This is a genomic window from Rhodococcus erythropolis R138, assembly GCF_000696675.2.
GTDB classification, from domain to species: Bacteria; Actinomycetota; Actinomycetes; order Mycobacteriales; family Mycobacteriaceae; genus Rhodococcus_F; species Rhodococcus_F erythropolis.
The window spans coordinates 2,583,518-2,698,860 of the sequence record NZ_CP007255.1; the positions used below are offsets into that span (position 1 = coordinate 2,583,518).

Consider the following 115,343-nt stretch of genomic DNA (forward strand, 5'->3'; position numbering starts at 1 on the left):
AACCCGGTTCTCGATCTCGCCTACAGTGATCCGCTCGGTATCAAGCGTCGGACCTTCGAGCCGACCGATCCCGAGCGAAATGCCGCAGCGATGGTGTTGGACGCGGCGGCCTGGGTCCTCGACGTCGTCAAGTTCCCCGGGACGGCGGCGTGGTCGGTGATGACCGACGAGCAGCGCTCGAAGTGGTGGACGACCCGGTTGGGTGCACTCAACACCGTTGCCGTCGCGTTCCCCGGCATCTTCGGCGTCCTCCTCAATCGGCTGCCGATCCAGGACCTCTTGGCATTCGCGAATCAAGCCGTTGTGCTCGTTGCGGTTGCCCGTGAACACGGAGTGACGGAGCGGGATCAGCAGGTGGACCTCCTGGCGTCGGTGCTGTGCCGGCGTGAGACCAAGTCCCGAGATCTGCTCGCCGGTGAGGATTTCGCCGAAAAGTCGGTCAGCGGCACCGACGAGACCTGGCGCCCGTTCGCGCTCATCGGCACCTTGTGGCGCACGTCGAAGACTTTTCGTGCCATCACGGACGAGCTGCACAAGCGGCCGTCGCGGACGAAACCGTACGAGATTTTCGGCAAGATTCCGGTGGTCGGAGTCGTGGCGGATTATCTCGGTGAGCGCGGCGCTTTGGTCCGCGCTGCTGCTGCGGGGGAGAAGTGGATCGCGATTCGGTCGAGGAACATCACCGCAGTAGGCTGAAATGTGTTACCCCCGCCTGCTCAGAGTCGGTTGGCAGGGGGATAATAGGCTGTTCCCGCGGTACGTGAGAGTCGTATCGGATTTTCGGCCCCTTGCAACTGCGTGTTGCGGCGGCGATGCACGACAGGAAGGCAGGGAGATCGGCAGTGACCTACACGATTGCTGAACCGTGTGTAGATGTGATGGACAAGGCGTGCATCGAAGAATGCCCTGTCGACTGCATCTACGAGGGTGGACGCATGCTTTACATCCACCCCGACGAGTGTGTCGACTGCGGCGCGTGTGAGCCTGTCTGTCCCGTCGAAGCCATCTTCTACGAAGACGACGTCCCGGACCAGTGGAACGCGTACATCAGCACCAACGTCGATTTCTTCGACGATCTCGGTTCGCCGGGTGGAGCGGCCAAGCTCGGCAAGGTCGACTACGACACGCCGTTCATCAAGGCGCTGCCTCCCATGGGTGAGGAATAGAGATCTTGTCTCGTACTCCGGTGGCCGCTGGGCTTCCTGATTTTCCGTGGGATTCGCTCGCCGACGTCACGGCGAAGGCGCACTCTCATCCCGACGGCATCGTGAACCTGTCCGTGGGAACGCCGGTTGATCCCGTTGATCCGGTGATACAGGAGGCTTTGTCCTCTGTTGCCGAGATACCCGGATATCCGACGACGCACGGCACGCTCGCACTTCGCGAGGCCGTAGCGGAGTCACTCGATCGCCGTTACAACATTCCCGACGTCGATCCGACAGCGGTCCTGCCGGCGATCGGCACGAAGGAAATGATCGCGTGGCTGCCGACATTGCTCGGTCTCGGAGCCGACGATCTCGTGGTCATTCCGGAGTTGGCATACCCGACGTACGAGGTCGCGGCGAAGCTGGCAGGCGCTCGCGTCCTGCGCGCCGACGGCTTGAACAAGCTCGGTCCCGAGTCGGCGGCGATGATCTTCGTGAACTCGCCGTCGAACCCCACCGGCAAAGTGCTCGGCCTCGAGCACTTGCAGAAGGTCGTGGCCTGGGCGCGCGAGCGCGGCGCGATCGTCGTCTCCGACGAGTGCTACCTCGGATTGACGTGGGAAGCGGATGCGCTCTCCATTCTCGATCCCCGGGTCAACGACGGCGATCTGACCGGTTTGCTTGCGGTCCACTCGCTTTCGAAGACGTCCAATCTCGCGAGCTATCGCGCGGGGTTCGTCACCGGTGATCCGGCTTTGGTGTCGGAACTGCTCGAGGTGCGTAAGCACGCGGGCATGATCCTGCCGCTGCCGATCCAGGCGGCGATGACCGCAGCTTTGGGCGACGACCAACACGAGAACATCCAGCGCGAGCGGTACCGCGAGCGTCGCAGCGTGTTGATCGAAGCTGTTCGAGGCGCCGGATTCACCGTCGACAATTCCGAGGCGGGTCTATACCTCTGGGCGACGCGCGGCGAGGAATGTCGAGCGACGGTCAGTTGGTTCGCCGATCGTGGGATCCTCGTTGCCCCCGGTGAGTTCTACGGACCGAGCGGGAGCAAGCACGTGCGGATCGCGCTCACTGCAACAGACGAACGAATCGCCGCGGCAGCAAAGCGCCTCTCCGCCTGAACCGTGTGCTTTCCCAGGTGTCAGGTTCCCTGATGTCGGTATCGGTCCGATGTAAGGTCGCGCTGTGACCACCTCAGGGACCGGCGGCTTGGACGCGGTACTGATTTTTGCTGTCGTTGTCGCCTCGGTTGCACTGATGCTCGTGTGGTTGAAAAGTCGTCGAGTTTTCGGAGAATTCCCACGCTCGGCAGCTCTCCTCTGGCTGATGGTTGCAGTGCCGTCCATCCTGCAGGCGCTGATACCAGGACTACTCGAGATGTTTCGTCGTGATCCCGCACTGATTCGCGACGGTCAATGGTGGCGCATTCTGACCTCCGTGCTCGTCCAGGACGGAGGGGTCGCAGGAACCGTCACCAATCTCGTGACGCTGGCCGTGGTTGCACCGCCTGCGTTTCGGCTCTGGGGCGCCGCACGCGGCTGGGCTCTCTTCCTGCTCGGTCAACTGTTGTTCGGTTTGCTCACCACCGCAGTCTTTCCGTCGACCGGCGCAGGTAACTCCGGTGCCACACTTGCTCTGGCAGCGGCGGCCGCGGGGATCGGTGTTCTGGTGCGCCCGCGAATGCCTGAGATTGTTCTGACGGCCGTGATTGTCGTCGGCGGCGCAACCCTGGTGACGGTCGACGATGCGCACGGATTCGCCGTTCTTTCCGGGGCGCTCTTGGGGGCGGCGCTGGTGACGCTGTTCCCTCCGCACTCGATAGACGCGCGTCGGGCAGGAGAAAGTTTGCGACCATCGGCCCTGTGAGATGCTGTCGTGGTGCTGCTGAGATCACTGAACCCCCTTGCTGTCGCCCGCGGTGACGACCTCGACGACGCCGTGACGATCGGTGACACGGTTCTCTCGCGGAGTGCCATTCTTGGTGCCGCGACCTCGGTCGCGGAACGAGTGGCGCAGGCCGATCGGGTTGCTGTATTGGCAACTCCCACAGCAAAAACGATTCTCGCCGTCGTCGGGGCATTGATTGCCGGTGTCACCGTTGTGCCGGTACCGCCGGACTCGGGGAAGGCTGAGCGGGAGCACATTCTGCGTGACTCGGGTGCTCAGGCGTGGCTCGGTGAAACGGACGACCACTGCGACACTCTGCCGGTAGTTCCCGTCCGGTTGCACGCTCGCTCGTGGCACAGCTATCCCGAACCGGCACCGCAGTCCACAGCATTCGTCCTGTACACGTCCGGTACCACTGGCCCACCGAAGGGCGTTCTGCTCAGTCGCTCGGCCATCGCAGCCGGGATCGACGCGCTCGCCGAGGCCTGGGACTGGACGTGGCGAGACACGCTCGTGCACGGGCTTCCGCTCTTCCACGTGCACGGACTGATCCTCGGAATCCTCGGCCCCCTCCGGATCGGCAGCCGGGTGATCCACACCGTCAAGCCGACGCCGGAAAATTACGCCCGGGCGAAAGGCTCCCTCTACTTCGGTGTTCCCACCGTCTGGTCGCGTATCGCCGAGGACGAAGAAGCTGCCCGCGCGTTGTCCGGTGCCCGACTTCTGGTTTCCGGTAGTGCGCCGCTTCCTGTGCCTGTCTTCGAAAAGCTACGGGACCGAACAGGATTGACGCCCATCGAGCGATACGGCATGAGTGAGACGATGCTGACTCTGAGCACACGTTTCGACGGCGAGCGACGCCCAGGGTGGGTCGGCGTGCCGCTGCGCGGAGTCGAGACTCGTCTTCGTGACGAGAAGGGCAACGACGTGCCACACGACGGCGAGAGTATCGGCGGTCTACAGGTACGTGGGCCGATGCTTTTCGACGGCTACTTGAACCGTCCAGACGCAACCGCCGAGTCCTGGACGGAGGACGGCTACTTCAAGACCGGTGATGTCGCCGTCATCGACGAGGGTGGGTTCCACCGAATCGTCGGCCGCGAATCCATCGACTTGATCAAAACCGGTGGATTCAGAGTCGGCGCCGGCGAGATCGAGACCGCCATCCTCGGGCACCCTTCGGTGTCCGAAGTTGCGGTGATCGGTGTCCCCGACGCCGATCTGGGTCAGCGGATCATCGCCGTCGTAGTCCGTAAGCCCGGGAGCCCCGAGGTCACCGAAGCTGAATTGGTCGAGTTGGTCGGGGCTGAGTTGTCGGCGCACAAGCGTCCCCGTGAGGTTCGCTTCGCCGAGACTCTGCCGCGTAACGCGATGGGCAAGGTCCAGAAGCGCGAGCTCTTCTGAGAAGAGCGGTTTGCTGAAAAGTCGCTGCGACGCTTGAAGGTTCGCGACTTCGGTCGGGCTGTCCCGGAATATGGGCTCGTCGGTTCTCCGGCGATTCAGCGCTAGTTGGAATTTCTGTGTTCTTGGCTACACTACCGCCCGGTAGGGATAGCTCCAGTCGCACACATGCCGTCGGTATGTCCTAGTGCGAGTGGCCTCGGAAGGGCAGATTTCATGGCGGGCGGACGGCATTCGAGTCCTGACAGCGGGCGATCGATCGGGTTCTACGCAGTGGGTGGGTTGGTTGCCGTCGCGGTAGTCGCTACCGGGGTGGTGGTCTTCAAGGCAACACAGTCCGATTCCTGCGAGAGCGTCGACGAGTACTCGCTGGCAGCAGATCCTGCGATCGCGCCTGCAGTCACGGAGATCCTCGCAGAATCGTCGCCGGAGCAGACAGGCTGTTCGCGGATCACGGTCACCTCTGCGTTGCCAGGCGACGTAGCGGGAACCCTGGGCAAGGGCGTGGACGCACCGGACATGTGGATACCGGATTCGACAGCGTGGGTCGGCAAAGCTGCACTGACGGCCAAGGGGCCGGTCGCTGCCGCCGGTGGTTCGATCGCCACCTCGCCTGTCGTCCTCGCGTCCGGCGGTGGCGAGCAGTTTGCCAGTTGGCTCACGGCGCTTCAGGTTCCCGATCTCGCGCTGGGCAATCCGTTGTTCACCGGGGTTGCGTCGGCGCCCATTCTTGGAGCCCTCGCGGAGACCGGGGCCACCTCCGAATCGGTTCGAGCGGCACTCGTACCCCATGCCCAAGCAGAGAGCGTTCGTACCGAAGATCAGCCGGTAGGGCAGAAGATGCTCACCGAATTGGTCAGCTCCGGCAAGGTCGGTGTTTCGACCGAGCAGCAGGTAGTCGAGTTCACGAAATCCGAGTCGAAGATTTCCGCGACAGTACCGGCGACTGGAACCATGATCATGGATTACCCCCTGGTGGTCAGTGCCTCGGCGCCGGATCGGCACTACGCGGCAGCGAAGAAGAGTGACGCCATCGCCGACCTGTTGCACAGTGAATCTGCTCAGGAAGTGCTGACACGCAGCGGTTTCCGTACTTCCGGCGGTGGAGCTGTCGAAGGTGGAGTTGGTGACGTGACGGCCTTGACGGTCTCCGAACAGTCGGTGGCCGATCAAACGCTGGGCGCTTGGGCTCTGATGGCCAAGCCGATCCGGACACTCGTTGCGATCGACGTGTCTGCGTCGATGGACTACCCGGCAGCAGGCGGCAAGACGCGCATGCAGTTGACCACTGCTGCCGCTCTCGCCGGCAATCAGGTCTTCCCGGACAGTGTCGCTGCCGGTCTCTGGGCGTTCTCCCAAGGTATGAACGGAACCCAGGACTTTCAGGAATTAGTGCCGATCAGGCGCTACGACACCATCGTCGACGGCATGACTCAGCGAAAGTTGATGGCTGATCAGGCGAACCGTCTCACCGAACTCAAGCGTGGCGCCACCGGTTTGTATGACACGACTCTGGCCGCCTTCCGTAAGGTGCAGGAATCGTACGATCCGCGAGCGGTCAACAGCGTCATCATCTTGACCGACGGTGCCAACGAAGATCCCGACAGCATCAGCCGTGAACAGCTGCTCGATGTTCTTGCACGCGAGCAGGATCCGGCGCGTCCGGTCATCATCGTCACCATCGGCATCACCGATGACGCCGATGCGGCGGCACTCGCCGATATCTCCCGCGTGACGGGCGGTTCGACGTACATCGCTCGAGACCCCTCGGAGATTTCCGAGGTGTTTGTGAACGCACTGGCTCACCGAGGATCGTGAGCCACGCCGAGGACCTCAGGCCGCGTCGGGACCGGCCCAGGGCGTCGGAAGTGGCGGAGCCTCAGACGAATATCGGTGCCCGGTAGGCGTCGTCGTGGTGAAGGTGTGCCGGGTACCTGGTACAGGTTCGGCCGACCAGTCCGAGCCCTGTTTCGCGTAGTTGCATGCCGCGCACAGCCCGGCACCGTTGGCTGCGCTGGTGAGGCCACCCCTCGAGTGATCGCGAATGTGGTCGCGGTGGCGAACCGGCGCGTCGCACCACGGAGTGCGGCAGCTTCGATCCCGGAGTTCGATCAATCGTGCCAACCCCTTCGGGAAGGTTCTCGCGGTGGATTCCATTGCGGTCAGTGCTCCCGTATCGGGGCGTGCGTAGAGCTTTCGAACCGTTGTCATGGTTTCGGAGTCCTCGCCGGACAAGGTGATCCATTCACGTGCGATGGCTGCTGGAACAGGTCCGTACCCGTGGACGTGGGCAGGATCGGTACCGTCGCCGAGTAGCGACTGGTCGGAGACAACCAGATTTACGGTGACGGGTGTCGGTGTGGCGCGGCCGATTCCGGTGACCCGCTCCACCAGGAGATCAGCCATGATTTGAGCTCGCGTGCGCTTGTCCCCGCCGGCAAGTACGGAATCTGCATCGCGGCCGAGCGTGGCATATACGGCGGTACCCGCGGCAGCGGGAAGTAACACATTGAGCCAGCACATCGTGTCGGGCGCAGGCCGTGACGTCACACGTCTGTCTCTTACGGCTTTGCGTGCTCGTCTGGCAACACTGTCGGCGTCTATTTCCGCAGTGCGTGCGCGGATTCTTTCTGTCAGTTGGTGGGTGCCACATCCGTCCAAGATTGCAGCGTCGCAGCAGAACTCGCGATCCAATGCAGCGCGATCCTGGACTGTGAGACACGCAGTTTCACGCATGAGAATTGTCGCTTGATGCTCACTGATGGAGCCACGGACGAGTAGTCGAAGTGTGTGCGGCATCTCGTCGTTCAGTGCGCGGGCCAGGTTGAGATGCTGAGTTCCGAACCATGCCGACTCTCGCCGTGCGAGGGCAATCTGCGCGTTGATTCCACGGCCCTGGTACGAGCGCAGAACTCCCCGTTCGCCGCGGTCCTTGCGGGTTACCGTGTCGAGATCGGCAGCCAGCAAAGCCTGGGCCCCAGCGCAACTGGCCTTCAGCTCTTCCAGTGCGCGTAGTAGGTCCACGCGAGCTGCGTTGTCGATGGAACGATCCATGCTGACGAGTGACGCTCGGAATTGTCCGATCGTTTCTTCGGATAGCGCCTGTTCAGATACTTGCGTCGTCACTTTTACCCCCCCGGTAGTGTCGAACATACATTCGATACTAGCGCCGACAGTGAACGCACGCAACGGCTTTCTGCGTTGGCGTCCGAAAGTTCCGACAGTTCGGTTTTTCATGGTTGACTGGTCCTCATGATCGAGTTGAGGGGATTGACCAAGGTTTACGGACCGACGAAAGCGGTGGACGATTTGTCGTTCACGGTCAAGCCGGGCATCGTGACGGGCTTCCTGGGCCCGAACGGTGCGGGTAAGTCGACGACGATGCGGATGATCCTGGGTTTGGATCAGCCGACGTCGGGTGCGGCGTTGATCGACGGCAAGCCGTACCGGGAGTTGAAGACGCCGCTGCGGACTGTCGGCGCGTTGTTGGATGCGAAGTGGGTGCACCCCAATCGCAGTGCGCGGGCGCATCTGCAGTGGATGGCTGCTTCGAACGGGATCCCGAAGTCCCGCGTCGACGAGGTGCTCGGGTTGGTCGGATTGTCCGAGGTAGCGGGCAAGAAGGCCGGCGGGTTCTCGCTCGGTATGTCGCAGCGTCTCGGGTTGGCGGGTGCGTTGTTGGGTGATCCGAAGGTGTTGTTGCTCGACGAGCCGGTCAACGGTCTCGATCCGGAGGGCATCGTCTGGATTCGTAAGTTCATGCAGCGGTTGGCGGCCGAGGGCCGCACGGTGTTGGTGTCGAGTCACCTTCTCTCGGAGATGGCGTTGACGGCGGAGCAGTTGGTGGTGATCGGCCGGGGTCGGTTGATCTCGGATTCGACGGTCGCGGAGTTCGTGGATCGCTCGTCGGAGTCGACGGTGCGCGTGCGCAGCCCACAATTGGACGCTCTCCATGCCGCATTAACTGCCCACGGACTGACTGTCCGCGAGGAGCACACGGGCTCGGAGCCGGCGTTGGTGGTCGTGGATTCGACGACTGACGTGATCGGCGGTTTGGCTGGTTCGCAGGGAATCGTGTTGCACGAGTTGGCGTCTGTGCAGGGTTCGCTCGAGGATGCGTTCATGAAGTTGACCGGAGACGATGTCCAGTACCACGCATCCGGTATCGAAGCAGTCCCCGAAACTCAGAACGCATACACACAGCAGGCTATGGGAGGTGCACTGTAATGGCTGTTCTCAGTGCTGAACGTATCAAGATCACCACGACCAAGTCGCCGCTCTGGTGCACGATCATCATCATCGTGCTCGGGCTGGGACTCGCCACAGCTTTCGGACTCAGCGCCAAGTCGTCGCTCAGCAGCCCCAACGGTGCAATGATGCCGACAGTGTCGGGGGCACTCAGTGGAGTGACCGGCTTCGGTGTGTTGGTTCTGATGATCATGGCGGCTCTCGCGATCACCAGCGAATATCGCTTCGGGACCATCCGCACCACCTTCCAGGCAGTTCCGAACCGCGCTTCGGTGCTCATCGCCAAAGCGGGCCTCATAGGTGGTTTCGGAGCGGTACTGACTCTCGTATTGTCATTCGGCGCTTTCGCTCTCACGAAGGCCACATCAGGTGACGCCGGAAGATTCCTGACTCTGTCTGGCGACGATAACTGGCGGGTCGTCTACGGAACACCGATCTACGCGTTCTTCTGCGTAGTTCTAGCCGTAGGAGTGGGCGCGTTGCTCCGGCAGTCTGCAGGTGCGATCGCATTACTGCTGTTGTGGCCCTTGCTGATCGAGAATCTTTTCAACCTGTTCGGAAGTATCGGCGAGAAGATCATGCCGTTCCTGCCGTTCATGAACGCCAACAACTTTCTCGGTTCCGGCGGTAGCGTCGACTTCCACTGGGGACCCTGGGGCAGCCTGGTCTACTTCGCCCTCTTCGTGCTCGTCGTATTCGGCCTCAGCATCGTCGTCGTGAACAGGCGGGATGCATAGGCACACGGATCAGGCGGGCTGATTCTGCTTACGCCAGCGGGCGTTCAGGAAACCCAATGCCGCGATCACCAGGAACAACACGGTGGTCGAGATCAACTGTGCACGGGCATCGGCGTCGAAGAGCATGAGGACGACGAAGACGCCAAGCATCGCGAGAGTCGCGTAGCTCAGATACGGGAACAGCCACATACGAACTGTCAGCTTGCCCGACGCTTCGAGTTGTTTACGCAGTCGCAGATGCGAGACGACGATGAAGATCCAGATGACGAGCAGCGCGGCGCCGACTGCGTTGAGCAGGATGCCGAGTAGGTCGTCGGGGAGCAGCCAGTTGAGCAGGACGCTGACGAAGCCGAAGAACACCGACAGCAGAACGGCATTGGTCGGAACTCCGGTGCTCGACAGTTTCGCCATGAAAGCGGGTCCGTCGCCGCGGCGCGAAAGTGAGAACGCCATCCGGGAGGTGCCGTAGATGTTGGCGTTGAAGGCGGAAAGCAACGCCACCACTACGACGAGTTCCATGAACCCGGCAACACCCGGAATGTTCGCCTTGTTCAAGACGGCCACAAACGGGCCGCTCTCGAGTTCGGGGTCGTTCCAGGGCAGCACCAGAACCATGATGGAGATGGCACCGATGTAGAAGACGCTGATGCGCCACACCACGGAGCGGACAGCGACGGCGATGGAGCGTTCCGGATTCTCGGATTCGGCTGCGGCGATGGTGACGATCTCGATCCCACCGAAGGCGAACGCCACGACGAGCAGTCCTGCGGCAATGCCGGACAACCCATTGGGCATGAAGCCGCCCTGCCCGAACAGATTGCTCGTACCGACCGGATCGGTATCGGGGAGGATGCCGAACACCAGCAAGACGCCGATGACGAGGAAGGCGATGATGACGGTGACTTTGATTGCGGCGAACCAGAACTCGAACTCACCGAAGTTGCTGACCTTCGCCAGGTTCACCACGGCGAAGAACACCACGAAGACCAGGGCGACAACCCATTGCGGGATCGACGGCACCCAGTCGTTCACGATCGCCGAGGCTCCGGTGATCTCGGCGCCCAGCACCATGATCAGCATGAACCAGTAGAGCCAGCCCATCACGAAGCCGGCCCACTCGCCGATCCCCAGGCGCGCGTAGTGAGAGAAGGAACCGCTCGCCGGGATCGCAGCTCCCATCTCACCGAGCATGCGCATCACGAACACCACGACGGCGCCCGCAAGGATGTAGGAGATCAGGACGGCCGGGCCGGCCTTGGCGATACCGACGCCGGTTCCGAGGAACAGGCCGGCGCCGATGGCCGAGCCCAGGCCCATCATCGTCAGATGGCGGACCTTGAGACCGTGGCCGAGAGCAGTGGTTGTTCCGTCCGAGACGTCGGTGTCAGTCATCAGTCGTTGGCGTGCAAAGCAGCGTTCAGTTCGACGCCGGTGCCCTTCCACGGCACGACCTCGACGGCACCCGAGACCGAGTTACGACGGAAGAGAAGGTTCGACTTGCCGCTGAGTTCCTTGGCCTTGACGACGGTTCCGTCCGGGCCGGTGACCTTGGTGCCCGCGGTGACATAGAGGCCCGCTTCGAGGACGCAGTCGTCGCCGAGTGAAATGCCGAGGCCGGCGTTTGCGCCGAGGAGGCAGCGCTTGCCGAGGGAGATGGTTTCCTTGCCGCCGCCGGAGAGGGTGCCCATGATCGAGGCGCCGCCGCCAACATCGGATCCGTCGTCGACGACGACGCCCGCGGAGATGCGGCCTTCGACCATCGAGTTACCGAGGGTGCCGGCGTTGAAGTTGACGAAGCCTTCGTGCATGACGGTCGTTCCGCTGGCGAGGTGCGCACCGAGTCGGACACGGTCCGCGTCACCGATACGCACTCCGGACGGCACGACGTAGTCGACCATGCGGGGGAACTTGTCGACGCTGAACACGGTCACGACGCCGCGGATGCGCAGACGTGAGCGAACTTGCTCGAAGCCTTCGACGGCGCACGGGCCGAAGTTGGTCCACACGACGTTGCTGAGCAGGCCGAACTGGCCGTCGAGGTTGACGCCGTGGGGTGCGACGAGACGGTGCGAGAGGAGGTGGAGGCGCAGGTAGACGTCGTGTGCGTCGACCGGCGCCTTGGAGAGATCGGCGATGGTGGTGCGGACGACGACCTGCGAGACCTCGCGAGCGTCGTCAGTGCCTGCCAGCAGTGCAAGATCGGAAGGAATGTCTGTTCCCTCGACGTTCTCGGTACCGGTCTTGTCGAATGTTCCCAGCTCCGGTGCCGGGAACCAGGTGTCGAGGACGGTTCCGTCCGCGGTCACGTTGGCGATACCTACTGCTGTTGCTCCCTGTGCGCTCACGGGACTAGAGATTACTGGGTGGTGGGTGCACCGGCCTAGGCTGGTGCGTGTGAGCATCCTCGATCTTGCTTCGGACCCCATCGACTTGACGGCCGCCCTGGTCGACATCCCCAGCGTCTCGCACGACGAATCCGTCATCGCGCAGGCCGTCGAGGATGCGCTGCGTGAGCAGACTTCGGGCTTCGAGATCATCCGCAACGGCAACGCCGTGTTGGCGCGGACCTCGCGTGGGTTGCCCAGTCGCGTCATGCTTGCCGGACATCTGGATACGGTGCCCATCGCGGACAATGTTCCTTCGCGGCGTGACGGCGACATCCTGCACGGCTGCGGGACCGTGGACATGAAGTCGGGCGACGCGGTCTTTCTGCACCTGGCGGCAACCATCGAGAACCTGGCCCACGATCTGACCCTGGTTTTCTACGACTGCGAAGAGATCGCCGCAACCTTCAACGGCCTGGGACGGATCGAACGCGAGATCCCGGAATGGCTCGCGGCCGACGTCGCAATTCTCGGTGAGCCGACGGCCGGTTTCATCGAGGCCGGATGCCAGGGCACGATGCGGGTTCGGTTGACAGCTTCGGGAACTCGCGCACATTCGGCCAGGTCCTGGCTGGGGGACAACGCCATTCACAAGTTCGGCGGTGCGTTGGAGCGGTTGTCGCGTTACCAGCCGCGCTCGGTCGACATCGACGGTTGCGGCTACCGCGAAGGTTTGTCGGCGGTGCGGATTTCTGGCGGTGTCGCCGGAAACGTCGTCCCGGACGAAGCCGAGATGGACGTCAACTTCCGATTCGCGCCCGATCGCAGCGAGGCGCAAGCCGAGTCGCACGTGCGCGAAGTGTTCGACGGCCTGGGCCTCGGATTCGAGGTCACCGACTCCTCGCCCGGCGCGCTGCCTGGCTTGGCGAACCCGTCCGCTGCCGCCCTGATCGAGGCGGCCGGTGGTCAGTTCCGTGCGAAGTACGGGTGGACCGACGTGTCCAGGTTCTCGGCGCTCGGCATTCCTGCCGTGAACTACGGACCGGGTGATCCGAACCTCGCACACAAGCGCGACGAGCACGTTCCGGTGCAGCAGATCACCGACGTCGCGGCCGTGCTGAGGAAGTATCTGTCGGCCTGACCGTTAGCCTTGCCGCATGGCACCAGAGAAGAATTCGGCTTCGAAGAAGCAGAGCTCGTCGATCAAGCACCGCGGGCCCGTTCAGCTTCGACGCAAGCGCAAGGACGAGAAGACCACGACCGATCAGCGCTTGCTCGACAAGCGCGGACCCACGGACTGGGTCCACACCGATCCGTGGCGTGTGCTGCGTATCCAGAGCGAATTCATCGAAGGTTTCGGCGCACTCGCCGAGGTCCCGCGTGCGGTGACGGTGTTCGGTTCGGCACGCACCACGGTCGATCATCCCGAGTACCAATCCGGCCGTGAGCTGGGAACGGCTTTGGCCGAAGCCGGATACGCCGTCATCACCGGCGGTGGACCGGGAGTCATGGAAGCTGCCAACCGCGGTTGCAGCGAGGCCGGCGGATACTCGATCGGTCTCGGCATCGAGCTGCCGTTCGAGCAGGGTCTCAACGAGTGGGTGGATCTCGGAATCAACTTCCGGTACTTCTTCGCGCGCAAGACGATGTTCGTGAAGTACTCCCAGGCATTCATCTGCCTGCCGGGTGGCTTCGGAACACTCGACGAGCTGTTCGAGGCACTGACCCTGGTGCAGACCCACAAGGTCACGCGCTTCCCGATCGTCCTGTTCGGTACCGAGTACTGGTCCGGACTCGTCGACTGGATTCGCGGCACCCTCGAGCGTGACGGCAAGATTTCCGAGGGCGACGTGAATCTGCTGCACGTCACCGACAGCGTGGAAGAAGCAGTACGAATCGTCCTCAACGCCGACAAGGGCGTCGACGAGGCCGCAGATCTGGGGAAAGAAGAAGAATGGTGACCGATTCCGACAAGAAGTACTCGATCTGCGTCTACTGCGCGTCCGGTCCGGTGGACGAATCGTTCCTGGCGTTGGCGTCAGAAGTGGGAACCGCGATCGGTCGACGCGGATGGCAGTTGGTCTCGGGCGGTGGCAACGTCTCGATGATGGGCGCTGTCGCCGAGTCGGCCCGCGCGGCGGGCGCCTGGACCGTCGGCGTCATTCCGAAGGCCCTGGTGCACAAGGAAGTAGCCGACGTCGATGCCGACGAGCTGATCGTCACGGACACCATGCGCGAGCGCAAGAAGCTGATGGAAGATCACGCCGACGCGTTCATCACGCTGCCGGGCGGAATCGGGACGCTGGAAGAGCTGTTCGAGACGTGGACCGCCGGCTACCTCGGAATGCACGAGAAACCAGTGGTGATGCTCGACCCCGTCGGGCACTTCACCGGCCTGCTCGAGTGGTTGAACAAGCTCGACGGGACCGGCTTCGTCGGGCGTCAGGCTTTGGACACTCTGTTGGTGCGGACGGACGTCGAGGCTGCGCTCGACGCGTGCGTCAGATCCTGATCAGACGCCTGCGTGAAACCCTGACCTGGAGCATGGCGGGCTTTATTACCGTGCAGTAAGGTGGCCGCAGACTGGGCGGCCGAATGGGCGCCGGATACGTGTTAGGGGAGCCATGAGTTCGGAAGCCCGTTCGACCGTCGGCCTGCTGGATCTGGCGGCAAAACTGCCGTCGATGATCACCGAGGTGCCGATCCTGGCGCGGGGGGCCGCCGGGCTCACCCGCAAGCCTTCGGCCAAGGAATCGATCGGGTTGATCTTCCAGAAGGCCGCGCACGCGCACCCGTCGCGCCCGTTCATCCGGTTCGAGGGCCACGCGACCAGTTACGCGGAGGCCAACGAACTGGTGAACCGCTACGCCGACGTCCTCCGCGGACGAGGAGTCGACCGCGGAGACGTCGTCGGAGTGCTGGCAAAGAACACCCCCGAAGCCCTGCTGATCGCGTTGGCCGCCGTCAAACTCGGCGCGGCTGCGGGCATGTTGAACTACAACCAGCGCGACGACGTTCTGGCACACAGCCTTACGCTGCTCGACGCGCGCGTCCTGGTGGTCGCCGACGAGTGCGAAGAGGCACTCGAATCCTTGCCGGCTGGGTTTGCCGGACCGAAGCAACTTCTCGTCAGTGAACTCGCGGATCTGGCGAAGACGGCTGATGCCGCCAACCCGGCGGTCACCGCCGAGGTGCTCGCGAAGGAGAAGGCGTTCTACATCTTCACCTCGGGTACCACGGGAATGCCCAAGGCCAGCTTGATGACTCACTTCCGTTGGCTGAAGTCGATGTCGGGCCTCGGGTTGATGGGCGTGCGCTTGCGCGGCTCGGACACTCTGTACTGCTGCCTGCCGCTATACCACAACAACGCGTTGACGGTCTCGTTGTCCTCGGTGCTCGCGTCCGGTGCGACAATCGCGATCGGTCGTCAGTTCTCCGCCTCGCGGTTCTGGGACGACATCGCACTCAACAAGGCGACCGCGTTCACCTACATCGGCGAACTCTGCCGCTATCTGCTCAACCAGCCGGTCAAGCCGACCGACGGCGACAATGCTGTTCGGCTGATGGTGGGTAACGGTCTGCGCCCGGAGATCTGGGCCGAATTCACCCAGCGCTTCGGCATTCCCCGCGTCGCCGAGTTCTACGGTGCGAGCGAATGCAACATCGCGTTCGTCAACGCACTCAACGTCGACAAGACCGCCGGGATCTGTCCGTTGCCGCACGCCGTCGTCGAGTTCGACGAGGACACCGGAAAAGCGTTGCGTGGAGCCGACGGTCGCCTTCGCAAGGTGTCCACGGGTCAGGTCGGGCTCCTGCTGTCGAAGGTCACCGACCGAGCGCCTTTCGACGGTTACACCGACGAAGCCGCGAGCAACAGCAAGCTGGTGCGCGGCGGATTCAAGGACGACGACACCTGGTTCGATACCGGAGACCTGGTGCGCAAGCAGGGATGGGGCCACGTCGCCTTCGTCGACCGTCTCGGCGACACCTTCCGTTGGAAGGGCGAGAACGTTGCCACCACGGAGGTCGAGGGCGCGCTGAGTTCGCACCCGGCCGTCGAGGAAGCAGTTGTCTACGGCGTCGAGATCCCGGGCACCGACGGTCGCGCGGGAATGGCGGCGGTCAAGCTGCGGGACGGGCAGAGCTTCGAGGGAAGCGAAGTTGCAGCTCACCTCTACGGCAAGCTTCCCAACTACGCGGTCCCGCTGTTCATCCGCATCGTCGACTCACTCGAACACACCAGCACTTTCAAGTCGCGCAAGGTGGAATTGCGCAACGAGGGTTACGACGTCGGCGCCGACACTCTGCACGTTCTCGAAGGCCGCGAGGGTGGTTATGTGGACTCGTACGACGAATACGTCGGAAAGGTCGCGGCAGGCTCGGTACCCAAGGGCTAGACCGAGTTCCGTCATGCCAGTATGAGTGGCATGTCTTCACTCTCCGGTTCTACCGCGCAGCCAGGTCCGGCGCCCACCCTGTGTGGGCGTCCGGTCGCGGTCGACCGTGCATTGGTGATGGCGATCGTCAACCGCACTCCCGATTCCTTCTACGACCAGGGCGCGACGTTCTCGGATTCGTCAGCGATGGCTGCCGTCGACAGGGCCGTCGACGAGGGCGCCGATCTGGTGGACATCGGGGGAGTGAAAGCCGGGCCAGGTGACCTCGTCGACGCCGACGAGGAGGTCAGGCGAGTCGTTCCGTTCGTCGCCGCGATCAGAGCCAAGTACCCCGAGCTGATCATCAGCGTCGACACCTGGCGGAGCGGCGTCGCGCGTTTGGCACGGGGCGAGGGCGCCGACCTGATCAACGACACGTGGGCGGGTGCGGATCCCGACCTCGTCCTGGTTGCCGCCGAGACTGGTGCCGGGATCGTCTGCTCGCACACGGGTGGCGCGGTTCCGCGCACCCGTCCGCACCGTGTCCGCTACGACGACGTCGTCGCAGATGTGGTCACCGAGGTCGTGTCGGCGGCAGAACGCGCCCTGGCACTCGGAGTGCCGCGTGACGCGATTCTGATCGATCCCACTCACGATTTCGGTAAGAACACCTTCCACGGGCTCGAGTTGTTGCGAAAAGTGGACGTTCTTGTAAACACCGGGTGGCCAGTGCTGATGGCGCTGAGCAATAAGGACTTCATCGGGGAGACTCTTGGTGTGGAGCTTTCCGAGAGGTTGGAGGGAACATTGGCAGCGACAGCAATGGCCGCGGCTGGCGGCGCCCGGGTGTTCCGTGTTCACGAGGTGGCGTCCACCCGTCGAGTAGTCGACATGGTGGCCGCGATCCAAGGACGCCGTGCCCCGGTACGTACGGTTCGAGGTCTGGCATGAGCATCACCGGTGCGGGCCCGACCCGCGTATGGGCAGAAGCCAACAGTTGGGACCATCCGAGTTGGACGGTCGCCGAACTCGAACGGGCGAAGGGTGGCCGAACCGTCTCGGTGGTGTTGCCCGCGCTCAACGAAGAGGACACCGTTGCTGCGGTGGTCGACACCATTCATCCGTTGCTCGGTGGTTTGGTCGACGAGCTGATCGTTCTCGATTCCGGTTCGACCGACCGTACCGCCGAGCGTGCTCGCGCGGCGGGGGCGACGGTGATCAGTCGTGAGAGCGCAGTCCCGTCCATCCCGCCGACCGCGGGCAAGGGTGAGGTGCTGTGGCGTTCGGTCGCCGCAACGACCGGCGATCTGATCGCATTCGTCGACTCCGATCTCATCAATCCCGATCCGGCGTTCGTGCCCAAACTGCTGGGGCCGCTGCTCACGGTGGACGGCATCCATCTGGTGAAGGGCTACTACCGCCGTCCGCTGCGCGTGAGCGGCACGGAGGACGCCAACGGCGGCGGACGAGTCACGGAATTGGTTGCGCGGCCCATGTTGGCTGCGCTGCGGCCCGAACTCACGTCGGTACTGCAACCATTGGGCGGTGAATACGCGGGCACCCGTGAGCTGCTGTCCGCTGTCCCGTTTGCGCCCGGCTACGGCGTCGAGATCGGCCTTCTGCTCGACACGTACGACACGTTGGGGCTGGCGGCGATCGGTCAGGTCAATCTCGGTGTGCGCAAGCATCGCAACCGGCCGCTCGCCGACCTCGGCGTGATGAGCCGGCAGATCATCGGAACGATGCTCCGGCGGTGCGGGATCGAGGATTCGGGTGCCGGGTTGACCCAATTCCTGGTCGACGGCGATTCTTTCGTGCCCGAGACCACTGAGGTTTCGCTACTCGATCGACCCCCGATGAATTCGATAGTGCGCACCGCGGGGGTCTGACCGCTCACACTCGGGTATGGGAGTATCGGTTCATGATGACGATCCTCCTGTACCTGATTGTCATGGCACTGGTCGGCGCGATGATCTTCCTCGCCGCCAGCGCTGTGTTCGGGCGCTCGGAAGAGCTGCCGCCGCTGCCTCCTGGCACGACGGCGACCGTACTCCCGGCAGAGGACGTCACCGGGGCGGATGTCGACGCTCTGCGTTTTCAGCAGGTGTTGCGTGGATACAAGGCGAGTGAAGTGGATTGGGCCCTGCATCGCCTCGGGTTGGAAATCGATTCTCTGCGTGCGCAACTGGGCCGTGACGAGAAGTCCGAGGTTCTGGTGAAGGCGGATGCTCCGGCCAAGGCCGAAGCAACGCAGGAGGCGCCTGAGACCGAATCCGAAGCGAAGGATTCCCAGGGCTGATGGCAGACGGACTGGTTCGGTGCGGCTGGGTGGTCGAGACGCCCGGTGACTCGCTGTACCGCGACTATCACGACGAGGAGTGGGGGCGTCCGCTGCACGGGCGCGACGAACTGTTCGAGCGGCTCGCCCTCGAAGCATTCCAATCGGGGCTTTCTTGGATCACGATTCTGCGCAAACGCGAGGCGTTCCGCGAAGCCTTCGACGGGTTCGATCCGGACAAGGTCGCAGCGTACGGAGTTGCGGATGTGGAGAGATTGCTCTCCGATGCCGCGATCGTCCGCAATCGCGCGAAGATCGAGGCGACGATTTCCAACGCCCGAGTGCTCGTGAATTCACCCGATCTGGACCTCGATTCGTTACTCTGGTCGTTCTCGCCGCCTCGACGCACCAGACGACTGACATCAATTGCAGAGGTTCCGGCGGTCACTCCCGAGTCGACTGCCATGGCTAAGGAACTCAAGCGACGCGGGTTCAAGTTTGTGGGTCCTACCACGGCTTATGCGCTCATGCAGGCTACCGGAATGGTCGACGATCACGTGGCTGATTGCTGGGTTCCGGCGCAGGTGTGACGGTCGACTGAACACCCCTAAATGTGACTCAGATTCCCGGTTCCTGCATCCATAGGGAACAATGGAGGGTACGAGCCTCGCTGATTGTTGGCGGGGCGCACCGTTAGTCGAGGCGCAGAGCAATGCAGCGCAGATCTGGAGGGAGCAGAGGATGGCGGCCATGAAGCCCCGGACCGGGGACGGTCCCCTCGAAGCAACCAAAGAGGGACGAGGAATCGTCATGCGGGTTCCACTCGAGGGTGGCGGACGCCTCGTCGTCGAGCTGACCCCGGATGAAGCTGCAGCGCTCGGTGTGGAACTCACGAACGTCACCAGCTAGTCGGGTCCAGGTTGTAGCAGTACGAACAACAGCACGTGATTGCACGCAGGCTCCGTATCCGTTTCGGTACGGGGCCTGAAGTGTGCGCACCGCCGGTAGCCGAAAGGACGGATCAATGCTTGCCGCCGTGGTCGATCTACTGTCCTGCCCGCAGTGCGCCGCAGAGCTGGAATTGGTGGACGGCGCCGCCGAGTGCGATCGCGGACATCGATTCGACGTCGCTCGCCAGGGTTACGTGAGCCTGATCAGTGGCGGTGCCACGAAGTTCACCGGCGACAGTGCCGAGATGATCGCCGCGCGTGCACGACTTCTCGGCGCCGGCCACTTCGGCCCGCTGATGGATGCCGTTTCCCGGGCCTGCGCGACGACGGCAGGGGCGGATCCTGCGCGGATCGTCGAAATCGGTGCAGGCACAGGACAATACCTCGCACACGTCGTGGATTCGCTGCCTGATTCTCGGGCAATAGCCTTGGACGTGTCCAAGTTCGCGGCACGGCGAGCGGCGAAGATCCACGAAAGGATCGGCTCGATCGTCGCGGACGTCTGGCAACCACTTCCGATTCGAGACGGAGTGCTCTCCCACGTGCTCTGTGTGTTCGCTCCACGCAACGGTCCGCAGTCCCATCGAGTTCTCGCCGATGACGGCGTTCTGGTGGTCCTGACGCCCACCGACAGGCATCTGCGCGAGCTGATCGACATTCTCGAGATGGTCAAGGTCGACGATCGCAAGGTGGAACGTCTCGAATCGTCGATGGCCGGCTTGTTCGAGCGCGTGAGCAGCGACGAGGTCGAGTTCACGATGTCACTCTCACACCAGGACGTCCTCGACTTGGTGGGGATGGGACCGTCGGCGAGGCACCTGACGCCCGCCGATCTGGCTGCCGCCGTGGCGAAGCTGCCGCAGCCGAGCACCGTCACTGCGTCGGCGACGGTCTCGACCTATCGCAAGATCTGACGCGGATCAGCGTCTCGTGACGGCGTCCGCGTAGACCTCGAGCGTCTGCTTGGCGATTTCGGCCCAGGAGAACTCGTCGATAGCACGGATTCTGCCCGCACGACCCATCGCGTCGGCGCCTTCTCGGTCGGCGACAACGGCATTGACGGTGGCAGCGAGTGATTCCTCGAATGCGTTCGGCTCGTAGGCGTTGTAGTGCACGAGTCGTCCGGTGACGCCGTCGGCGACCACCTCGGGGATACCGCCGACATCGGAAGCGACCACGGCGGTCTCACACGCCATGGCTTCGAGATTGACGATTCCGAGGGGCTCGTACACCGAAGGGCAGACGAATACCGTTGCTGCCGAGAGTATTTCCCTGATCTGCTCGGTCGGGAGCATCTCGCGTACCCAGTAGACATTGCCCCGATGTCCGGCGAGTTCGGCCACTGCCTTCTCCGTTTCGGCGGCGATCTCCGGCGTATCGGGAGCGCCGGCGCACAGCACGAGCTGAATCTCCGGGTCGAAGTGGTGTGCTGCCGCGACGAGATGCCCGACGCCCTTCTGCCTCGTGATCCGTCCGACAAAGGCCACGATGGGTTTTGCGGGGTCGACGCCGATCGACGCGAGTGCGGACGGCGCTCCCGGCGCAGATCCCCCGGGATGCCATACCTCGGTGTCGATTCCGTTGCGCACTACGTGAACGCGACTCGGATCGACGGCGGGGTACGCGTCGAGGACGTCGAGTCGCATACCTGAACTGACGGCGATGATCGCGTCTGCGTGCTCGACGGCGTTGCGTTCGGACCACGACGAGATCCGATAGCCGCCGCCTAGCTGTTCGGCCTTCCACGGGCGTCTGGGCTCGAGTGAGTGCGCGGTGAGGATGTGCGGCACGTCGTAGAGAGCCGACGCGAGATGCCCGGCCAGTCCGGTGTACCAGGTGTGGGAGTGGACGATGTCGACACCGGCCGCGGCGTCCGCCATCCGCAGCTCGGTGGAGAGCGTCGTCAAGGCTGGGTTGGATCCGGCGAGAGCGGGGTCGGGAGAGTGGACGATCGCGCCTTCGCGCGGGGCGCCCATGCAGTGCACGTCGACTTCGCACAACCGCTTCATCTGAGCGACGAGCTCGGTTACGTGTACTCCTGCGCCGCCGTAGATCTCCGGCGGGTATTCCTTGGTCATCATTGCGACTCGCACGCGCTAAACCTAACCGCCCGTGGTCGATCCGGCTACCGATCGCGTCATCCCCGACCGTTCGGAGGGGGACACGATCGGACCTCTCGGACTGCTTCGCTAGCGGGAGTTCACCAGTGCGGATAGGTTAGCGGTGTGAGAAGCCAGCCGCATGTGCTTGGAATCGTGCTCGCCGGGGGCGAGGGCAAACGCTTGTATCCGCTGACCGCGGACAGAGCGAAGCCCGCAGTGCCCTTCGGAGGTGCATATCGACTTATCGACTTCGTGTTGAGCAACCTTGTCAACGCGGGATATCTGCGTATTTGTGTGTTGACGCAATACAAGTCACATTCACTCGACCGTCACATTTCGCAGACGTGGCGATTGTCCGGGTTCGCGGGTGAGTACATCACTCCGGTCCCGGCCCAGCAGCGGCTCGGGCCGCGCTGGTACACCGGCAGCGCCGACGCAATCCTGCAGTCGCTCAATCTCGTTTACGACGAGGACCCCGAGTACATCGTGGTTTTCGGTGCCGACCACGTGTACCGGATGGATCCGGAACAGATGGTGCAGCACCACATCGAATCCGGGGCAGGCGTGACGGTCGCGGGTATTCGTGTACCGCGAAGTGAGGCTTTCGCTTTCGGCTGCATCGACAGTGACGAGTCCGGACGCATCACGCAGTTCCTGGAAAAGCCCGCCCATCCTCCCGGCACACCGGACGACCCAAATTCCACGTTCGCGTCCATGGGTAACTATGTGTTCACCACCAAGGTGCTCGTGGACGCCATCCGCGCTGATTCCGAGAACTCCGATTCCGACCACGACATGGGCGGAGACATCATTCCCGCCTTGGTCGCGGCGGGTGAGGCGTCGGTCTACGACTTCAAGGACAACGTCGTTCCCGGCGCTACCGATCGAGACCGCGGTTACTGGCGTGACGTCGGTACCCTGGACGCCTTCTACGACGCTCACATGGACCTCGTGTCGGTGCACCCGATTTTCAATCTCTACAACCGTCGCTGGCCCATCCGCGGCGCCACCGAGAATCTCGCGCCCGCCAAGTTCGTGAAGGGCGGACTCGCTCAGGAATCAGTGGTCGGTGCGGGGTCGATCCTGTCCGCGGCGACCGTGCGCAATTCGGTACTCAGTTCCAACGTGATGATCGAGGACGGTGCGACCGTCGAGGGCAGCGTGCTGATGCCGGGTGTGCGCATCGGCAAGGGCGCCGTCGTGCGGCGCGCGATCCTCGACAAGAACGTCGTGGTCGGTGACGGCGAAATCATCGGCGTCGATCTCGAACGTGACCGCGAACGATTTGCCGTCAGTCAGGGTGGCGTCGTCGCCATCGGTAAGGGCGTCTGGATCTAGAGCTTGCTCGCGCAGAGGAGGCCGTCGCCGAGGGGGAGGAGGACTCGAATGAGTCGCTCGTCCTCGGTCACGGCCTTTGCTGCTTCTCGGACCGCAACCGTTGTCGCGTCGCGAGCGGAGCTGTCGGCAACGCGGCCGTCGGCCAGGGCGTTGTGCAGAACGATGACACCGCCGGAGCGCAGCAGGCGGACACCTTCGCGGACGTAGTGGGGGTGGTCGATCGCGGCGCAGTCGACGAACACCAGGTCGTAGCCGCCGTCTGCGAGCCGGGGAAGTACGTCGAGAGCCCGTCCGTTGATCAGGCGAGTGCGTGCCGGAGCGATTCCGCTTTCGCGGAAGGTCAGCTTGGCCGCCCGCTGGTGTTCGGGTTCACTGTCGATCGTGGTGAGGACGCCGTCGTCGCGCATTCCGTGCAGAAGCCACAGGCTGCTCACGCCGGCTCCGGTACCCACCTCGACGGCCGTCTTCGCGTCGAGCATCCTCGCGAACATCGCGAGCGTCGCACCGACGGCGGGCGTCACCGGATGGGCTCCGAGATCCAGCGCTCGATCTCGCGCCGCGGTCAAAATCTCGTCCTCGGAAACTACGTCCTCGACGTGGCGGAGTATCTGTTCGGCGTGGGTCACGCTCATGAGGTTATCGGGCGGTTCGGATTGTCGCTGCAAGGCGCGCAGTCACCAGGATTCTCAGGAATCCCTCAGGCTCCTCATATGGCGTGCACACCGCGATGAGAAAAGGTGTATACATCGCCGGATCGAAGATCGCACGGCGGTATCGATTTTTACCAAGTTGGTCTTTCGCAGCTCGGTGATCGGGAACAAATCACAGCAACGGCTGGTTCTCCCGAATATCGCGCACTACGTGATTCGGACAACGCGGTGATCGAACTACGCGATCCCGAGCAGGAGGATCAACTTATTTACCAGGTCAACGACGAGCCTCGCCCTCGAGAGTCGGAAGTTTTGACGACGGAATCGGCTGTGGATTCCGAATTGATCGGCACTGCTGTGTTCGATGCAACTGGTGAGAAGTCCTCCATGCCGTCTTGGGACGAACTCGTGCGTCAGCACGGTGACCGGGTGTACCGCCTGGCCTACCGGTTGTCAGGCGATGCCCAGGACGCCGAGGACTTGACGCAGGACACATTCATTCGGGTGTTCCGCTCGCTCTCCGATTATCAGCCCGGAACTTTCGAGGGCTGGCTGCACCGCATCACCACAAACCTGTTCCTCGACATGGTTCGCCGACGCAACCGCATCCGTATGGAAGCGCTGCCCGAGGACTACGACCGCGTTCCCTCACCCGGTCCGGACCCCGAGCAGATCTACCACGACGCGCGCCTCGACGCAGGTCTGCAGGCCGCACTCGACTCACTCGCACCTGAATTTCGCGCCGCTGTTGTGCTCTGTGACATCGAAGGTCTGTCGTACGAGGAAATCGGTGCCACACTGGGAGTGAAGCTCGGAACGGTTCGTAGCCGTATCCATCGTGGGCGACAGGCGATTCGTGATCATCTGGCAGCGCAGCGCGCAGCCGAATCCGAACTCGTCGGTTTCTGACGGTCGGGTTCGAGCTACAGAGCGGGACGTGGTCAATCACCTGGAGGGACGAATGACGGAGGCGCGGGCACATCGCCAGTTCGGTTCGACCGAACATCTGGCCAGCGAGGCAATCGCTGCCTACGTCGACGGAGAACTCCGAATGCAGGCCTACTTGCGGGCCTCGCATCACATCTCGATCTGCGCCGAGTGCGCTGCGGCCGTCGATGCTCAGCAGCAGGCACGTGGTGCGCTGCGTCGAAGCGGCGAGATGACGATGCCGTTGTCCCTGGTTGGACTTCTCAGTCAGATTCCCTCGTGCAACAGTCCGACCACCGGACCCAATTCGGAAAATGCCGACGGTTCCGTCGGCAATCAGCCCGCAGGCTTTTCCACCATCAGCAAGCGGTTGTCCCGTCGCTGGCGCAAATGACGCCGCGCGCGCTGGCGCAAATGACGCCGCGCGCCAGCTTCCCGGCACGGATCAGTGATACTGGACAACGTGACTGACGGAAAGAGGGGGCACTCCGGAGTGAGCGCGGATTCTTCGGCAAGCGGTTCTGCGGATCGACCGGCAGATGCGCCGGTGCTCGACCCCCGGCCGGTGTACCGACCTCAGATCGATCCGGCCTCGCGCCAGGTGTTCGGTCGGCCGAGTGGAGTCGAGGGCTCGTTCACTCCGATTGCCACGCGATCGACCCCGTCTTCCGATGTCGTGATCGGGAATCCGGACCCGGTTCTGGCCGAAGCGTTCGGTCGACCCGCTGACGCCACCGAGTCGATCGGTCGCGATCCCGAGGCGTCTGCGAACAACACACCCGACGAAGAACCCTCGCGTGATCCGTGGCGCGATCCTGAATCCGAGGTCTCGCTGGGCAAGCCTGCAGAGTCCGAGGCGCCGGTGCGGTTGCCTCCCGCCCAGAAGCTCGACGTGCGTGAGCTGTTGTTCGGTCGCAAGGTCGCCCCCTCCGCACTGGCCGCGCTTGCGGGCATGGCACTTGTCATCGCTCTTGTCGGTGGCTTGCTCGCCACTGTCATCACCGCCGACCGCAGTTCACTCACCAGCTCACGTGTCACGCTGGTTCAATCCGGCGGCGGGGAACAGCCGGAGTCGCAGGTGGCGAAGGTCGCCGACGCAGTGTTGCCTTCCGTGGTGTCGATTCAGGTCGCCGTCGGTGACCAGGGCAGTACGGGTTCCGGTGTGGTCATCGACGGCGCCGGATACATCGTCACCAACAACCACGTGATCTCCTCGGCCGTACCGCCTGCTCAGGACGCGAAGATCCAGGTGATCTTCTCCGACGGAACCAAGACCGACGCCCAGATCGTCGGACGTGACGTCAAGACAGACCTCGCGGTGCTCAAGGTGTCGGCCAACAATCTGACGGTCGCTCAGCTCGGAAAATCCGAGGATGTTCAGGTCGGCGACGACGTCGTCGCCGTCGGCTCACCGCTCGGATTGAGCAAGACCGTCACCCGCGGGATCGTCAGTGCGCTGAACCGGCCTCTGCGTTTGTCGGGTGAAGGCACCGACACCAACGCCGTCATCGACGCCGTCCAGACCGATGCGGCGATCAACCACGGCAACTCGGGTGGTGCACTCGTCGACGACGAAGCCCGCGTCATCGGTATCAACACGGCCATGCTCAGCGAGTCCGGTGGTTCGGTCGGGCTCGGCTTCGCGATTCCGATCGATACGGTCACCGAGGTGGCGCAGACCATCATTCGAGACGGCAAGGTTCATCACCCCGACATCGGCGTGAATGCCCGCACCGCGGTCAACGACGCGACCAGCGGTGCTGCGGTGGCCAACGTCCGCGACGGCAGCCCAGCTCAACGTGCGGGAATCGTCGAGGGTGACGTCATCGTCAAGGTCGGTGACCGACCGGTGACGAGTGCCGACGAACTGGTGGTTGCGGTCAACGCGACGACCGTCGATCAGCCGGTCAACGTCCAGTTGATCCGCGACGGACGGCAGGTCGACATTTCGGTCACGCCGGTGTCCGACTGATCGGACCCTGCGATCTTCCTGTGAGGTTGATCCGGACATGCGCGCACCGAGCGAGCACACAGTAGGCTGACCCTGTGTTTGGCAACATCGGTTGGGGCGAGTTCATGATCCTCCTCGTAGCGGCTCTGGTCATCTTGGGACCTGAGCGGCTTCCTGGTGCGGTCTCCTGGGTCACGAAGTCCCTGAGGCAGGTGCGCGAATATGCTTCGGGCGCTTCCAATCAGCTCAAGGAAGAACTGGGCACCGATTTCGAGGATCTGCGTAAACCACTCGCAGATCTGAACAAGCTGCGCGGAATGACGCCGCGCGCCGTGATCACCCAGCACCTCCTCGACGGCGACGACTCTATCTTCACGGGCAACTTCGACAAGAAGCCGCAGAGCGGAGTGCAGGAGCCGAAGACGCTGTCGAAGGACAAGCCACTCACCGCGGGCGAACGCCCTCCTGTGGACTTCGACGCAACCTAGATTCGACATACGAAAGGGCGCCTGTCACCGATCGGTGACAGGCGCCCTTTCGTATGAGGGGGGTTCTACAGGTTGCGAACCGTATTGATACCGAGCGACATTCCGGCGAGCCCGCGCTGACGGACGGCCAACTTGTCGGCGATGTCCTTGAGCGCGATGGCAGCGGGTGAATCGGGAGCGCTGAGGACGATCGGCGTCCCGGCGTCGCCTGCCTCGCGGACGGATGGGTCCAGCGGAATCTGTCCGAGAAGCGGAACCTTGGCGCCGACGGCCTTCGTGAGGCGATCGGAGACGGTCTGCCCGCCGCCTTCGCCGAAGACGTCCATGCGGGTGCCGTCGGGAAGTTCGAGCCACGACATGTTCTCGACGACGCCGGCGACGCGCTGGCGGGTCTGCAGGGCGATGGCGCCCGCTCGCTCGGCGACCTCGGCAGCGGCCTGCTGCGGTGTGGTGACGACCAGGATCTCGGCGCTCGGGATGAGCTGAGCCACCGAGATGGCGATGTCACCGGTGCCTGGCGGCAGATCGAGAAGCAGCACGTCCAGATCGCCCCAGAACACGTCGGCGAGGAACTGCTGGAGCGCGCGGTGAAGCATCGGTCCGCGCCAGACGACAGGAGTGTTGCCCTGGGTGAACTGCGCGATGGAGATCATCTTCACGTCGTGTGCAACCGGCGGCATGATCATGCGCTCGACCTGAGTGGGCTTGGCGTCGGTGCCGAGCATGCGGGGGATCGAGTGACCGTAGATATCCGCGTCGAGTACGCCGACAGACAGCCCGCGCGCGGCCATTGCTGCCGCGAGATTGACTGTCACACTGGACTTTCCGACGCCACCCTTGCCGGAGGCTACGGCGTAGACGCGGGTGAGTGAACCCGGCTGGGCGAACGGGATGACGGGTTCGGCGGAATCGCCGCGAAGCGACTTGCGGAGCTCGGTCCGCTGGGCGTCGTCCATGACGTCGAGTTCGACGCGGATCGCACCGACCCCGGCGACGTCGGCGACGGCCTTGGTGACGCGTTCGGTGATCTCGGTGCGCATCGGGCAACCGGCGGTCGTGAGATAGATGCCGATGTCGACGCTGTTGTCACTGGAGAGGGAGATCCCCTTGACCATCCCCAGCTCGGTGATGGGTTTGCGGATCTCTGGGTCCAGAACTCGCGCGAGCGCGGAGCGAACGTCGGACTCGGTCAGTGCAGACATGACTCCATGGTAAGTCCAGGTAGGTCAGTGGATGCGCGGCAGGTCCGATGCGGCGGGCACGATGCCGGTGGAGTACCCGAGCGACCAGGCCAGAACGTTGGCAACGTAGGCGGCCGAGTTGTTGTAGCGGTGGATCGCGGAGGCAACCTGGGTTACGTCCTGCATGTTGAGTCCGCCGTCGCACAGGTACTTGCCGGTGGTCAGTGCGGAGTCGAAAAGGTTCTGGGGGTCGGCGATTCCGTCACCGTTGCCGTCGCCGGCGTACTGGTTCCAGGTGGACGGGATGAACTGCATCGGGCCGACTGCGCGGTCGTAGACGGTGTCGCCGTCGAGGGCGCCGCCGTCGGTGTCCATGATGACGGCCTGGCCGGGAAGGCTGCCGTTGAGTGGCAGGCCGATCACGGGCTTGTAGAGGTTGCCGTTCGCGTCGGCGTCCTTGCCGTCGTTGGCGTGGCCGGATTCGACGCGGCCGATACCGGCGAGGAGTGTCCAGTGCATGTTGCAGTTGGGCTTTTCGACGGCGAGGATCCGCTCGGCGTTCTGGTATGCGGCGACGCTCACGCTCGGGATTCCGAGTGCACCCTCGGCCATGGAGGCTGGGAGCGGGGGAGTCGCCTGCACGGGAGCCAACGGCGCGGGTTCCGGCGCGGGGGCGGGAGCGGGCTCGGCGATTGCTTCGACGGCGGGCAGAATCTGCGCTTGCGGTTCCTGCGTGGCTTGCGCGGCAGTGTCCACCGTTTCGGCGGAGCTGGTGTTGAAGAACGGAACCTTGGGAGCGGCGCCGGCCGTGTTGGCTGCGGTGACGAGTCCGATAGGGATGAGTCCGGTGAGCGCGATGACCGAATTTCGACGGATGTGCGAATCTGTCTTCTTGCTGTGCCGACCCACTGTGTATGCCTCCTGAACCTCCGCGAGGAGGTTTTCCGTTCAACTGACGGAGTCGAGGCTACCTGATTTGTTGCGCTTCCGTTATTCAACCGTGATCTGGAAGGGCAGTTTGGGGCATATGCACTGTTCTTTCGTGATTTTTTGGTTACAGAGCGGGCATGCCGGGAAGGCCCGGGAAGAACGGCGCGAATGCCGGAGCCGGGGCCGGTTCCGGTGCGGGGGCCGGTGCGGGTGACGGAGCGGGCTCAGGCGACGGGGCAGCCGGCGGCGAAGATTCCGCGGGCGCTGCGTCGGTGGTGGCGGGTGCCGTGGCGGCTACTGCCATTCCTGGGACCGTGCACGGCAGAAGGATGCCGTCCTGCAAGGCGTCGAGTGCTGCTGGATCCGGAAGGATCACGCACATGTCGTCGGGCCAGCGCCATCCCTCAGCCGTCAGAATCGGCCAGACGAGACCCCGTGAGGTGAGGACGGGGAGCGGGATGATCGGACCGGGAGCCGCGTTCCGGGCGGCGTTGGGTCCCGGAGTGGGGCTGGTCGGCGTTACTCCCGGCGGGATCAGTGCCTGGATCTCGGGTGAGAGCGCGGGCATGTCGGGCAGGCCTGGGAAGAGAGGGGGGGTGGTGGTCGGAGTCGACGCAGATTCCTTGTCGCCTGCCGCCGGGTCGGTAGCTGCAGCAGCGGCGAGAACGGCCGAAGCGGCGGAGTCTGCCGAGGCGGCGGCGTTGATCGCCGAGCTGCCGGTGTTGATGCCGGTGGTGTACGGGAGCTGGCCGGAAGGAATGACACCGTTCTTGTATGCCGTCGACCACATGATCACGTTTGCCGCGTAGGCGGCCGAGTTGTTGTACCGCAGAACAGCTTTGGTCTCCTGGGCGACATCGCGCAGGTTGAGGCCGCCGCTGCAGAGGTACTTCGCTGCCGAGAGCGCCGCATCGAAGACGTTGTTGGGGTCCTTGATTCCGTCCCCGTTGCCGTCGCTGGCATAACCGGCCCAGGTGGCCGGAATGAACTGCATCGGCCCGACAGCGCGGTCGTGGGTCGGGTCTCCGTCGATCGCGCCCTTGTCGGTGTCCCGAATGACTTCGTTGCCTGCCAGCCGTCCGTCGAGGACAGGGCCGAGGATCGGGGTGACCGTCGTACCCACCGACGTCGTCTTGCCGCCGTTGGCGTGACCGGATTCGATGCGTCCGATGCCGGCCAGGAGATGCCAAGGGATGCCGCAGCCCGGCGCCTCGGTCATCATCACCAGTTCGGCGGATCGGTACGCGTTCAGAACGATCTCGGGGATGCCCAGAGAAGTGAGGACGACGGCCGCAGCGTTGGGCGCTGCCGGAGCGCCGGCGACCGTATCGCTGGGTGGGGCCGATCGTTGCGTTCGGACGGTGCGGGGCGTCGGGAGGAAGTCGACAGAGTCCGGCTGCGCAACGGAGGCGGAGCCTGCGAGGGCGATGGGGACCTGCGACCCGCCGGATGGTGCGCTTCCGGCCGTGAGGGCTGCTGGACCTGTTACGACAAGCAGTCCCCCCACCAGTGTGGATGCTGCAATCATTCCGCGTACTCGCACGATTCCCCTTTGCTGGTGCTCCCGCCTCGGAGTACCCACCGTGATAATCCATCCTGCTGTGACTTACGTTACATATCGGTCACGGTGCGTGCAGCAAAACTCAGCGAACGCTCAGCTAGTTGTGACTTTGTTTCGCAGTATTCGAGTCACGGTGCTTCTTCTTCGGGGTCGGTTCGCCGTCGGCGGCAAGGATCGACTTGATCTCCTCGAGCTCCCGCCGCAGGTAGTCGCGGGTGGCGACCTCGCCGACGGCGATGCGCAGCGCCGCGAGTTCGCGAGCGAGGAATTCAGTGTCCGCTTTGGTTTGCTCGGCGCGTGAGCGGTCCTCCTCGAGCGAGACCCGGTCGCGATTCTCCTGACGATTCTGGGCCAGGAGGATCAGCGGCGCCGCGTAGGCAGCCTGGGTGGAGAAGGCGAGGTTGAGCAGGATGAACGGATACGGGTCCCACTGCAGAGCCACCGCGAACACGTTGATCAGGATCCAGACGATCACGATGATCGTCTGGATCGCGAGATAACGCCCGGTACCGAGGAAGCGGGCGATGCGTTCACTGACGCGTCCGACAGCTTCGACGTCGAAATCGAGATTGAACCGGCGGCTTCCGCGAGGCGTTTCCAGTCGTTGCCGTGCGGTCGTGCTCGACGCCCGTTCGCTCATCGGAGTAGTTCCTCGTCGTCGGAGTAATCCTCACGCCAGTCTTCCGGCAGGAGGTGATCGAGCACGTCGTCGACTGTCACGGCCCCGATCAGGTGGTTCTCGTCGTCCACGACCGGCCCGCACACCAAGTTGTAGGTCGCGAAGTATCGGGTGACCGACGCCAGCGAGTCGTCCGGCGCCAACCGGGGCATGTCGGTGTCGAGTATTCCGCCCACCAGGCTGGCGGGAGGCTCGCGGAGAAGCTTCTGCAAGTGGACGCAGCCGAGATACCGCCCGGTCGGAGTCGCCGTCGGCGGACGTACGACGAAGACCATGCTCGACAGCGCCGGGGTCACGTCGTAGTTGCGGGCGCGGGCAAGGGCCTCGGCGACGGTCGTCGAGGCCGTCAGTACCACCGGTTCGGGCGTCATCAGACCACCGGCAGTGTCCGGGGAGTGCTCGAGCAGGCGTCGAACAGGTTCGGAATCCTGCGGGTCCATCAACTGCAACAGTGATTCGGCTTCGGTCTCGGGCAGCTCGCCCAACAGGTCGGCGGCGTCGTCGGGATCCATCGCTTCGAGTAGATCGGCGGCACGTTCGACTTCCAGGTGCATCAGCAGATCGGTCTGGTCGTCCGCCGGCAGTTCCTGCACGACGTCGGCGAGGCGTTCGTCGTCGAGCGCCACGGCCAGTTCGTGGCGGCGCTTCTCCGGCAGTTCGCGCATGGCGTTGGCCACATCGGCGGGTCGCATCCCTTCGTACTGCAGAAGGAGGTGAGCTACGCCCTGGCCGGGGAGCGAGAGATCGCTCTGGGTGAGGCCGGCGACGTGCTGCCAGTCGACGATGTGAATCGCCGCGCGTCGACCGAGGCGTCCGCGATGGCCGCGAACGGCGACCTTCGAGACGACCCAGTCTCGCGTTCGCGTCGATTCGATCCCGAGGTCGACGACTATCGTGTCGACGCCGTGAAGCTCCTCGAGTTCCGGGTCGTCCACGCGCACATGCGAATCGAGTACCTGCGCCAGCGCGAGTACTTCACCCGGCCGCTGGTTGAAGCGCCGCAAACTGACGTTGCCCGTGGTCAGGGTGACCGCACTCGGCTCGATGGCTGTCACGCGGAGCATCGGAACGAAAATGCGTTTGCGCGTGAACATTTCGATCACCAGACCGAGAACCCGCGGTTGCTGGCGTCCGATACGGACCGTGATGACGACGTCGCGCACACGACCGATCGATTCGCCGTCCGGGCCGAGTACAACCAGGCCGGCAAGCCTGGCTGCAAATACCTTGCCTGCTGCTGCCATGATTGCAAGGCTAATTCGTCCAGCGTCAAAATCTGCAACGGCGCCACCGAAAATCGAGAAGGGCAGTCCGCAATGACTTCACGCAACCGTTCCCGTCGATCGGTATTGGCAGTTCCCGGCAGCAGTCGGAAGATGATCGACAAGGCGAAGGGATTGCCCGCCGACGAGATCTTCCTCGACCTCGAAGACGCGGTGGCGCCGTTGGCGAAGCAGGCGGCACGAGAGTCGATCGGCGACGCGCTGGCCGAGGACGGGTGGGGCAAACAGGTCAAGGTCGTCCGGGTCAACGACTGGACCACCGAATGGACGTATGCCGACGTAGTGGAGGTGGTCGGCCGCGCCGGAGCGCATCTGGACGCCATTCTGCTGCCCAAGGTTCCCGACGCGAGTCACGTCCAGGCACTCGATTTGTTGTTGACGCAGGTCGAGAAGGCCAACGGTCTCGAGGTCGGCAAGATCGGAATCGAGCCGCAGATCGAGAACGCGATCGGCTTGACCAACATCGACGCGATCGCCACCGCGAGTCCCCGCGTCGAGGCACTCGTGTTCGGCCCGGCCGACTTCATGGCGAGCTTGAACATGCGAACTCTGGTCGTCGGTGAGCAACCGGACGGCTACGACCGCGGTGACGCGTATCACCACATCTTGATGACCATCTTGATGGCCGCACGTGCACACGGCGTCCAGGCGATCGACGGTCCGTACCTCCAGATTCGCGACGTCGAGGCTTTCACTCGGTCGGCGGCGCGGACGGCAGCGCTCGGCTTCGACGGCAAGTGGGTTCTGCATCCCACGCAGATCGAGGCGGCCAACGAGGTGTTCAGTCCGCGCCAATCCGATTACGACCGTGCAGAACTCATCTTGGACGCGTACGCGTTCCACACCTCGGCCGCCGGAGGAGGGCGGGGCGCCGTCATGCTCGGCGACGAGATGATCGACGAGGCGAGTCGCAAGATGGCACTGGTGATTTCGGCCAAGGGCCGCGCAGCGGGGATGACGCGCACGTCGGAATTCACGCCGCCCGAACACGCCTGACGCTCGCATAGCCGAACGAATCAGGTCTGTAAAGGGCACAATAGGGGTAGATGTACTTGCGTCGTCCGCGTGGATGACGTGCCCGAAAAGAGGAGCGCAGCCAGCCATGTCCAATCCGCTCGGTCAATCGTCGAATGGGTCGCGCCGTGGAGCGTTGCCGACACCGCCTTCGGGATGGCCCATCGGGTCGTACCCCACCTACGCCGAGGCGCAGCGCGCAGTCGATTACCTCTCCGATCAAGAATTCCCGGTTCAGGACGTCACGATCGTCGGCGTGAACCTGATGCAGGTCGAGCGAGTTCTCGGCCGGTTGACGTGGGCCAAGGTGATCGGTGGTGGCATCGTCTCCGGTGCCTGGCTGGGTGTCTTCTTCGGCCTGGTGCTCGGAATCGTCACCGGCGGGTTCCTCGCTCCGCTGATCGCGGGCATCGTGGGCGGCATCATCTTCGGTGTCATCTCCACGACCATCCCGTACGCCGCGACGCGTGGGCAGCGGGACTTCGCCTCGACGATGCAGTTGGTCGCCGGACGTTACGACGTACTGTGTGAGCCCAAGACGGCGGAGTCGGCGCGCGACCTGCTCGCCAAGCTCGCCATCTGACATTCTCGCTCGGGCTGCCAACTTGTGTGATCTCGGTTACTTTATGTACACGCGGGCGAGGTAGTACTCGCTTCCCGTGACCGTTTGCCGGACAAGGAAATAGGTCCCTTCTCCGGGAAAAGTGCCGATGTGTGGTGCGTCGGCCAGCCGAATCGACTGTGCCGTCTCGCCGCCCGAGGAGGACGGCTGTGCAGAACAAGAGATTGCAGGCGGGGCAGAAGAAGAAATTGAGGGTGGGGCTGCTCGGCGCGGCGACATTGTTGTTGGCGCCCTTGCTCAGTGCGTGTGGATCAGACAATGACGACGGCGTGGTGCTGTCCTTCTACACCGCCGCCGACGGCGCCGAGCAGTATGCGGAGGCCGCCGCCAATTGTTCGGCGGCGTCGAACGGCGCGTACCGGGTCGAGCAGAAAACGCTGCCCAAGGGTGCCGACGACCAGCGACTTCAGTTGGCTCGGCGTCTGACCGGTAATGACAAGTCGCTCGATCTGATGACGCTCGACGTGGTGTGGACTGCCGAATTCGCCGAAGCCGGATGGGCATTGCCGCTTCCTGACGACGTGGCGGCCGAGGTCAGCAACGGGACTCTCGAGGGTCCGCTGGAGTCGGCGAAGTGGCAGGACCAACTCTATGCGGCGCCATTGAACACCAACACCCAATTGCTCTGGTATCGAAAGGATTTGATGCCGGACGGGCAACCACCCCAAACCTGGGATCAGATGATCGACGTCTCCGAAGGCCTGGCCGCGGAGGGGCGCCCCAGCTGGATCGGTGTGCAGGGCAAGCAATACGAAGGATTGATGGTCTGGTTCAACACCCTTCTCGCCAGTGCCGGCGGATCGGTGGTGGGGCCGGACGGAACAACCGTGACGGTGGCCGACGGTGATGCTGCCCAGCAGGCGCTGACCGTCATGAAGCGCGTCGCTACCGCGAAGGGTGCGGATCCCTCGATCTCGCAGGGGGATGAAGCGTCGTCGCGATTGGGTATGGAGAGCGGCAAATCTGCCTTCCAGGTCAACTGGCCGTTCGTGCTGCCCGGCATCATGGAGAACGCCGAGAAGGGCGATCTGGCGTACATCGACGACAAGGGCAACGTCACCAGTGAGAACACCGGAAACACGGTGCTCACGGTGAACGGAGAACGGAATTTCCTTGCCGCTCCGTATCCCTCGGTGATCGAGGGTAAGCCGGCCGAGGTCACGATCGGTGGCTTCAACGTAGCGGTGGCCAAGACCAGCCAGCATCCGGACCTCGCGTTCGAGGCGCTCACCTGTCTGCGTAACGAGGAGAATCAGCGCAACAACGCGGTAGCCGGTGGCGTTCCGCCGACTCTCGAGAGCCTGTACGACGACCCGGCGTTCCAGGAGGCGTACCCGGCGTGGCGTGAGGTTCGCGACAGCCTGGACACCGCTTCGGTTCGTCCGGTTTCTCCTGCCTATCAGAGTATTTCGACGCTCATCACTGCCACGCTGAACCCTGTAGGAAACATCGATCCGGAATCGACCGTGAACGATCTTGCCGAGCAGGTACGCAAGGCAGTCAATTCCGAGGGGCTGATTCCGTGACGATCGACAGCGAAAATTCGGGAGCTGCACCAACAGTCGCGACGCCCTCGCCGGAGCCGAAGCACTCCGCGAAGTCGAAGATGTCGGACGGAAAGGCGGCCGAGCGTCGCCTCGGTCTCTGGCTGGTGGCCCCGGCCGCGATTCTCATGATCGCGGTGACCGCATATCCGGTGGTCTACGCCGTTTGGCTGAGTTTGCAGCGCTACGACCTGCGCTTCCCGGATCAACGAAAGTTCGTGTGGTTCGACAACTACGTGTCGGTGCTGACCGACGGTTACTGGTGGCAAGCGTTCGCGGTGACGACGTCGATCACTGTCGTCTCGGTCGTCATCGAGTTCGTTCTCGGACTGACCATCGCACTGGTGATGCACCGAACGATCGTGGGCAAGGGGCTCGTCCGCACCGTTGTGCTCATCCCGTACGGCATCGTCACCGTCGCGGCGGCATACAGCTGGTACTACGCGTGGACGCCGGGGACCGGCTACCTCGCCAATCTCCTGCCCGACGGCAGTGCGCCGCTCACCGACCAGATCCCGTCGCTCGCGATCATCGTCCTTGCCGAGGTCTGGAAGACGACGCCGTTCATGGCGCTGCTCCTGCTGGCCGGCTTGGCGCTCGTGCCCGATGACCTTCTCAAGGCGGCTCAGGTGGACGGCGCCGGCGCGTGGACCCGGTTGGTACGCATCATCCTTCCGCTGATGAAGCCCGCCATCCTCGTCGCTCTGCTGTTCCGCACACTCGACGCATTCCGCATCTTCGACAACATCTACGTGCTGACGAAGGGAGCGAACGACACCGGGTCGGTGTCGATTCTGGGTTACGACAATCTGTTCAAGGCATTCAACCTGGGCATCGGATCCGCGATCAGCGTGCTGATCTTCGTGTGTGTGGCCGTGATCGCGTTCATCTTCATCAAACTTTTCGGTGCTTCGGCTCCCGGATCCGATACGGAAGGACGCTGACATGACCGTGACTCCCAGACTCAAGATCAGCTGGTCCGTCGTCAACCTTCTGGTCTTGCTGTACGCGCTGGTTCCCGTCCTGTGGATCGCCAGCCTGTCCTTCAAACCGGCCGGAACGATCAAGGGCGGCAAGTTCATTCCGGAGAAGTGGACCCTGGACAACTACCGAGGAATCTTCGACACCAGCGCCTTCACCAGTGCTCTGATCAACTCCATCGGTATCGGACTCATCTCGACGGTCATCGCCGTGGTGATCGGGACCATGGCAGCGTACGCCATTGCGCGCCTGGATTTTCCGGGCAAGAAGCTGCTGGTGGGTGTTGCACTGCTGATCGCGATGTTCCCGCAGATTTCATTGGTGAGCCCGCTGTTCGACATCGAACGACGGCTCGGACTCTTCGACACCTGGGCCGGACTCATCCTGCCGTACATCACATTTGCGTTGCCGTTGGCGATCTATACGCTCTCGGCGTTCTTCAAAGAGATTCCGTGGGAACTCGAGAAGGCGGCTCAGATGGACGGCGCGACGCCGGGTCAGGCGTTCCGGAAGGTGGTGGCTCCACTGGCCGCGCCCGGTATCGTCACTGCGGGCATCTTGGTTTTCATCTTCTGCTGGAACGATCTGTTGTTCGCGATCTCGTTGACGTCGACCGAACGCTCCATCACCGCCCCTGCGGCCATCGCGAACTTCACCGGCGCTTCACAATTCGAGGAGCCCACCGGGTCGATCGCCGCGGCCGCCATGGTCATCACCATTCCGATCATCATCTTTGTTCTGTTCTTCCAACGTCGTATCGTGGCCGGGCTTACTTCCGGCGCAGTGAAGGGATAAGCCTGTGGCCGAGATCGTGCTGGACAAGGTGACCAAGCTGTACCCGGACGGAGCCAAGGCGGTCAGTGATGTCGACATCACCATCGCCGACGGAGAATTCATCATTCTCGTGGGCCCCTCCGGTTGTGGAAAATCCACGACTCTCAACATGATTGCCGGGCTGGAAGACATTTCGACCGGCGAGCTGAGGATTGCGGGCGAACGCGTCAACGAACGCGCCCCCAAGGACCGCGACATCGCGATGGTGTTCCAGTCGTATGCTCTGTATCCGCACATGACGGTGCGCCAGAACATCGCGTTCCCACTGACCTTGGCGAAGATGTCCAAGGACGAGATCAACGCCAAGGTCGACGACGCAGCGCGGGTGCTCGACCTCACCCAGCATCTCGATCGCAAACCGGCGAACCTGTCGGGCGGTCAGCGTCAGCGTGTCGCGATGGGACGCGCAATCGTGCGCAGCCCGAAGGCGTTTCTCATGGACGAGCCGCTTTCCAACCTGGACGCCAAACTGCGCGTGCAGATGAGGACGGAGATCGCCCGTCTGCAGCAGCGACTCGGTACGACAACGATTTACGTGACCCACGACCAGACCGAGGCGATGACGCTCGGCGATCGGGTAGTCGTGCTGCGCGGCGGAATCGTGCAACAGATCGGTGCGCCGCAGGAACTCTACGATCGTCCGAACAATCTGTTCGTGGCGGGGTTCATCGGGTCCCCGTCCATGAACTTCTTCCCCGGACAGTTGACGGCGGACGGCGTCAGCACGCCGATCGGCGATGTTCGCCTGCCCGCGGCGGCGCAGTCGAAGATCTCGGGCAGCGGCTCGGGCAAGGACGTCGTGGTCGGTATCAGGCCGGAACATTTCGAGGACGTGGCGCTGGTCGATGCAGCGCAGAAGCCGCACGGTGGGACGTTCACCGTCGACGTCGACGTGCTGGAATCGATGGGTTCCGACAAGTACGCGTATTTCCTCGCTGGTGGCCCCGCCGTCAATTCTCGTGAACTCGAGGAACTCGCCGCCGATTCGGGAACGGCCGTCGCTGGTGGCGGTCAACTGGTTGCCAGGCTCTCGTCCGAGTCCACCGTGGCCCAGGGCAGGTCTATCGATCTGTGGTTCGATCCCGCCAAGATCGCAGTGTTCGACGGCGGTACGGGAGCCAATCTGCTGCTGTGACCTTTACCCGGGCAAGGTGACCGAATACGTCGCGCCCCAGGGGAGCGGTACCTGTTCGGGGCCGGGCGCTGCGTCGGCCGGCTCGGGTAGGGGGACCAGGCGGCCGAATTGTTCGTGATGGGTGGAGGCCGGGGCGGCTTGCGCTGTCCCGGCGACCACGGCGATCGGCGCCGCTGCCAGGGCGCCGGCGACGGCAAATCGAGTGGCGATGCGGCGCTTGCTTGCTCGGGTCGAGATCATGAGCACTCCTGCGTGGTTTCGAGGTTCGGTGAATGCTGTGCCATTCACGGTATTGCGGGTTGATTGTGAAATCTCGTGTGCGAAGCTCATTCACAGGGAACTGGGATGGGCGGCACAGGAGGACAGATGAACGAATCCTCGGTACGAACCGAGCACCTGCCCGGCGGCCCGGACCTCGAACGGATCATGCGCGAACACGCCTACCGCGGTGCGTACCTCCAACTGACGGTGCGCGGCGCTCTGGTGCTGTTCATCGCCCTGACGCTGATCTTCGTCCCGCCGATGAACGACGCGGGATGGTGTTTCGCGATTCTGGGCGCCTATGCCCTCTGGTCGGCAGCCGTGGCGCTGTGGATCCGCAAAGGCGGCACCGGCCCGGTGACGATGATCTGGCTCGGCTTGTTCGTCGACCTCGCCGTGCTCGCAACTCTGACATTGCTGACCGGTCTCGCAGCCGAGCAGAGTTGGACCGCCGACATCTTGAGCAACGGGCTCTTCGTCATTCCGGTTCTTGCGTGTACGCAACTGCGGACGGACGTGTGTGTCGGCGTCGTTGCCTGCACGATCGGTGTGTTTTTTGCTTCCAGTTGGGCAACGATGACTTCGAATTCCGAGCCGTGGCCGTCGATCCTGCTGAGTACCATGGCCTTGGCCGGGGTGGGTGCGGGCGCAATCGGATTGACTCGGATTCAAAGGTCGCGAGTGTTGACCATCGGGCACCTCGTCGGGCATCGCACGAGCCTTCTGGCCGAACTCATGGGGCTCGAGCAGCGTGAGCGCACAGAACTGTCCGAGCAATTGCACGACGGGGCGCTCCAGTACGTTCTCGCGGCGCGGATGGATCTCGACGAATTGGCAGGCAGTGCGGAACCCGTCGCGTTGGCGCGAGCCGGGAAAGCGCTCGGTGAAGCGACAACGCTGCTGAGATCGTCCGTCTCGGAACTGCATCCCACAGTTCTCGTCCACGTGGGTCTTGCCCGCGCGATCGGGGACCTCGCGCGCTCGGCGCAGGGACGCGGCGGAGTGGTGGTCGACGTCGACACTTCGGGCTGGAACGACGATTTACGCACGTCCGCGGACGAGGTCTTGTTCGGCGCCACCCGAGAGCTTCTGGGCAACGTCGTCAAACATGCCGGCGCGCAGAGCGTCCGGATCGAGCTTGCGCGGCTGGACCACCGTGCGGTGCTCGTGGTCTCGGACGACGGTCGGGGGATCAGCGCCGATCGGATTGCCCAACGACGGGCCGCCGGGCACATCGGACTGCTCTCGCACGAACTGCGTGTGGTTGCCGCTGGTGGCTCGTTCTCGGTCGGACCGGGTGAAGAGTCCGGAACCCTCGCGCGAGTCGAGATACCGTTCGAGATCGTCACCGCCCCTGACCACGATCGTTGAGGAGTTGTCGATGGCTGCACTGATCACCGATCGCGAGCTCAACCTGGCGACTCTGGCGCGGCAGTTCCTGCTGCGGCGGGCCGAGGTCAGCGCGTTGGATGCGATCGAGCACCTGGCAGGTCTGCAGGCCCAGGCGCCGAATCCGCCCTACCTGGCACTGTGGGCGCGGCTGAAGAACTTTGCGGCAGAAGACCTCTCCACCCTTGTCGAGAAGCGCCAGGTGGTGCGGCTGGTTGCCATGCGGGGCACGGTCTTTGCCCTCTCGGCCGCCGATGCGGGTCCCTTCCGGGCCACGGTTCAGACGATCATGGAACGCGATCTCCACACCAACAGCACTCAGCGTGCGGCGCTCACCGGGTTGGATCTCGACGCGCTTGCGCAGGCGGGGCGTGACCTGGTAGCGGACGGGCCGCTTACTCAGATGCAGATGAGACCGATACTGGCAGAGCGCTTTCCCGGCCACGCGGCCGAAGGACTGGCGCACGGAGTTCGAGGGCTTCTGCCGATGGTGCAGGTCCCACCGCGAGGTCTGTGGGGACGATCCGGAGCACCGGCACTGACGACGTTGGAGAATTGGCTTGGCGCAGAGGTGAGTTCAACTCCAGATCCCGACGCGATGGTGCTGCGCTATCTGGCTGCCTTCGGGCCCGCGAGCGTGAAGGATGCGCAAGCGTGGTCGGGACTCACGAGACTCGCCGAAGTCTTCGAGAGGCTACGTCCGGGCTTGATCACCTTTGTCGACGCGAAAGGGGCCGAGGTGTTCGACCTGCCGGACGCGCCACGACCGACCTCCGGAACACCGCCGGTCAGAATCCTTGCTCCGTTCGACAACATCCTGCTCTCGCACGCCGACCGCTCGCGAATCATGGACGAGCAGTATCGAACTCGCGTCTTCACCGTCAACGGCATAATCAAGCCCGCCATCCTGGTGCGCGGAAAGGTGGTGGGATTCGCAGCGGTGACGCCGGCAAAGGAGACCGTCGAGTTGAGCGCGACTCTGTTTGCGCAGCAACCGAAGACCGCGCTCGCGTCCATCGAGAAAGAAGCGCGTTCGTTGCTGAAGTTCATGCACCCGAAGATCCCGACCCGAGAGGTGCGGTTCGCTGTCGCTACGTAGCAGGCTTGTGCTTTCGCGGTGCTCGATCGCGTAGTTCGGCCACGATCTCGTCATTCCACATGTGCCGCCGCACCAGTCGGTACCGCTCCCGGGCGATCCACAAGTACGCCTCGGCGTCGGTGTGCTCGGGCAACATGTCGGCGCCCCTCAGCATTCGCACGACGGGGAGAAACTCCTCGCCGAACCAGCGCCGGGCGACCGTGTCTCGGCCGAGGAACTCACCCTTTTCCTGCATGAGCCGAAAACCCCACGCCTCCACGCACTCACTGAGTTCGGCGTACTCCCACGGGTCGGTGACCTGGACAGCTTCGCGTTGTGAACCCTGCAGCGGAACGCGAGTGAGGAAGAGTCGGCGATGGTCCTTGATGAGCAGATCGGCGCGCTGAGTGATGCCTTCCGGCGAGATGCGCGTGATGATCTCGGTGACGTACGCGTCGATTGTCTTCTGGTGCATCGCACACGCAATGGACACTCGGTGGTGTCCGTCGATCACGAAATGCATGGAGCCGACACGGTACAACTGAACGGGTGGCACCGATTCGCCGCGTCGTTGCGCCACCGCAAGTCGCTCCCAACGAGCGCGCGAATGAGTGGACGTCGGACGGAAGTACCTGTCGAAATCACCTGTGCGGTCGACACTTCCGACTATCGATTCGATGGTGACGACCTGTAGACCCAGAGACTTCTCACCAACCTTGCCGAGCGCTGCGACAACCTCGTCGAACGGCAGGATCGCGTTGACGTCGTCCGGTTCGCGTCGTAGCCAACTGACCAGACGGGCAACGTCGGCCCGTCGACGCTGACGAGCGAAGTCGTTTTCCGCGTCGGCTGTGGGAAATCCGGTGTCACGAGCCATGTCGGCGCCTCACGATCGTCGGCGGAGTACCTGGGGAAATCTCCATCAGCGTGAAGCCGACGGTATTGAGCACGATAGTCCGGCCTACCTCCAGATCGAGAGGTGTTCGCCCGTGCGGGTGGATGTGTCCGTGAATCATGACCGTCGGATCGAGGGTGCGGATCAAGGGGGTGAAGCATTCGAACCCACGATGTGGCCGATCCTCGGCGTCGCCGACACCGCGGGCGGGGCTGTGGGTGAGCAGCACATCCACGCCCGCCCGGCCGCCGGGAAGCCGCGATTGCCAGGCGTTTCGCCAGGTGAGCGAGCGGGCGCGTCGGCTCTGCTGGCGCTCGGACCACTGATTGGGGCCCGTGTTGTATCGGATGGAACCACCGAGGCCCGCGATCCGCAGACCGGCGACGGTCACGATGCGTCCGTCGGCGTTGACTGCGCCGGTCGGGCCGGGCCACTGCGCCGGCATACCTGCCCGCATCCAACCGGATCTCTTGTTCGAATATCCGGACAGATCGACGTCGTGGTTTCCGGGAACGAACACGCACGGCGCATTCAGTTGGTCAGACAGGTACTCCAGATACGCAAACGGCAGATCGCCCGCGCCCAGGATCACGTCGACTCCGAGTGAACGAACTTGACTGCTCCACAGGAATTCGACGGTCTCGTCGCTGACAGCGAGAACGGAGACCATTTCGACGACGCTACCGCCACCGCGAGGTATCTGCGCTGCGAACCTCGCGGGCACGGTGTTTAGATGGACGAGTGTCAGACAGCGTCGTATCTTCCGTCCGGGCCCATCTCGTCAGCAGCATCGAGGGGCCGGATCCCACCGCGGCCTCAGTGACGTTCCTCGGTGTCGAACCGCTGGACGTGCTGCGTTTCGAATCACCCGACGGCCTGGTCCGCTACGTCACACTGGGGTGCTCGCGTCATCCGATGGGCGACCCCAACGAACTGGTCGCAGACCCCACACGCGGTCCTCGCGCCGAGTTGGTGCTCACCCTGCGCGGTGGCACGGGTGTCGCGTCGGGTGTGGCCAGGACGCTCGCGGTGCTGGCTGCGGCGCCGTCCGTCGAAGGGGTCGTGCTGCTCGAGGACGCACTGTTGGACCTCGGCGAGCCGCTGTGGAAGGACACCGCGTTCACGGCGGTGCTTCTCGGTGACAGCGGGATCGCCGACCTGACGCTGCCGGAACCGTTCGATCCGGTGCGCTTCCTTGGTGTGGTCCCCCTGACCGGTACCGAAGCCGCCTGGGTGCGTCTGCGCGGCGCGGAGGCACTGCGGGAAGCGTGGACCGAGGCGGGGATCGACATTCGCGATCCGCACCGTTCCGCTGCCTCGCTCTAGCTGCGCCGGCGCTTTGTCCGTCAGATCATTCGGCGTGCACGAGGATGTCCGCCAAGTTCTCGAGACTTACCCGAACGGTCCGTGAAAATGCTTTCGTCACGATCGGGTCGGCCATCTTGCCGAATACGCCGCCGAGTCCGCTTTCGCTGTCGAGTCGGTAGGTGACCCGAGTGCCGTCACCGACTTCTTCGCAGGTCGTGGTCTGCGAGAAGCTGACCGGACTTTCGACGGACGTCGATTTCGACGATCTCGGTGGGTCGTACTCGGTGAATTCGGATGTCCACTCGAGGCGCTTGCCCAGGATTCTCGAGACACCGTGCCAACGGCTTCCCACGCCCATCGGGCCGTCGGTGATCTGTTTGCACTCGACCATCGAATTCTCCCAGTTGGGCCAGTTCTCGGCGACGGCGATGTACTCCCAGACGTCCTTGGGTGGCAACGCGATCTCTACAGACTGCTCGACTGTAGGCATGGTTGTTCCTCCATCTCTCCTGGATCTGAATTTGCTTGTCGCAAAATGAATTTCGGGAACGGAATGAAAATGCGTACCCATATCCATTGTCCGCCTGCGACGGTGGCAAGTACAGGGAGTCAGCGTGCGAGGTTCACAGCCAGTTGTTGCGACGGAAGAGAAAGAACAAGCCGACACACACCGACGCGATGAGGAACAGGATGGACTGATAGCCGTACTTGTAACCGAGTTCCGGCATGTTCTCGAAGTTCATTCCGTAGATACCGGCAACGCCCGTCGGCACGGCGGCGATTGCGACCCAAGCCGAGATCTTGCGCATGTCGGTGTTCTGTTGCACCGCGATCTTCGCGAGTGCGGCATCGACCAGAGAACTCAACACCTCGTCGTATTCCGAGATACGTTCGGCCACGATCGTGTGGTGATCCCTTACGTCACGGAAGTATCGCCGGATCTCCTTCGGGACGAGGCCGCCCGCGGGCTGGGTCAGCTGGAGCAGTGGCAATCCGAGTGGAGTGACCGAGCGTCGTAGTTCGACGATTTCACGTTTGAGCAGGTAGATATGCTCGACGGCAACGGTGTTCCGCGGGTTGAACACCAACTCTTCCATGCTGTCGACGTCCTGCTCGACGAGTTGGATGACGGAGAGATAGCTGTCTACGACGTGGTCGGTGATCGCGTGCAACACCGCGAACGGGCCCATGGCGAGACGCTCGGGATTCTGCTCGAGTGACTTGCGCACGCTTGCCAGTTCGGAGTGATCCCCGTGCCGGACGGTCACCACGAAGTCGGGGCCGACGAACACCATGATCTCGCCGGTTTCGACGATCTCGCTCGCCGTCGCCACGGACTCGTGCGGTACGTAGACGACCGTGCGCAGCACCAGGAACATGACGTCGTCGTAGCGTTCGAGTTTCGGGCGCTCGTGTGCATGGACGGCATCCTCGACCATCAACTCGTGGAGTCCGAAAGTTGCTGCGACATCTTGCATCTGGCCTTCGTCGGGTGCATGCATGCCCACCCAGACGAACGCGTTGTCTCGACTACGGACCTCGGCCAACGCGGCGCGGTGCGTGTACTTGCCCGGCAACCGCACGCCGTCCACGTAGACCGCGCAGTCGACGATCGCGCGGGCTGCCGGAACGGGGATCTTGGGCGCATCGGCTTGCGTCGATTTGCCGTTCGACCAATTCGGCAGTGACGGCATGGTTGGCACGCTCGCTCCTTCTCGGTCTGTAGTGCAGGGGAACGGCACTGCGGCGACACGTGATCGAATTGCGCTGCCGCTGCGGCGTAATCGTACGTCAGCTTCCGGCTCGCCCACCGGAGCGCGATGAAGTTGCCGATTGCTGACACACTGGAACAGTGCGAATAGACCTTCACACCCACTCCAACGCATCGGACGGCACCGATACCCCGGCTGCCCTCATGCGCGCCGCAGCCGACGCCGGACTCGACGTCGTCGCCATCACCGATCACGACACGACTTCGGGCTGGGCCGAGGCGGCGCACGCCTTGCCTGCCGGCGTCAGCCTGGTTCGTGGGATGGAGATGTCGTGCGAAGGTCGAGGTGAGCGTGGTTGGCCGGTCGCTGTTCATCTTCTGGCGTACCTGTTCGATCCGACGCATCCCGAATTCGCCAAAGAACGTGAGCGACTGCGCGCCGAACGCGTCGAACGTATCCGGGTGATGACGACCATGATGGCGCGCGACGGTCTGCCCGTCGATCCCGATCAGATCCTGGCTGACGCCGGTCCGTCCGTCGGACGCCCGCACGTCGCAGCGGCCCTGATGCGAGCGGGAGTGGTGTCGAGCATCAGTGAGGCTTTCTCCGACCTGTTGTCCAGTCGAGGGCGATACGACGTTCCCAAGTACGACACTCCGCTCGAGTACGCCGTCGAACTGGTGGCAGCGGCCGGGGGAGTAACTGTCCTTGCGCATGGACGGGCCCGTTCGCGCGGCGGATTGCTTGCGCTCGACCACATCCGTGATCTGGCCGATCTGGGTCTCGGGGGTCTCGAAGTCGATCACCCGGACCATCGCAGCGACGATCGTGACGTCCTGCGCAGCCTGGCCGTCGACCTGGGCTTGGCAGTCACCGGATCCTCGGACTACCACGGCGAGAACAAGACGATCGGACTCGGCGACGAGCTCACGGACGAGGCCGAGTTCGACAAACTCGTCTCGGCTGCCACCGGCGTGGAGGTACTTGGGCGCTGATGCTCGACACCACGCTCTACCTCACCGTGTTCATCACGCTGTTCGTGATCATGGACCCGCCCGGAGTCATCCCGGTGTTCTTGTCACTGGTCGGCCGCAAGAGCCGTGAAGATCGCAACCGAGCGGCATGGCAGGCCCCCGCCGTCTCCCTTGCGGTCATCTCGGTCTTTGCCATCGGCGGTCAGGCGATACTCAATTACCTCCACATCGGCATTCCGGCGTTGCAGGGCGCAGGCGGATTGCTGCTGCTTCTCATCGCACTCGAACTGCTGACCGGAAAGGCCTCCAACCGTCCGCAGGGAGCCGACGACGTCAACGTCGCACTCGTTCCGCTGGGAACGCCGATGATGGCCGGTCCCGGTGCAATTGCGGCTGTCATCGTCTTTGTCGCCCAGGCCGATGGTGAAGCGGCGTCGTATCTGGCGATCGCGTTGGCGATTCTGTCCATCCACCTCGTGCTGTTCGTGGTCCTGCGCTTCTCGACGGCACTGATCCGGATACTGGGTGAGGGTGGCATCAGCCTGCTGGCACGCATCGCCGGTCTTTTGCTCGCCGCCATCGCAGTTCAACTCATTGCGGAATCAGTCCGCGGATTCGTCGCGGGAGCGTAAGAGATGACATACGACGACAGGTACGAGGACGACTACCGGTACCAGGATTATCAGGATTATCAGTACGAAGACGATTACGACTATCCCGCCGACAAACGACAATGGCTGCTGGTTCGCGCTCTACGCGCCCTGAGCGGCACCGTGGCGGCCGGAATCGTGGTCTTGACACTCGTGATCATCGGTTCGGCATATCTGGGCGGCAACCGCGGATTCCCGGGTCCGGGAACAACGTCGATCACCGCGCACATTGCGGCCTCGGTGGTTGCTTTGGCCGCGCAGATCTGGTGCGACCGCAGGCGGGGTATCGCGGCGGTTGCCGGATCGGTGGTCGTGCTCGTGGTGGCGGGGCTGTTGTTGGTGACGCAGTGGTGGGGATGACACGGTGGGGATGACTGGGTGGGATGACACGGTGGGGATGACGGCTCGGGTTCGAGTGTGGTGAGGAATCCGACCGCTTGGAGGATTTGATTGTGATCCGACTCTGGTGGCAAACTGGAGTTACTTCGAGGCGGCGCCACAGCCCGGCCCCGAAGTGCAGGTTTCGTCAGAATTTCTCCCGAAACCTAGATTGCATGGATACGCCAGGGCTCACCCGCCCCACACCATGACGCTTCGGATGTATTGCGGCCCACTTTCTCGCGCACGCCGAATGCTCTTCTTCTCAGTAGTCGTTCGCGGAAGAAATGATCTCTGACCGTTGTGAACGTAGTTTCGCAGCGGTCCGAAGGATTACTTCCCAGTAACCCAGCCCCGCTTGAGGCTGGACTAATCAGGAGTGTCATCGTGTCCCTCGTGACTGAAGCCATCAACGTACCCAAGGTCGAGTTGACCGACGAAGAAATCTTTGCCGCTCACGTCGGTGGCAAGCTCTCGGTCGAGACCACCGCGCCGCTCGATACGCAGCGGGCCCTCTCGATCGCCTACACGCCGGGTGTTGCTCAGGTGAGCCGCGCCATCGCTGCAGACGAAACCCTCGCCGATCGATACACGTGGACCAACCGACTCGTCGTCGTGGTCAGCGACGGCACCGCGGTTCTCGGACTCGGCGACATCGGCCCCCGCGCGTCGCTGCCCGTCATGGAGGGCAAGTCGGCGCTGTTCAAGAACTTCGCCGGACTGAACTCCATTCCGCTGGTTCTCGACACCAAGGATCCCGACGAGATCGTCGAGACGCTCATCCGACTGCGCCCGAGCTTCGGCGCGGTCAACCTCGAGGACATTTCGGCGCCGCGTTGCTTCGAGATCGAGAAGCGCGTCATCGAAGCCCTCGACTGCCCCGTCATGCACGACGATCAGCACGGAACCGCCATCGTGGTCCTCGCTGCCCTCAAGGGCGCCGTGAAGGTTCAGAGCCGCGACATCACCACACTCAAGGTCGTCATCTCCGGCGCCGGCGCTGCGGGTGTTGCCTGCGCGAACATCCTGCTCGCCGCCGGAATCAGCGACGTCATCGTGCTGGACTCGAAGGGCATCATCTCGGGCGAGCGCAGCGACCTCAACGACGTGAAGGCAGAACTCGCGGCCCGCACCAATCCCCGCGACCTGCACGGTGGTGCCATCGAGGCTCTCGAAGGTGCCGACGTGTTCCTCGGTGTCTCGGCGGGCAAGATCCCCGAGGAGCTCATCGCTTCGATGGCTCCCGAGTCGATCGTGTTCGCGCTCTCCAACCCGGACCCGGAGATTCACCCCGAAACCGCGTCGAAGTACGCGGCGATCGTGGCTACGGGTCGCAGTGATTTCCCGAACCAGATCAACAATGTTCTCGCCTTCCCCGGTGTGTTCAAGGGCGCGCTCGACGCCGGCGCCCGTCGCATCACCGAAGGTATGAAGCTCGCTGCCGCCGAGGCAATCCTGTCGGTGGTCGGCGACGAGTTGGCGGCGGACAAAATCGTCCCCAGCCCACTCGACCCTCGCGTGGCACCCGCAGTAGCGGAAGCCGTCGCGGCCGCAGCGCATGCTGAGGGCGTGACCAGCTAAGAGGGACTACGAAAGCCCCGATCGGGACCCGCACACAAGGTTCCGATCGGGGCTTTTCGTATGTACCGATCTACAGACGAGTGAGGTCGGGTGTTCGGCGCAGCCTGCCGGTCCCGGGAACCGATGCCCAGACCACCAGCGCCAGTAAGCCGTCCACGACCAGAGCCACAACCGCGACCAGAATTGCGCCGACGACCACTCGGTCGTACTTGTAGAGCGCGAGACCGTCGAAGATGTACCGGCCGAGGCCGCCGAGGTTGACGTAGGCGGCGACCGTTGCCGTGGCAATCACCTGCAGTGTCGCGTTACGCAGTCCGCCGAGAATCAATGGCAGCGCATTGGGTATCTCGACGCGGAAGAGCACTTGGAGTTCGGTCATACCCATCGCCCGCGCGGCCTCGACGACGCCGCGGTCGACGCTGGCAATTCCGGCGTACGTGCCGGCGAGTAGTGGGGGAATACCAAGGATGACGAGGGCGAGAATCGGCGGCATCACTCCCAGGCCCATGAGAAGAACAAGGAAGGTGAGCAGGCCGAGAGTGGGCAGTGACCGCAGTGCGTTGACCAGACTGACGACCACGATCTCACCGCGACGCAGATGGCCGATGAGTAATCCGATGGGCACCGCGATAACAGCCGAAAGCGCCACGGCCAGAACGCTGTACCAGAGGTGCTGGAGGATGCGGGTGCCGATTCCGGTGTCGCCGCTCCAATTTCCGGGATCGACGATGAAGTCCCAGGCTCCGGTGAAGATGCTCATACGGGTTCCCCCTCGGCAGCCACGACGGCGGGGACCTTCGACGAGGTCGATGTTCTGGTCCACGGGGTCAGGAATCGGCCGATCAGATACAGGATCAGATCGAGCGCCAGGGCCAGCACGACAATCGCGATGATGCCGGCAACGATCTGATCCGGGTAGTCGCGGTCGTAGCCCTGTTTGAACAGAACTCCCAGCCCGCCGATTCCGATCAGCGATCCGACCGAAACCAGCGAAATATTGGTAACGGCAATAACTCTGATGTTCGCGATCATCACCGGCAGTGCCAACGGCAACTCGACCGTCAGGGCGCGTCGTAGCGGTGTGAACCCGACGGCGGTGGAAGCGTCGATGACGTTGTCCGGCACCGAATCGAGTGCTTCGGGCACGGCCCGGATGAGCAGTGCTGTCGCATAGACGCTCAGTGCGATCACGACGTTGAGCGGATCAAGGGTCTTGAGTCCGAACAACTGGGGGATGGTGACGAACAGCGCGAGCGACGGAATCGTGAACGCAATGCTCGCCAGGGTCAACGTGATTCGGCGCAGCCATCTGACGTTGCGGATCGCTGTTCCGACCGGAACGGCAATCAGGAGACCGATCAGCAAGGGCAGCAGCGCCAGATACAGATGGGTCTTCGAGTAGTCCACGACCGTCGAGAAATTGTCGATGAGCCAGCGCATGCCGCTACGCCCCGAATCCCTCGGTGAAGGCGACTCGGTTGCGTTCCTCGTCCTCGCGTCGACGCTGATCTGCCAATTTCGCCACGACTTCGGAGCCAAGGATCCCGCCGATGACCGCGCCCTCGCCGTCGACGGCAACGCCGATACCGGAAGGGGACGAGATTGCCGCATCGAGTGCTTGGCGTAGATCACCGCCGGGGGAGAACAACGAACCACCGGCCGACGTCGACTGCGCGAGAGTGCGTCCCGAGCGCAGGCCTTCGACGCCGGTCACGTCGATCCATCCCTGTGGACTTCCGCTGTCCGTGACCACGAGAACCCACTCGCCCAATTCGAGACGCAGAGCCTTCAATTCGTTCTCGACGGCCGTGCGTACGGGGTGCAACGGAACCTCGTCGGCAGCGCGGAACGACAATCCCCGATATCCGCGATCGCGTCCGACAAATCCGGCGACAAAATCCGTTGCCGGTGCGGCCAACACGTCGCGAGGCGCCGCAACCTGCTGAAGCCGCCCGCCGGGACCGAAGACGGCAATGTGATCACCGAGTTTGACTGCCTCGTCGATGTCGTGGGTGACAAAGACGATCGTCTTCTTCAGTTCGCTTTGAAGACGGAGCATTTCGGTCTGCAGATCCTCACGCACCACCGGGTCGACGGCGCTGAACGGCTCGTCCATCAACAGGATCGGCGGATCGGCAGCCAATGCACGCGCAACTCCCACACGTTGTTGCTGCCCACCCGAGAGTTGCCCGGGATAGCGGGTGGCAAGGGAGATGTCCAGACCGACTCGTTCGAGTACCCCCAACGCGGCTTTGCGCGCTGCGCGGCGGGACTCACCGCGCAGTACCGGAACTGTTGCGACGTTGTCGATCACGGTGCGATGCGGAAGCAAGCCGGCGTTCTGGATGACGTACCCGATGCCGAGACGCAGCTTCACCGCGTCGGTCTGTTCGATGTCACGACCGTCGACGAAGATCTTGCCCGACGTCGGTGTGATCATCCGGTTGATCATGCGCATCGACGTCGTCTTGCCGCACCCGGACGGCCCCACGAACACCGTGAACGACTCGGCCTCGATGGTGAGATCGAGACGGTCGACGGCGGTGGTGCCGTCCGGATACTGCTTGGTGACGCCCTCGAATGTGATCACGTGACTACGAGACCGGCTTGTCGAGGCCCTGCGCCGTCACCCACGCCTTGGCCGCCGCTGCCGGCTCCGTCTTGGTGTCGCCGGACACCTGGACGTTGAGTGCCAACAACTCTTCGGTGGTGAGCTTGGCGGACACCGCATCGAGGACTGTCTTCAACTTGTCGGAAGACTTCGACGCGCGCAGCACCGGCACCACGTTCTGAGCCGGGAAATTGTTCTTCGGGTCTTCGAGAACCACGAAGTTGTTTGCCGGGATGGAGGCAGACGTCGTGAAGATGTTTGCCGCCGTGATGTCGCCGGACGAGAGAGCCTTCACTGTTGCCGGTCCACCGCCGTCGGCGATCGGGACGAAGTTGGCTGCCGAGATGTCGAGACCGTAATTGGACTTCAAACCGGGCAATCCGGCTGGACGTTCCTGGAACTCGGCCGGAGCGCCGAACTTGACCTCGGCGGAATGCGGAGCCAGATCGGCGATCGTCTTCAGGTTCCACTTGTCAGCGGTTTCCTTGGTGACGACGACGGCGTCCTTGTCCTCGGCGGATGCAGGCGTCGCAATTGCCAATTCCGACCCGAGAGCTGCGGGAAGAGCGGCGAGGACATCAGCGGAGCTGGTGGCCGTGCTGTCGGGATCCAAGTACTGCAGGAGATTTCCCGTGTAATCCGGAATGACGCTGATCGACCCGTCCTTGAGTGCCGGAATGTACGCCTCACGGCTGCCGACGTTGAACGACGTGGACACATCGAACCCGTTGACACGCAGTGCTTCGGCGTAGATGTTGGCGATCGTCTCGGATTCGGTGAAGTTGGCGGAGCCGACGACAACCGCGTTGGGATCGCTGTTGGAGTCACCGTCACTGCTACCGCACGCTGTCAGTGCAGTGAGAGAGACAACGGTTGCCGCGGCTACGAGCCAACGGTTGGAACGAAATCGTGAGGTGCGCATGAGCGTCCTTCCGGTTTTTCGGGCGTCCCGTGTTTCGGGCGTCGGAAACCATCCCCTTGTGGCGAAGCCACCCGAGTGGCTTCGACGGCGCCGCCACCGAGTGGCTGCGTCAGGACTGGTTACCGCGCATCGCCCGACAAGTGTAACGATAGGTACCGACATGGCACGGTTTTCGATCCATGGGATTGGATGTGAGGATTTCGGTGAAGAGCACACGCACGAAGTATTCGACTGTTGTTGCAGCACTGATGGTCCTGCCAATTCTCAGCGGATGCGCAAACGGTGATTCGGTGGTAGAAAGCGCCGGAGCGGAGTCTCGTGACCAGATCGTGGTGGCTGCTGACACATCAGTGGAGAGTTCGGTGTTGGCCGAGGTGTATTCGACGGTGCTCTCATCTTCCGGTCTGTCGGCTCGCGTCGAATCGGTGGGTGGAGGCAGAACCCAATCACTCGAGGCTCTGGACGCAGCGCGAGTCACCTTGGTGCCCGAGTTCACCGGTGCGCTGCTCGATCACTACGACCCGTCATCCCCGGCCCGCAAGGCCGACGACGTCTTCGAAGCCTTGAGTCGCTCTCTGCCGGAGGGTCTTTCGGTCTCCGACTATGCGATGGCCGAAGATCGTGCGGTCCTCGCACTCGACACCGGATACGCACAGTCGTTGGGAGCGAAGACGATAGAAGCCTTTGCTCCTTCGTGTGCCGCGGCGACGCCGCTCGTCTCCGCGAGATTCGTCGAGGACGGGGCAGTGGAACAGTTGGCCGAGGGCGCCGAGTGTGTCTTCGCCGGTGTCGATCAGGCAACGCCGGCAGACGTACCCGGTGCACAGGTATTCGGAACCACGACGCTGTCAGCGCTGGCACAATCCGATGCCGTCACAGTGCTCGCTGATTCGAATCACGTTCTGGCTGCGCAGAATGTCGTTCCGCTCTTTCGAGCGGGCGCACTGGGAGATTCGGCTGTCAAGGCGCTCAGCGTCGTTGCGGGTGAACTGTCCACCACCGATCTCGCCGCAATGATCGAGAAGGTGCGGACCGGCAAGGCGTCAGCCTCGGAAGTGGCACGGACCTGGTGGGACACCCGTCAGTGACTGTTCGATCCCACTGCTGAACTCGAATCATCCTTGGCGCGAATCAGTTTCGATGCGATGAACTGGCCGAGGTCGGCAACGGCGTCTGCTGCTTCCTTCACCAGTGACGCCTGTGCGTGAGCCACATGCCACAGTCGTGCGTACTCCACCAGTGACACGTCGACGCCGGCAGCGGAGAGCTTGTCGGTGAACGTCATGATCTGCGGGTAGAGGACCTCCTCGGAACCGACGTGAATCCTGGTGGGCGGCAACCCGTCGAGCTTGCCGTGCATCGGCGCGTAGCCAGGATCAGTACGGTCGCCGCCGGCAAGGTAAGCGTCGGCGGCATCGAAGGACCACGCTGTGTTGACCACCAGGTCGGCCTTTTTGGTGGCACCCCGATCGCCGGGATCGACCCACGGCGAGATCAGTGCGAGCGCGCCGGGGGTCACGCCGTGACGCTCGATCAGACGCAGAGCGGTCGCCGCGGCCAGACCGCCACCGGCCGAATCGCCGGCAATGGCAACGCGGTCTTCCGAATAGTCGAACTCGGTGACCAACTGCATGAAGGCTGAGACCGCGTCGTCGAGAGCGGCGGGATACGGATTCTCCGGCGCGAGACGGTAGTCCAAGGTGAAGACCGCACTGGACGACTCACGGGCGAGATGAGCTGCGAGAGAACGGTGTGTGGACAGCGAACCCAGCGTGTACGCCCCGCCATGCAGATAGAGAACTGCGGTGGGGCGCTCGGTTGCGCCGACGGTGATCTTCTCAGCCGGTCGGCAAGCCAGCTCCAGCGGGCGCACGACGGCGCCCGCTGGAACCTGCTGTAGCGGTGCCCCGGCCTCGAGCAACAGACGTTGAATCCGATACGGCAGCCGCGAGTTGAAAGCCAGACGGAAGTACGGCTTCAACAAGAATGCGACCACGGGCAGCGGAAGGGTGAACGTGCTCACCGGCAGGGCTCCTGACTCTTTATGCGAACTGCGCTGTGAAACGAACGACGCTGTGAAACGAACTCAGCTGGACTTGGGCATCATTCGGCCGGCGACGATCGCGACGATGCGCTGGTAGCCCGATCCTACGAGGCGAACCCAGGCGTCGAGTGCGATTGCGTCCATCCCGATGAGAACTCGCGGCTTGCTCTTGCGAACACCGTTGACGATCGTCTTGGCGGCGTCCTCCGGTGTGGTGCGCGCGAGCTTGCGGTCGAAGAACTCGGAGAAGACCGCAAGATCTTCACCCGGGCCTGCGGTGGCGTTGCGTGCGATGGCCGTCTTGATTCCGCCCGGGTGCACACAGGTCACCTTCACCGGGTGCTTGGCGATCAGCATTTCCTGGCGAAGCGACTCGGTGAAACCGCGAACGGCGAACTTGGCCGAGTTGTAGGCGCTCTGACCCGGCATCGACAGCAGACCGAAGAGGCTCGACACGTTCACGATGTGCCCGTCACCGGAGGCGATGACGTGGGGAAGGAATGCCTTGGTGCCGTTGACAACTCCCCAGAAGTCGACGTCCATGACCCGTTCGAAGTCCTTGAACTCGGACTTCTCGAAGGTGCCGTGGTACGCGATTCCGGCGTTGTTGTAGATCTGGTTGACCTTGCCGAAATGGGCGACAACCGCGTCGGCGTACTCGAGAACCGCTTCACGCTGGGTGACGTCGAGATGGTCCGACTTCACCTCGGCGCCGATGGCCTCCACCAGACGGGCTGTCTCGGCGAGCCCGACGGTGTCCACGTCGGAGATCGCCAACTTGGCGCCCTGGCCGGCCAGGTTCAGTGCGAGTGCGCGACCGATGCCCGATCCCGCTCCGGTGATGACTACGACCTTGCCTGCAAAATCACTCATTGTGCTACTGCCTTCTCGTCGTCGAGGTCGATCTGTGAAGTGGTCGCGGTGCCGACGGCGCCGAGATCCGAGGTGGCGACGCTGCGGTATGCCGCGAGGTCGAAATGCTTGGTGGCATTGCGGAACTGGAAGGTGAAGCCAGGCCACAGGGTGGTGTTGTTTCCGTGCTTGTCCATGTACCAGCTGGCGCAACCACCGTTGTTCCACACGCTCTTGGACATAGCTGCCTGCAGGTCCTTGTTGTACTTGTCCTGCTTGTCCTTGCGCACCTCGATGGTGCCGATGTCGTACTTGTCGATGGTGGCGATCGCGTCGACCAGGTAGTTGATCTGCGACTCGATCATGAAGACCATCGACGAATGTCCGAGGCCGGTGTTGGGGCCGACCAGGAAGAACATGTTGGGGAAGTTGGCAACTGCCGCGCCCTTGTATCCCTGCATACCGGTCTCTTCGAAGACCTCGGCGAGCGAGCGTCCGTCCTTGCCGAAGATTCCCGCGAAGGTGGGGGAGTCGGTGACGTGGAATCCGGTCGCAACGACGATGGCATCGATCTCACGCGTGGTGCCGGTCTTCGAGACGATCCCGTTGGCGGTCACCTCCTCGATGCCTTCGGTCACCAGGTCGACATTGTCCTGGGCGAGGGTGGGGAAGTAGTTGTTCGAGATCAGCATGCGCTTGCAGCCGATCTGGAAGTTGGGCATGACCTTCTTACGAAGATCCTTGTCCTTGATCTGAGCCTTCAGGTGACGCTCGGCGGCGAACTGCAGCGGCTTCATGAAGACCGGCGCCTTGGCCAGGCCGACGACCTGCGTCTCTCGCATCCAGTAGATACCGGTGCGGCACAACTTCTGGAAGCCGGGGAGGTACTTGAACGCGAGATGCTCGATCTTGGTGTACTCGCGGTCTGCGCGGGGCAGGATCCACGGCGCCGTGCGCTGGTACACGTCGAGGTGTGAGACCTTCTTGCCGATAGCGGGCACGATCTGGATGGCGGAGGCGCCGGTTCCGATGACGGCCACGCGCTTGCCCGTCAGATCGGCATCGTGGTTCCAGCGCGAGGAGTGGAAAATCTCGCCCTTGAATCCGTCGATGCCCTTGATGTCCGGAAGTGAAGGCTCACACAGTGCACCGACGGCCGAGACGACGATCTTTGCGACGAATTCACCCTTGTTGGTGCTGACGTGCCACTGAGCCGACGACTCGTCCCATCGGGCTGAGAGAACGTCGCAGTCGAAGATGTGCTTGTCGAGCACCTTGTGGCGGTTGGCCACCGACTGGATGTACTTGTAGATCTCGGGCTGGGTGGAGAAGGAGCGCGTCCACTCCGGATTGAGTGCAAAAGAGTACGAGTACAAATGCGACGGCACGTCACACGCGGCGCCCGGGTAGCTGTTGTCACGCCAGGTTCCACCGACGTCGTTGCCGCGCTCGAGAACGACATAGTCGGTGACGCCGGCCTGTGCCAGTTTGATCGCCGCACCGAGACCGGCGAAACCGCTGCCGATGATCAGTGTGCCGACGTGGCGAGTATCCGCGGCAGGTGCTGAGGTATCTGTAACTGGAAGACTCATGTAGGGAACGATATGCCTTTATTGAGTCACGGTCAATAGCTTATTGACGGATATTCAGTAGTCTATTGGGCATGGACGCAGTAAAGCGAACGCGGCTCGACCCTGCGCAACGCCGAGCGCAACTCATCGACCTCGGGGCGCGCATGCTGGCCGAACGGCCGCTCGAGCAGATTTCCGTCGAGGACATCGCCGATCAAGCGGGGGTGTCGCGTGGGCTTCTGTTCCACTACTTCGCGTCGAAAAGCGAGTTCCATCTCGCCATCGTCCGACACAGCAGTGAACAGATGCTCCAGCGCACGGAGCCGAGCGAGTCGGACGATCCGATGCTCACCCTCCGATCGGTGCTGGCGTCGTACGTCGACTACGTGACCGAGAACCGCAATACCTACGTCTCGCTGCTCCGGGGGACCGCCAGCGGGGATCCGCAGATGCGTGAGGTGTTCGAGCAGACTCGCGACATCATGGCCAAGAGAACCCTCGATCAGCTCCCCAAGATCGGCCTGACTCGAACGCCTCAGGTGGAGTTGGCCGTTCGAGGTTGGATCGCGTTTGTCGAGGAAGCCACCATCAGTTGGCTCCGCGCGCCCGCCATCACCCGCGAGGAACTGATCGACCTGACGGTTCAGTCGTTGCCCGCGTTGGCGCTGGCCGCCGTCGGCTTCGATGCCGGGCCGGATCTGGGTCTGCTGCAATCGAATTGACGCGAACGCAGAAAGGCCGGGCCCCACACTCCTTGCGGAATGTGGGGCCCGGCCTTTGGGTACTGCCACTGCTTACTTGGTCGGCAGGAACGCCACTGCTCAGTTGGTCGGCAGGAACGCCTCGTCCAAGATCTCCTGCTGCTCCACCGCGTGCACCTTGCTCGATCCCGAAGAGGGAGCGGACATCGGACGACGCGAGATGCGCTTGATGCCGGTCAAGGTCTCCGGCAGAAGATCCGGCAGAGCCAGTCCGAGGAACGGCCACGCACCCTGGTTTGCGGGCTCTTCCTGAACCCAACGGAACTGATCCGCATTCGGGTAACGGTCCAGGGTCTCCTTGAGACGACGCTTCGGCACGGGGTAGAGCTGCTCCATGCGCACGATTGCGATGTCGTCACGCTCGTCCTTGTGCTTCTTCGCCAGAAGCTCCCAGTACAGCTTGCCGCTGACCAGCAGAACCCGCTTGACCGATTCGCGGGCGCTTTCGCCGCTCTCGAATGCAGGCTCCTCGAAGACGGAACGGAACTTGCCCGTCGTGAAGTCCTCGACGTTGCTGACTGCAGCCTTGTTACGCAGCATCGACTTGGGCGTGAAGACCACCAGCGGACGGCGGATGCCGTCGAGGTGATGGCGACGCAGCAGGTGGAAGTAGCTGGCCGGAGTCGACGGAACCGCGACGGTCATCGAGCCTTCTGCACACAGCTGAAGGAAACGCTCGATGCGACCGGAGGTGTGGTCCGGACCCTGACCCTCGTGACCGTGTGGCAGGAGCAGCACGACGTCGGAGAGCTGACCCCACTTGGCCTCACCCGAAGAGATGAACTCGTCGATGATGGTCTGCGCGCCGTTGACGAAGTCACCGAACTGCGCTTCCCACAGGACCAGAGCGTCGGGGTTACCCACCGAGTATCCGTACTCGAAGCCCAGACCTGCGTACTCGGTGAGTGCGGAGTCGTAGACCATGAACTTGCCGCCGTTTTCGGCGTCGGCAGCGATCTTGGCGATCGGGCTGTACTCGTTGCCGGTCTTGCGGTCGATGAGGACCGAGTGACGCTGCGTGAACGTTCCACGCTTGGAGTCCTGACCGGCGAGGCGGATCAAGGCACCCTGCTCGGCCAACGAGCCGAACGCGAGCAATTCTGCGAACGCCCAGTCGACATGTCCCTCACGGGCCATTTCGCGGCGCTTCTCGGCAACCGGCTTGACGCGCGGGTGAACGGTGAAGCCGTCGGGGACGTTGACGAACGCATCACCGATGCGCTCGAGGACCTCGGGAGCGACAGCCGTGGTCAGGCGAGCCGGGGGAGTCTGGTCGAGTTCGACGGACTCGGACGGTTCGGGCTGGAACTTCTCGAGTTCACGGACCTCGTTGAAGACCCGTTCGAGCTGGCCCTGGTAGTCGCGAAGTGCGTCTTCGGCTTCCTTGAGCGAGATGTCACCGCGGCCGATGAGGGACTCGGTGTAGCTCTTACGAACGCTGCGCTTGGTGTCGATGACGTCGTACATGGCCGGCTGGGTCATCGACGGATCGTCGCCCTCGTTGTGACCGCGGCGGCGGTAGCAGATGAGGTCGATGACGACGTCCTTGCCGAACTTCTCACGGAAGTCGACGGCCAGCTGAGCAACCCAGACGCACGCCTCGGGGTCGTCGCCGTTGACGTGGAAGACCGGTGCGGCGATCATCTTCGCGACGTCGGTGCAGTACTCGGACGAGCGTGAATGTTCCGGAGCGGTGGTGAAGCCGACCTGGTTGTTCACGACGATGTGTACGGTGCCGCCGGTGCGGTAGCCGCGAAGCAGCGAGAGGTTCAGCGTCTCGGCGACAACGCCCTGACCGGCGAATGCAGCGTCACCGTGCAGCATGAGCGGCAGGACGGTGAAGCCTTCTTCGCCCTTGTCGAGGATGTCCTGCTTTGCGCGGACCAGGCCTTCGAGAACCGGGTCGACGGCCTCGAGGTGAGACGGGTTGGCGGTCAAGGAGACAGCGATGTCGTTGTCACCGAACATCTGGATGTACGTTCCGCTGGCGCCCAGGTGGTACTTCACGTCGCCGGAGCCGTGAGCGGCTGCCGGGTTCATGTTGCCCTCGAACTCCGTGAAGATCTTGGAGTACGGCTTGCCGACGATGTTGGCAAGCACGTTGAGACGGCCACGGTGCGGCATTCCGATGACGACCTCGTCGAGCTGGTGCTCGGCGGCCTGGTCGATCACGGCGTCCATCATCGGGATGACGGCTTCGGCGCCTTCGAGCGAGAAGCGCTTCTGGCCGACGTACTTGGTCTGCAGGAACGTCTCGAAGGCCTCGGCGGCGTTGAGCTTGCTCAGGATGTACTTCTGCTGAGCGACCGAAGGCTTGGCGTGATGGCCCTCGACGCGGTCCTGGATCCACTGACGCTGATCCGTCTCGAGGATGTGCGTGTACTCGACGCCGACGTGGCGGCAGTACGCGTCGCGCAGCACGCTCAACACGTCGCGCAGCTTCATCTTCTCTTGGCCGTGGAAGCCGCCGACCTTGAACTCGCGGTCCAGATCCCACAACGTCAGGCCGTGGCTGATGACGTCGAGGTCGGGGTGGCTGTGGAACTTGTCCTTGACGAACTGCAACGGGTCCGTGTCGGCCATGAGGTGGCCGCGGTCACGGTATGCAGCGATCAGTTCGAGAACACGGGTGTTCTTGTCGACAGCGCCTTCCGGCACGTCCTTGCGCCAACGCACCGGCTCGTACGGGTTGCCGAGCGCGTGGAAGATCTCGTCGTAGAACTCGTCGCTGATCAGCAGGTTGTGGATCGTGCGCAGGAAATCGCCCGACTCGGCACCCTGAATGATGCGGTGATCGTAGGTCGAGGTGAGGGTCATCAACTTGCCGACGCCCATCTCGGCCAGCTTCTCGTCGCTGGCGCCCTGGAACTCGGCGGGGTATTCCATCGCGCCGGCACCGATGATGGCGCCCTGGCCCTTCATCAGGCGAGGAACGGAGTGAACCGTGCCGATGCCGCCCGGGTTGGTCAGCGAAATGGTGACGCCGGTGAAGTCTTCGCCGGTGAGCTTGCCTTCACGGGCGCGTCGGACGATGTCCTCGTACGCCGCGTGGAACTGGACGAAGTTCATCGACTCGGTGTTCCGGATGGCGGCAACAACCAGTGAGCGGTTGCCGTCCTTGCCGGGAAGGTCGATCGCGAGTCCGAGATTGGTGTGCTCGGGGGTGACCGCGTTCGGCTTGCCGTCGATTTCGGCGAAGTGCCGGTTCATGTTGGGGAACGCGTTGACTGCCTGGACGATCGCGTAACCCAGGAGGTGGGTGAACGAGATCTTGCCGCCGCGGGTACGCGCGAGGTGGTTGTTGATGACGATGCGGTTGTCGAACATCAGCTTCGCGGGGATGGCACGCACGCTGGTTGCTGTCGGAATCTCGAGCGAGAGCGACATGTTCTTGACGACTGCTGCTGCGGCGCCGCGGAGAACCTTGGTTTCCTCGGCTCCGCCGGCGGGAGCGGGCTTCGCGGGAGCGGCCGCAGGCTTGGCTGCTGCAGGCTTGGCGGGGGCTGCCTTCGCGGCGGGCGCTGCCGTCTTCGCGGGGGCCGGTGCGGCCGCCTTGGCAGGCGGCGCAGGAGGTGCGGTCTTGGGGGCGGGAGGCGTGGCCTTGGGAGCAGCAGGCGGAGCTACAACAGCGGCGGGTGCAGCCGCGTTGCCGTTCGAGGCAGTCCCGTTTCCACCTCCCGTGTTCGCCGAGTCCGGCGAGTAATCGGTCAAGAATTCGTGCCAACTGGGATCCACGGACGACGGATCGTCCTGGAAGCGTTGGTACATCTCGTCAACCAGCCACTGGTTCTGTCCGAATTGGGATGTAGAACTGCTGCTCACGGCAGGTGTTCGCCTCGTTTCTATTTCGGTACCCGATCAGAGCGCCTATATATATGAGATTAGCCCGAGCGTGTGACGAGCAATTGTGCGGCACACAATTTGTGAGCTGTCTCACGGAAGTCCGTGATCTTGCGATCGCGCACTACCTCTCGGCGGTACAAATCCGTGCCGACTGTCACGCGACGGGGTTGCCTTCGATGACAGTTCTCGACGTCAGATTATTCCCCTCACGCGCCTGCGATGCATCCCAGAGTCCCGAGTAGTGACCACCGGCATACCGCAGAACATCGTGCGGGCCGTATTCAACGATACGTCCCCGGTCAACTACGACAACGAGGTCCGCTCGGGCAGCTGTCGCGAGGCGGTGAGCTACGACGACGGAAGTCCGTTTCCGGGTGACCGACCGACTTGCTTCGAGCACCATTCGTTCGGTCGCGGGATCGAGCGTCGCGGTCGCCTCGTCGAGGAGCAGAAGGTCCGGGTCGACCAGTTCGGCACGGGCCAATGCGATCAGTTGGCGTTGGCCCGCCGAGAGCCCCTGGCCGCGCTCGCCGACGGGATGATTCATGCCTCCACGCATGTCGGCTATCGAATTCAGTGCGCCGACGGAACGCGCCGCTTCCTCGATCTCCGCGCGCGACGCCGACGGCCTCCCGTACGCGATGTTGTCGGCGACCGTGCCGGTGAACAGATGCGCCTCTTGCGGGACCACGCCGAGGCGACGTCGGTACTGCGAGAGGTGGAAGTTCCGGATGTCGGTTCCGTCCACGTCGACGGATCCGGACGTCGGGTCGTAGAAGCGGGCGAGCAACTTCACCACCGTCGACTTCCCGGCACCGGTTCTGCCGACGAGGGCAACCGTCGTGCCTGGCGGAATCTGCAGATCGAAATCGGAGAGGGCGTCGACGTCCGCACCTGAGTACCGGAACCCGACCCCGTCGAGATGGACGGCGCCGTCGAGCCGTCCGGAGATCGCGATCAGATCCTCGCTGTCGGCTGTTTCGATCGAACTCCGAGTACGCAGAAGGTCACCGATTCGTTGCAATCCGACGTTTGCCTGTTGGTAACCATCGAACACTTGTGAGAGTTGCTGAATCGGTCCGAACAGCAGGCCGAGGTAGAGCACGAAAGCGATCAGTACGCCGGGCGACGTCGACCCGTTGGCGATCTGGTGCGCGCCGACGAACACCACTGCGGCCAACGCGAGGTCGGACAGGAACGAGATGAACGGGAAGTAGATCGAAATGGCTCGCTGCGACCGCATCCGCGATCGGCGGTAGCTTTCGGAGCGTTCTGCGAACCGACGCGCCGCACCTTCTTCGCGGCGGTAGGCCTGAGCCGCTCGCAGACCGGCGATGTTCTCCTGGAAGTCGGCATTGACGAGCGAGATCCGTTCGCGGGACTGGCTGTAGGCAACCGAGGAGATCTTGCGGAAGATCACGGTCGCAACCACGAGCGGTGGGATGACGGCCAGCGCCACCAGTCCGAGCGTCACGTCGGTCGCCAGGAGTGCGATCGAAATGCCGCCGACGGTCAGGACGCTCACGATCGCCGTCGACATGCCGGTTTGGATGAACGACGACAGCGCGTCGACGTCGGTGGTCATGCGCGTCATGATGCGCCCGGACAATTCACGTTCGTAGTAGTCCAGACCTAGACGCTGTAGGTGTGCATAGCTGCGTACGCGGAGCCCGAACAACACGCGTTCGCCGGCCCGGGCGGTGAGCACCGTCATGACCGCGACGACGACCCAGTCCGCTGCGACCAGGAGCGCGCCGAATGCCGTCGCTATCCAGAGCGTGCTGCTGTCCGCGGTCACGACTCCGTGGTCGATCGCGTATCTGACGAGGGAGGGAAATGCGATCGCCGCTGCGGAGTCCAGGGCAAGGCACACGACAACCGCCAGTAGAACCCAGCGGACCGGCCTCAAGATCTGTCGGAGTGAGAACTGTGGATTCGATTCGCGCAGGCTCTCAGGGGCGATTCCGGGGTCTTCGCGTGCGGGTGGGAGAGCGTCGACTGCTGCCCGCAGGGACGGCGTCACCGCGATTCCGCTGAGCGCTCCGGCCATCGGTCCGCCCGCACCCTGCGTCGTAGCGGCTGTGCTGTCGGCTTCGGATTCCGGTGCCTGCGGCCACAACTGCTCGGTTGTCGGCTCGCTGCGGTCACGTCCGAAAGCATCGGAGTCGACGTCGTCGAGTTCGGCCGGTAGTTCCGGCGGCGAGGAGAACAGGGCACGAAAGAGCGGACATCGCGCTTCCAGTTCGTCCACGGTTCCGGAGTCGATGATCCGTCCGCCGTCGAGAACCGCGACCCGGTCTGCGAGCGTCAGGGTGGACCGCCGGTGAGCGAGGATGAGCGTGGTCTGGCGCCGTCTGGCCCGGAACGCGTCGAAGATCGCGGCTTCGGTAGCCGCATCGACTGCGGAGGTCGCGTCGTCGAGGACCAGGATCCGTGGGTCGACGAGCAGTGCCCGGGCAAGTGCGATGCGCTGACGCTGGCCGCCCGACAGCGTCAGACCTCGTTCACCGACTACGGTGTCGTATCCGTCCGGGAGTGCCTCGATGAACGAATCTGCCTGTGCCAGTGCTGCTGCGTCGCGGATGTCCTCGTCGGAGGCGTCCTCGCGGCCAAGTGCGATGTTGGCGGCAATGGTGTCCGAGAACAGGAACGGTTCGTCGAAGACGAGGCTGACGGCGGCACGAAGCTGCTCACTGCGCAGTTCGCCGATGGGGAACGTCTCGCCGGCGGTATCGACTGTCACCGCACCCGAAGTCGGTGCGTAGAACCGCGGGAGAAGCAAGGACAACGCGGTCTTGCCCGACGCGGCCGGACCCACGACGGCGACGGTCTCGCCCGGTTCTATGCGGAGGTTCAGCCCGGTCAGGACGTCGCGTTCGGTGTCGAATCCGAATGCCACGTCGTCGAAGGTGACTCCGAGAGGACCGTCGGGCAGGTCCACCGGATGGTCTGGATCGGCGATGTCCGGCTGAGCGTTGATGACGTCGTAGACACGCTCTACAGCGGCGCGCGCCAGCTGCGCCATGACGATGACCGACGACAGAGTTCGGGTGACTCCGGTCATCGTCACGATGTAGGTGGCGAACGCGAGAAACGTTCCCACGGTGATCTTGTCGTCCAGTGCGAGATACCCGCCGAGAGCGATCACTCCCACCTGCCCGAGCTGGGGCAAGGCGGCCATGGTTGGCGCGAATTTCGCGTTCAACCACGCGGCGCGAAGGCGCTCGGAGTACAGCGTGCGGCTATGTTTCTCCAGCTGGTCGACGGCTCGTTGTTCCTGCCCGAATCCCTTGACGACGCGAACGCCGGTGACGGTTTCCTCGACGTGTTGGGCGAGGTCGGCGGCACGCTGCTGCGCGGACCATGTTGCGGCGAAGAGCATCGGTCGCATCAGGAACACCACCAGCCCTACTGCTGGGATGACGGCGACAGCGACGAGAGTCAACAGCGGCGAGAGCCACGCCATGATGCCGATCGCCAGCACGAATTGCAGGAGCGCTCCCGCGGACATCGGCACCATCGCGAGCAAACCCTGGACGAGCTGCAGATCCGTGATGGACCGGGAGACCACCTGGCCTGTGCGGATCTGATCCTGCCCTCGTCCGTCGAGGCGTTGCAGCGAACCGAGCAGGGCGAGCCGCAAGTCGTGTTGAACGTCGAGCGAGAGTCGGCCGGCAAGCATCCGTCGGCCGTACTGGCACGCGAAGCGGACGATCGCGAGCAACGCGATCGCCAACGCGACGAACCCGATCACCTTGCCCGGGTTCTCCTGGCTTGCGGCGTCGAGCGCATAGCGGGTCAGGAGAGGAAACGAGATGTCGATCGCAGAGGCGATGACCGTAACGAGTAGCGCGCCGATCGCAACTCTTCGGTGCAACCAGCATGCGTGGGCCAAGCGGCGGATCCAGCCCGGAGCTCGATCCACCTCTCCAGCTACCGGACTGTCCGTGTTGATCGTGTTCATCGAGATCCACGGTAGACCCGGCCCCAGACAGCTTTTTCAGGTGATGTCGCGGGTCCTGGTCCGTAGCCAACCGAGCCCGCAGAACAGAACTACCCAAGCGGCCAGCATCATCGGGCCGCTCGGCCAGGACGCAAACGCGTCGACGTCGATCGACGGTGCCGCATTGACGATGGTGCCGATCGTGGCCGACACCGGAAGCGCGGCCCCGATCCCACCGAGATCCATCGCGAGCAGCACGGCGCGGACGATCCATTCACCGAAGACGAACCACAGGATGACCGAGAGGGCACCGGCCATCGACGAACCGGTGAGCAGGGCCACCCCGGCGCCGAGTAGTGCCCACAGCGCACACGCCAGAATGCCTGCGGCGCAGATGGCGAAGAGATCGGTGGTGAAACTGAAGTCCCGGCCGAAGAGCAACATCGCGCCGATGCTGACTACTTCGACCGCCAGTGCGTAGCCGACGGCGAATACCGCGACGACGGCAAGTTTTGCGCCGAGAACTCCGTCGCGGCCGCGAGCTGTGAGGAACGTCGTGGTGAGAGTCTTGTAGCCGAATTCGGATCCGGCGGTGAGCGCTCCGAAGACGGCCGCGAACACCAGGACAAGCGTGTTGGAGACACCGAGGCTGACGCCGGTGGACACGACATCGACGTCGAAAGTGGTGTCGGCCGAATCGGCCACAACTTCGACGAACGTCCGAGTCGAGGCAGCAATCAGCACGGCCACGACCACCGGTGCGATGGCCAGTGCCCACCAGTAGCGCAAGGTGAGAACTTTGAGTGTCTCCGCGCGCACGAGCGTGGTCATCTGTGTCCTCCGGAAGGTCCGTATGCGGCAGGGCCGTAATAGCCCGGTCCGGAACCGGGACCGGGTGGGCGGTGGTATCCGACCTGGGGAACCGCGTACTGCGGTGTTGTCATCGCGAGGAACAGTTGCTCGAGATCTGCGCCTTCGGTCGCGACACCGAAGATCGTGACACCGGCCGCCGACGCCACCGGTGGGAGCACCGACGTGTCGGTGCCGCCCACGGCGAGCCGTCCGTCCTGCGTGATCTGGGCGTCGATGATTCCGCGAGCGGCCAATGCCGTGGCGAGGAGCGCTGGGTTGGAACACGAGACGAGCAGTCGACTGCGCTGGGAGCGACGAAGTTCGTCCATGGTCCCTTGGTAGACGAGTGAGCCGGCGCTGACGATGACCACGCTGTCGACCGTCGCTTCCACTTCACGAAGCGCGTGGCTCGAGATCAGAACCGTTCGGCCGGAACCGGCGAAGGTCTGCAGGAACTGACGTAGCCACGCCATGCCTTCGGGGTCGAGTCCGTTCGCGGGTTCGTCGAGCACGAGGATCTCGGGATCACCGAGCATCGCGGTGGCAAGGATCAGGCGTTGGCGCATCCCGAGTGAGAAGGTGCCGGTCTTGTGGGCTCCGACCGAACTCAGACCGACCATGTCCAGCACCTGCGCTGCGCGCTGAGTCGGCATGCCGATAGCGGCCGCGTAGATCTCGAGGTGTCCGAGCGCCGTTCGTTTCGGATGGAGACTGCCGACGTCGAGTACTGCGCCGACGGTCCGGGCCGGGTTGGACAGCAAACGCATCGGAGTGCCGTTGATCGTGGCCGATCCCGACGTCGGTGACACCAGTCCGAGGAGCATCCGCAACGTGGTCGTCTTGCCCGAACCGTTCGGGCCGAGAAACCCGGTGATCGAGCCGGCCTGAACGTCGAAGCTCAGGTCGTTGACCGCGCGCGCCGCCTTGAACGTCTTCGTCAACCCACGAATCTCGATGGGGGCAGAGAAGGATCCCATTGCGGTGTTCGTCAATGCTGCTCCCGGGTTGGCGGCGAATACGTGATGCGAGCCTACGGCCCGGACGGCTATCTGCGGATGGCCCGGCGTGTCTCCGTCTGGGGAAGCACTGCGGCATCGTCGGCAGGCATCACGATCAGGTGATCGGTCCACCTGGCCGGTGCCGGTCCGAAGGCTTCGCGCGCATTCTTGACGACTCCCTTGCCGATGGCACGGTTACCCGCACCGCCGATGACCGCACCGATTCCGGCGGGAACGAGCTTGCCGAGGATCAGTGCGCTGCGCTTGGCGGCGTACTTGGTCACGAATTTCCGCACGAGGGTGCTGTTCATTCCCCTCATCGTGGGTCCGGGGATCTTGCTCGTGATTGCCGTTCCCCAGTTCTTGGCCGTGATCCCGGTGGCCTTCTGGACGATCTCCATGCCGGATTCGCCGAGTGCGACTGCCAGGACCAGGGCGCGTCGTTGCTGATGATCCTGCACGGAGATTCCGTGCACAGACGCGATTGCCAATGTGAGCAGCGCCGACGCTTCGAGGAAGAAAGCCGATTCCGCACCGACTGCAGCGATGGACGCGACTGTTCCGACGCCCGGCACCGCGGCCGTGGCGCCGACGGCACTGCCGCTTCCGGTCACGGCGAGAATGAACATCTTCTCCATCCGCTCGACGATCTGAGCAGGTGACTCGTCGGGGTGCGCCTTACGGACGTGGTTGACGTATTTGGCCACTGCGGGCGCTTGCAGGCGGCTTCCGTTGTCGAGAACGGAAACGAGGACCTTCTCGATACGCCCGCTGTCGTTGTTCGTCGACTTGCTCATTGCTGCCCCTCCACAGTTGTCCTCCTCTGAAGCGAGGTGGACCGTATCTCGAGAATAGGTGAAGTTTTCGGTAGCGGCGGTGATCGCAGGGGCCATAGGCTCGTACGAGACTCGGTTTTCTTCGTGAGTTTTCCCAGGCAGGAGTTCGAGTGTTATGACCGCCACTTCGGAATCTCGTTCGACGACCATCTGGCCGACACTGCGCTACCTCGACGCCCGGGCTGCAATCCACTTTCTGGTGAGCACCTTCGGTTTCGTGGAGAAGGTCGTCTACGGCGAGGGAGACGTGGTGGACCACGCCCAACTCGACTGGCCGGGCGGTGGCGGCATCATGCTGGGTTCGCCGCGCACCGATTCGGCGATCGCCGGCCTGCCGCCTGGAATCGGTTCGGTGTACATCGTCGTGGACGACGCGGACGCAGCTGATGCACTCCACGAACGCGCTGTCGCGGCGGGCGCCACGATCACGCAGGGATTGCGCGACGAGGACTACGGTTCGCGGGGGTTCACCTGCCGTGATCCCGAAGGTGTGTACTGGAGTTTCGGCACGTACGCAGGGGAGTAGCCGCCGCGACCTATCTGGTGGCCCAGTGCTCTGCTGGAACCACTTCCGAGGGGATGGGCGGGTGAGGCGGTGTGCCGTCCCCGAACGGTCGGCCACCCAACTGTTCGCGGCCGTGCGGTTCGAGCCAGTGCGTCAATTCCGGTCCCTTGGGCACGATTCCGGAGGGATTGATCTCGGAATGCACGATGTAGTAGTGCGCTTTGATCTGTGTGAAGTCGATGGTGTCACCGAATCCGGGAGTCTGGAACAGATCGCGTGCGTAGTCCCACAGCACCGGCATCTCGCTGAGTTTGCTTCTGTTGCACTTGAAGTGGCCGTGATAGACGGGATCGAATCGCGCCAGCGTGGTGAACAGGCGCACATCGGCCTCGGTGATGGTGTCTCCCACCAGGAAGCGTTGCCGGGCAAGACGTTCGGTGAGCCAGTCGAGGCGGGCGAACAGCGTGTCGTATGCCTCGTCGTACGCCTGCTGTGAACCGGCGAAACCGCAGCGGTAGACGCCGTTGTTGACGTCGCGGAACACGTACTCGGCCACTTCGTCGATTTCGTTTCGCAGAGGCTCCGGGTACAGATCCGGTGCGCCTTCGCGGTGGTACTTCTTCCATTGCGTCGAGAAGTCGAGGGTGATCTGTGGGTAGTCGTTCGTGACCACCTTGCCCGTCGCGATCTCCACCATGGCGGGCACCGTGATTCCCCTGGGGTATTCGGGATCTCGGGCGAAGTACGCGTCCTGTAGTCGCGGGATCTTCAGTACGGGATCGACGCCGCCCGGGTCGAGATCGAAAGTCCAGCTTCGCTTGTCGTGAACCGGACCGCAGATGCCCATCGACAGTACGTCTTCGAGGCCGAGTAGACGGCGGACGATGATGGCGCGGTTTGCCCACGGGCAGGCACGTGCCACGATCAACCGGTATCGCCCCGGTTCGACGGGGTAACCGTCGCGACCGTCCTCGGTGATCCGGGTCGGGATGTAGTTGGTGTCGCGTTTGAATTCACGACCCTCTTCGACGAATGTCGGTTCGCTCGCGCCGTCTTCCGTACTCATCTGCGGTCCCTCTCGTTCGAGTGTCATTTCGAGTGTCAACTGGGCAGGTGCACGTGTACCCGAGCGTATGCCCCCAGAACGTCGAATTTGGCTTTACGTGGAAGCGTCGCGGCGATCGCGCTGCCGCGACTCGTGCGTAGCTGCGGGATCAACCCGGAATCGAGAGCGTCCTCCGCGGCGAGAAGCGTTACTGCACAGCCGATTCCGTGACGGCGATGCGCAGGAGCAGTCAGGGTCGTGAGATCTGCCACGAATCCCTGAAATTCGGAGTATGCCGCGCATCCGAGCACCTCGGTGGAATCGGTGACGGCGGTGAACCACCGCGTCCGGTTCTCGAGGTCGGCCGTGGTGCTGTCGTCGGGTGGGCACAGCGCAGCGACGGCGAGGGCGTCGTCGACCTCGTGGGAAATCAGCAGTTGCTCGTCGGGTGGCGCGTCCGTGTAGTCGCCGAGGAAAGCGAGATCGACGGGACCGGTGATTCGCCCGCCGTGATCGCCGGCGATCTCGAGGAGGCGTGTCGGTTGCAGTAGTGCGTCGACGGAGATGCCCTCTGTGCGCTCGATGAACCACTGTGGCCCTACGATCGCACCGGAGCCTGCCAGATCGAGAACGTGGATGTCGTCGCCGACGACCCGGGCCGTGTGCGCCGGACGCAGTGCCGAGTCGCCGAGTCCCAGCTCACGCGCCCAGGCAAGTCGGATGATGTCGAGGTGATGATCGTCCACTCGCTACAGGCTAGTCCGATTCGAACGGGTTGATCGAGACGGACAGAGGTCGTATATTCCATGTGGACTATTTCGGGTGGAATAGTCAAGAAATGGTCAATTGCGGCTCGTCAGTCAACTACGGCTTGTCAGGGAGGGGGACTCATGGGTGACGTGTCACTGACGCCTTTGGGAATCACCGTGCTGGGCCTGCTGTCCGAGCGTTCGATGCACCCGTACGAGATGTACCAACTCGCCTCGGTGCGGCGGGGCGATCAGCTGGTGAAAATCAAGCCGGGATCGCTCTATCACACGGTTTCCCGGTTGGAGAAGCAGGAACTTCTGGCTTCGATCGGGACCGATCGTGAGGGCAACCGCCCGGAGCGGACGACGTACGAGATCACTGCCCGCGGCCGTGATGCCCTCGAACATCAACTACGCGAGATGTTGGCGGTTCCGGTGCGGGAGTATCCGCGGTTGCCACTCGCGCTTGCCGAGATGCACAACCTCTCCGCATCGACTGCGTGTCAGATGCTTCGGATCCGTCTCGCGCACCTCGACAAGACGATTGCGAAATTCGAGGTGGACTACGAAGCGGTGAAGGCCGCGGAGAAACCACGAATCTTCACGGTGGGCGCGGACTACGCCCACGCACTGACCGTCGCCGAAAGAGAGTGGATCGGCGCGTTGGTGACAGACATCGAGAGCGGCGAAATGCCCTGGCTCTCACAAGAACTTCTCGACCGGCTGGCCGGCTCCGCAGGCTCGTCCGCACTACCTAAGGACTGAAGATGGAAAAGCAGGTCAATCCCTGGCACGCGCTGTGGGCGCTGTGTATCGGGTTCTTCATGATTCTGGTGGACAGCACCATCGTCGCTGTCGCCAACCCCGCGATCATGGAGGACCTCGGCACCGACATCAACAAGGTCGTCTGGGTCACCAGCGCGTACCTGCTGGCGTACGCGGTGCCGCTGCTCGTCACGGGCCGACTCGGTGACAGGTTCGGTCCGAAGAACCTGTACATGATCGGCCTCGTACTGTTCACCGGCGCATCACTGTGGTGCGGTCTGTCCGGCAGCGTCGAGATGCTCATCGTCGCAAGGGCTTTCCAGGGTCTTGGTGCTGCAATGATGACGCCTCAGACGATGGCCGTCATCACACGCACGTTCGCGCCGAACAAGCGTGGCGCCGCAATGGGTCTGTGGGGCGCCGTTGCCGGTGTTGCCACCCTGGTGGGTCCGCTTGCCGGTGGCGTCCTGGTGGACAATCTCGGCTGGGAATGGATCTTCATCGTCAACGTCCCGGTTGGTGTCATCGCCTTCCTGCTCGCCTGGAAGCTCGTTCCGTCGTTGCCGACCAGCGAGCACAAATTCGACATCCCCGGCGTGATCCTCAGCGCCGCAGGCATGTTCCTTCTGGTGTTCGGAATCCAGGAAGGCAGTTCGTACGACTGGAACGGATTCGTCTGGAGCCTGATCGGCGCCGGTGTGGTGTTGCTCGCGGTGTTCGTGTTCTACCAGTCGCGCAACAAGAACGAACCCTTGCTTCCCCTGGAACTCTTCAAGGATCGCAACTTCTCACTCGCCAATGTCGCCATCACCGCGATGGGCTTTGCGATCACGTCGATGGTCCTTCCGCTGATGTTCTACACACAGGCAGTTCGTGGCCTCTCCCCGACGCAGTCGGCGTTGCTGCTCGTTCCGATGGCAGTGCTGACCGGTATCTTCGCCCCGATCATCGGCAAGCTCGTCGACAAGACACATCCGCGCTACATCGCCGGCACCGGCTTCCTGCTGTTCGCCGTCGCCTTGGGCTGGCTGGCACTGGTGATGTCTCCCGACGTCGCGATCTGGGAACTGCTCCTGCCGATCGGCCTGATCGGCTTCGCCAACGCGTGCATCTGGTCTCCGCTCGCGGCCACCGCCACACACAACCTGCCTCCGATGCAGGCGGGCGCGGGCGCCGGCGTCTACAACACCACCCGGCAGGTGGGTGCGGTTCTCGGCAGCGCTGCGATCGGCGCTCTGATCACTGCACGATTGGCGGCTCAGGGACTGACCGGCGGCAGTTCGGAAGCCGGCGTTGGTCACCTCCCCGAGTTCGTCCGTGAACCGTTCAGCACGGCGATGTCGGAGTCGATCTGGCTACCTGCGGGTGTGCTGCTCATCGGTTTCGTCGCGTCGGTGTGCTTCGCCCGGCCGCTGCGCGGGGACGCGCACGACGACGCGATGGCCGTCAGTGCCGAAGCGCGTCGGGAAACATCACTGCGCGATTGAGATAGTCGCTCGGGTCAAGGGCTCGCTTGATCGCCCACATCGTGGCTATGTCCTGCGCCGAGAGGGCCAGGTCCAGATAGTTGCGTTTGAGCGAGCCCACCCCGTGCTCGGAACTGACGTTTCCGCCGTGATCGCGAACCAGTTCGAGGACACTGCGATACACGATGTCGGCGTTCGGACAGTTCAGGACGTTGAGGTGGATGTTTCCCTCAGCGACGTGTCCGAATAGGATCGGAATTGCCTCGGGCGCTCGGCTCGCGATCACCGCCGTTGCGTCCTCGGTGAAGGTGGCAAGCGAGTCCAGCGGTAGCGCCGCGTCGAATTTCAGTGGGGGACCGAACAATCCGACCACCTCGGCGAAGCATTCGCGTGCCGCCCACAAGCGCGTCGAGCCGTGGGCGTCGACCGCCACGGCCGGGGTCTGCGGTGGGCCGATGCGTTCGAGCAGCTCGGCCAGGTCTTCCAGCGGATCGTGGGCCGCGGACACCTCGGCGAGGAGGTACCACGGTCGCCCCGTCGGAACCGCGGCGTTCAAATGGCGTGCGGCCAGTTCGAGACCGCGCCCGTCCAACAATTCGAGTGCGTCGACGCCGTCGAGAGTGCGCAACACTCGCCCCGCCTCGACGACGTCTTCGAGTGTGTCGAAACCGGTCAGCGACGTCACGCGGTAGGTCGGTATCGTCCGTAATTTCAGGTCGACGGAAGTGACCACCCCTAGAGTTCCTTCGCTACCGACCCACAGTGCGGGCAGGTTGTATCCGGAGTTGTCCGACAGCACTTTCGGTGACCGGCGCACCGTTGTTCCGTCGGGGAGTACCACCTCGAGGCCGAGCACCTGTTCGGCCATGTTCCCGTATCGAACCGTGTGAAGGCCACCGGCATTGGTGGACACCATGCCGCCGATCGTCGCAGTGTCCCGCGAGGCTATGTCGACACCGAACTTCAAACCGGCGGCGGCCGCCGCGGAATGTACCTGCGCGAGTGTCACTCCCGCCCCGACGGTGATCCGCCCGGCGGCAAGATCGACGTCGCCGATCGCCGCGAGGCGTTCGGTGGAGAGCAGGACGTCGTCGTGTTCGGGCACCGTGCCGGCGACCAGGCCCGTTCGCCCGCCCTGAACGGTGACCGGTACACCGCGGGAGCGGCACACGTTCAGCAGTGCAGCGATTTCGGCTGTATCGGCCGGTCGGACCAGGGCGCAGGCACGGCCCGTGTGCCGCCCTGTCTGATCGGTGGAACGGGTCGTCAACACGTCGGCGTCGGTGACGACGAACCGGTGTCCCACAACGTCCGCGAGCGCATTTCTCAGACCGTCCACCCGACGATCGTAGGCCGGTTCGATGTGGCAGTGTGGCGGCATGACTGCTCCCGAATCGCATCCCACCCGTCTCGAGCGCTTCACCACCGATGGTGGTGCCGAGGTGGCTGTCCTGACGTTCGCGCACGGACCACTCAATCTGTTCGATCAGGCCATGTTCGACGCGGTCATCGCCGATGTTGCGGCGCTGACCGAAAACCCACCGCGCGCGGTGCTTCTGCGCGCCGAGGGCAAGGTCAACTCGGCCGGCGTCGACGTCCATGTGTTCGACGGCCTCGACCCGGAGCAGGGCGCGGAGTTGTGGCGCCAACTGTTTGCCCAGATCTGCCATCCGCTCGAGGCATTGCCGTGCCCGGTGATCTATGCGGCGCACGGGTTGACGCTGACTGCTGCATTCGAGATCTCCTTGGCCTGCGACATCATCCTCGCGGCGCCCAAGGCGAAGTTCGGACTGGTCGAGACAGTGGTCGGTCTGACGCCGTCCATGGGTGGACCGCAGCGTTTGGCCGAGCGTGCCGGTTCCGGACGAGCTCGGGAGTTGGTCATGACCGGCGATCTCTACGACGCCGTAACCCTGCACTCGTGGGGCGTCGTCAATGCAGTTCACGACGATGTCGATGCTGCGGCGCGTGCCCTGGCGACCAGGCTGGCGGACGGACCCACGCGAGCCCACGACGCCACCAAGCAGATCGTCGCGGCCTGGCGTTCCGGCGGGATCGCTCACGCGGATTCGGTGACGCCCGGGGTGTCCGGTGCGCTGTTCGCCACCGATGACCTACGCGGCGCTGTCCGCAGTTTCCTCGACGTCGGACCGGGCAAAGCGGTCTACTCCGGAAAGTAAGTTTGCGACGATTATCGCCAGAGACCTCCACGAACTGTGATCCACGTCATATAGTCGAATGGCCGGTGAGTTGTCAGTGACGTGGAGGTATCGATGCGGTCGACGCTTGTGGAATACCCGTGTTCGAATCAGCTCCTCGCCGACGCCCGCGTCACCCGCGCCGGTGACGGGGTGCTTCGGTACAGCCAACTGGACCCGTCGTTGTCCGAACTACTGGACATCGCCGTCCATCGGTTCTCCTCGCGCGTCGCGGTCGAGGAGGTCGACGGCGAGCAGGTCACCTTCGCGGAGCTGTGGGCCGAGGCGTCGCGGGTCGCGGGAGGGCTGAAGTCGCGAGGCGTCGAGATCGGTGACCGTGTGGCCATTCGTGTCGCCGCTGGGGTGAGATGGATGGAGGCGTGCCTCGGCGTCATCCTCGCCGGCGGCGTTCCGGTCTCCGTCGGTGTGCACTTGAGTGATGACGCGGCGGACTTCGTCATCGCGGACAGTGGTTCGGTGTTGGTGCTCGACGGGGAACTCCCGCACGGTGTTCCGTTCATCGACGACGGCGCCGCCCCGGACGAGATGGCGATCCTCGCGTACACCGCGGATTCTTCGGGCGAGATGCTTGGCGTCGAGTTGAGTAACGAGAACGTGCTTTCTGCCATCGTCGGAATTCTGCACTCGCGTGACTACGGCGTCGAAGGGTTGCGGAATCTGCTGGTGGACAACGACTTCAAGTCGGTGCGGCAGTTCGTGCACGTGCTCGCGACGTTGGTGGTCGGTGGAACGGTGGTCCTCGCCGGGGACTTCTGGCGTGAGAGTGTGCATACCGTCGACATCGTGACCGGGCGGCCCGAGGACTTGCTCGAGCCACGGTTGCTCACGCTCGGACCGGCGGCACGTGCCGGTTCGAGGTCGGTGCAGTGGATCGATTGCAGCGGGTCGCCGATCACGGCCGAACAGGAATCCAAGCTGCTGACTCTGTTCCCGGCCGCTCGGCATGTGATCGGGTGGGGTAAAACCGAAACCTGTGGGGCTGGTCTCATTCTGCCAACCGAGTCGGCGCCCACCCACCTCGGAAGCGTCGGAATCGCTTTCGGTGGAATGGAAGTGGCGTTGTACGGCCCGGATGCGCCAGGTGGTTTCGGCGAGTTGTTGTGCCGTGGACCGAGTGTCACGCGTCGGTATTGGAACTCGCCGCAAGCGACCTCGACGAGGTTCACCCAGGGGTGGTTCTGCACTCACGACACCGCGCAGATCGACCCCGATGGCTTCGTCCGTATTGTCGAACGCAACGTCGCGTAGTCACGCGAGCGTGGTCGACAAACGAGAGGGACATCATGGCGGACGAGGTTCTCACCGAGCGGCGCGGGCGGACACTGATCATCACCATCAACCGGCCCGAGGCGCGTAACGCCATCAACTCGGCGGTCAGTCACGCGTTGGCCGCCGCGGTCGAAGAGCTCGATGCGGACGACGATCTGTCCTTGGCCGTGCTGACAGGAGCCGGCGGAAACTTCTGTGCCGGTATGGATCTGAAGGCATTCGTGGCCGGCGAGAACGTCCTCGTGCCGGGACGCGGTCTCGGATTCACGGAAGGGCCACCGCGTAAGCCGATCATTTCGGCGGTCGAGGGCTTCGCGTTGGCAGGCGGCACGGAACTCGTGCTTGCCACCGACCTGGTGGTGGCGTCGTCCGAAGCGAAGTTCGGTATCCCGGAGGTCAAGCGAGGACTGGTTGCAGGTGGCGGCGGATTGTTGCGCCTGCCCAAGCGGATTCCGTACCAGAAGGCTCTGGAACTGGCGCTGACCGGCGACAGTTTCACCGCCGAGGAGGCATACCGCTACGGCTTCGTGAACACGTTGACCGAACCGGGCAAGGCGCTCGACGGCGCACTGGAGCTGGCTGATCGAATCACCCGCAACGGACCGCTCGCGGTAGCGGTCACCAAGGAGATCATCGTCAAGGCCGGCGGTTGGTCCGACGATGAAGCTTTCGCGAAGCAGTTGCAGGTCATGGCGCCGGTATTCGCATCCGAAGATGCACGCGAGGGTGCGACGGCGTTCGCCGAGAAGCGCGCCCCGGTCTGGAAGGGGCGGTAACACCGACATGGCTACACCTGTCGCAGAACTGCACATGCACATCGAGGGTTCTCTGGAGCCCGAACAGATTTACCGACTTGCCGAGCGCAATCGAATGGATCTGCCGTACAAGGACATCGACGATCTGAAGTCGAGGTACGAGTTCACCGACTTGCAGTCGTTCCTCGATCTCTACTTCGCCAACATGGCCGTCCTGCGCACCGCGGAGGATTTTGCCGACCTGACGCGAGCGTACTTCCGCCGGGCGGCTGCGGCCGGCGTCGAGCATGCCGAGTTCTTCTTCAATCCACAGGCGCACGTAGTCCGTGGTGTTCCGCTGACCGAGGTCCTGGACGGGATCATGGATGCGGTGGCATCGAGCGAGCGCGAGTTCGGGCTCAGCAGCGCGGCAATCGCCGCCATCCTCCGAGATCAGCCCGTCAAGGACGCCGAGGAGATCTTCTCCGAGATAATTCGCCTGCAGGCTCCGATCGTCGGGCTCGGACTCGACTCCGCGGAGGTCGGCAACCCGCCGTCACTGTTCGAGGACGTGTTCGCCCGCGCGCGTGCCGAGGGTTTGCACGTCGTCGCTCACGCCGGCGAGGAGGGACCGCCCGAGTACATCTGGCAGGCGCTCGACATTCTCGGCGCCGAGCGGATCGACCACGGAGTCCGGGCACTCGAGGATCCTGCCCTGATCGAGCGTCTGGTCGACGAGGAGATTCCACTGACGGTCTGCCCGTTGTCGAACGTTCGTCTGCGGGTGTTCGATTCGCTGTCGGATCATCCGCTTCGATCGATGCTCGAGATGGGTTTGATCGTCACGGTCAACTCCGACGACCCGGCCTACTTCGGGGGATACGTCGACGACAATTTCACCGAACTGGGCCGAGCCTTGGGTCTGACCGAGGCCGAGCGAGACACCCTCGCCCGGAACTCGATCAAAGCCTCGTTTGCGAGCGATGCACGAAAAGCGGAACTGCTGCGGCGCTGACCGTCAGTCGCCGAGTACCTGACGCAAGTATTCGTTGTCGAACACACGATTCGCGTCGTACTTGTCTCTCACGGCGACAAAGTCGTCGAGTCGGTCGTACGTAGGACGCAGGTCGTCGACGGTCCGGTTGTGCATTTTTCCCCAATGCGGCCGGCCGTCGACGGCGCGGGCGATGGCTTCCACTGCGGCGAAGTATTCGGTTTCGGGTCGTCGGTGGTACTGGTGTACGGCGATGTATGCGGTGTCGCGTCCGTGAGCAGTCGAGAGCCAGAGGTCGTCGGCGGCAGCAAAACGTACTTCGACGGGGAACGCGACGTTAGTTCCGGACTTCTTCATCCAGCGGTCGATTTCGTGGAGTGTCTCGGTGACGTGTTCGCGGGGAATCGCGTATTCCATCTCCTTGAACTTCACCCGGCGCGAAGACGCGAATACTCGGTAACTGCGATCGGTGAACTCCCGGGCGCCGAGCAATCGAGACGACACGTTGTTGATTCTCGGGATCGCGGCCGGTGCCAGGGTGGCAACGCGGTTGACACCTTCGAAGAGTGTGTTCGAGAGGAGTTCGTCGTCGACGAACGCGCGGACCTTGCCCACTGGATCGGGTTCGGTATCTCCGGGCAGTCGCGTATTGCTCTTCGTCAGGACACGGTCGGTGTGCGGAAACCAGTAGAACTCGAAGTGGTCCAAGCCCAGACGATCGCTCTCGAGGGTGTCCAGTATGTGAGACAGCGTGTCGGGTTCCTCGATTGCGCGAAGTGTGAATCGCGGGACGCAGGCGAGAGTGATCTTCGAAATGATGCCGATTGCGCCCAATCCGAGGCGGCCTGCTTCGAACAATTCGACGTTTTCGTCAGCGCTTGCGGTAACGACGGATCCGTCGGCGAGAACGATCTCGATTCCGCGAATCTGTGTGGCGATACCGCCGAATCGTGCGCCGGTGCCGTGTGTGCCGGTGGACGTCGCGCCGGCCAGTGACTGGACGTCGATGTCACCGAGATTGGCCATCGCATATCCGCGTTGCCACAAGGCGTCGTTGAGAGCATGAAGGCGAGTGCCTGCAAAAACAGTGACCAGCGCACCGTCGTCGGTCGGCGTGATCGAGTCGATTCCGCTCAAGTTGTCCAGGCTGACGAGGATACCGTCGGTGACCGCGACACCGGTGAACGAATGGCCGGCGCCGACGGCCTTCACACGTTGGCCGCGCGCCGCGGCCTCGGCGACCAACGACGAAAGTTCACGGGTATTTGTCGGCGTCGCAAAGCGACGCGGCGCGGCACTTTGAGTGCCCGCCCAGTTCTGCCAAGTGTCCGAAGCCATTACGCAATAATGTACTTGGACGGTCGTCCAGGCAAGTATTGCGCGAAGATTTTGTCATTTGCGTTCTACGATCATTGGATGCTGAACAGGCTTCCGGCGGACGAACGCCGCACACAATTGGTCGAGTCCGCTTTGTCTATTGCGGAACAGCGCGGTGTCAGTTCTGTGACGGTAAGGGCGGTGGCAGAGGAGGCCGGCGTATCGCTCGGCGTCGTTCATTACTGCTTCGAGAGCAAGGAAGCGCTGATCGCGGCAATGGGTGAAACGCTCATTCTGCAGCTCAGTGCGTCGATGCAGTATGCGTTCGCGCAGGTCCGCCATGCGCCGGATCTCAGTGGCGTGCAGGGGCTCAGGGAATTGCTGCATATCGGCCTGACCGGAATGTGGCCGACCATCGAAGCAACCCCGGATCGCCAGTTGTTGACCTACGAAATTACCGCGCAGGCGCTGCGTAGTCGCAATCTCGGAGCCGAACGTGCTGGGGCAGTTGCATTTGAGCAGTACCGAATCATGGATGAGCTCGCGGTGTCGTTTCTCGAAGAGTGCGCCAAGATATCGGGCACGGTGTGGACGGAGCCGTTGAGTTCGATTGCGCGACTGAGTCTTGCAATGATCGACGGCCTTGTTCTGCGTTGGCTGGTTGATCGTGACTCCGACGCGACCATTGCCGAGTTCGGAGAAATGGTTCAGGTAATCGCCAATAAAGCAGTGGTCGCGCCTCAGTAGAACCGCCATCCTGGACATACGTCCAGGATTGGTGATTGACTGGTCGCACGCCGCGACGATTGGATCATCTGTGACCAGGACCCTCGATCGACTCACTGCTGCCACGCGAGAACTCGACCCGCCTCTGGCTGCTCTGGATCTGACCACACTGCGCAGTAATGCAGCCGACCTGGTGCGCCGCGCCGGTGGAACCCCGGTGCGAGTGGCGAGCAAATCGGTTCGTTGTCGTACGGTTCTGACTGAAACTCTCGGTGACACACTGACTGCATCCGGCGGGTTCCGCGGAATCATGGCGTACTCACTGCGCGAGGCTCTGTGGCTGGTCGGGCTCGGCGCACGGGACATCCTGATGGGATACCCGACCGCCGATCGTGGCGCCATCGCCGATCTCGCTGCCGATGACACCGCACTCCAATCGATCACCTTGATGGTCGACGACGATGCGCAGTTGGATCTCATTCGTTCGGCGTCGACGGGAGATGCGCCTGTCCGGGTATGTCTCGACGTCGATGCGTCACTGCGGATCGGTCCGATCCATCTGGGTGTACGACGCTCGCCGCTGCGCGAACCTGCCGCGGTCGCCGCACTCGCGGCGCGTGCTCGCCAGCGCGGATTCTCAGTTGTCGGAGTGATGTTCTACGAGGCCCAGATCGCCGGCCTCCCGGACACCAGCGCTCCGATCGGTTGGGTCAAGAAGGCCTCTGCACGCGAACTGGCGTCCAGAAGGGGCGCTGTGGTCGCGGCCGTCACCGATGCCGTGGGTGCACTCGAGATCGTCAACAGCGGCGGTACGGGGTCGCTGGAGGTCAGCTCGGCCGATCCTGTGGTGACCGAGGTAACAGCAGGCTCCGGACTGTACGTACCGACCCTGTTCGACCGCTACCGTGCCTTCCGTCCCGATCCGGCGCTGTTCTTCGCACTGTCGGCCGTGCGCAAGCCGACGCCGTCCGTCACGACCCTTTTCGGCGGCGGATACATCGCGTCGGGACCTGCCGGAGCCACCCGCGTTCCGTCACCGGTCTGGCCCGCTGGCCTCAAACTGCTCCGCAACGAAGGAGCCGGCGAAGTCCAGACACCGGTCACCGGGAAGGAAGCCGGAAACATCGCGATCGGCGACCGCGTATGGTTCCGTCACGCCAAGGCCGGCGAGCTGTGCGAGCGCTTCGACCGCGTGTATGTGGTCGAAGCCGACGGCACCCGAACCTCGGTTCCCACCTACCGCGGCGAAGGGCAGTGTTTCGGGTAGGACAGTGCTTCGGGTAGGGCAGCGTTTGGGTGTGAAAATATTCGGCTAGCTCGTCAACCTCATGAACGCGCCCAGCTCCACCAACCCTGCGGGCGTGCTCGGCATGTACTGCGTCAACGCGTGTGATCGGACGATGATCGCGCACCACTTGCCGCGGGAGACAGCAACATTGAGGCGGTTCCGCGACAGGAGGAACGACATTCCTCGCGGGACGTCCTCGACGGCAGATGCGGCCATCGACACGATTGCCACCGCGGCCTCGCGGCCCTGGAACTTGTCGACGGTCCCGACCTCGACCTCCGTGAGACCGGCTTCGGTGAGATCGCGCTCGACGGTACCGACCTGGGCGTTGTATGCCGCGACCACGAGGATGTCCGACTGCTCCAGGGGCCGGGTTCCATCGAACTCGCTCGGATCGGTCCATGGCGTACCGAGAAGGCCCTGGATCTGGCGAACGATTTCCTGGGACTCTTCCGGGGAGTACGTGGAATTGCCGCGGTGATCGACGAACACTGTGTGCACTCCGGCAGCGAGTCCGTCGAGTTTCCTTGCCGCACTCACGGTTTCCTGAGAATGGAGCTTGCCCTCGTACGACAGTGCGGACACGGGCGCACACAGATCCGGGTGCATCCGCCAAGTCTTCTCGAGGAAGTAGCCGAGTTCGGGTGGCAGTGCGCCGTGTCCCTCGGCGAGCCAACCGAGCGCCGATTCGTCGACAGGTTCGGGGTGAGTACCTTGGCTCACCTGCGGCAACTGCTGCGGATCGCCCAGCAGCAACAGGTTTCGCGCGGAAATCGCGACGGCAATGGTGTTGGCGAGCGCGAACTGGCCCGCCTCGTCGACCACGAGCAGGTCCAAGCTGCCCGCCGGAACACGATCGGTGTTCGCGAAGTCCCACGCAGTGCCGCCGATGACGCAGCCGACGCCTTCGGCCTCGGCGATGAATCTCGCATATTCTTCGGATGCGATGTCCTGCCATTCTGCGGTCTTGCTGCGGCTGCCCTTCTTCGCGACCAGTGCAGGGTCCACGCCGGCCTTCAGAATGCCGCCGAGCATGTTCTCGACCACCGAATGTGACTGAGCCACGACTCCGATTCGCCACTGATGTTGTTCGATCAGTGTCTTGACGACACGAGCACCCGTGTAGGTCTTGCCCGTACCAGGGGGACCCTGTACTGCCACGTAGGAATCATCGAGGTCGAGAAGTGCGGCGGTGATGGCGTCCGCGTAGTTGTTGTCGGTGCCGACGGGCGGGAGCGGTGAACCCGAGCGTGTCCTCGGGGTGCTGCGCCGGAGAATGTCGACCGCTGCTACGGGTGGCAGTTCGGGCAGGATCTCGCTGGCGCCGGATGCGGCAGCGGCGATGGACTTCTCCATGCGTCCGGTGGGAATCGGACGACCAGGTGCCAATGCGACTGGAGCATCGAGGTATTCGTCACCGCCGAGCAGTTCTTCGACGGTGACCACGTCGAGTCCTTCGGACTTGACCACGGCCGTGACCTTGACGCTGCTGGTGCCGCGTTGGGTGGGGTTCTCGCTGGCAACAGCATCGGGGGAGGGGGTTGCGTAGAGAGCGAACAGATCACTGCCCGGGCTCAAAGACGTTCCGGTGCCGAAACTTCCGGTCAGCTGAATGTGTCGACGGAACTTCTTCTGACGTGGGGTGCTCTTGTGCCAGTCCGCCTCGATTTCGGACTGTTCGACCACCATGACGTCGCGGATGTCCACCAGGTCTTCGATCGGTGTGACCAATCGGTCGAAGTGGGCCCACCAGTACGGCTTCCGCTCACGATTGTGGTACCCCACCGCAGCAGCCAGTAGAGCAGCTGCCTGCTGATCGGGGGTACGCGCCGAACCTGCCTTGTGTCCTGCGAATTCGCGGAGCGCGATCTCCGATTCGGTGAGCTCCTCGAGTGGAATCTTGATCTGCCCGGTCGGCTCACGAAGTTCGACGCCGTGTTCTGCGGCGCGCTCGGCAAGCCAATCGCGCAGGCGCAGAGTGGATTCGCAGTCGTATTCGTTGTAGTCGGAGATGCCCTGAAGAAGTTCCCTGGCCTGGTCGGCTTGTCCGCCGTCGCGCAATTGGCAGTAGTCGGCATAAGCGACAACCGAAGCGGCGGCATTGGTCACGTCGCCGTCGCGGCCGTGCTCACCCATGTACAGCGGCTCGAGTTTCTTGATGCTGTACGAGCGTTGTCCGATCCGCAGGCAGGTACGGACGATCGGGTACAGGTCCACGAGCACGTTCTCGCTGAGCAGCGTGTCCACCGTTTGCTCGCCGACACCGTGACGTGCGGCCAAGCGCAACAGCGCCGATTTCTCGTACGCGGCGTAGTGATAGATGTGCATGCCGGGGTGAGCTTCTCGGCGCGCGGTGACGTAGTCGAGGAAGTCGAGGAGTGCCTGGCGTTCACCGTCGCGATCGTGTGCCCAGAACGGCTTGAACACGTAGTCGTCCGCCGGCCCTTCGACCACACCGAAAAGGTATTCCAACCCCCAGTCGGTGGATCCGTCCTCGGCCCAGAGGGGATCGCCCTCGAAGTCGAAGAAGATGTCGCCGTCGTCGGGGACGGGTAGTCCGCCGAGCGCCGAGGGTTCGTAGACCTCGAATTCGGCGTCGCCGGATTGTTCCTGACGAAGTTGAACCGCGGCCTGCGCACGGAGTTTGTCGAGTGTTTCCCGTCGGATGCCCTCGACAGGGCCGGTGCTCGCGGCGAGTTCGTCAATTGTCGTGATCCCCGAGACGATCAGTTGTTCACGCTGATGGCCGCGGACGCCCGCAACCAGCAGCAGGTCCCGATGACTTTCGACTTCGACGCTGCAGGTGTCGCATCGACCACAACGCAGGTACCGATCGTCGAGCCACTGTGTCGGTTTCCCCTCAGCACGGTGCTCGTCGAGGACTCGTTCGAGTTCAGCTCTGCGTGCTGCGAATACCGGCGCGATGTCTCCGATGTCGTGCGACGACGTGCTGCCGTCGCCGAGCAGTAGATGAACCTGATCGGAGGCGGCAATTGCATTGCGCTCCAACGCATCCGCGTATGCGGCGAGTTGTAGAAGTGCCGACACCTTGGCGTGCCGGGAGAGCTTGCTGTCGTAGACCGCGTAGGTGTTGCCTTCGCGGACGAGGAAATCGCAGAACCCGAGGAATCGGCCGTCGAAAAAGGTTCCCTGATAGATGACTGGCGCGCCCGATCGGGCTGCCTCGACGGTGGCCAACGTGGCGGCGGTCAGGCCTGCGCGTGAGTGTTCCGGTCGCGGCATGACGACGACGCCGTCTCCGTGTTGATCGATGAACTTCTGAAGCTGTTCGCGCTCGTGCGAGTCGCCGAGGCTCGACGTCCGCTCGAGCATCGGATCCGCCTCGGCCGCCTCGGCTGAGATCAGACCGGTTCGGGCGTCGAGTTGCCGCAACAGTGCGAACTCGCACGAGGCCGCGGCCGAGAGGTCGCTGGCGCTGTAGACGATCTGATCATCGAGTAGGAACACACGGAGATTGTGCCATCGCTCACCGACAAGGCAACCCACCAGTAATCGCCCACCGCCCGCGGATACCCGTAGGAGAGTGCAGAATGACGAGCATGCCCTTCTTCGACGGACGAACCGGTCAGGTGCACTTTCGGCATTGGCCGGCGGCAGGGGGCGCAGTGCCCACTGTGTCTTTGGTCTTTCTGCACGGCCTCGGTCAGCACAGCGGGCAGTATCACCGTTTCGCGAGCGCAATGACGGCGTCGGGGATTGACGTGTGGGCGATCGATCACACCGGGCACGGTTTGTCGGAGGGTGATCCGGGAGTCGGGGCTCCGCTCTCCGATCTTGCTGCCGATGCAGCCGCGCTGGCTGACATCGCCTTGGCGGAACTGCCCGACGTTCCGCAGGCGGTGATGGGTCATTCGTTAGGTGCTGTGACTGCGCTGACGGTGCTGGCTCATCGCGATCACGAATTCGCGTCCGCGGTGTTGTGCGGCATTCCGCGCAGCGCGGTGGAGCAACACGGGTGGGCGGAACTCTCCGACGCGGGCATCCCAGTCCTGGTCGTTCACGGTACCGACGACCGGATCGCCCCGGTCGATCCCGTCCGAGATTGGGCGCGGACGCTGCGCAACGTCGAGATGCGCGAGTTCGAGGATGCCGGTCACGACCTGCTGCACGAGAAGGTTCACGCCAGTGTCACCAACGTCAGTCGTGAATTCCTTCTCGCGCATTCCAGGTAGTCCTCTCAGGAGAGCGCGCCGAGCACCTCTTTCGACGTGACGGGGTGCGAGAACATCGGGTAGTCGTAGGTGATCGCGTTCTCGTGTTCGGCGACCGAAGTGCCTGCCACGCAATCGGTGAGTGTGATGACCCGGTAACCGTTCTCGTATCCGGTGCGCATGGTCGATTCGACGCAGCAGTTGGTCAGGAAGCCGCCGAGAAGGATCGTGCGAATTCCTTTGCTGCGCAGAATGAAATCGAGGTTTGTGCTGGCAAAAGTGTCGAGTCCACGCTTGCCCTCGATGACGATGTCGCCGTCTTTCGGGGCGAGTTCGTCGACGATCGCAGCTCCCCAGGAACCCTTCACGAAAGCCTTGCCGTCGACGACGCCCTTGAGGATGCCGTACGGATGCGAGGTGATTTCGTTGTACCCCTCGGCGAAGGTGATCGGTGCGTGCATCACGGTGACACCTGCCGCCCGAGCCGCATCGACCAGCGCAGTGGTGTTCGCGAGGAGTCCGTTCGATTCCATGACCGGAGCGACGGCCTCGTGAAGAACACCGCCCTCGGTGGTGAAGTCGTTCTGGTACTCGATGAGCACGACGGCTGTGGTTGCTGGATCCAATTCGAGCTTGTCGGTCATGGTCGACACCTTGTCTGTTGTGGTCCGGGTCACGAATCTCCTCAATTAAACAGTTTGTCAGACAAGCAGGCAAGGGGTGGTAGCGTCGCGGCATGGATACGACTCCGTTGTCGCGCATGCCGCTCAGCCTTGCCGTGTCGGGAAGAATCCGTGCTGCCATACTCGACGGCTCGCTTCCCGTCGGCGAGGCGTTGCCGACCGAACAGGAACTCGCGCAGACCTTCTCGGTGGGTCGATCGACGGTGCGCGAGGCACTTCGTGTCCTGCAAGCACAGGGATTGTTGACCGGCGCGGACACCACCTCTACTGCCAGGCCTCGGGTGACGCACGAGCACACCGCCGATTCTGCGGCCACCGCTCTCAGTACGGCACTGCAAGTGGGCGCGGTTCCGCTCGGCGATCTTGTCGAATTGCGAGTGCTGCTCGAAGCTGCTGCGCTGCGAACCGTCACCGCCGTGCCAGAGGACGCCCGGGCTGCGATCGAGCGAATGCGCATCGCAACCCGGGCCGACGACTCGGTCGCATTCCACGACGCCGACGTCGACTTTCACGTTGCGCTCGCCGGAGCGGGCGGAAACAAGGCGTTCGGGTTGGTCATGACGGTTCTCCGCGACAGCATCGCCGGCTACCTGCTGAGCGAACTCGACTCGCGCGAGAACTCGGCGGCCACGCTCGGCGCACTGCTGGCCGAGCACGAGGGTATCGCCGACGCGATCGAGCGCGGCGCAGCTGACGAGGCCGCCGATTTGGTCGAGCGCCATGTGCGCGGATTCTACGAAGGACGAACGGAATGACCACGAGTATCGATCTGTTGGGTGAACGCTTGCAGAAAGCGGTGGGGGACAGGGCGACAACCGATCCCGACCGAATGGGCGCGTACGTCCGGGATCAATCACTGCTCACTGCAGCCGGAAGGCCCGCCGCGCTGGTCAAGGCGAAGACGGTCGACGACGTCGTCGCGGTTATGACGGTGGCGCACGAACTCTCCGTTCCGGTGGTGACACGAGGGGCAGGTACCGGGTTGGCCGGCGCTGCCAATGCGCTCGACGGGTGCATCGTCTTGAGCGTCGCGGGCATGGATCGCATTCTCGAGATCGATCCTGCCGCGCGCACCGCCACGGTGGAGCCCGGAGTGATCAATGGTGACCTGGCGGAAGCTGCTGCACAGCAGGGTCTTTGGTACGTACCGGATCCGGGAAGCCGGTCCATCTCGAGTATCGGCGGCAATCTGGCGACAAATGCAGGCGGCATCTGTTGCGCCAAGTACGGCGTCACCGGTGATCACGTCGCGGCCCTGACGGCGGTACTCGCCGACGGGCGTGTGATCCGTACCGGTGCACGGACGCGCAAAAATGTTGCGGGGCTGGACCTGACACATCTGCTCGTGGGCTCGGAGGGAACGCTCGCGGTCATCGTCGAAGCCACGATGCGGTTGCGTACGGCGCCCAGTGCCGCGACCACCGTCGTCGCCTTCTTCGATTCCGCGGAGTCCGCGATCGATGCCGTCCTCGCCGTGTCGGCAGTGGCCGAACCGTGTCAGATGGAGTTGATGGACGACGTCACCATGGGCGCGGTCAATCGGCTGACGAAGATGGGGCTGGACGAATCGGCCGGGGCGATGCTGCTCATCCAGTGCGACGGTAGGTCGGCGGCCGCCGAGGCAGCGGACTGCGCCGCGGCGTGCGAAAGTGCCGGGGCTCGAGAGGTTTTCCACACCGACGATCCGGTGGAAGGTGAAGAGTTCACTGCCGCCCGCCGGATGGCGTTGCCAGCTCTCGAGGCGTTGGGCACGGTACTTCTCGACGACGTCGCGGTGCCGGTGCCGGCGTTGCCGTCCATGTTGGGATGCATTCGTGAAGCGGCCGATCGCCACGGTGTCACGATCGGAACCTTCGGCCACGCCGCCGACGGCAATCTTCACCCGACCATCGTGTTCGACGCTGCCGAATCGGGAGCGCAGGATCGTGCGCGCGGAGCTTTCGACGACATCGTTGCCGGCGCACTGGCGTTGGGCGGAACGATCAGCGGTGAACACGGTATCGGGGTTCTCAAAGCGCCGTACATGGCAGATATGGTCGGCGAGACCGAACGCCAGTTGATGCTTGCGGTGAAGGCCGCATTCGATCCGAAGAGCATTCTCAATCCCGGACGGGGTATCTGAGCGCTTCGTCCGACCCTCACTCGTCGGAAATTGCGCTACCAGACGAACTTGTTGCTGCACGACGCTTTTTCGAGTGACGATGGCCGTCATGAAGTTGCTGATGCTCGGAGGGACACGGTTCCTCGGCCGTGCCTTCGTCGACGACGCCCTGGCACGGGGCTGGGAAGTGACAGTGCTCCATCGGGGGCTCACCGGAGCGCCACCACCTACCGCGGAGGTTCTGTTCGCGGATCGCACCGATCAGCGATCGATGGTTGAGGCGCTCGGTGATCGTCGATGGGATTTTGTCGTCGACACCTGGTCGGGTAGCCCCCGAGTGGTCGGTGAGAATGCACGCGTCTTGCACGGTCACGTCGACCGGTACGCATACATCTCCAGTGGATCCGTCTACCAATGGGGCTTGCACGTGGACGAGGGCTCGCCGGTGGTTGCCGCATCTGCGACGTCCGATGACAACAGCGATTACGCGTCCGCCAAACGCGGGGCCGAACTCGCTGTCCTGGAATCCTTCCCGGACGCGCTGCTCGCGAGGGCAGGGTTGATCCTCGGCCCGCACGAGGACATCGGGCGGTTGCCGTGGTGGTTGCAGCGCACCGCTGAGGGCGGACGCGTCGTTGCTCCCGGAGCGCCGACCAGACCGTTGCAGTACGTCGATGCCCGCGACATCGCATCTTTTGTCCTGTCCGGACTGGCGGCCGAAATCAGCGGGACATACGACGTCATCAGTGCGTCCGGGCACACCACTACCTCCGGGCTCCTCGAGGCGTGCATGGACGCCACCGGTTCGGGTGCGGAGTTGGTGTGGATCGACGAGGACCGACTTGCAGCAGCGGGAGCGCAACCGTGGACACAACTGCCGTGTTGGGTCCCGCAAGAGGGCGAGTTCGCGGGTTTCCTCGAAGCCGACACTGCCAAGGCGGCGCGGGCAGGGTTGCGGTGCCGTCCCGTCGAAGACACCGTGCGCGATACCTGGGAATGGATGCAACGGGAAACTCTGCCGACCCAGCGGGAGGATCGTGCGGTGCACGGCCTTCCATCCGAGATCGAAAAGGAACTACTCTCCGCCGGACAGTGAAACGAGTCTGGCCCGGTTCGCATTCGAACCGGGCCAGACTCGTGAAAGACGATCGATCAGGCGTACAGGTCGCTGATCTTGGTCTTGTGAGCTTCGTGAATGATGTTGCGCTTGAGCTTGAGCGTCGGCGTCAATTCACCGGTCTCCTGGGTGAAGTCGACCTCGAGGATCGTGTACTTCTTGATCTGCTCGGGGTTGGAGACCTTCTTGTTCGCGTCGGCAACGGCCGAGTCGATCTCGGCGATCAGGTCGGCGTTCTTCACCAGATCCGCGATAGCGGTGCCGGCGGGCAGGCCGTTGCGCTCGACCCAACCGGGCAGAGTCTCCGGATCGAGGGTGATCAGTGCACCGATGAACGGCTGACCGTCGCCGACGACGAGGCACTGGCTGATCAGAGCGTGCGCACGCAGGGAATCCTCGAGGCCTGCCGGTGCGACGTTCTTGCCTCCGGCCGTGACGATGATTTCCTTCTTGCGCCCGGTGATGGAGACGTAGCCCTCGTTGTCGATCGATCCGAGGTCGCCGGTGTGGAACCAGCCGTCGACGATCGATTCGGCCGTCGCCTTGTCGTTGTGCCAGTAGCCGGCGAACACGACCGGGCCCTGCAGGAGGAGTTCGCCGTCCTCGGCGATCCGTGCTGCATGGCCGTTGATCGGCTTGCCGACGGTGCCGACGCGCTGCGCGCTCGAGGTGTTGACGGTGATTGCGGCGCTGGTCTCGGTGAGTCCGTAGCCCTCGTAGATCGGGATGCCGACGCCGCGGAAGTAGTGGCCGAGACGCGCGCCGAGGGCTGCGCCACCGGAGACTGCACGCTCGCACTCGCCGCCCAGAGCTGCGCGCAACTTCGAGTAGACGAGCTTGTCGAATACCGCATGCTTGAGCTTGAGTGCCAGCCCGGGGCCACCCTTTTCGAGGGACTCGCTGTATTCGATGGCAGTGGCGGCAGCCTTGTCGAAGATGCTGCCCTTACCGCCGTCGACTGCCTTCTGGCGAGCCGAGTTGTACACCTTCTCGAACACGCGCGGTACCGAGAGGATGAAGTTGGGCTTGAAACCGGCGAACTGCTCGAGGAGCGTCGTCAGATCCGACGTGTGGGCGACGGTGACCTTGGCGTCGAAAGCGCCGAAGGAGATCGCTCGCGCGAATACGTGGGCGAGCGGCAGGAACATCAGCGTCTTCTTGCCGGGGACCATCGACTCCGGCATCGCCAGGCGGCAGGCGTTGGACTCGGCGTAGAAGTTGGAGTGCGTCAGCTGGACACCCTTGGGGCGTCCGGTGGTTCCGGAGGTGTAGATCAGGGTCGCGGGCGAGGCAGCGGTGACCTGGTGACGACGAGTGTGCAGTTCTTCGTCGGTGATTGCCGAACCGCGACTGGACAGCTCGTCGATAGCACCTGACTCGATGACCAGAACCTCGCGGAGGGCTTCTGCACCGTCGGTGACTTCCTTGTGAGTCTCCGCGTGCTTGGCCGTTTCGACGACCAGAAGTGTTGTCGCGGAATCCTCGAGGATCCACTGGGCCTGATCAGGGGAGGAGGTCTCGTAGATCGCGACGGTGCATCCGCCGGCAGTCCAGATGGCGTAGTCGAGAACGACCCACTCGTAGCGAGTTGCTGACAGGATAGCGACGCGGTCGCCGAGCTCGACGCCCGAAGCGATCAGGCCCTTGGCAACTGCGGAGACCTGCTTCGCGAATTCAGCTGCAGTGACGTCGACCCATCCACCGTTCGACGGCCTCTTGAACGGCACGAATGTGGGGTCTTCTTCGGCGTGACGGAACACGGAGTCGGCCATGGATACGTTCTCCGGAATTGAGAACGACTGTGGAACTGAGAACTCGCGCACTATTGACCCCTCCAGTGACTACTGACATTTCTGATGTGCATTGCATCACATTAGTCGTCATTTTGCACTGTCGTTACTATTCGGTAGAACTGGTCGGGCGCTGACCTGCAGTTTAGTGTGACCGCCTGTTTACAGGTACTCAGGCGACGTGTTGGAGCATGCGGCCGTGCACGGACAACCACCGGCGAATTGCGTAGTCCAATCGGTCCGGATCCACTCCGAGTTGCTCTGCAGTAGCTGCAAGGATCTCCGAGGTGTCTCCTGACAACTCGGTGGTGCCGAGTGTTGCGCTGATGAACGTGTCGGCAGCGGTACCCAGATCGGTGTGTGGAATTCCGGCCAACATCAACAGGTGGGCCCAGGTCACTTCGGAACCGTCTCCGCAGGCGTCCACCCAGGCAAGGTGAACCGCATCGAGAGCGTTGTCGGAATCGGCAGCAGAGAGCAGGTCCTCGACGCTGTTGATCCGCAAGTGATGGAGTTTTTCGGCGACCTGTTGGATGTGACGTGCCTCGATCGGGACACCCGTCGCCGTGTAGCGACGCTTGTACGAGCCGATCTTGCCTGCCCACTGGTCCGAACTCCCGGCTTCCTCGAAGGTGCGGAGTAGTTCGCGTGCGCCGTCCGTGACGGGTTTGTCTTCGCGGGCTTTCCGGTAGGCCAGGTAGCGATCTACGACGGTCACTTCGCTGTGACCCGACGTGGACTGAACGGATTCGATGATGCACAGGGCGAGGCTCTGTCGATAAGCGTCTGACGCAACCCAGGCGGAAGGGTCGCCCAGGCGGTCACGGCACGCAGCTGCGACGGCGTCGACGGTATCGGTCGAGATGGTCACGGTTCCTCCAGAAAGCCGAATTCTTTTTGTTCCATTTGGGCTATCGGCACCGAGGAGCGAAATGTTGCACACATCACAAATTCTCAGAGATCTCTTGGACTGCGCTCAGGCTGGAGGGGTGTCCTCTCAGGCGAGGAAGGTCAGCACTTCGTCGTCGCTGAGTTGATGAAAGTCCTCGAATGCAGCACCGACGCCGCCCAGCAGGGCAGGAACGAAGGGGCAGACGACCCGATCGGCTGAGCACGCGATCACTCTCATTGCTTCAGGGGAGGCAACTGGGACAGCGACGATGACGGATGCAGCACCCGCGGTGCGCGCGCAGCGGCAGGCAACGGCGGCACTCGCACCCGTGGCCATTCCGTCGTCGACGATCACTGCGGTGCGTCCGTGGAGGGAAACCGGGGTCCGTCCCTCGCGCAGGAGTCGCGCTCGCCGTTCCAATTCGGTTCGTTCGTCGCGTTCGACGGCGGCGAGTTCACTTTTCGAGACGCGAACCGCTGCGATGACGTCGTGATTGAGGACCCGCACGCCACCCTCACCGATGGCGCCCATCGCCAGTTCCGGGTTGTACGGACTGCCGAGCTTGCGCACCACCACGATGTCCAGCGGAGCGTTCAGTGCCGCAGCCACCTCGGCTGCGACCGGTACTCCGCCGCGTGGGAGTCCGAGAACGACAGGCTTGTCGAGACGCAAAGACTCGAGCCGCCCGGCCAGAAATTTGCCGGCGGAAGATCGATCCCGATACTGGGTCACTGCGTTGTCCTCGAGAAGCTCGAACCCCGACCTGTTCGACGCTACCCGCTGCAGGTCACCGCGACGAGACCGTGAACCTCCGCAGCGCGAGAGCGGGATTCTTCTCGCGTACTTCGGCGATGCGAGCGGCCGAAACAGTCGCGGCGGCAACCCCGACCTGCTCGCCCAGTGAACACATCACGACGCCCATCGGGTCGACGATCATGCTGGCACCCGCGCCGCCGCGCGCGCTCTGGTCAGCCGCTGCGATGTACATCGTGTTCTCGATGGCCCGGGCGCGTACGAGAGTGGTCCAGTGGTCTTCCTTGAGTGGCCCGGGCACCCACTGGGCGGGCAGGAGCAGGATGTCCGCGCCGACGTCGACTATGCGCCGGGTGACTTCCGGGAAGCGCAGGTCGTAGCAGGTCTGGAGGCCGAAGGTCAGGCCGTCGCACCCGAAAGTCTGCGGTTCCGTGATGTCGCCGGCACGGATCACGGCCGACTCCTGGTAACCGAATGCGTCGTAGAGATGCAGCTTCCGGTAGGTCGCCACCAGTTCGCCGTTCGGGTCCATCGCGACGAGGGTGTTGGAGATTCTGCTCACGTCGTCGATCCGCTCGTTCATTCCCGCTACGAGGAAGATTCCGAACTCCGCGGCGACCGCCGCCAATGCCGAACCGAATTCGCCGTCCAGGTCCTCCGCGGACTCGATCAGTCGTTCATCCGTCTTCGGTGCGGTGAACATCGAGTATTCCGGCGCCACGACAACTTTCGCGCCCCGTGCTGCTGCATCGGAAGCCAGTGATCGCAGTGATTCGAGGTTGGCTTTCTTGTCCGTCCCCGGGGCGAATTGGGCAATCGCGACAACGGTCTGGGCGGGGGTGGCAACGGTGGCTTCGGTCATGCTCCATACGCTAGGCGAAACCCGCTGGGAGGGTGGATCTGTCGTAAATGCACCCCCGGTATGTCGTCGTGTCTATACTCTATCCGCTAAACTGCTGGTCAAATGAGTGATATTGAGCGTGACCCCGAACCCCCAACATTTGCCGACCTCGACATCGATGATCGGGTACTGAAGGCACTGTCAGACGTGGGCTACGAGTCGCCCTCGCCCATTCAGGCTGCCACCATTCCGCCGCTGCTCGAAGGCAAGGACGTCGTCGGTCTCGCACAGACCGGTACCGGCAAGACCGCAGCCTTCGCAGTTCCAGTCCTGTCGCGGATCGACACGTCGATCAAGCAGACCCAGGCGCTGGTGCTTGCTCCCACGCGTGAGCTGGCGCTTCAGGTTGCCGAGGCATTCGGCAAGTACTCCGCGCACATCCCCGGACTCAACGTGCTGCCGATCTACGGTGGCCAGAGCTACGGCGTCCAGCTGTCCGGCCTGCGCCGCGGCGCACACGTCGTCGTCGGTACCCCGGGTCGTGTCATCGACCATCTCGAAAAGGGCACCCTGGATCTGACCAATCTCAAGTACCTCGTTCTCGACGAGGCCGACGAGATGCTCAAGATGGGGTTCCAGGAGGACGTCGAGCGCATCCTCCGCGACACCCCCGGCGACAAGCAGGTCGCCCTGTTCTCCGCAACGATGCCCGGCTCGATTCGCCGGATCTCGAAGCAGTACCTGAACAATCCGGTCGAGATCACCGTCAAGTCCAAGACGTCGACCGCCTCGAACATCACGCAGCGCTACATTCAGGTTGCTCATCAGCGCAAGCTCGATGCACTGACCCGAGTCCTCGAGGTCGAGGCATTCGAGGCGATGATCATCTTCGTCCGTACCAAGCAGGCCACCGAAGACCTGGCGGAGAAGCTGCGGGCCCGCGGGCACTCGGCTGCCGCGATCAACGGCGACATCGTCCAGGCACAGCGTGAGCGGACCATCGGTCAGCTCAAGAACGGCGCCCTCGACATCCTTGTCGCGACCGACGTTGCCGCTCGAGGCCTCGACGTCGATCGAATCTCCCACGTCGTCAACTACGACATCCCGCATGACACGGAGTCGTACGTTCACCGCATCGGTCGTACCGGCCGCGCCGGTCGTCAGGGTGACGCGTTGCTGTTCGTCGCTCCGCGTGAGCGTCATCTGCTCAAGTCCATCGAGAAGGCGACGCGTCAGCCGCTTGCGGAGATGCAGCTTCCCAGTGTCGACGACGTCAACGCCCAGCGCGTGGCCAAGTTCGGTGACTCCATCACCGAGAGCCTGGCCTCGGAGAATCTCGCGATGTTCCGCAAGATGATCGAGGACTACGACCAGGAACACGATGTTCCGCTCATCGACATCGCTGCCGCTCTGGCGCTGCAGTCGCGCGACGGCGAAGCATTCTTGCTTTCTCCCGAGCCGCCGGCACCGCCGCGTCGTGAGCGCGAGCCGCGTGAACCGCGTCCCCCTCGTCGTTTCGACGACGGCCCGGCTCCTCGCTCGCGTGGACCCGAGGGCCAGGAGTTGGCTGCATACCGCATTGCAGTCGGCAAGCGTCACCGCGTCGTTCCGGGTGCCATCGTCGGTGCCATCGCCAACGAGGGTGGACTTCGTCGAAGCGACTTCGGGCACATCAGCATTCGCCCGGATCACAGCATCGTCGAGCTGCCGGCCGACCTCTCCAACGAGACTCTCGAAGCTTTGCGTCGCACACGCATCTCCGGCGTCCTGATCCAGCTGCAGCCTGATTTCGGCCCGCCGCAGGGACGTCCGAGTGGCCGTGGCGACCGTGGTGGCCGGGACGATCGCGGTGGACGTGACGACCGCCGCGGTGGCGGACGCGATCGCTACAACGACTGACCTACAGCTTCAACGACTGACATAAAGACTGAAACAGGCGCTGCCCTCCGCGAGGAGGACAGCGCCTGTTTTCTGTGTGGGGGGGCAAGGCGCTGCGCGGTATCAGATCGGCGTCGGTGCGAGGGCGCCGTTCTTCCGGGCGTTGGTGTCGAACTGCGTGCGGTACAACTCGGCGTAGCGGCCACCGCGCGCGAGCAGTTCCTCATGGTTGCCGCGCTCGACGATCTGGCCTGCTTCGACGACGAGGATCAGGTCGGCGGAACGGATCGTCGACAACCGGTGAGCGATCACCACCGCAGTCCGCCCGGCGAGTGCTTCGCCGAGTGCTTCCTGAACCGCGGCTTCCGACGTCGAGTCGAGATGCGCAGTGGCCTCGTCCAGGATGACGACGCGAGGCTGGGCCAGGAGCAGTCGTGCGATGGTCAGGCGTTGACGCTCGCCGCCCGAGAGGCGGTAACCGCGTTCACCCACCACTGTCTCCAGTCCGTCGGGCAGCGACGCAACCAGGTCGGTGAGCCGTGCTCGCTCCAGAACCTCGCGCAGATCTTCGTCGGTGGCATCCGGTCGCGCAAGGAGCAGGTTGGATCGAAGGCTCTCGTGGAACAGGTGCCCGTCCTGCGTGACCATGCCGACGGTCTCGCGGATGGAATCGGCACTGAGGTCGCGGACGTCGACGCCGCCCAACTCGACCGAACCGGAGTCGATGTCGTAGAGGCGCGGAATCATCTGCGCCACGGTCGACTTTCCGGCGCCGGATGTGCCAACCAGGGCGACCATCTGCCCTGCTTCGGTGCGGAAAGACAGGTCGTGCAACACGTCCTCGCCGCCGCGGGTGTCGAGGATCGCGACTTCCTCCAGAGAAGCTAGTGACACCTTGTCGGCAGACGGGTAAGCAAAAGTGACGTTCTTGAACTCGACGGACACCGGGCCCTGCGGCACCGTGCGTGCATCGGGCTTCTCGGTGATGAGCGGCGCCAGATCGAGAATCTCGAATACCCGCTCGAAGCTGACCAGGGCGCTCATGACATCGACCCGGGCGCTGGCCAGTGCGGTCAACGGTGAGTACAGCCGCGTCAACAACAGTGCCATCGCCACGACGGCGCCTGCGTCCAATTGTCCGCGCAGCGCGTAGAAGCCGCCGAGTCCGTAGACGAGGGCAAGAGCAAGTGCCGAGACCAGGGTCAGCGCTGTGACGAAGACGGACTGCAGCATTGCGGTCCGGACTCCGATGTTGCGCACACGCCTGGCGCGAACCGCGAACTCCGCCGACTCTTGCGACGGGCGGCCGAACAGCTTGACCAGAGTCGCGCCGGGAGCGGAGAACCGCTCCGTCATCTGGGTGCTCATGAGCGAATTATGGTTGGCTGCTTCACGATTGAGTGCTGCAAGTTTTGCGCCCATGCGCCGTGCGGGGATGACGAAGATCGGGAGAAGTAGCAGCGCGAGGACGGTGATCTGCCAGGAGATCCCGAGCATGACGATCAGCGTGATCACCAGGGTGACCAGGTTGCTGACAACTCCGGACAAGGTGTCGCTGAAGGCGCGCTGAGCGCCGATGACGTCGTTGTTGAGACGGCTGACCAGTGCTCCGGTTCGAGTTCTGGTGAAGAACGCGATGGGCATCTTCTGGACGTGATCGAAGACGGTGGTGCGCAGATGCAGGATCAGGTCTTCGCCGATGCTGGCCGAGAGCCACCGGGTCAACAGGCCCAGAGCGGCTTCGAGAAGTGCAACCAGTGCGATCAGGGCGGCAAGTTTGACGACCACGTCGACGGCGTCGCCGCCGACTATCGCGTTGACCACGCGCCCGGCCAGGACGGGTGTTGCCACGGCAAGCGCAGCAGTGACGACACTCAGTACGAGGTACCAGCTGAGGTTGCGTTTCTGTGGAACTGCGAACGTCGCGATCCGCTTCAGTGTCGCCTTCGAGAACGGGCGCCGATCTTCTTGCGCGTGCATCGCGTTGTACATCGCGTTCCACGCGGTGACTTCCATACTCATGACTTCGCCCCTCCGGTCGCCGGCCACGAAGATTACGTGGCCGGTACGACACGAAGGTAGAACCTCAACCAAACTTCAGGTCAAGTGCGGCCTCAGCGGGCCACGTCGACCACCACTCGCGGAGGGTCGCTGAGCGTCGTGACCGTGAACGGCTGCTTCTCGGTCACGCCGATGAACGACTGGGTGACTCCCTCGAAGACGTTGGACCCGTTGACCTCGGTCACGACTCCGCCGACGCCGGGGACCGGGTTGGGGCCGGAGTACTGCTCGACTCCGCTGTCGAAGGGGTAGGCGGAACCGTCGATCAGGACCTGGATCACTGCGGCACCCTTGATGTCCACGGGCTTACCGCTGCCTTCCTGTGTCGCCGCGTCGACGTACTTGACGCGCCATCCGGGTGTGCCGGTTCCGCCCATTTCGTAGACGACGCGATCGAATCCGTCGTGCTCGCCCACTCGGATGTCGACGACGGTGAGCTTGGATTCGGTGCCCGCAGCCGACGTCTTGTCGGAGCTGTCCGTCGGGACTGGTTCTGTGGTCGACGCTGCTGCACTCGAGGTCGAGGTGACGGCCGAGGTGGCTGCCGTGGGAGTGGTCTCCGCGTCCTGCGAACAGGCAGTCAGGCTCACGCCCACTGCGATGGCAGCGACAGCGGCAAATGATCTCGTCCGGTTCGTTGTCATGACTCGATCGTAGGGCTCGCGTTATCGGGATCCGCGGCGGCGGTGCCCGCAGTTACCTAACCGATATCGCCGTCGACGTAGAGCCACTTGCCTTCTGTTCGCGCAAATCGACTGCGTTCGTGGAGCGTTCCCCGCTCGCGCCCGAATGCGTAGTGAGCGCGAAATTCCACGACGCCGTCGGAATCGAACAGCCCGCCCCGTTCGGTGTCCAGGATCTCCAACCGGAGCCATGTCTGGTCGGGGTCGAGATCGAGTTCGGTGGGGCGATGGTCGGGATGCCAAGTCTGCGTGAGATATTCGTCGTCCATCACAGCGAAGGCCGTGTAACGCGAACGCATCAGGGTTTCGGCAGTCGGTGCGTGCGCTTCACCGCTGATGTACTTTCCGCAGCATTCGGCCAACGCGTTGCCGCTGCCGCACGGGCACGGATCGGTCGGATTGGGTGTGGTGGGGCGGCGCGAAGTCACCGCCCCATTACAGCACGCGAACTCAGACCAGTTTGTGTTCGCGGTTGTCCCAGTACGGTTTGCGGAGGTCGCGCTTGAGGATCTTTCCGGTGGGATTGCGGGGAAGGATCTCGACGACGTCGATACTGGTCGGGCACTTGAACTTTGCGAGGCGTTCCTGTGTGTAGGTGATCAGTTCGGCTTCGTCGATCTGCGCTTCGGCAGTGAGAACCACGACTGCCTTGACGGTTTCACCCCAACGGTCGTCGGGAACGCCGATGACCGCGACCTCGGCGATTGCCGGATGCTCCACCAGTACTCGTTCGATCTCGGGGGAGTAGACGTTCTCGCCGCCGGTGATGATCATGTCCTTGAGGCGGTCCTCGATGAAGACGAAGCCGTCGGAGTCGGCGCGGCCCATGTCGCCGCTACGCAGCCACCCATCTGCGGTAATCGTTTCGGCCGTCGCCTCGGGCTTGCCCAGGTATCCGGGAGTGCACTGTTCGGATCGCCACCACAGTTCGCCGGTCGTTCCGGTGGGCACGTCCTCGAGCGTGACGGGGTCCACCACACGCATCTCGACGCCTGGGATCGCCGTGCCTGCTGATGCCATGCGCTCGACCTGCGACTCGTCGCGGTGAACGTCCGGCATCAACGCGGTAATGACACCTGCCATTTCGGTCATGCCGTAGACCTGGACGAATTCGGTGTCCGGCCAAGCCGCGAGGGCTGCTCGCAACAACGGAAGGGGCATGGGGGCGGCGCCGTAGGTAATGCGTTTGAATGCCTTGAAGGCGGCGACGGCCTGCTCGCCTGCGGCCAGGACTCCGGCAATGACCGGTGGGACGAGAAAGGCGATGTTGGCTCCGGCGGCGAGACCGGCGAAGATCGACGGTCCGTCGGCTTCTCTCGTGAAGTAACAGCGCCCACCGGTGTGAATTGCCATGATGGCGTAGCACGTTCCGCCGACGTGAAACATCGGCATCGCGATCAAGAATCGGTGATCCTCGTGGGCCGGCAGGATTTCGAGCACATTGTTGCTGTGCGCGAACAGGTTTCGATGCGTGAGCTGTACGCCTTTGGGCCGACCGGTCGTCCCGGAACTGTAGAGAACCAGAGCGGTGGCATCGGGGCTCACCTCGGGGCGGGAGTGCAGCGGTGTGACCTCGTCGATCCACGGTTCGAACTCGTCGTGTTCCCCGCCGACGGCGAAGATCGATTCGACGGCCGTCAAGCGGTCGCGCATGGCGACGATCTGGGGGAGTAGTTCGCTGCCGACAAACAGAATGCGAGCGCCACAGTCCGCGAGGACGTAATCCAGCTCTTCGCCCGAAAGTCGCCAGTTGGGAATGACATTCGCGGCGCCGAGCAGTGAGGCGGCGTAGGTGACTTCGAGGCAGGACAGATGATTCTTGTCGACGAACGCGACAGTGTCGCCGGCGCCGATGCCGGATTCGGCGAGGGCGGCGGCGATACGCAAGATGCGGTCTCGCCACTGGGCCCACGTGTATTCGGTCCCTTGGAAGGTCATCGCTGCTTGATCAGGCTTGACCGTCGCCCAGTGCTCTAGCCGATCGAAAATGATTCCAGCGGTGGCGTCGGACATTCGGCCGCCTCTCTCGTGTGATTGGTGTCACAAGGTTAATGTGCGCCCGGTCTTCGTATCGCTGTTTCTCGTCAATGCGCACAAGCAGAGAGAGCACATTCCCGCGACCCTGACCGGCTCGGCTGCAGATATCAGGGTGGTCCCCGATGGCGAGCGCGCCCGACACCCGACAGGATGGAACCAACCATTGCGGGCGTCCGTGTTTTCACGGGCGCCCGTCACGCCCACAAGTAGTACCGAAGTGAACAGGAAAGGCGATCATGAGTTCGCACGCCCAGGATGTCGCGGCCCGCGCAGTCGGCCTGTCCAAGACCTACGGCACCGGAGATACCCAGGTGCACGCACTCAGTTCGGTGTCCGCAGATTTCGCCCGCGGTGAGTTCACGGCGATCATGGGGCCGTCCGGTTCCGGTAAGTCGACGCTGATGCATTGCCTCGCCGGTCTGGATTCCGCAAGTTCGGGTTCCGTTCTCATCGGCGACACGGAACTCACGACGCTTTCCGACAAACAGATGACCCAATTGCGACGCGATCGCATCGGTTTCGTTTTCCAGGCGTTCAACCTGGTGCCGACGCTGACGGCGCTCGAGAACATCACGTTGCCGCTCGACATCGCGGGACGCAAAGCGGACCCGACCTGGCTGAACAGCGTCCTGACCAAGCTGGGTCTCGGGGATCGCCTCGATCACCGGCCGGGAGAGCTCTCGGGTGGTCAGCAGCAGCGTGTGGCGTGTGCGCGTGCGCTGGCGGGTCAGCCGGAGATCATCTTCGGCGACGAGCCGACCGGAAACCTCGATTCGAAGTCCTCCGGGGAGGTGCTCTCGATCCTGCGGGCGGCCGTCGACGAGTTCAACCAGACCGTGGTGATCGTGACGCACGATCCGCGGGCAGCGGCGTATGCCGACCGAGTGGTGTTCCTCGCGGACGGCAAGATCGTCGACGAATTGCGCGAACCTACGGCGGATTCGGTCCTCGACCGGATGAAGCGTCTGGACGCTCCGCAGGCGGTCGTGAACGTGGAAGCCGGGGCTTGAGCACATGGCTTCGGTAAGCAACTCGCCGATGCGCAAGGTTTCCCTGCGCAACTTGGCGGCACACAAGGTGCGACTTGCGCTGACGGTTCTCTCCGTGGTGCTTGGCACGGCTTTTGTCGCGGGGTCGTTCGTTTTCACCGACACCCTCCAGAAGACTTTCGATTCGATCTTCGAGAACACCGCCCAGGGCGTCGACGTCCGGGTATCGATGGAAGAGCGCAACACCAGTGGCGTTCCGGTCGAGGATGTCGACAAACTTGCCGCAGTCGACGGCGTCCGAGCGGTAGCCCCGGCCGTCAGTGGACAGATCGTCCTGATCAACGCAGACGGCGGCGCTGTTCAGACCGGCGGCGCGCCGAGTATCGGTCAGTCCTACCTACCGCCGGGCCAGGCGATTGCCGAACCCGACACCTTCGTCGAGGGCGCGCCTCCGACGCAGACCGGTCAGGTCGCGCTGAACACCAGCGCCGCCGAGCGAGCCGGACTGAAGGTGGGGGACTCCGCCAAGGTTCTGGCACCGGCCCGCGGAATCGTGGACGTGACGTTGTCCGGCATCTACGAGGGGGCGGGCAGTGACACCGGCGGGTTCATCGGCGCGCTCTTCACCGACGAGCAGGCCCGTGGACTATTCACCGACGGCCAACACGTCGAGTACATCGACGTCGCGGGCGACGGGGTGTCGCAGACGGAACTACAGCAACGCGTCGAGCAGGTTTTCCCCGATCTCAAGGTGCAGACCGGCGACCAGGTTCGTGAGGAGACCAAGGCCGAGGTCGACTCGGCGCTGAGCTTCATCAACTACTTCCTGTTGGCGTTCGGCGCGATTGCTCTGCTCGTCGGAACGTTCATCATCTACAACACCTTCTCGATGATCGTGGCGCAGCGTCTTCGTGAGCTGGCGCTGCTGCGTGCGATCGGTGCGAGCCGAGCGCAGGTCGGCCGTTCGGTGGTCACCGAGGCGCTCGTGGTCGGACTCATCGGCAGCATCATCGGTCTGCTCGGCGGTATCGGTCTCGCCTACGGATTGCGCAGTCTGCTCAACACATTCGACGTCGGTCTGCCGGAAGGCCCGCTCCAGGTGGGTGCCCGCACGATCATCGTCGCGTTGGTAGTCGGCGTCGTCGTCACGACGCTCAGCGCTTACGCCCCGGCTCGTCGTGCGTCGAAGATCCCGCCGGTAGCGGCCATGCGTGAGGAGTTCGCCTCTACCGGTGACTCACTGCGAGTGCGGACGTTGATCGGTGCGATTCTCGGCGTGATCGGTGTGGCACTGCTCGTGTTCGGCTCTCGCGGTACCGGTGGTGGGGCTGCGTTGATAGTCGGACTCGGTGCGTTCTCGTTGATCATCGCGGTTCTTCTCGGGGCTCCGGCGCTGTCGCGACCGATCGTCGGTGCGCTCGGTGCCGTGTTCGCCAAGCCGTTCGGCGCCATCGGGCGATTGGCCCGTACCAATGCGGTGCGTAATCCTCGCCGTACGGCCGCAACGGCATTCGCGCTGACTCTCGGTCTGATGCTGGTGACGGTCATCGGAGTGTTCGGTTCCTCGGCCAAGGCGAGCATCAATGCTCTTGTGGACGTGGGTGTCTCGGCCGACTACATCCTTACCGGTCCCAACGCGATCGGTGTGCCGCGAGGTGCGGCCGACGCGGTCCGGCAGGTACCCGACGTACAGAGCGCGACGTCCTTGCACGGGGTGCGCGCGAAGGTCGACGGTGAGGACGAGCAGGGTGCTTCGTTCGACGGACCGATCGAAGGCGTGCTCGAGTACAAGATCCTCGAGGGCACGGTCGATCTGACCGGCAACAACATGCTCGTCTCGAAGTCGACTGCGGATGACAAGGGCTGGACTGTCGGCTCGACCCAGACGTTGACCGGTCCTGGCGGCGTCGAGTACCAGACCGTTGTCGCGGGAGTGTTCGAGGACAACCAGCTGATCGGCTCGTGGATCGTCTCGGACGAGGCGTACCGGAAACTGATGCCGGCCGAGAGTCTCCCGGACTTCGTGGTGCTGGTGAAGGCGAAGCCGGGTGCGGATCTGACCACGCTGCGATCCGAGCTGGAAACGGCCACGGAGAAGTACGTCGTCGTCCAGGTGCAGGATCGTGAGGAGTTCAAGGGAACTCAGGGCCAGCAGATCAACACCTTGTTGGCGATCCTCTACGGACTGCTTGCACTCGCGGTCGTGATCGCAATCCTGGGTATCATCAACACCTTGGCACTGTCGGTGGTCGAGCGGCGACGAGAAATCGGAATGCTGCGAGCTGTCGGCATGCAGCGCGGACAGATGCGACGCACGATCTACCTCGAGTCGGTGCTCATCGCGGTGTACGGCGCGGCGGTCGGAGTTGTTCTCGGCATCGCGTTCGGTTGGGCCTTCGTGAGCACTCTCGCGGATCAGGGCCTCGACAAGATCACGATCCCGTGGGGTCAGGTGGTCGGAATGCTGATCGGCTCGGGTGTGGTCGGTGTCTTGGCGGCGCTGTGGCCGGCCAACCGAGCGGCCAAGACGAAGCCGCTGGAGGCGATTGCAGACATGTAGGGCCTTCGGCCCCGTGCGCACTTTTGGTAGCGGAAGCAGCCGAAAGTGCGCACGGTACCGTTGCCACATGAGCACCCTTCAAGAAGTCGGCGAACGTGAATCCTGGCGCTGCTGGCTGTGTGACGAACCGGTCGATCCCGACATGTCCGTCAATGATCCGCGCGGCCCGAGCATCGACAGCATCAACACCGCGAAAAAGGGTGGCAAGACAAAAGGTGGCGTCGAACGCTTGGCGCACCGCGCATGCAACACCAAGAAGGGTGCGGTCAAACCTGTTGTGGAATGGCCGGATCGGCTGTTCGTCGTGGATCCCGCCCCGATCATCGGGGTCGTGGAGCAACTCGAGCGCAAGGGTGGCCGCGTCGCCGTCGCTCGCTGCCCCGGCAAAGACGACGCCCAGGAAGCGTCGGACTGGCTGATCGACCGGTTGTCACGTTTGGCTCCGTCGCTGAACGTGGAAACGAGCATCGACGCCGCGGGCGGGGGTTACCTGTTGGTCCTCAAAACCGTGTAGTAGCTCGGTTCCGAGTGCCGTCTTTCGCGGTACCTGTTCCGCCTCCAGTGTCGTCGGGGTACGGTCGAACCGAACATGAATCCGGTTTCGAGTGCGAAGGAATCCCGATGAACCTGGCATTGACCGACGAGGAACTAGCGTTCCGCGACGAGATGCGGACGTTCTTCCGTACGCAAATCCCCGCGGACATCAGGGAGGCGTACGCCCACGGCGAGGAGTTGGGGCGCGACCGTATGGTCGAGGCGCAGCAGATCCTCAATGCTCACGGTCTGGCGGTACCGCACTGGCCGGTCGAGTGGGGCGGCAAGGACTGGACCCCGGTCCAGCACAACATCTGGCTCGACGAACTTCAGCTTGCGTCGGTCCCCGAACCGTTGGCGTTCAACGCCAACATGGTCGGTCCGGTCATCGCAGCCTTCGGCTCGCAGGAGCAGAAGGAGAAGTTCCTTCCCGCGACCGCGAACCTCGACATCTGGTGGTGCCAGGGATTCTCCGAACCCGAGGCCGGCTCCGACCTCGCTTCGCTCAAGACCCGCGCGGTCCGCGACGGCGACGACTGGGTCATCAACGGTCAGAAGACCTGGACGACGCTGGGACAGTACGCCGACTGGATCTTCTGCCTCGTGCGTACCAATCCCGATGCGCCCAAGCGCCAGGCAGGTATCTCGTTCATTCTGGTCGACCTGAAGACGCCTGGAGTCACGGTCCGCCCGATCAAGCTGATCGACGGCGGCTACGAGGTCAACGAAGTGTTCTTCGAGGACGTCCGCGTTCCGGGAGAGAACCTGGTCGGTGAAGAGAACCAGGGCTGGGGCTACGCCAAGTTCCTGCTCGGCAACGAGCGCACCGGTGTCACCCGCGTCGGTTTCTCGAAGGTTCGTCTGGCCCAGGCCAAGGCACGCGCTGCCGAGGTCAAGGTCGGTAACGGGACCCTGCTCGAAGATCCGCTCTTCGCTGCTCGCCTCGCCGAACTCGAAAACGAATTGCTTGCGCTCGAGCTCACTCAGCTCCGGGTGGTCGCCAGTTCCGCTGACGGCCAGCCGAACCCGGCGTCGTCGCTGCTCAAGCTTCGTGGCTCCGAATTGCAGCAGGCGAGCGTCGAATTGCTGATGGACGTGGCCGGCCCTGATTCACTGCCGTACGACGCGGGCAGCGACATCGCCTCCGCGAGCTGGGCGCAGCACACTGCCCCGACGTACCTGAACTACCGCAAGGTATCCATCTACAGCGGATCGAGCGAAGTGCAGCGCAGCATCATCGCCTCCTCGATCCTCGGATTGTGAGGCGTGGCATGGACTTCGAACTGAACGACGAGCAGAAGCTTCTCCGCGACACCACCAAGGACCTCCTCTCGCGTAGCTACGACGCCGAAAAGCGCAACGCGATCATCGACTCCGATCCAGGGTGGAGTCCGCAGGTCTGGAAGCAGTTGGCCGAGGTCGGCTTGCTCGGCCTGACGTTCTCCGAGGACGACGGCGGCATGGACGCGGGCCCGGTGGAAATCGGTGCGGTCATGACCGAGATCGGTCGACGCTTGGCCCCCGAACCGTTACTCGACGCGGTCGTGACGCCGGGCGGGCTCATCTCCGAAGGCGGCAGCGCAGAGCAGCGCTCGTCGATTCTTCCCGGAGTGGCCGAGGGCACCACGTTCCTCGCGTTCGCCGATCAGGAACCCGGAATCCGTTGGCCGGCAACCGAACGGGCCACCGCGGCGGCGCAGGTCGAGGGCGGCTGGACCATCACCGGTATCAAGAATCCCGTTGGCCACGGCGCGACTGCAGACATCTTGGTCGTGAGCGCTGCGCTCCCTGGCGGTGGCGTCGGACTGTTCCTCGTCAAGAGCGATGCCTCCGGCCTGGTACGCAAGTCCTACGCCACTCACGACGGGTTGCGCGGTGCGCAGATCGAGTTCACCGATACTCCGGCCGAAGCACTCGGTGAGGGCGGTGACGCTTCTGCTCTGATCCAGGCCGCGCAGATCCGTGAGCAGGCCGCGCTGTGTGCCGAGGCTGTCGGAGCGATGGAAGAGGCGCTACGCCTGACCACCGAATACCTCAAGACGCGTAAGCAATTCGGAGTTCCGCTCGCGAAGTTCCAGACGCTGACGCACCGCGCCGCCGACCTGTACGTCTCGCTCGAGTTGGCGCGCAGCATGAGTCTGTACGCAACGATGTCCCTTGCCGACGGCGTCGTGGATCCGGTGATCGCTTCGCGGGTGAAGTTGCAGATCGGGCGCTCGGCTCGGCTCATCGGCCAGGAAGCGATCCAGATGCACGGTGGTATCGGTATGACCGCCGAATACCCGGTGGGTCATTACGTGAGTCGCCTCGTCGCCATCGAGCACACCCTCGGCAGCACCGAAGACCATCTCCGGGTGTTGGCCGCCGGCGTGGCTGATCACGAGATGGTCAGCGTCGTCTGATCTTTCACGATCAACCGAAGGGTCGCATTCCGTTCGCGGAGTGCGACCCTTCGTCGTTCAGCGGTGAGAGCGTAAGACGTCCAAGCGGAGTCGACGCTGCTCGATGTTGACCGCACTGTCGGTGAACGCTTGTTGCCAGCCGGGGTCGCTCGTTCTGGACGCGGCGCTGCGGAGCAGTGGTATCGCCTCGAAAGGGAAGCGCGCCTGCACGCTTCGCAGAGTGGAAAAGTGACTGTGCCGCGAGTGAATGCCCAAGTCCTCACCCGTCGCAGCATGCTCCATCGCTTCGTTCTCCAAGGCGTTCAACAACTTTTCGGCGACGGCCAGGGGCCATGGACGGTCGATGCCGTCGAGTAGTGCGCTGCCGTCGACGCCCAAAAGGTATTCGTCCGCGTGGCCGGCAACGATGTATTCGACGCGCTCGCGTGGGTCCGCGATGGCGACGATTCTCCGGTCGGTCGTGCGCCCGTCCCGCTCCAGAAATGCCGACGCCCACGCTGTGTTCTTCTGAAGAACTGTTGCAGCAGTCCATGATTCGATCATCACGGTGCGCCATTGCTTCTCGATGGGGATGGTGAGGGCCTCGCGTGGCGAACCGGCCATCGATTCCCACAGCGTCAGTGGAGTGGCGGTCACGACTTGCCGTAACCACCAGCGCCGGATGCCTTTGTTCTTGTAGTGGACGTCTTCGATGCCGTCACGAAATGCGTGGTCGTCGAGCGAGCCTGGCAACCGGACGGCAAGGCGCGGTCGCAACGGCTTCGTCTCGAGCCGGACCCACGACTTAGCCCGAGTGACCATGCGAGAGGCAAAAGGAGATCGGGGGAGTTGCCGTAGTAGTTGAATTGCACGCTCACGAACCCGCACGGCTGGATCGTCGAGTGCACGCTCGAGGAGGGTGTGATCGTGTTCACCCAGTCCGACCTCGAGGTGATCGAGGAAGTGCAGGCGGTTTGCGGTGGGCTCGTCGTCCCAGGCGATCTCGAGCTCCTCGCTCGCCAGTTCCGGGTCGACCGTACGTATGTAATCGAACCAGGCCGTACGGTCGTTCGGATCGGGCGATAGCCACAGTTCGTCCCGGCGTGACCCGATCCGCCGCAATTGGGCCCAATCGGGATTCTGCTCCGCCAGGTACTGCCCGCATCGACCGGCGAGGCGAAGGAGCGCCTCGCGGTGCTCGGGATACTTCAGCGCGGCTTCCATGAAGAGCGGAACACTGGCCGCGGGCGCGAGGAATCCGCGTTGGTCGGCCATCGCGAACCATTCCGCGAGAGTCCAGGAACGTACCTGCAACAACGACTGGAGTTGTTCGATCGCGAGATCGGGAAGTAGTGGTTGAACCGCTGGAGGAGTCCGCGGTGCGCGCGAGTGACCTGCTTGCGCGTCTGATCGCAGGGAGGTCACCCGCCTACGGTATGGCAGAGGTGCGTCGACTTCGGGAGCAGGGGTCGGGCGCGTGTCGGCAGATTCTGGAACAGTGGTAACCGGCACCCAGCAGGAGGCGTGAGATGACGGATGGCCGTGAGATGGCAGACGGAAATGGCGACGTCTTTGTCGTGGCGTCGGTGACCGAACGGCGAACGCTCATCTCCACCCGAGTCAGGGAGTGGTGTGCGGCGGGGACAGTCGAGTCGAACCGGCCGGAGTTGTCCGACGATGTCGCACTGCTGATCGCCGGCGGCTATGCGGACGAGTCGACGCGGTCGATCCTGGCGAACCGGCGCAGTGTCGGACGTTCGTTCCCGGAGATCGGCGGCTTTTCGGAGTTGAGGTATCTCACCGACGAGCTGGCCCGCACCAGGCGTCGACTGCTCGCGACACGCATCGGTCCCGTTCAGGTTGTCCTCGAACGGCGGGTGCAGACGCTGGACAAGCGCGTTCAGTCGATGCGATCGGCGATCGTGCATTCCAATCGTCATTTCGCGAGCAGCGTCCGTGCCATCCGCAAGGACCGCCGCGACGGTCTCCATCTCGACGTCGAGCAGCGCGAGGCTCTCTTTGCCGGGCTCACCTGCACGCCGGTTCCGGCCAAGCTGCCGGTGGGTCTCGGTGTCGTGGCCAGCAGTGGAAACGCAGCACTCGACAAACTCGCCGCCCAGTTCGGGAAGGTCCAGGGAACCGGTGTCATCGCCGATGCCGGAAGACGTATCGCGGAAGTCCTCGACGGACTGGTCGATTCCGAACCCGAAGGATGCGCCGGTGAGTACGACGCCCTGCTTTACCTCGCCGGGAATCTTTTCGACCGGATCGAGAGTTCCAGCGCGTGGCATTCCGATCACTTCGTCATTCAACGTAATCAACTGGACTTGGCAGACGAGATCACGCAGATCGCGGTCGATACCGTAGCGCTGCGTTCGATACTCGCAGAGCTGGACGACGCGGCTGCGCTGGCACGTGACGAGGGAACCCGAGCCGGGATCGCTTCGCGAAGGGAAGCGCTCGGCACGGTCTGGGACCAGCTGGTCGAGCGCGTCGCGGCGCTCGCGCGGATCGGTGACCTGGTCGCACGGGCCGAGGATCAGTTGAGTTCGCAGCGCGCGGTTGCGCATGCAGCGAGCCTCGACAGCCGGATCGACGACCTACTCGCGCGCTCTGGTTCACGTGAACTTTCGGCTGCCAACACGCACTACGTCGGGGATCAATTCGACGGTGTGGAAGAACTGATGTTCGCTCACCGGGCGGCGCTTTACGGGGACATTGCACTGCTGACCTCCGGGAACGAGCGTCGGGCGCCGTAGTCAGGCTGTCGCCGGAGCTGTAAGGTCGAAGGTACTGACCGGCCGCACGATCGAAGAACAGGCCGAGAATTCGCTCATTGCTCGACCCCGATGCCGATCCGGTGATGCGGGCGTACCCGCTCGAGACAGGTCGATCATGGAAGACACCGCAAGCCGCGGCATCAATGCGTTCATTTCCGAAGCTACGCAGCGTGGGGGCAAGGCTGTCCGCCTCACGCACTCACGTCGTAATCCCGTCGAGGTGACGGGCGCAGACGGCATCAGCCGAATCGTCCGAGTGCGTTCCAAGCTCGACGGTGACTGGCAGGCCAGGCGTCAGGACGAGTCGCTCGAGAGCGACGACACGCGCTCCGAGTTCTGGGTGTTCGTCGACCTGGCTGCAGACCCGCACGAGTTCTTCATGCTGCCCTCCAACGAGGTTGCGGACGACATCCGTGCCGAGGTCGACCTGTGGATCATGGACAGCCCCGGACGCAATCGCACCGGACATCACGCGATTCCGCGCGGACGCGTCGTGCACGGTCACGATCGTTGGGATGCGCTGGGCCTGGCCGCGGTCAAGGATCCGAGCATTTACGTGGAGGCCCCGGTTGCGACCAAGCGCAAGACGTCGCCGGTCGCCGCGAAGAAGCGTCGCGCCAGCGGTGTCGAGGAGATCGAAGTTGTCGACAATCGCCTCGAGATGACGGCTGATTGCCATGGATACCGCTGGGTCGGACGTTTCGACGAAAGCACCGAGGTCGTCGAGATCATGCGCGGACCGATGGAAGGCCGCCGATTCCCTGATCCGACCGCGGCCGCCAATGCCGTGACCGGTCACATTTCAGGCGACACCGAGAGCCATGACGGCTGGTCGTTCTGGACGATCAACAACACGGCCCTCGGCGCTCATCTCAAAACTGCTTGATTTCAGGCGCCGACTGCCGCCGACACCCGTTCGAGAGTGTCCAGTTCATTCGACGACAGCACCAGATTCGGGGCGTCCAGTAGCGCCGGGAGCTGCTCCGGCCGGCTGACGCTCGCGATCGGTGCGGTGATGCCAGGTCGAGTCAGCAGCCAGGCCAGCGCGACGGTCGAGATCTCGCTGTCGTGTGCCTGCGCGATTGTTGCCAGTTCCGCGACGACGTCGAGTCCGGCGTCGCTGAAGTATCCGGCGGTCAGTCGTTCGCGGGAGCTGCCTTCGATGTCCGCGCGGGTCTTGTACTTTCCGGTCAGGAAGCCGGAAGCGAGAGCGAAGTACGGGAAGACGCTGATGTTGTTGTCGGTGGCGATCTGCGCGAGTTCGGGTTCGTACGACTTGCGGTGCACCAGGTTGTAGTGCGGTTGCAGCGCGATGGGCGCGGCGTACCCGTTCTCCTCGGTGATCCGCAGCCACTCCCGGACGCGGTCGGGGCTGTAGTTGGAGATTCCGAGATAGCGAACCTTGCCCGCGACGACCAACGCATTGAAGGCTTCGAGAGTTTCCTCGAGCGGAGTCTGCGGGTCGTCGAAATGTGCGTAGTACAGATCGATGCAGTCCGTCTGCAGGCGCTGCAGCGACGCCTCAGCTGCGGCCGCGATGTTGTCGGCCTTCAGTCCCTTGAAATCGGGATGGCTACCCACCTTGGTGGCGACGACGATGTCGTTCTGCAGTCCCCGATCGGTGATCCATTTCCCGATGATCGTTTCGGATTCCCCGCCGGAATTGCCGGGAGCCGACGCCGTGTACGAGTCGGAAGTGTCGATGAAGTTTGCACCGGCTTCGGCGAACGAGTCGAGGATCTCGAAGGACGTCTTCTCGTCTGCCGTCCATCCGAAAGGGTTGCCGCCCAAGCTAAGTCGGAAGATGTCGAGGTCCGAATTTCCGATGATCGCCACTGTGTGGAACTCCCGTCGATGAAGGTGGTCGCTGCATCCCGCACCGTACCCTCTCACGGCGCTGACGATGGCGCGCCCTCGCCAGGTTCGCCGAAAAATGTATCGGATCGTGATTGCCGCCGTCGGTGTTGGGTATGGCCTCAAATACTGAATTCTTCGATGGACTGCTGATAGGAGCGTCCGATGATGATTGTCGACGAAGCCACCCGCGTCGTTCGTGGTGTGGCAGACGCAACGACGACGGTGGCTGGAGCCGTCGGTGGTGGAGTGATCGGTGGAGTGACGGGCGGGATACGCGGAACGGCGGAGGGCGTCCGAGACGGAATTCGTGCGGGTAGTTCCTCGACGCCGACCGCGGTTCTCACGATGGCCGCCGTCGGCGCGGCGGGATTGGTGGAGTGGCCGGTGCTCTTGGCGGTCGGCGGCACGGCCCTGGTACTTCACGAATGGGATCGCAAGAGCGCGCGGCCCGATCGTGCGGTCAAGGCGGTTGGGCGCGCGACCAAGACGGAACCGGCAAAGAAGGAATCGAGCGGAAACTCCCACAAGGCGGCCAGTCGGTCGCAGGATCGAACTCACAGTTCTTCGCACACTCGATCCACTCACTGATGTTCTCAGCGATGGCCCGGCGTGCGGTGTCGGTGGCAACTTTGCCGCCGCGCCTGGCGTTGTCGGGTCTGGCGTTGGTCGGTGGTTCGACGATTCCGCGGACCGCTGTCAGTGACGTGGCGCTGCGGACTGGCACTCTTGCGCTGGCGGGCGTCGGGATGATTCCTGCAGCAGCGGGATCGATTCTTCGTGCGCCGCGAATGCCGGGTTCCGCCTATGTCTCGGCGGCGGTGTCGGCGATCAATTATCAACCCCGGGTGCGTCGGCGAATCGAACAGCGCCTTGGCCGTTCGCTCACCGACTTCGCATTGGAGTCGGCGACGTCGTTCGCGGATGTTCTGACCTATGCGCCTGCGTCATTGGGCGTGGATTTCGGGCTGCGGACGATGCTGCTGCGCGAAACTCTGGCGGCGCGAAACTCTCGGCTGGTGTGGCCACTCGAACCTGGCGCTCGCGGTTCTTCCACGAGGCGTGACCCGAGTGGTCCGGGGGAGCGTTATGCCGACAGGATCGCTGGGGTTCAGCTGGCGGCTGGGGCTGCACTGGCTACCGTGTCTGCCGGCGGTGACACCGTTGCGACGAGCATCAAGGTTTCGGCGCCGCGGCCGCTTCGGATGTCACGCGAATCGTTCGCTGCTGGTTTGTCATACGGTCTGTGGCGGACGCACCACGTCGCCGTTTCGGACCCCGCGGCTCTACGCATGCTCGATCGTGTCGATACCGTCCTCGTCGATCCGAGTGTCCTTTTCGACGACGCGCTCCGGGTTTCCGACATACGAGAGGTGTCCGAGTCGGACCGCGTCGTGGTGTGGGCACATGCCAGGGAAGCGCTTGACGCCGGCTCGCTCGGGGTCGGAAGACACCGCATCGACGGCGCCGAAGTTGTCGTAAGACCGGTGCGAAAAGGGTTGGCGGAATCACTGATAGGTGAGATACGCGCGAGCGGAGTCGCAGCGGCCACGATCGACGACGACGGGCTCGGATCACTGCGAAGCGGATTCGACGAGCTCTATCCGGCGCCGTCGACTCCCGAAGCCGGCCTGCGCGAAGCTCTCTCGGCACTGGTGGCCGAGGGTCGGACAGTTGCGATCGTGTCCAGTAGGGCGATAGCGGGGCAGGCAGTGCTACGCATCGGGATTTCACCACCGAGTGGCGAGCACTTGAGTGCCGACATCCACACCGACTTGGCCGGGGCGTGGCGGGTCGTCCATGCGCTCTCGGCTGCCCGAACAGCGACGAGGCGCGGCGTCGAACTCTCCTCGGGTTCTTCGGCATTGGGTGCCTTGATTATGCTTCCGGGAGTTCGGGGGGCTGGGCCGGGGCCGGTCACGGCTGGTTCGGCCGCGGGACTGTGGACCGGATACACCTTGTCCCGATCTGTGATTCAGTCTCCCGCCCCTGTCGGTGCTCCGAGCGATAGCTGGCATGAGATGGACGGTGATTCTGTCGTTCGCGAACTCGCCGAATCCGTCCGGCATACGCCGCAGCGCGCCGACGCTCGTGTGCGAGCGCCCGCACGCTTCAGGTTGATCCGTGACGGATTGTCGGCGTTGCGAACAGAATTGGCGGATCCACTCACGCCGGTGTTGGCAACCGGCTCGGCGGCCAGTGCAGTCCTCGGTTCACCGGTAGACGCCGTCCTGGTCGGTTCGGTTTTGGTCGGCAATGCCGCGATGTCCGCTGTTCAACGACTTCACTCGGAACGGGCAGTGCAGCGACTTTTGCGGACTCAGGAACCGGTAGCTCGGCGAGTAACCAACGTTGGCGAGGTCGAGACTGCGGCAGACGCGCTCGAACTCGGTGACGTCGTGGCCCTCGAGTCCGGGGACATCGTGCCCGCCGATTGTCGACTGTTGAGCGCCGAATCGCTGGAAGTCGACGAGTCGTCGTTGACGGGGGAGTCCATGCCCGTCGACAAGCAGACCGACCCGACCCCTGGGATGCCCCTGGCCGAGCGAAGGTGCATGGCCTATGCCGGGACAACAGTGCTTGCCGGCTCCGGTCGTGGCGTGGTCACGGCCACCGGAGCTCGAACGGTGATCAGGCGCGCCGATGTTGGTGTATCCCGATCCGGACCTGCTGTGGGCCTGACCAACAGACTGCGCGAACTCACCAGGGCGACTCTGCCGGCCAGTATCGGCGGCGGAGCGTTGGTGACAGTCGCGGGTCTGATTCGTGGTACCGGTCTCCGCCGCGCCGTCACCGGAGGTGTGGCCGTTGCCGTGGCCGCCGTGCCGGAGGGATTGCCTCTGGTTGCGACCCTGGCTCAGCAGGCGGCAGCTCGAAGGCTCACTGCAGCAGGAGTGTTGGTGCGTGCTCCACGTTCGATCGAAGCGCTCGGCCGTGTCGACGTGGTCTGCTTCGACAAGACCGGAACCCTCAGTGAGAACAAGCTACGGGTGGCCGCGGTCGAACGCGTCGACGGTTGGGGCGAAAGTGAGATTTTGGAAGTTGCGGCGCGCAGTGCTCTGGGAAGTCGCGACGATCGCGTGTTTCATTCGACGGACGCCGCTGTGGTCGATGCGGCCGAACAAGCTCTGGACGAGGCTCGGGTTTTCGGTGCTGCCGACGCGCTCAACCTCGTTCCGTTCAGGTCTGGGCGGCCGTACTCGGCGGCCCTACTGGGCAGACGGATCGCACTGAAGGGTTCACCGGAATTCGTGGCGGAGGCAGGGCGGGATCCGAATGCTGTGTCGGCGAAGCACGTTCAGAGCATGGCCGGACGCGGACTGCGGGTGGTTGCCGTCGCACAGCGCGAGTTGTCGGAACACGATGCGCGACGCGCTGCGGAGGACTCGGAATTTCTCGAACAGTGTTGCTCCGAGGGGTTGGAAGCGGTCGGCCTTCTCGGACTCTCGGACACGCTGAGACCCGAAGCAATGCAACTTGTTCGAGAACTTCAAGGCAACGGACAGCAAGTGCGCGTGCTGACGGGGGATCATCCGACAACAGCGGCGGCGGTCGCCACCGAACTGGGGATGGATGTGGCGCGCGAGGACGTGGTCACCGGTCCGGACTGGGAGAACTTCTCTCGCGCAGAACGACGGAACGCCGTCCGCGGCAGCAGCGTCTTTGCGCGCGTGACACCCGAGCAGAAGGTCGAGATCGTGCAAGCGTTGGAGACTGACGGGCGCGTGTGCGCCATGGTCGGTGACGGCGCGAACGATGCTGCGGCGATCCGAGTTTCCAGCGTGGGAATCGGGGTGGCGTCGACTGACAGCGATCCGGCGCGCGGCGCCGCAGACATCGTGCTCCTCGACGGCCGTGTCGGCGGATTGACCGACGCATTGGACGAGGGCAGTCAATTGTGGCGGCGGGTCAGATCAGCGGTGGGGGTTTTGCTCGGAGGCAACGCGGGTGAAGTCGCATTCGCTCTGATCGGTTCTGCGCTGTCCGGCGAATCACCGCTCAACGCAAGGCAGTTGCTACTGGTCAATCTGATGACGGACGCCTTGCCCGCTGCTGCGCTTGCGGTGAGCACCCCGTCCGAGAACGGATCCGAGAAGTCCGAACAGATGGACACTCATGCGTTGTG

At 63.5% G+C, this 115,343-nt stretch carries 104 protein-coding genes (2 of these 104 running past the window's edge); 61 read left to right on the forward strand and 43 right to left on the reverse strand.

What is annotated here, in order from left to right; all coding sequences use genetic code 11:
• The 6 genes from H351_RS12185 to H351_RS12210 form a co-directional block, all read left to right on the forward strand.
• Window positions 1-696 carry the 3' portion of a hypothetical protein gene (locus tag H351_RS12185; protein ID WP_019744515.1) on the forward strand. The gene continues 63 nt to the left of window position 1, outside the view, so the window shows 696 of its 759 coding nt (coding positions 64-759); its start codon lies off the left edge, out of view; it ends in the stop codon at window positions 694-696.
• 146 nt (window positions 697-842) lie between these two features.
• On the forward strand, window positions 843-1,166 hold the full coding sequence (gene fdxA, locus H351_RS12190) for a ferredoxin (protein WP_003945248.1): 324 nt from the start codon (window positions 843-845) through the stop codon (window positions 1,164-1,166).
• Window positions 1,167-1,171: 5 nt separating this feature from the next.
• Complete coding sequence (gene dapC / locus H351_RS12195) at window positions 1,172-2,275, forward strand: succinyldiaminopimelate transaminase (protein WP_029255821.1); 1,104 nt, start codon at window positions 1,172-1,174, stop codon at window positions 2,273-2,275.
• A gap of 64 nt (window positions 2,276-2,339) precedes the next feature.
• Window positions 2,340-3,020 carry a rhomboid family intramembrane serine protease gene (locus H351_RS12200; RefSeq protein ID WP_029255820.1) on the forward strand — a complete coding sequence of 227 codons (681 nt, stop codon included), beginning with the start codon at window positions 2,340-2,342 and terminating at the stop codon, window positions 3,018-3,020.
• A gap of 12 nt (window positions 3,021-3,032) precedes the next feature.
• Window positions 3,033-4,445, forward strand: a complete 1,413-nt coding sequence (locus H351_RS12205; RefSeq protein WP_029255819.1) for an acyl-CoA synthetase — start codon at window positions 3,033-3,035, stop codon at window positions 4,443-4,445.
• A 213-nt stretch (window positions 4,446-4,658) separates the two neighbouring features.
• Window positions 4,659-6,260: a substrate-binding and VWA domain-containing protein gene (locus H351_RS12210; protein WP_029255818.1), complete on the forward strand. Its 1,602-nt coding sequence runs from the start codon at window positions 4,659-4,661 to the stop codon at window positions 6,258-6,260.
• Between the two features lie 15 nt (window positions 6,261-6,275).
• On the opposite strand, the gene H351_RS12215 is transcribed toward H351_RS12210, so the two are convergent.
• Complete coding sequence (locus H351_RS12215) at window positions 6,276-7,496, reverse strand: HNH endonuclease (RefSeq protein ID WP_244891482.1); 1,221 nt, start codon at window positions 7,494-7,496, stop codon at window positions 6,276-6,278.
• A gap of 198 nt (window positions 7,497-7,694) precedes the next feature.
• Here H351_RS12215 and H351_RS12220 point away from each other — a divergent pair, with 198 nt between their 5' ends.
• Both H351_RS12220 and H351_RS12225 read left to right on the forward strand, forming a co-directional pair.
• Window positions 7,695-8,669, forward strand: a complete 975-nt coding sequence (locus H351_RS12220) for an ABC transporter ATP-binding protein (protein ID WP_029255816.1) — start codon at window positions 7,695-7,697, stop codon at window positions 8,667-8,669.
• Window positions 8,669-9,427 carry an ABC transporter permease gene (locus tag H351_RS12225; protein ID WP_029255815.1) on the forward strand — a complete coding sequence of 253 codons (759 nt, stop codon included), beginning with the start codon at window positions 8,669-8,671 and terminating at the stop codon, window positions 9,425-9,427. The genes H351_RS12220 and H351_RS12225 overlap by 1 nt, the downstream gene beginning before the upstream one ends.
• Before the next feature lie 9 nt (window positions 9,428-9,436).
• On the opposite strand, the gene H351_RS12230 is transcribed toward H351_RS12225, so the two are convergent.
• Together H351_RS12230 and dapD are read right to left on the reverse strand one after the other, a co-directional pair.
• The gene (locus H351_RS12230; RefSeq protein WP_020908472.1) at window positions 9,437-10,819 is read right to left on the reverse strand and encodes an amino acid permease; all 1,383 of its coding nucleotides are present in this window, start codon (window positions 10,817-10,819) and stop codon (window positions 9,437-9,439) included.
• Window positions 10,819-11,772 carry a 2,3,4,5-tetrahydropyridine-2,6-dicarboxylate N-succinyltransferase gene (gene dapD, locus H351_RS12235; protein WP_019749368.1) on the reverse strand — a complete coding sequence of 318 codons (954 nt, stop codon included), beginning with the start codon at window positions 11,770-11,772 and terminating at the stop codon, window positions 10,819-10,821. Before dapD ends, H351_RS12230 begins: the two co-directional genes overlap by 1 nt.
• Window positions 11,773-11,821: 49 nt before the next feature.
• Here dapD and dapE point away from each other — a divergent pair, with 49 nt between their 5' ends.
• The 10 genes from dapE (at window position 11,822) to H351_RS12280 (ending at window position 20,269) form a co-directional block, all read left to right on the forward strand.
• The gene (gene dapE / locus H351_RS12240; protein ID WP_029255814.1) at window positions 11,822-12,892 is read left to right on the forward strand and encodes a succinyl-diaminopimelate desuccinylase; all 1,071 of its coding nucleotides are present in this window, start codon (window positions 11,822-11,824) and stop codon (window positions 12,890-12,892) included.
• 16 nt (window positions 12,893-12,908) lie between these two features.
• Window positions 12,909-13,712 (forward strand): LOG family protein, encoded by an 804-nt coding sequence (locus tag H351_RS12245; protein WP_003945176.1) that lies wholly within the window; start codon window positions 12,909-12,911, stop codon window positions 13,710-13,712.
• On the forward strand, window positions 13,706-14,263 hold the full coding sequence (locus H351_RS12250; RefSeq protein WP_019749366.1) for an LOG family protein: 558 nt from the start codon (window positions 13,706-13,708) through the stop codon (window positions 14,261-14,263). Before H351_RS12245 ends, H351_RS12250 begins: the two co-directional genes overlap by 7 nt.
• Window positions 14,264-14,375: 112 nt before the next feature.
• Complete coding sequence (locus H351_RS12255) at window positions 14,376-16,148, forward strand: long-chain-acyl-CoA synthetase (RefSeq protein WP_029255813.1); 1,773 nt, start codon at window positions 14,376-14,378, stop codon at window positions 16,146-16,148.
• A gap of 30 nt (window positions 16,149-16,178) precedes the next feature.
• Window positions 16,179-17,078 carry a dihydropteroate synthase gene (gene folP / locus H351_RS12260; RefSeq protein WP_037119658.1) on the forward strand — a complete coding sequence of 300 codons (900 nt, stop codon included), beginning with the start codon at window positions 16,179-16,181 and terminating at the stop codon, window positions 17,076-17,078.
• Window positions 17,075-18,016, forward strand: coding sequence for a glucosyl-3-phosphoglycerate synthase (locus H351_RS12265; RefSeq protein ID WP_019749363.1), 942 nt, complete (start codon window positions 17,075-17,077; stop codon window positions 18,014-18,016). The genes folP and H351_RS12265 overlap by 4 nt, the downstream gene beginning before the upstream one ends.
• A 32-nt stretch (window positions 18,017-18,048) precedes the next feature.
• Entirely contained in the window at window positions 18,049-18,426 is a 378-nt protein-coding gene (locus H351_RS12270; RefSeq protein WP_019749362.1) for a DivIVA domain-containing protein, read from the forward strand.
• Window positions 18,426-18,995 carry a DNA-3-methyladenine glycosylase I gene (locus H351_RS12275; protein WP_019749361.1) on the forward strand — a complete coding sequence of 190 codons (570 nt, stop codon included), beginning with the start codon at window positions 18,426-18,428 and terminating at the stop codon, window positions 18,993-18,995. The genes H351_RS12270 and H351_RS12275 overlap by 1 nt, the downstream gene beginning before the upstream one ends.
• A gap of 151 nt (window positions 18,996-19,146) precedes the next feature.
• Window positions 19,147-19,314, forward strand: coding sequence for a DUF3117 domain-containing protein (locus H351_RS31385; protein ID WP_003945169.1), 168 nt, complete (start codon window positions 19,147-19,149; stop codon window positions 19,312-19,314).
• Window positions 19,315-19,429: 115 nt separating this feature from the next.
• Window positions 19,430-20,269, forward strand: a complete 840-nt coding sequence (locus H351_RS12280) for a putative RNA methyltransferase (RefSeq protein WP_020970207.1) — start codon at window positions 19,430-19,432, stop codon at window positions 20,267-20,269.
• Window positions 20,270-20,275: 6 nt separating this feature from the next.
• Here H351_RS12280 and glgA read toward each other — a convergent pair whose 3' ends face one another.
• Window positions 20,276-21,448 carry a glycogen synthase gene (glgA, locus tag H351_RS12285; protein ID WP_019749359.1) on the reverse strand — a complete coding sequence of 391 codons (1,173 nt, stop codon included), beginning with the start codon at window positions 21,446-21,448 and terminating at the stop codon, window positions 20,276-20,278.
• A gap of 132 nt (window positions 21,449-21,580) precedes the next feature.
• Between glgA and glgC the strand changes: the two genes are divergently transcribed.
• A complete protein-coding gene (gene glgC, locus H351_RS12290) occupies window positions 21,581-22,795 on the forward strand; it encodes a glucose-1-phosphate adenylyltransferase (RefSeq protein ID WP_003945185.1) in 1,215 nt (404 codons plus the stop codon).
• Here the strand turns inward: glgC and H351_RS12295 are convergent.
• Window positions 22,792-23,427: an O-methyltransferase gene (locus H351_RS12295; protein WP_007736091.1), complete on the reverse strand. Its 636-nt coding sequence runs from the start codon at window positions 23,425-23,427 to the stop codon at window positions 22,792-22,794. The two genes, glgC and H351_RS12295, sit on opposite strands and share 4 nt — an antisense overlap.
• Window positions 23,428-23,757: 330 nt before the next feature.
• Between H351_RS12295 and sigE the strand changes: the two genes are divergently transcribed.
• The 4 genes from sigE to tatB all read left to right on the forward strand — a co-directional run bounded on the left by sigE (window position 23,758) and on the right by tatB (window position 26,811).
• Window positions 23,758-24,354, forward strand: coding sequence for an RNA polymerase sigma factor SigE (gene sigE, locus H351_RS12300; protein WP_029255812.1), 597 nt, complete (start codon window positions 23,758-23,760; stop codon window positions 24,352-24,354).
• 52 nt (window positions 24,355-24,406) lie between these two features.
• Complete coding sequence (locus H351_RS12305; protein ID WP_020970204.1) at window positions 24,407-24,766, forward strand: hypothetical protein; 360 nt, start codon at window positions 24,407-24,409, stop codon at window positions 24,764-24,766.
• A 99-nt stretch (window positions 24,767-24,865) separates the two neighbouring features.
• Entirely contained in the window at window positions 24,866-26,344 is a 1,479-nt protein-coding gene (locus tag H351_RS12310; protein WP_029255811.1) for a S1C family serine protease, read from the forward strand.
• A gap of 74 nt (window positions 26,345-26,418) precedes the next feature.
• Complete coding sequence (gene tatB / locus H351_RS12315) at window positions 26,419-26,811, forward strand: Sec-independent protein translocase protein TatB (RefSeq protein ID WP_003945177.1); 393 nt, start codon at window positions 26,419-26,421, stop codon at window positions 26,809-26,811.
• A gap of 65 nt (window positions 26,812-26,876) precedes the next feature.
• Here the strand turns inward: tatB and H351_RS12320 are convergent, their stop codons facing one another.
• The 5 genes from H351_RS12320 to H351_RS12340 all read right to left on the reverse strand — a co-directional run bounded on the left by H351_RS12320 (window position 26,877) and on the right by H351_RS12340 (window position 32,406).
• Window positions 26,877-28,013 (reverse strand): Mrp/NBP35 family ATP-binding protein, encoded by a 1,137-nt coding sequence (locus tag H351_RS12320; protein WP_029255810.1) that lies wholly within the window; start codon window positions 28,011-28,013, stop codon window positions 26,877-26,879.
• A gap of 24 nt (window positions 28,014-28,037) precedes the next feature.
• Window positions 28,038-28,901 carry a lytic transglycosylase domain-containing protein gene (locus H351_RS12325; RefSeq protein WP_003945171.1) on the reverse strand — a complete coding sequence of 288 codons (864 nt, stop codon included), beginning with the start codon at window positions 28,899-28,901 and terminating at the stop codon, window positions 28,038-28,040.
• 145 nt (window positions 28,902-29,046) lie between these two features.
• Window positions 29,047-30,465 carry a lytic transglycosylase domain-containing protein gene (locus H351_RS12330; protein ID WP_244891483.1) on the reverse strand — a complete coding sequence of 473 codons (1,419 nt, stop codon included), beginning with the start codon at window positions 30,463-30,465 and terminating at the stop codon, window positions 29,047-29,049.
• 115 nt (window positions 30,466-30,580) lie between these two features.
• Window positions 30,581-31,123 carry a DUF1003 domain-containing protein gene (locus H351_RS12335; protein WP_003945067.1) on the reverse strand — a complete coding sequence of 181 codons (543 nt, stop codon included), beginning with the start codon at window positions 31,121-31,123 and terminating at the stop codon, window positions 30,581-30,583.
• Entirely contained in the window at window positions 31,120-32,406 is a 1,287-nt protein-coding gene (locus H351_RS12340) for a magnesium transporter MgtE N-terminal domain-containing protein (protein WP_019749352.1), read from the reverse strand. Before H351_RS12340 ends, H351_RS12335 begins: the two co-directional genes overlap by 4 nt.
• A 72-nt stretch (window positions 32,407-32,478) precedes the next feature.
• Here H351_RS12340 and H351_RS12345 point away from each other — a divergent pair, with 72 nt between their 5' ends.
• The 6 genes from H351_RS12345 to H351_RS12370 all read left to right on the forward strand — a co-directional run bounded on the left by H351_RS12345 (window position 32,479) and on the right by H351_RS12370 (window position 38,575).
• The gene (locus H351_RS12345; protein ID WP_020908461.1) at window positions 32,479-33,441 is read left to right on the forward strand and encodes an HpcH/HpaI aldolase/citrate lyase family protein; all 963 of its coding nucleotides are present in this window, start codon (window positions 32,479-32,481) and stop codon (window positions 33,439-33,441) included.
• Between the two features lie 106 nt (window positions 33,442-33,547).
• Window positions 33,548-34,042, forward strand: coding sequence for a general stress protein (locus tag H351_RS12350; protein ID WP_003945065.1), 495 nt, complete (start codon window positions 33,548-33,550; stop codon window positions 34,040-34,042).
• A 227-nt stretch (window positions 34,043-34,269) separates the two neighbouring features.
• On the forward strand, window positions 34,270-35,607 hold the full coding sequence (locus H351_RS12355) for an ABC transporter substrate-binding protein (RefSeq protein ID WP_029255808.1): 1,338 nt from the start codon (window positions 34,270-34,272) through the stop codon (window positions 35,605-35,607).
• Between the two features lie 80 nt (window positions 35,608-35,687).
• Window positions 35,688-36,569, forward strand: coding sequence for a carbohydrate ABC transporter permease (locus H351_RS12360; RefSeq protein ID WP_044480569.1), 882 nt, complete (start codon window positions 35,688-35,690; stop codon window positions 36,567-36,569).
• Window position 36,570: 1 nt separating this feature from the next.
• On the forward strand, window positions 36,571-37,401 hold the full coding sequence (locus H351_RS12365) for a carbohydrate ABC transporter permease (protein WP_029255806.1): 831 nt from the start codon (window positions 36,571-36,573) through the stop codon (window positions 37,399-37,401).
• Between the two features lie 4 nt (window positions 37,402-37,405).
• Window positions 37,406-38,575, forward strand: a complete 1,170-nt coding sequence (locus H351_RS12370; protein ID WP_019749347.1) for an ABC transporter ATP-binding protein — start codon at window positions 37,406-37,408, stop codon at window positions 38,573-38,575.
• Window positions 38,576-38,578: 3 nt separating this feature from the next.
• Here H351_RS12370 and H351_RS12375 read toward each other — a convergent pair whose 3' ends face one another.
• Window positions 38,579-38,815 carry a hypothetical protein gene (locus tag H351_RS12375; protein WP_007736112.1) on the reverse strand — a complete coding sequence of 79 codons (237 nt, stop codon included), beginning with the start codon at window positions 38,813-38,815 and terminating at the stop codon, window positions 38,579-38,581.
• A 126-nt stretch (window positions 38,816-38,941) separates the two neighbouring features.
• Between H351_RS12375 and H351_RS12380 the strand changes: the two genes are divergently transcribed.
• Together H351_RS12380 and H351_RS12385 are read left to right on the forward strand one after the other, a co-directional pair.
• On the forward strand, window positions 38,942-40,207 hold the full coding sequence (locus H351_RS12380) for a sensor histidine kinase (protein ID WP_029255805.1): 1,266 nt from the start codon (window positions 38,942-38,944) through the stop codon (window positions 40,205-40,207).
• 10 nt (window positions 40,208-40,217) lie between these two features.
• A complete protein-coding gene (locus H351_RS12385; RefSeq protein ID WP_029255804.1) occupies window positions 40,218-41,324 on the forward strand; it encodes a winged helix DNA-binding domain-containing protein in 1,107 nt (368 codons plus the stop codon).
• Here the strand turns inward: H351_RS12385 and H351_RS12390 are convergent.
• Window positions 41,317-42,180: a hypothetical protein gene (locus H351_RS12390; protein ID WP_003945080.1), complete on the reverse strand. Its 864-nt coding sequence runs from the start codon at window positions 42,178-42,180 to the stop codon at window positions 41,317-41,319. The genes H351_RS12385 and H351_RS12390 overlap by 8 nt on opposite strands.
• Entirely contained in the window at window positions 42,170-42,868 is a 699-nt protein-coding gene (locus H351_RS12395; RefSeq protein ID WP_003945097.1) for a metallophosphoesterase family protein, read from the reverse strand. The genes H351_RS12390 and H351_RS12395 overlap by 11 nt, the downstream gene beginning before the upstream one ends.
• 71 nt (window positions 42,869-42,939) lie before the next feature.
• On the opposite strand from H351_RS12395, the gene H351_RS12400 reads away from it, so the two are divergent.
• A complete protein-coding gene (locus H351_RS12400) occupies window positions 42,940-43,524 on the forward strand; it encodes a suppressor of fused domain protein (RefSeq protein ID WP_019749342.1) in 585 nt (194 codons plus the stop codon).
• 25 nt (window positions 43,525-43,549) lie between these two features.
• Here the strand turns inward: H351_RS12400 and H351_RS12405 are convergent, their stop codons facing one another.
• Together H351_RS12405 and H351_RS12410 are read right to left on the reverse strand one after the other, a co-directional pair.
• Window positions 43,550-43,996, reverse strand: a complete 447-nt coding sequence (locus tag H351_RS12405; protein ID WP_007736117.1) for an SRPBCC family protein — start codon at window positions 43,994-43,996, stop codon at window positions 43,550-43,552.
• A gap of 133 nt (window positions 43,997-44,129) precedes the next feature.
• Window positions 44,130-45,200 (reverse strand): magnesium and cobalt transport protein CorA, encoded by a 1,071-nt coding sequence (locus tag H351_RS12410; protein ID WP_019749341.1) that lies wholly within the window; start codon window positions 45,198-45,200, stop codon window positions 44,130-44,132.
• Window positions 45,201-45,358: 158 nt separating this feature from the next.
• Between H351_RS12410 and H351_RS12415 the strand changes: the two genes are divergently transcribed.
• From H351_RS12415 to H351_RS12430, 4 genes are all read left to right on the forward strand, one after another.
• Entirely contained in the window at window positions 45,359-46,213 is an 855-nt protein-coding gene (locus H351_RS12415; protein ID WP_019749340.1) for a PHP domain-containing protein, read from the forward strand.
• Window positions 46,210-46,824 (forward strand): MarC family protein, encoded by a 615-nt coding sequence (locus H351_RS12420; RefSeq protein ID WP_164490628.1) that lies wholly within the window; start codon window positions 46,210-46,212, stop codon window positions 46,822-46,824. Before H351_RS12415 ends, H351_RS12420 begins: the two co-directional genes overlap by 4 nt.
• A 3-nt stretch (window positions 46,825-46,827) precedes the next feature.
• Complete coding sequence (locus H351_RS12425; RefSeq protein WP_020908450.1) at window positions 46,828-47,202, forward strand: hypothetical protein; 375 nt, start codon at window positions 46,828-46,830, stop codon at window positions 47,200-47,202.
• Between the two features lie 405 nt (window positions 47,203-47,607).
• On the forward strand, window positions 47,608-48,801 hold the full coding sequence (locus tag H351_RS12430) for an NAD(P)-dependent malic enzyme (RefSeq protein ID WP_003945072.1): 1,194 nt from the start codon (window positions 47,608-47,610) through the stop codon (window positions 48,799-48,801).
• Between the two features lie 70 nt (window positions 48,802-48,871).
• Here the strand turns inward: H351_RS12430 and H351_RS12435 are convergent, their stop codons facing one another.
• The 4 genes from H351_RS12435 to H351_RS12450 are packed head-to-tail and all read right to left on the reverse strand — an operon-like array spanning window position 48,872 to window position 52,334.
• Window positions 48,872-49,561, reverse strand: a complete 690-nt coding sequence (locus H351_RS12435) for an ABC transporter permease (protein ID WP_003945081.1) — start codon at window positions 49,559-49,561, stop codon at window positions 48,872-48,874.
• Window positions 49,558-50,241, reverse strand: coding sequence for an ABC transporter permease (locus H351_RS12440; protein WP_019749338.1), 684 nt, complete (start codon window positions 50,239-50,241; stop codon window positions 49,558-49,560). Before H351_RS12440 ends, H351_RS12435 begins: the two co-directional genes overlap by 4 nt.
• 4 nt (window positions 50,242-50,245) lie before the next feature.
• Window positions 50,246-51,391, reverse strand: coding sequence for an ABC transporter ATP-binding protein (locus H351_RS12445; protein WP_029255803.1), 1,146 nt, complete (start codon window positions 51,389-51,391; stop codon window positions 50,246-50,248).
• Window positions 51,392-51,395: 4 nt separating this feature from the next.
• Complete coding sequence (locus H351_RS12450; protein WP_019749336.1) at window positions 51,396-52,334, reverse strand: ABC transporter substrate-binding protein; 939 nt, start codon at window positions 52,332-52,334, stop codon at window positions 51,396-51,398.
• Window positions 52,335-52,537: 203 nt separating this feature from the next.
• Here H351_RS12450 and H351_RS12455 point away from each other — a divergent pair, with 203 nt between their 5' ends.
• Complete coding sequence (locus H351_RS12455) at window positions 52,538-53,422, forward strand: ABC transporter substrate-binding protein (RefSeq protein ID WP_029255802.1); 885 nt, start codon at window positions 52,538-52,540, stop codon at window positions 53,420-53,422.
• Here H351_RS12455 and H351_RS12460 read toward each other — a convergent pair.
• The 3 genes from H351_RS12460 to H351_RS12470 form a co-directional block, all read right to left on the reverse strand.
• Window positions 53,416-54,357, reverse strand: coding sequence for an alpha/beta hydrolase fold domain-containing protein (locus tag H351_RS12460; protein WP_029255801.1), 942 nt, complete (start codon window positions 54,355-54,357; stop codon window positions 53,416-53,418). The genes H351_RS12455 and H351_RS12460 overlap by 7 nt on opposite strands.
• A gap of 63 nt (window positions 54,358-54,420) precedes the next feature.
• Complete coding sequence (locus tag H351_RS12465) at window positions 54,421-55,251, reverse strand: SDR family NAD(P)-dependent oxidoreductase (RefSeq protein WP_019749333.1); 831 nt, start codon at window positions 55,249-55,251, stop codon at window positions 54,421-54,423.
• Window positions 55,248-56,822, reverse strand: a complete 1,575-nt coding sequence (locus tag H351_RS12470) for a flavin-containing monooxygenase (protein ID WP_029255800.1) — start codon at window positions 56,820-56,822, stop codon at window positions 55,248-55,250. Before H351_RS12470 ends, H351_RS12465 begins: the two co-directional genes overlap by 4 nt.
• Before the next feature lie 71 nt (window positions 56,823-56,893).
• On the opposite strand from H351_RS12470, the gene H351_RS12475 reads away from it, so the two are divergent.
• Entirely contained in the window at window positions 56,894-57,523 is a 630-nt protein-coding gene (locus tag H351_RS12475) for a TetR/AcrR family transcriptional regulator (RefSeq protein WP_007736130.1), read from the forward strand.
• Between the two features lie 99 nt (window positions 57,524-57,622).
• Here H351_RS12475 and H351_RS12480 read toward each other — a convergent pair whose 3' ends face one another.
• The 5 genes from H351_RS12480 to H351_RS12500 all read right to left on the reverse strand — a co-directional run bounded on the left by H351_RS12480 (window position 57,623) and on the right by H351_RS12500 (window position 67,995).
• The gene (locus tag H351_RS12480; RefSeq protein WP_019749330.1) at window positions 57,623-61,384 is read right to left on the reverse strand and encodes a multifunctional oxoglutarate decarboxylase/oxoglutarate dehydrogenase thiamine pyrophosphate-binding subunit/dihydrolipoyllysine-residue succinyltransferase subunit; all 3,762 of its coding nucleotides are present in this window, start codon (window positions 61,382-61,384) and stop codon (window positions 57,623-57,625) included.
• A 175-nt stretch (window positions 61,385-61,559) separates the two neighbouring features.
• Window positions 61,560-65,369 carry an ABC transporter ATP-binding protein gene (locus tag H351_RS12485; RefSeq protein WP_029255799.1) on the reverse strand — a complete coding sequence of 1,270 codons (3,810 nt, stop codon included), beginning with the start codon at window positions 65,367-65,369 and terminating at the stop codon, window positions 61,560-61,562.
• Window positions 65,370-65,405: 36 nt separating this feature from the next.
• A complete protein-coding gene (locus H351_RS12490) occupies window positions 65,406-66,179 on the reverse strand; it encodes an ABC transporter permease (RefSeq protein WP_019749328.1) in 774 nt (257 codons plus the stop codon).
• Complete coding sequence (locus tag H351_RS12495) at window positions 66,176-67,177, reverse strand: ABC transporter ATP-binding protein (protein ID WP_029255798.1); 1,002 nt, start codon at window positions 67,175-67,177, stop codon at window positions 66,176-66,178. The genes H351_RS12490 and H351_RS12495 overlap by 4 nt, the downstream gene beginning before the upstream one ends.
• Window positions 67,178-67,245: 68 nt before the next feature.
• Window positions 67,246-67,995 carry a hypothetical protein gene (locus H351_RS12500; RefSeq protein WP_003945111.1) on the reverse strand — a complete coding sequence of 250 codons (750 nt, stop codon included), beginning with the start codon at window positions 67,993-67,995 and terminating at the stop codon, window positions 67,246-67,248.
• A 154-nt stretch (window positions 67,996-68,149) separates the two neighbouring features.
• Between H351_RS12500 and H351_RS12505 the strand changes: the two genes are divergently transcribed.
• Window positions 68,150-68,560 (forward strand): VOC family protein, encoded by a 411-nt coding sequence (locus H351_RS12505; protein ID WP_019749325.1) that lies wholly within the window; start codon window positions 68,150-68,152, stop codon window positions 68,558-68,560.
• 10 nt (window positions 68,561-68,570) lie between these two features.
• On the opposite strand, the gene H351_RS12510 is transcribed toward H351_RS12505, so the two are convergent.
• Together H351_RS12510 and H351_RS12515 are read right to left on the reverse strand one after the other, a co-directional pair.
• A complete protein-coding gene (locus H351_RS12510; RefSeq protein WP_029255797.1) occupies window positions 68,571-69,605 on the reverse strand; it encodes a glutathione S-transferase family protein in 1,035 nt (344 codons plus the stop codon).
• Window positions 69,606-69,640: 35 nt separating this feature from the next.
• Window positions 69,641-70,330: a GNAT family N-acetyltransferase gene (locus H351_RS12515; RefSeq protein WP_019749323.1), complete on the reverse strand. Its 690-nt coding sequence runs from the start codon at window positions 70,328-70,330 to the stop codon at window positions 69,641-69,643.
• Window positions 70,331-70,474: 144 nt separating this feature from the next.
• Here H351_RS12515 and H351_RS12520 point away from each other — a divergent pair, with 144 nt between their 5' ends.
• Together H351_RS12520 and H351_RS12525 are read left to right on the forward strand one after the other, a co-directional pair.
• Window positions 70,475-71,098, forward strand: coding sequence for a PadR family transcriptional regulator (locus H351_RS12520; protein WP_019749322.1), 624 nt, complete (start codon window positions 70,475-70,477; stop codon window positions 71,096-71,098).
• Between the two features lie 2 nt (window positions 71,099-71,100).
• Complete coding sequence (locus H351_RS12525) at window positions 71,101-72,585, forward strand: DHA2 family efflux MFS transporter permease subunit (protein WP_019749321.1); 1,485 nt, start codon at window positions 71,101-71,103, stop codon at window positions 72,583-72,585.
• Here the strand turns inward: H351_RS12525 and H351_RS12530 are convergent.
• Window positions 72,545-73,945 (reverse strand): FAD-binding oxidoreductase, encoded by a 1,401-nt coding sequence (locus tag H351_RS12530; RefSeq protein WP_051636485.1) that lies wholly within the window; start codon window positions 73,943-73,945, stop codon window positions 72,545-72,547. The genes H351_RS12525 and H351_RS12530 overlap by 41 nt on opposite strands.
• Between H351_RS12530 and H351_RS12535 the strand changes: the two genes are divergently transcribed.
• The 4 genes from H351_RS12535 (at window position 73,944) to H351_RS12550 (ending at window position 77,801) form a co-directional block, all read left to right on the forward strand.
• The gene (locus H351_RS12535; RefSeq protein WP_021344976.1) at window positions 73,944-74,744 is read left to right on the forward strand and encodes an enoyl-CoA hydratase/isomerase family protein; all 801 of its coding nucleotides are present in this window, start codon (window positions 73,944-73,946) and stop codon (window positions 74,742-74,744) included. The genes H351_RS12530 and H351_RS12535 overlap by 2 nt on opposite strands.
• Before the next feature lie 93 nt (window positions 74,745-74,837).
• Window positions 74,838-76,031: a class I adenylate-forming enzyme family protein gene (locus H351_RS12540; RefSeq protein WP_029255795.1), complete on the forward strand. Its 1,194-nt coding sequence runs from the start codon at window positions 74,838-74,840 to the stop codon at window positions 76,029-76,031.
• A gap of 35 nt (window positions 76,032-76,066) precedes the next feature.
• The gene (locus tag H351_RS12545) at window positions 76,067-76,828 is read left to right on the forward strand and encodes a crotonase/enoyl-CoA hydratase family protein (protein ID WP_019749317.1); all 762 of its coding nucleotides are present in this window, start codon (window positions 76,067-76,069) and stop codon (window positions 76,826-76,828) included.
• A 7-nt stretch (window positions 76,829-76,835) separates the two neighbouring features.
• Window positions 76,836-77,801, forward strand: coding sequence for an adenosine deaminase (locus tag H351_RS12550; RefSeq protein WP_029255794.1), 966 nt, complete (start codon window positions 76,836-76,838; stop codon window positions 77,799-77,801).
• 3 nt (window positions 77,802-77,804) lie between these two features.
• Here H351_RS12550 and H351_RS12555 read toward each other — a convergent pair whose 3' ends face one another.
• On the reverse strand, window positions 77,805-79,118 hold the full coding sequence (locus tag H351_RS12555; protein ID WP_029255793.1) for a D-arabinono-1,4-lactone oxidase: 1,314 nt from the start codon (window positions 79,116-79,118) through the stop codon (window positions 77,805-77,807).
• Window positions 79,119-79,196: 78 nt separating this feature from the next.
• Between H351_RS12555 and H351_RS12560 the strand changes: the two genes are divergently transcribed.
• Window positions 79,197-79,844 (forward strand): TetR/AcrR family transcriptional regulator, encoded by a 648-nt coding sequence (locus tag H351_RS12560; protein ID WP_020908434.1) that lies wholly within the window; start codon window positions 79,197-79,199, stop codon window positions 79,842-79,844.
• Window positions 79,845-79,914: 70 nt separating this feature from the next.
• Window positions 79,915-81,090: an amino acid deaminase/aldolase gene (locus H351_RS12565; protein WP_020970184.1), complete on the forward strand. Its 1,176-nt coding sequence runs from the start codon at window positions 79,915-79,917 to the stop codon at window positions 81,088-81,090.
• 45 nt (window positions 81,091-81,135) lie between these two features.
• Here the strand turns inward: H351_RS12565 and H351_RS12570 are convergent, their stop codons facing one another.
• Window positions 81,136-84,579 (reverse strand): TM0106 family RecB-like putative nuclease, encoded by a 3,444-nt coding sequence (locus tag H351_RS12570; protein WP_029255792.1) that lies wholly within the window; start codon window positions 84,577-84,579, stop codon window positions 81,136-81,138.
• 83 nt (window positions 84,580-84,662) lie between these two features.
• Here H351_RS12570 and H351_RS12575 point away from each other — a divergent pair, with 83 nt between their 5' ends.
• Window positions 84,663-85,304: an alpha/beta hydrolase gene (locus H351_RS12575; protein ID WP_029255791.1), complete on the forward strand. Its 642-nt coding sequence runs from the start codon at window positions 84,663-84,665 to the stop codon at window positions 85,302-85,304.
• 5 nt (window positions 85,305-85,309) lie between these two features.
• Here H351_RS12575 and H351_RS12580 read toward each other — a convergent pair whose 3' ends face one another.
• Window positions 85,310-85,927, reverse strand: a complete 618-nt coding sequence (locus H351_RS12580; RefSeq protein ID WP_020908430.1) for a cysteine hydrolase family protein — start codon at window positions 85,925-85,927, stop codon at window positions 85,310-85,312.
• A 92-nt stretch (window positions 85,928-86,019) separates the two neighbouring features.
• Between H351_RS12580 and H351_RS12585 the strand changes: the two genes are divergently transcribed.
• From H351_RS12585 to H351_RS12595, 3 genes are all read left to right on the forward strand, one after another.
• Entirely contained in the window at window positions 86,020-86,721 is a 702-nt protein-coding gene (locus H351_RS12585; protein WP_029255790.1) for a FadR/GntR family transcriptional regulator, read from the forward strand.
• Window positions 86,718-88,088, forward strand: a complete 1,371-nt coding sequence (locus tag H351_RS12590) for an FAD-binding oxidoreductase (RefSeq protein WP_029255789.1) — start codon at window positions 86,718-86,720, stop codon at window positions 88,086-88,088. Before H351_RS12585 ends, H351_RS12590 begins: the two co-directional genes overlap by 4 nt.
• Before the next feature lie 88 nt (window positions 88,089-88,176).
• On the forward strand, window positions 88,177-89,163 hold the full coding sequence (locus H351_RS12595) for an NAD-dependent epimerase/dehydratase family protein (RefSeq protein WP_029255788.1): 987 nt from the start codon (window positions 88,177-88,179) through the stop codon (window positions 89,161-89,163).
• 56 nt (window positions 89,164-89,219) lie between these two features.
• Here H351_RS12595 and H351_RS12600 read toward each other — a convergent pair whose 3' ends face one another.
• From H351_RS12600 to H351_RS12615, 4 genes are all read right to left on the reverse strand, one after another.
• Entirely contained in the window at window positions 89,220-91,007 is a 1,788-nt protein-coding gene (locus H351_RS12600) for an AMP-dependent synthetase/ligase (protein ID WP_019749307.1), read from the reverse strand.
• A 139-nt stretch (window positions 91,008-91,146) separates the two neighbouring features.
• Window positions 91,147-91,845, reverse strand: a complete 699-nt coding sequence (locus H351_RS12605) for a hypothetical protein (protein ID WP_029255787.1) — start codon at window positions 91,843-91,845, stop codon at window positions 91,147-91,149.
• Window positions 91,846-91,971: 126 nt separating this feature from the next.
• A complete protein-coding gene (locus H351_RS12610; RefSeq protein WP_029255786.1) occupies window positions 91,972-92,598 on the reverse strand; it encodes a phosphoribosyltransferase in 627 nt (208 codons plus the stop codon).
• A 55-nt stretch (window positions 92,599-92,653) separates the two neighbouring features.
• Complete coding sequence (locus H351_RS12615; protein ID WP_020908425.1) at window positions 92,654-93,481, reverse strand: carbon-nitrogen hydrolase family protein; 828 nt, start codon at window positions 93,479-93,481, stop codon at window positions 92,654-92,656.
• A 102-nt stretch (window positions 93,482-93,583) separates the two neighbouring features.
• Between H351_RS12615 and H351_RS12620 the strand changes: the two genes are divergently transcribed.
• A complete protein-coding gene (locus H351_RS12620; RefSeq protein WP_003945121.1) occupies window positions 93,584-95,359 on the forward strand; it encodes a DEAD/DEAH box helicase in 1,776 nt (591 codons plus the stop codon).
• A gap of 102 nt (window positions 95,360-95,461) precedes the next feature.
• Here H351_RS12620 and H351_RS12625 read toward each other — a convergent pair whose 3' ends face one another.
• The 4 genes from H351_RS12625 to H351_RS12640 all read right to left on the reverse strand — a co-directional run bounded on the left by H351_RS12625 (window position 95,462) and on the right by H351_RS12640 (window position 100,095).
• Window positions 95,462-97,360 (reverse strand): ABC transporter ATP-binding protein, encoded by a 1,899-nt coding sequence (locus H351_RS12625; protein ID WP_029255784.1) that lies wholly within the window; start codon window positions 97,358-97,360, stop codon window positions 95,462-95,464.
• Window positions 97,361-97,452: 92 nt separating this feature from the next.
• Window positions 97,453-98,043: an AMIN-like domain-containing (lipo)protein gene (locus H351_RS12630; protein ID WP_019749302.1), complete on the reverse strand. Its 591-nt coding sequence runs from the start codon at window positions 98,041-98,043 to the stop codon at window positions 97,453-97,455.
• A 56-nt stretch (window positions 98,044-98,099) separates the two neighbouring features.
• Window positions 98,100-98,510, reverse strand: a complete 411-nt coding sequence (locus H351_RS12635) for a YchJ family protein (RefSeq protein ID WP_029255783.1) — start codon at window positions 98,508-98,510, stop codon at window positions 98,100-98,102.
• 22 nt (window positions 98,511-98,532) lie between these two features.
• Window positions 98,533-100,095: a long-chain-fatty-acid--CoA ligase gene (locus tag H351_RS12640; protein WP_020908422.1), complete on the reverse strand. Its 1,563-nt coding sequence runs from the start codon at window positions 100,093-100,095 to the stop codon at window positions 98,533-98,535.
• Window positions 100,096-100,355: 260 nt separating this feature from the next.
• On the opposite strand from H351_RS12640, the gene H351_RS12645 reads away from it, so the two are divergent.
• From H351_RS12645 to H351_RS12665, 5 genes are all read left to right on the forward strand, one after another.
• Complete coding sequence (locus tag H351_RS12645) at window positions 100,356-101,129, forward strand: ABC transporter ATP-binding protein (RefSeq protein ID WP_003945134.1); 774 nt, start codon at window positions 100,356-100,358, stop codon at window positions 101,127-101,129.
• 4 nt (window positions 101,130-101,133) lie between these two features.
• Window positions 101,134-103,668: an ABC transporter permease gene (locus H351_RS12650; RefSeq protein WP_019749299.1), complete on the forward strand. Its 2,535-nt coding sequence runs from the start codon at window positions 101,134-101,136 to the stop codon at window positions 103,666-103,668.
• A gap of 67 nt (window positions 103,669-103,735) precedes the next feature.
• Window positions 103,736-104,182 carry a hypothetical protein gene (locus H351_RS12655; protein ID WP_020970172.1) on the forward strand — a complete coding sequence of 149 codons (447 nt, stop codon included), beginning with the start codon at window positions 103,736-103,738 and terminating at the stop codon, window positions 104,180-104,182.
• Window positions 104,183-104,289: 107 nt separating this feature from the next.
• Window positions 104,290-105,465 (forward strand): acyl-CoA dehydrogenase family protein, encoded by a 1,176-nt coding sequence (locus tag H351_RS12660; protein ID WP_007736177.1) that lies wholly within the window; start codon window positions 104,290-104,292, stop codon window positions 105,463-105,465.
• A gap of 8 nt (window positions 105,466-105,473) precedes the next feature.
• Entirely contained in the window at window positions 105,474-106,604 is a 1,131-nt protein-coding gene (locus tag H351_RS12665) for an acyl-CoA dehydrogenase family protein (RefSeq protein WP_029255782.1), read from the forward strand.
• A gap of 57 nt (window positions 106,605-106,661) precedes the next feature.
• On the opposite strand, the gene H351_RS12670 is transcribed toward H351_RS12665, so the two are convergent.
• Window positions 106,662-108,008 (reverse strand): DUF5691 domain-containing protein, encoded by a 1,347-nt coding sequence (locus tag H351_RS12670; RefSeq protein ID WP_029255781.1) that lies wholly within the window; start codon window positions 108,006-108,008, stop codon window positions 106,662-106,664.
• Window positions 108,009-108,112: 104 nt separating this feature from the next.
• Between H351_RS12670 and H351_RS12675 the strand changes: the two genes are divergently transcribed.
• Both H351_RS12675 and H351_RS12680 read left to right on the forward strand, forming a co-directional pair.
• The gene (locus H351_RS12675; RefSeq protein ID WP_051636484.1) at window positions 108,113-109,342 is read left to right on the forward strand and encodes a hypothetical protein; all 1,230 of its coding nucleotides are present in this window, start codon (window positions 108,113-108,115) and stop codon (window positions 109,340-109,342) included.
• A 136-nt stretch (window positions 109,343-109,478) separates the two neighbouring features.
• Window positions 109,479-110,249, forward strand: a complete 771-nt coding sequence (locus H351_RS12680) for a hypothetical protein (protein ID WP_019749294.1) — start codon at window positions 109,479-109,481, stop codon at window positions 110,247-110,249.
• Between the two features lie 2 nt (window positions 110,250-110,251).
• Here H351_RS12680 and H351_RS12685 read toward each other — a convergent pair whose 3' ends face one another.
• Window positions 110,252-111,199: an aldo/keto reductase gene (locus H351_RS12685; protein WP_007732210.1), complete on the reverse strand. Its 948-nt coding sequence runs from the start codon at window positions 111,197-111,199 to the stop codon at window positions 110,252-110,254.
• A 183-nt stretch (window positions 111,200-111,382) separates the two neighbouring features.
• Between H351_RS12685 and H351_RS12690 the strand changes: the two genes are divergently transcribed.
• Both H351_RS12690 and H351_RS12695 read left to right on the forward strand, forming a co-directional pair.
• Complete coding sequence (locus H351_RS12690) at window positions 111,383-111,808, forward strand: hypothetical protein (RefSeq protein ID WP_029255779.1); 426 nt, start codon at window positions 111,383-111,385, stop codon at window positions 111,806-111,808.
• A protein-coding gene (locus H351_RS12695) for a cation-translocating P-type ATPase (RefSeq protein ID WP_029255778.1) crosses the window boundary here: on the forward strand, window positions 111,808-115,343 show its 5' portion. Its footprint extends 583 nt past the window's final position; 3,536 of the gene's 4,119 nt are visible here — the first part of the coding sequence; the start codon lies at window positions 111,808-111,810; the stop codon falls past the right edge of the window. Before H351_RS12690 ends, H351_RS12695 begins: the two co-directional genes overlap by 1 nt.

Bases quoted from the DNA above. Each gene is read 5' to 3' on its own strand.
- H351_RS12210 (WP_029255818.1), top strand. From the start codon at position 4,659: ATGGCGGGCGGACGGCATTCGAGTCCTGACAGCGGGCGATCGATCGGG.
- H351_RS12215 (WP_244891482.1), bottom strand. From the start codon at position 7,496: ATGGATCGTTCCATCGACAACGCAGCTCGCGTGGACCTACTACGCGCA.
- H351_RS12220 (WP_029255816.1), top strand. From the start codon at position 7,695: ATGATCGAGTTGAGGGGATTGACCAAGGTTTACGGACCGACGAAAGCG.
- H351_RS12225 (WP_029255815.1), top strand. From the start codon at position 8,669: ATGGCTGTTCTCAGTGCTGAACGTATCAAGATCACCACGACCAAGTCG.
- H351_RS12230 (WP_020908472.1), bottom strand. From the start codon at position 10,819: ATGACTGACACCGACGTCTCGGACGGAACAACCACTGCTCTCGGCCAC.
- H351_RS12245 (WP_003945176.1), top strand. From the start codon at position 12,909: ATGGCACCAGAGAAGAATTCGGCTTCGAAGAAGCAGAGCTCGTCGATC.
- H351_RS12250 (WP_019749366.1), top strand. From the start codon at position 13,706: ATGGTGACCGATTCCGACAAGAAGTACTCGATCTGCGTCTACTGCGCG.
- H351_RS12255 (WP_029255813.1), top strand. From the start codon at position 14,376: ATGAGTTCGGAAGCCCGTTCGACCGTCGGCCTGCTGGATCTGGCGGCA.
- folP (WP_037119658.1), top strand. From the start codon at position 16,179: ATGTCTTCACTCTCCGGTTCTACCGCGCAGCCAGGTCCGGCGCCCACC.
- H351_RS12265 (WP_019749363.1), top strand. From the start codon at position 17,075: ATGAGCATCACCGGTGCGGGCCCGACCCGCGTATGGGCAGAAGCCAAC.
- H351_RS12270 (WP_019749362.1), top strand. From the start codon at position 18,049: ATGATGACGATCCTCCTGTACCTGATTGTCATGGCACTGGTCGGCGCG.
- H351_RS12275 (WP_019749361.1), top strand. From the start codon at position 18,426: ATGGCAGACGGACTGGTTCGGTGCGGCTGGGTGGTCGAGACGCCCGGT.
- H351_RS31385 (WP_003945169.1), top strand. From the start codon at position 19,147: ATGGCGGCCATGAAGCCCCGGACCGGGGACGGTCCCCTCGAAGCAACC.
- H351_RS12280 (WP_020970207.1), top strand. From the start codon at position 19,430: ATGCTTGCCGCCGTGGTCGATCTACTGTCCTGCCCGCAGTGCGCCGCA.
- H351_RS12295 (WP_007736091.1), bottom strand. From the start codon at position 23,427: ATGAGCGTGACCCACGCCGAACAGATACTCCGCCACGTCGAGGACGTA.
- H351_RS12305 (WP_020970204.1), top strand. From the start codon at position 24,407: ATGACGGAGGCGCGGGCACATCGCCAGTTCGGTTCGACCGAACATCTG.
- H351_RS12320 (WP_029255810.1), bottom strand. From the start codon at position 28,013: ATGTCTGCACTGACCGAGTCCGACGTTCGCTCCGCGCTCGCGCGAGTT.
- H351_RS12335 (WP_003945067.1), bottom strand. From the start codon at position 31,123: ATGAGCGAACGGGCGTCGAGCACGACCGCACGGCAACGACTGGAAACG.
- H351_RS12340 (WP_019749352.1), bottom strand. From the start codon at position 32,406: ATGGCAGCAGCAGGCAAGGTATTTGCAGCCAGGCTTGCCGGCCTGGTT.
- H351_RS12345 (WP_020908461.1), top strand. From the start codon at position 32,479: ATGACTTCACGCAACCGTTCCCGTCGATCGGTATTGGCAGTTCCCGGC.
- H351_RS12350 (WP_003945065.1), top strand. From the start codon at position 33,548: ATGTCCAATCCGCTCGGTCAATCGTCGAATGGGTCGCGCCGTGGAGCG.
- H351_RS12360 (WP_044480569.1), top strand. From the start codon at position 35,688: ATGTCGGACGGAAAGGCGGCCGAGCGTCGCCTCGGTCTCTGGCTGGTG.
- H351_RS12365 (WP_029255806.1), top strand. From the start codon at position 36,571: ATGACCGTGACTCCCAGACTCAAGATCAGCTGGTCCGTCGTCAACCTT.
- H351_RS12375 (WP_007736112.1), bottom strand. From the start codon at position 38,815: ATGATCTCGACCCGAGCAAGCAAGCGCCGCATCGCCACTCGATTTGCC.
- H351_RS12380 (WP_029255805.1), top strand. From the start codon at position 38,942: ATGAACGAATCCTCGGTACGAACCGAGCACCTGCCCGGCGGCCCGGAC.
- H351_RS12385 (WP_029255804.1), top strand. From the start codon at position 40,218: ATGGCTGCACTGATCACCGATCGCGAGCTCAACCTGGCGACTCTGGCG.
- H351_RS12390 (WP_003945080.1), bottom strand. From the start codon at position 42,180: ATGGCTCGTGACACCGGATTTCCCACAGCCGACGCGGAAAACGACTTC.
- H351_RS12395 (WP_003945097.1), bottom strand. From the start codon at position 42,868: ATGGTCTCCGTTCTCGCTGTCAGCGACGAGACCGTCGAATTCCTGTGG.
- H351_RS12405 (WP_007736117.1), bottom strand. From the start codon at position 43,996: ATGCCTACAGTCGAGCAGTCTGTAGAGATCGCGTTGCCACCCAAGGAC.
- H351_RS12410 (WP_019749341.1), bottom strand. From the start codon at position 45,200: ATGCCGTCACTGCCGAATTGGTCGAACGGCAAATCGACGCAAGCCGAT.
- H351_RS12425 (WP_020908450.1), top strand. From the start codon at position 46,828: ATGACATACGACGACAGGTACGAGGACGACTACCGGTACCAGGATTAT.
- H351_RS12435 (WP_003945081.1), bottom strand. From the start codon at position 49,561: ATGAGCATCTTCACCGGAGCCTGGGACTTCATCGTCGATCCCGGAAAT.
- H351_RS12440 (WP_019749338.1), bottom strand. From the start codon at position 50,241: ATGCGCTGGCTCATCGACAATTTCTCGACGGTCGTGGACTACTCGAAG.
- H351_RS12450 (WP_019749336.1), bottom strand. From the start codon at position 52,334: ATGCGCACCTCACGATTTCGTTCCAACCGTTGGCTCGTAGCCGCGGCA.
- H351_RS12465 (WP_019749333.1), bottom strand. From the start codon at position 55,251: ATGAGTGATTTTGCAGGCAAGGTCGTAGTCATCACCGGAGCGGGATCG.
- H351_RS12470 (WP_029255800.1), bottom strand. From the start codon at position 56,822: ATGAGTCTTCCAGTTACAGATACCTCAGCACCTGCCGCGGATACTCGC.
- H351_RS12475 (WP_007736130.1), top strand. From the start codon at position 56,894: ATGGACGCAGTAAAGCGAACGCGGCTCGACCCTGCGCAACGCCGAGCG.
- H351_RS12485 (WP_029255799.1), bottom strand. From the start codon at position 65,369: ATGAACACGATCAACACGGACAGTCCGGTAGCTGGAGAGGTGGATCGA.
- H351_RS12490 (WP_019749328.1), bottom strand. From the start codon at position 66,179: ATGACCACGCTCGTGCGCGCGGAGACACTCAAAGTTCTCACCTTGCGC.
- H351_RS12495 (WP_029255798.1), bottom strand. From the start codon at position 67,177: ATGGGATCCTTCTCTGCCCCCATCGAGATTCGTGGGTTGACGAAGACG.
- H351_RS12500 (WP_003945111.1), bottom strand. From the start codon at position 67,995: ATGAGCAAGTCGACGAACAACGACAGCGGGCGTATCGAGAAGGTCCTC.
- H351_RS12505 (WP_019749325.1), top strand. From the start codon at position 68,150: ATGACCGCCACTTCGGAATCTCGTTCGACGACCATCTGGCCGACACTG.
- H351_RS12510 (WP_029255797.1), bottom strand. From the start codon at position 69,605: ATGAGTACGGAAGACGGCGCGAGCGAACCGACATTCGTCGAAGAGGGT.
- H351_RS12520 (WP_019749322.1), top strand. From the start codon at position 70,475: ATGGGTGACGTGTCACTGACGCCTTTGGGAATCACCGTGCTGGGCCTG.
- H351_RS12525 (WP_019749321.1), top strand. From the start codon at position 71,101: ATGGAAAAGCAGGTCAATCCCTGGCACGCGCTGTGGGCGCTGTGTATC.
- H351_RS12535 (WP_021344976.1), top strand. From the start codon at position 73,944: ATGACTGCTCCCGAATCGCATCCCACCCGTCTCGAGCGCTTCACCACC.
- H351_RS12530 (WP_051636485.1), bottom strand. From the start codon at position 73,945: ATGCCGCCACACTGCCACATCGAACCGGCCTACGATCGTCGGGTGGAC.
- H351_RS12540 (WP_029255795.1), top strand. From the start codon at position 74,838: ATGCGGTCGACGCTTGTGGAATACCCGTGTTCGAATCAGCTCCTCGCC.
- H351_RS12545 (WP_019749317.1), top strand. From the start codon at position 76,067: ATGGCGGACGAGGTTCTCACCGAGCGGCGCGGGCGGACACTGATCATC.
- H351_RS12550 (WP_029255794.1), top strand. From the start codon at position 76,836: ATGGCTACACCTGTCGCAGAACTGCACATGCACATCGAGGGTTCTCTG.
- H351_RS12555 (WP_029255793.1), bottom strand. From the start codon at position 79,118: ATGGCTTCGGACACTTGGCAGAACTGGGCGGGCACTCAAAGTGCCGCG.
- H351_RS12560 (WP_020908434.1), top strand. From the start codon at position 79,197: ATGCTGAACAGGCTTCCGGCGGACGAACGCCGCACACAATTGGTCGAG.
- H351_RS12575 (WP_029255791.1), top strand. From the start codon at position 84,663: ATGACGAGCATGCCCTTCTTCGACGGACGAACCGGTCAGGTGCACTTT.
- H351_RS12580 (WP_020908430.1), bottom strand. From the start codon at position 85,927: ATGACCGACAAGCTCGAATTGGATCCAGCAACCACAGCCGTCGTGCTC.
- H351_RS12585 (WP_029255790.1), top strand. From the start codon at position 86,020: ATGGATACGACTCCGTTGTCGCGCATGCCGCTCAGCCTTGCCGTGTCG.
- H351_RS12590 (WP_029255789.1), top strand. From the start codon at position 86,718: ATGACCACGAGTATCGATCTGTTGGGTGAACGCTTGCAGAAAGCGGTG.
- H351_RS12595 (WP_029255788.1), top strand. From the start codon at position 88,177: ATGAAGTTGCTGATGCTCGGAGGGACACGGTTCCTCGGCCGTGCCTTC.
- H351_RS12615 (WP_020908425.1), bottom strand. From the start codon at position 93,481: ATGACCGAAGCCACCGTTGCCACCCCCGCCCAGACCGTTGTCGCGATT.
- H351_RS12620 (WP_003945121.1), top strand. From the start codon at position 93,584: ATGAGTGATATTGAGCGTGACCCCGAACCCCCAACATTTGCCGACCTC.
- H351_RS12625 (WP_029255784.1), bottom strand. From the start codon at position 97,360: ATGAGTATGGAAGTCACCGCGTGGAACGCGATGTACAACGCGATGCAC.
- H351_RS12630 (WP_019749302.1), bottom strand. From the start codon at position 98,043: ATGACAACGAACCGGACGAGATCATTTGCCGCTGTCGCTGCCATCGCA.
- H351_RS12640 (WP_020908422.1), bottom strand. From the start codon at position 100,095: ATGTCCGACGCCACCGCTGGAATCATTTTCGATCGGCTAGAGCACTGG.
- H351_RS12645 (WP_003945134.1), top strand. From the start codon at position 100,356: ATGAGTTCGCACGCCCAGGATGTCGCGGCCCGCGCAGTCGGCCTGTCC.
- H351_RS12650 (WP_019749299.1), top strand. From the start codon at position 101,134: ATGGCTTCGGTAAGCAACTCGCCGATGCGCAAGGTTTCCCTGCGCAAC.
- H351_RS12655 (WP_020970172.1), top strand. From the start codon at position 103,736: ATGAGCACCCTTCAAGAAGTCGGCGAACGTGAATCCTGGCGCTGCTGG.
- H351_RS12660 (WP_007736177.1), top strand. From the start codon at position 104,290: ATGAACCTGGCATTGACCGACGAGGAACTAGCGTTCCGCGACGAGATG.
- H351_RS12665 (WP_029255782.1), top strand. From the start codon at position 105,474: ATGGACTTCGAACTGAACGACGAGCAGAAGCTTCTCCGCGACACCACC.
- H351_RS12675 (WP_051636484.1), top strand. From the start codon at position 108,113: ATGACGGATGGCCGTGAGATGGCAGACGGAAATGGCGACGTCTTTGTC.
- H351_RS12680 (WP_019749294.1), top strand. From the start codon at position 109,479: ATGGAAGACACCGCAAGCCGCGGCATCAATGCGTTCATTTCCGAAGCT.
- H351_RS12690 (WP_029255779.1), top strand. From the start codon at position 111,383: ATGATGATTGTCGACGAAGCCACCCGCGTCGTTCGTGGTGTGGCAGAC.